This window comes from Nocardiopsis coralli (assembly GCF_014892575.1).
GTDB lineage: Bacteria > Actinomycetota > Actinomycetes > Streptosporangiales > Streptosporangiaceae > Nocardiopsis > Nocardiopsis coralli.
The window spans coordinates 115,344-229,456 of record NZ_JADBGI010000005.1 but is presented as its reverse complement, the minus strand read 5'-3'; the positions used below and the strand labels follow the sequence as shown (position 1 = coordinate 229,456).

General features: G+C 70.8%; 101 protein-coding genes and 5 tRNA genes (2 of these 106 cut by a window edge). 31 read left to right on the top strand and 75 right to left on the bottom strand.

What is annotated here, in order from left to right; translation table 11 throughout:
* Positions 1-154: the start of a leucine--tRNA ligase gene (gene leuS / locus IDM40_RS07550; RefSeq protein ID WP_193121197.1), read on the bottom strand. 2,342 nt of this gene lie to the left of the window's left edge; 154 of the gene's 2,496 nt are visible here — the first part of the coding sequence; it begins with the start codon at positions 152-154; its stop codon lies beyond the left edge, outside the window.
* A gap of 279 nt (positions 155-433) precedes the next feature.
* On the opposite strand from leuS, the gene IDM40_RS07545 reads away from it, so the two are divergent.
* Positions 434-1,993: a long-chain-fatty-acid--CoA ligase gene (locus IDM40_RS07545; RefSeq protein WP_193121196.1), complete on the top strand. Its 1,560-nt coding sequence runs from the start codon at positions 434-436 to the stop codon at positions 1,991-1,993.
* 86 nt (positions 1,994-2,079) lie between these two features.
* Here IDM40_RS07545 and IDM40_RS07540 read toward each other — a convergent pair whose 3' ends face one another.
* A complete protein-coding gene (locus tag IDM40_RS07540; RefSeq protein ID WP_235997424.1) occupies positions 2,080-2,892 on the bottom strand; it encodes a carbohydrate ABC transporter permease in 813 nt (270 codons plus the stop codon).
* A 239-nt stretch (positions 2,893-3,131) separates the two neighbouring features.
* Between IDM40_RS07540 and IDM40_RS07535 the strand changes: the two genes are divergently transcribed.
* Positions 3,132-3,419 carry a hypothetical protein gene (locus tag IDM40_RS07535; protein WP_193121194.1) on the top strand — a complete coding sequence of 96 codons (288 nt, stop codon included), beginning with the start codon at positions 3,132-3,134 and terminating at the stop codon, positions 3,417-3,419.
* A 68-nt stretch (positions 3,420-3,487) separates the two neighbouring features.
* Here IDM40_RS07535 and IDM40_RS07530 read toward each other — a convergent pair whose 3' ends face one another.
* The 5 genes from IDM40_RS07530 to IDM40_RS07510 all read right to left on the bottom strand — a co-directional run bounded on the left by IDM40_RS07530 (position 3,488) and on the right by IDM40_RS07510 (position 9,381).
* Positions 3,488-4,384, bottom strand: a complete 897-nt coding sequence (locus IDM40_RS07530; RefSeq protein WP_193121193.1) for a carbohydrate ABC transporter permease — start codon at positions 4,382-4,384, stop codon at positions 3,488-3,490.
* A 102-nt stretch (positions 4,385-4,486) separates the two neighbouring features.
* Entirely contained in the window at positions 4,487-5,755 is a 1,269-nt protein-coding gene (locus tag IDM40_RS07525) for a sugar ABC transporter substrate-binding protein (protein ID WP_193121192.1), read from the bottom strand.
* Between the two features lie 201 nt (positions 5,756-5,956).
* The gene (locus IDM40_RS07520; RefSeq protein WP_193121191.1) at positions 5,957-6,445 is read right to left on the bottom strand and encodes a hypothetical protein; all 489 of its coding nucleotides are present in this window, start codon (positions 6,443-6,445) and stop codon (positions 5,957-5,959) included.
* A 142-nt stretch (positions 6,446-6,587) separates the two neighbouring features.
* Positions 6,588-7,874 carry an SAM-dependent methyltransferase gene (locus tag IDM40_RS07515; RefSeq protein ID WP_193121190.1) on the bottom strand — a complete coding sequence of 429 codons (1,287 nt, stop codon included), beginning with the start codon at positions 7,872-7,874 and terminating at the stop codon, positions 6,588-6,590.
* Positions 7,875-7,938: 64 nt separating this feature from the next.
* Positions 7,939-9,381 carry an FAD-binding oxidoreductase gene (locus IDM40_RS07510; RefSeq protein WP_193121189.1) on the bottom strand — a complete coding sequence of 481 codons (1,443 nt, stop codon included), beginning with the start codon at positions 9,379-9,381 and terminating at the stop codon, positions 7,939-7,941.
* A 201-nt stretch (positions 9,382-9,582) separates the two neighbouring features.
* Here IDM40_RS07510 and IDM40_RS07505 point away from each other — a divergent pair, with 201 nt between their 5' ends.
* The gene (locus IDM40_RS07505; protein WP_193121188.1) at positions 9,583-10,365 is read left to right on the top strand and encodes an aspartate/glutamate racemase family protein; all 783 of its coding nucleotides are present in this window, start codon (positions 9,583-9,585) and stop codon (positions 10,363-10,365) included.
* Between the two features lie 70 nt (positions 10,366-10,435).
* Here the strand turns inward: IDM40_RS07505 and IDM40_RS07500 are convergent, their stop codons facing one another.
* On the bottom strand, positions 10,436-12,127 hold the full coding sequence (locus tag IDM40_RS07500) for a hypothetical protein (RefSeq protein WP_193121187.1): 1,692 nt from the start codon (positions 12,125-12,127) through the stop codon (positions 10,436-10,438).
* Between the two features lie 215 nt (positions 12,128-12,342).
* On the opposite strand from IDM40_RS07500, the gene IDM40_RS07495 reads away from it, so the two are divergent.
* Positions 12,343-12,684: a hypothetical protein gene (locus tag IDM40_RS07495; RefSeq protein WP_193121186.1), complete on the top strand. Its 342-nt coding sequence runs from the start codon at positions 12,343-12,345 to the stop codon at positions 12,682-12,684.
* A gap of 166 nt (positions 12,685-12,850) precedes the next feature.
* A complete protein-coding gene (locus IDM40_RS07490) occupies positions 12,851-13,375 on the top strand; it encodes a DUF6315 family protein (RefSeq protein WP_193121185.1) in 525 nt (174 codons plus the stop codon).
* A gap of 126 nt (positions 13,376-13,501) precedes the next feature.
* Here the strand turns inward: IDM40_RS07490 and IDM40_RS07485 are convergent, their stop codons facing one another.
* The 6 genes from IDM40_RS07485 to IDM40_RS07460 form a co-directional block, all read right to left on the bottom strand.
* Positions 13,502-15,595 (bottom strand): ATP-dependent DNA helicase, encoded by a 2,094-nt coding sequence (locus tag IDM40_RS07485; RefSeq protein ID WP_193121184.1) that lies wholly within the window; start codon positions 15,593-15,595, stop codon positions 13,502-13,504.
* 152 nt (positions 15,596-15,747) lie between these two features.
* Positions 15,748-16,221 (bottom strand): SRPBCC family protein, encoded by a 474-nt coding sequence (locus IDM40_RS07480; protein ID WP_193121183.1) that lies wholly within the window; start codon positions 16,219-16,221, stop codon positions 15,748-15,750.
* Positions 16,214-16,564, bottom strand: coding sequence for an ArsR/SmtB family transcription factor (locus tag IDM40_RS07475; protein WP_193121182.1), 351 nt, complete (start codon positions 16,562-16,564; stop codon positions 16,214-16,216). Before IDM40_RS07475 ends, IDM40_RS07480 begins: the two co-directional genes overlap by 8 nt.
* 148 nt (positions 16,565-16,712) lie before the next feature.
* Positions 16,713-18,017, bottom strand: coding sequence for a glutaminase A (glsA, locus tag IDM40_RS07470; protein WP_193121181.1), 1,305 nt, complete (start codon positions 18,015-18,017; stop codon positions 16,713-16,715).
* 26 nt (positions 18,018-18,043) lie between these two features.
* Positions 18,044-19,576 (bottom strand): hypothetical protein, encoded by a 1,533-nt coding sequence (locus IDM40_RS07465; RefSeq protein ID WP_193121180.1) that lies wholly within the window; start codon positions 19,574-19,576, stop codon positions 18,044-18,046.
* On the bottom strand, positions 19,564-22,689 hold the full coding sequence (locus IDM40_RS07460; protein WP_193121179.1) for a tetratricopeptide repeat protein: 3,126 nt from the start codon (positions 22,687-22,689) through the stop codon (positions 19,564-19,566). Before IDM40_RS07460 ends, IDM40_RS07465 begins: the two co-directional genes overlap by 13 nt.
* 148 nt (positions 22,690-22,837) lie before the next feature.
* On the opposite strand from IDM40_RS07460, the gene IDM40_RS07455 reads away from it, so the two are divergent.
* Together IDM40_RS07455 and IDM40_RS07450 are read left to right on the top strand one after the other, a co-directional pair.
* Positions 22,838-23,059 (top strand): hypervirulence associated TUDOR domain-containing protein, encoded by a 222-nt coding sequence (locus tag IDM40_RS07455; protein WP_193121178.1) that lies wholly within the window; start codon positions 22,838-22,840, stop codon positions 23,057-23,059.
* Positions 23,056-23,661 carry a DUF488 domain-containing protein gene (locus IDM40_RS07450; RefSeq protein WP_193121177.1) on the top strand — a complete coding sequence of 202 codons (606 nt, stop codon included), beginning with the start codon at positions 23,056-23,058 and terminating at the stop codon, positions 23,659-23,661. Before IDM40_RS07455 ends, IDM40_RS07450 begins: the two co-directional genes overlap by 4 nt.
* 338 nt (positions 23,662-23,999) lie before the next feature.
* On the opposite strand, the gene IDM40_RS07445 is transcribed toward IDM40_RS07450, so the two are convergent.
* Positions 24,000-24,212, bottom strand: a complete 213-nt coding sequence (locus IDM40_RS07445; RefSeq protein ID WP_193121176.1) for a hypothetical protein — start codon at positions 24,210-24,212, stop codon at positions 24,000-24,002.
* Between the two features lie 110 nt (positions 24,213-24,322).
* Here IDM40_RS07445 and IDM40_RS07440 point away from each other — a divergent pair.
* A tRNA-Ala gene (locus IDM40_RS07440) sits at positions 24,323-24,395 on the top strand.
* Between the two features lie 230 nt (positions 24,396-24,625).
* On the opposite strand, the gene IDM40_RS07435 is transcribed toward IDM40_RS07440, so the two are convergent.
* Entirely contained in the window at positions 24,626-24,940 is a 315-nt protein-coding gene (locus IDM40_RS07435) for an ArsR/SmtB family transcription factor (RefSeq protein WP_193121175.1), read from the bottom strand.
* A complete protein-coding gene (locus IDM40_RS07430; protein WP_193121174.1) occupies positions 24,940-25,743 on the bottom strand; it encodes an SRPBCC domain-containing protein in 804 nt (267 codons plus the stop codon). Before IDM40_RS07430 ends, IDM40_RS07435 begins: the two co-directional genes overlap by 1 nt.
* Positions 25,744-25,896: 153 nt before the next feature.
* Between IDM40_RS07430 and IDM40_RS07425 the strand changes: the two genes are divergently transcribed.
* The 3 genes from IDM40_RS07425 (at position 25,897) to IDM40_RS07415 (ending at position 27,738) form a co-directional block, all read left to right on the top strand.
* Positions 25,897-26,478 (top strand): GNAT family N-acetyltransferase, encoded by a 582-nt coding sequence (locus tag IDM40_RS07425; RefSeq protein ID WP_193121173.1) that lies wholly within the window; start codon positions 25,897-25,899, stop codon positions 26,476-26,478.
* Between the two features lie 138 nt (positions 26,479-26,616).
* Positions 26,617-27,087 (top strand): hemerythrin domain-containing protein, encoded by a 471-nt coding sequence (locus IDM40_RS07420; RefSeq protein ID WP_193121172.1) that lies wholly within the window; start codon positions 26,617-26,619, stop codon positions 27,085-27,087.
* A gap of 48 nt (positions 27,088-27,135) precedes the next feature.
* Positions 27,136-27,738 carry a class I SAM-dependent methyltransferase gene (locus IDM40_RS07415; protein WP_193121171.1) on the top strand — a complete coding sequence of 201 codons (603 nt, stop codon included), beginning with the start codon at positions 27,136-27,138 and terminating at the stop codon, positions 27,736-27,738.
* A gap of 12 nt (positions 27,739-27,750) precedes the next feature.
* Here IDM40_RS07415 and IDM40_RS07410 read toward each other — a convergent pair whose 3' ends face one another.
* Together IDM40_RS07410 and IDM40_RS27855 are read right to left on the bottom strand one after the other, a co-directional pair.
* The gene (locus tag IDM40_RS07410; protein WP_216630456.1) at positions 27,751-28,239 is read right to left on the bottom strand and encodes a DNA alkylation repair protein; all 489 of its coding nucleotides are present in this window, start codon (positions 28,237-28,239) and stop codon (positions 27,751-27,753) included.
* Positions 28,164-28,457 (bottom strand): hypothetical protein, encoded by a 294-nt coding sequence (locus IDM40_RS27855; protein WP_216630455.1) that lies wholly within the window; start codon positions 28,455-28,457, stop codon positions 28,164-28,166. The genes IDM40_RS07410 and IDM40_RS27855 overlap by 76 nt, the downstream gene beginning before the upstream one ends.
* A gap of 147 nt (positions 28,458-28,604) precedes the next feature.
* Here IDM40_RS27855 and IDM40_RS07405 point away from each other — a divergent pair, with 147 nt between their 5' ends.
* On the top strand, positions 28,605-29,399 hold the full coding sequence (locus tag IDM40_RS07405; RefSeq protein WP_193121170.1) for an SDR family NAD(P)-dependent oxidoreductase: 795 nt from the start codon (positions 28,605-28,607) through the stop codon (positions 29,397-29,399).
* A gap of 560 nt (positions 29,400-29,959) precedes the next feature.
* Here IDM40_RS07405 and IDM40_RS07400 read toward each other — a convergent pair.
* Positions 29,960-30,032 (bottom strand) — tRNA-Ala (locus tag IDM40_RS07400).
* A 145-nt stretch (positions 30,033-30,177) separates the two neighbouring features.
* Here IDM40_RS07400 and IDM40_RS07395 point away from each other — a divergent pair.
* Positions 30,178-30,471 carry a GroES family chaperonin gene (locus IDM40_RS07395; RefSeq protein ID WP_193121285.1) on the top strand — a complete coding sequence of 98 codons (294 nt, stop codon included), beginning with the start codon at positions 30,178-30,180 and terminating at the stop codon, positions 30,469-30,471.
* A 126-nt stretch (positions 30,472-30,597) separates the two neighbouring features.
* On the opposite strand, the gene IDM40_RS07390 is transcribed toward IDM40_RS07395, so the two are convergent.
* A complete protein-coding gene (locus IDM40_RS07390; protein WP_193121169.1) occupies positions 30,598-31,200 on the bottom strand; it encodes a TetR/AcrR family transcriptional regulator in 603 nt (200 codons plus the stop codon).
* A 141-nt stretch (positions 31,201-31,341) separates the two neighbouring features.
* Between IDM40_RS07390 and IDM40_RS07385 the strand changes: the two genes are divergently transcribed.
* A complete protein-coding gene (locus IDM40_RS07385) occupies positions 31,342-33,117 on the top strand; it encodes an ABC transporter ATP-binding protein (RefSeq protein ID WP_193121284.1) in 1,776 nt (591 codons plus the stop codon).
* Between the two features lie 41 nt (positions 33,118-33,158).
* Here the strand turns inward: IDM40_RS07385 and IDM40_RS07380 are convergent, their stop codons facing one another.
* The 3 genes from IDM40_RS07380 to IDM40_RS07370 all read right to left on the bottom strand — a co-directional run bounded on the left by IDM40_RS07380 (position 33,159) and on the right by IDM40_RS07370 (position 36,288).
* Positions 33,159-34,076 carry a carbohydrate ABC transporter permease gene (locus IDM40_RS07380; protein ID WP_193121168.1) on the bottom strand — a complete coding sequence of 306 codons (918 nt, stop codon included), beginning with the start codon at positions 34,074-34,076 and terminating at the stop codon, positions 33,159-33,161.
* Complete coding sequence (locus IDM40_RS07375) at positions 34,073-34,924, bottom strand: carbohydrate ABC transporter permease (protein WP_193121283.1); 852 nt, start codon at positions 34,922-34,924, stop codon at positions 34,073-34,075. The genes IDM40_RS07380 and IDM40_RS07375 overlap by 4 nt, the downstream gene beginning before the upstream one ends.
* A 65-nt stretch (positions 34,925-34,989) precedes the next feature.
* Positions 34,990-36,288, bottom strand: a complete 1,299-nt coding sequence (locus IDM40_RS07370) for an ABC transporter substrate-binding protein (protein WP_193121167.1) — start codon at positions 36,286-36,288, stop codon at positions 34,990-34,992.
* Positions 36,289-36,508: 220 nt separating this feature from the next.
* Between IDM40_RS07370 and IDM40_RS07365 the strand changes: the two genes are divergently transcribed.
* Complete coding sequence (locus tag IDM40_RS07365) at positions 36,509-37,519, top strand: LacI family DNA-binding transcriptional regulator (RefSeq protein ID WP_193121166.1); 1,011 nt, start codon at positions 36,509-36,511, stop codon at positions 37,517-37,519.
* Positions 37,520-37,541: 22 nt separating this feature from the next.
* Entirely contained in the window at positions 37,542-39,170 is a 1,629-nt protein-coding gene (locus tag IDM40_RS07360; protein WP_193121165.1) for a glycoside hydrolase family 13 protein, read from the top strand.
* A gap of 56 nt (positions 39,171-39,226) precedes the next feature.
* On the opposite strand, the gene map is transcribed toward IDM40_RS07360, so the two are convergent.
* The 3 genes from map to IDM40_RS07345 form a co-directional block, all read right to left on the bottom strand.
* A complete protein-coding gene (gene map, locus IDM40_RS07355) occupies positions 39,227-39,994 on the bottom strand; it encodes a type I methionyl aminopeptidase (protein ID WP_193121164.1) in 768 nt (255 codons plus the stop codon).
* A gap of 91 nt (positions 39,995-40,085) precedes the next feature.
* Entirely contained in the window at positions 40,086-40,997 is a 912-nt protein-coding gene (locus IDM40_RS07350) for a zinc-binding dehydrogenase (RefSeq protein ID WP_407939940.1), read from the bottom strand.
* 106 nt (positions 40,998-41,103) lie between these two features.
* Positions 41,104-41,610, bottom strand: coding sequence for a MerR family transcriptional regulator (locus IDM40_RS07345; protein WP_328806960.1), 507 nt, complete (start codon positions 41,608-41,610; stop codon positions 41,104-41,106).
* A gap of 82 nt (positions 41,611-41,692) precedes the next feature.
* Between IDM40_RS07345 and IDM40_RS07340 the strand changes: the two genes are divergently transcribed.
* Complete coding sequence (locus IDM40_RS07340) at positions 41,693-42,418, top strand: SDR family oxidoreductase (protein WP_193121162.1); 726 nt, start codon at positions 41,693-41,695, stop codon at positions 42,416-42,418.
* A gap of 73 nt (positions 42,419-42,491) precedes the next feature.
* Here the strand turns inward: IDM40_RS07340 and IDM40_RS07335 are convergent.
* From IDM40_RS07335 to nadD, 4 genes are all read right to left on the bottom strand, one after another.
* Positions 42,492-42,564: transfer RNA gene (locus IDM40_RS07335), tRNA-Ala, on the bottom strand.
* A 154-nt stretch (positions 42,565-42,718) separates the two neighbouring features.
* A complete protein-coding gene (locus IDM40_RS07330; RefSeq protein ID WP_193121161.1) occupies positions 42,719-43,342 on the bottom strand; it encodes a histidine phosphatase family protein in 624 nt (207 codons plus the stop codon).
* Between the two features lie 29 nt (positions 43,343-43,371).
* Positions 43,372-43,773 carry a ribosome silencing factor gene (gene rsfS / locus IDM40_RS07325; RefSeq protein ID WP_193121160.1) on the bottom strand — a complete coding sequence of 134 codons (402 nt, stop codon included), beginning with the start codon at positions 43,771-43,773 and terminating at the stop codon, positions 43,372-43,374.
* Positions 43,774-43,790: 17 nt separating this feature from the next.
* Positions 43,791-44,408, bottom strand: a complete 618-nt coding sequence (nadD, locus tag IDM40_RS07320; protein ID WP_328806966.1) for a nicotinate-nucleotide adenylyltransferase — start codon at positions 44,406-44,408, stop codon at positions 43,791-43,793.
* Positions 44,409-44,687: 279 nt separating this feature from the next.
* Here nadD and IDM40_RS07315 point away from each other — a divergent pair, with 279 nt between their 5' ends.
* On the top strand, positions 44,688-45,791 hold the full coding sequence (locus IDM40_RS07315; protein WP_193121158.1) for a M48 family metallopeptidase: 1,104 nt from the start codon (positions 44,688-44,690) through the stop codon (positions 45,789-45,791).
* 580 nt (positions 45,792-46,371) lie between these two features.
* On the opposite strand, the gene IDM40_RS07310 is transcribed toward IDM40_RS07315, so the two are convergent.
* Positions 46,372-47,388, bottom strand: a complete 1,017-nt coding sequence (locus IDM40_RS07310; RefSeq protein WP_193121157.1) for a LacI family DNA-binding transcriptional regulator — start codon at positions 47,386-47,388, stop codon at positions 46,372-46,374.
* Between the two features lie 329 nt (positions 47,389-47,717).
* Between IDM40_RS07310 and IDM40_RS07305 the strand changes: the two genes are divergently transcribed.
* The 5 genes from IDM40_RS07305 (at position 47,718) to IDM40_RS07285 (ending at position 54,777) form a co-directional block, all read left to right on the top strand.
* A complete protein-coding gene (locus IDM40_RS07305) occupies positions 47,718-49,967 on the top strand; it encodes an AbfB domain-containing protein (RefSeq protein WP_235997399.1) in 2,250 nt (749 codons plus the stop codon).
* A gap of 164 nt (positions 49,968-50,131) precedes the next feature.
* Entirely contained in the window at positions 50,132-51,238 is a 1,107-nt protein-coding gene (locus IDM40_RS07300) for an ABC transporter substrate-binding protein (protein ID WP_193121155.1), read from the top strand.
* Complete coding sequence (locus tag IDM40_RS07295) at positions 51,228-52,820, top strand: sugar ABC transporter ATP-binding protein (RefSeq protein WP_193121154.1); 1,593 nt, start codon at positions 51,228-51,230, stop codon at positions 52,818-52,820. Before IDM40_RS07300 ends, IDM40_RS07295 begins: the two co-directional genes overlap by 11 nt.
* On the top strand, positions 52,817-53,776 hold the full coding sequence (locus IDM40_RS07290) for an ABC transporter permease (RefSeq protein ID WP_328806959.1): 960 nt from the start codon (positions 52,817-52,819) through the stop codon (positions 53,774-53,776). The genes IDM40_RS07295 and IDM40_RS07290 overlap by 4 nt, the downstream gene beginning before the upstream one ends.
* Positions 53,773-54,777 (top strand): ABC transporter permease, encoded by a 1,005-nt coding sequence (locus tag IDM40_RS07285; protein WP_193121153.1) that lies wholly within the window; start codon positions 53,773-53,775, stop codon positions 54,775-54,777. Before IDM40_RS07290 ends, IDM40_RS07285 begins: the two co-directional genes overlap by 4 nt.
* A gap of 116 nt (positions 54,778-54,893) precedes the next feature.
* On the opposite strand, the gene IDM40_RS07280 is transcribed toward IDM40_RS07285, so the two are convergent.
* Complete coding sequence (locus IDM40_RS07280; protein ID WP_193121152.1) at positions 54,894-55,859, bottom strand: hypothetical protein; 966 nt, start codon at positions 55,857-55,859, stop codon at positions 54,894-54,896.
* A gap of 246 nt (positions 55,860-56,105) precedes the next feature.
* Positions 56,106-57,374: a glutamate-5-semialdehyde dehydrogenase gene (locus tag IDM40_RS07275; protein WP_193121151.1), complete on the bottom strand. Its 1,269-nt coding sequence runs from the start codon at positions 57,372-57,374 to the stop codon at positions 56,106-56,108.
* Positions 57,375-57,575: 201 nt separating this feature from the next.
* Between IDM40_RS07275 and IDM40_RS07270 the strand changes: the two genes are divergently transcribed.
* Positions 57,576-58,325 carry an SDR family oxidoreductase gene (locus IDM40_RS07270; protein ID WP_193121150.1) on the top strand — a complete coding sequence of 250 codons (750 nt, stop codon included), beginning with the start codon at positions 57,576-57,578 and terminating at the stop codon, positions 58,323-58,325.
* Between the two features lie 59 nt (positions 58,326-58,384).
* Here IDM40_RS07270 and IDM40_RS07265 read toward each other — a convergent pair whose 3' ends face one another.
* From IDM40_RS07265 to IDM40_RS07180, 18 genes are all read right to left on the bottom strand, one after another.
* Positions 58,385-59,272 (bottom strand): alpha/beta hydrolase fold domain-containing protein, encoded by an 888-nt coding sequence (locus IDM40_RS07265; RefSeq protein WP_193121149.1) that lies wholly within the window; start codon positions 59,270-59,272, stop codon positions 58,385-58,387.
* A 126-nt stretch (positions 59,273-59,398) separates the two neighbouring features.
* Positions 59,399-59,734 carry a MoaD/ThiS family protein gene (locus IDM40_RS07260; protein WP_193121148.1) on the bottom strand — a complete coding sequence of 112 codons (336 nt, stop codon included), beginning with the start codon at positions 59,732-59,734 and terminating at the stop codon, positions 59,399-59,401.
* Positions 59,735-59,750: 16 nt separating this feature from the next.
* Positions 59,751-60,860, bottom strand: coding sequence for a WD40/YVTN/BNR-like repeat-containing protein (locus IDM40_RS07255; RefSeq protein WP_193121147.1), 1,110 nt, complete (start codon positions 60,858-60,860; stop codon positions 59,751-59,753).
* A 199-nt stretch (positions 60,861-61,059) separates the two neighbouring features.
* Complete coding sequence (proB, locus tag IDM40_RS07250; protein WP_193121146.1) at positions 61,060-62,217, bottom strand: glutamate 5-kinase; 1,158 nt, start codon at positions 62,215-62,217, stop codon at positions 61,060-61,062.
* A 97-nt stretch (positions 62,218-62,314) separates the two neighbouring features.
* The gene (gene obgE / locus IDM40_RS07245; protein ID WP_193121145.1) at positions 62,315-63,679 is read right to left on the bottom strand and encodes a GTPase ObgE; all 1,365 of its coding nucleotides are present in this window, start codon (positions 63,677-63,679) and stop codon (positions 62,315-62,317) included.
* Between the two features lie 130 nt (positions 63,680-63,809).
* A complete protein-coding gene (gene rpmA / locus IDM40_RS07240) occupies positions 63,810-64,064 on the bottom strand; it encodes a 50S ribosomal protein L27 (RefSeq protein ID WP_193121144.1) in 255 nt (84 codons plus the stop codon).
* Positions 64,065-64,077: 13 nt separating this feature from the next.
* Entirely contained in the window at positions 64,078-64,389 is a 312-nt protein-coding gene (gene rplU, locus IDM40_RS07235) for a 50S ribosomal protein L21 (protein WP_193121280.1), read from the bottom strand.
* 377 nt (positions 64,390-64,766) lie between these two features.
* Complete coding sequence (locus IDM40_RS07230; protein WP_193121143.1) at positions 64,767-67,967, bottom strand: Rne/Rng family ribonuclease; 3,201 nt, start codon at positions 67,965-67,967, stop codon at positions 64,767-64,769.
* 158 nt (positions 67,968-68,125) lie between these two features.
* Positions 68,126-68,905: a TIGR03936 family radical SAM-associated protein gene (locus tag IDM40_RS07225; RefSeq protein WP_235997398.1), complete on the bottom strand. Its 780-nt coding sequence runs from the start codon at positions 68,903-68,905 to the stop codon at positions 68,126-68,128.
* A gap of 547 nt (positions 68,906-69,452) precedes the next feature.
* A complete protein-coding gene (locus tag IDM40_RS07220) occupies positions 69,453-71,390 on the bottom strand; it encodes a TIGR03960 family B12-binding radical SAM protein (RefSeq protein ID WP_193121142.1) in 1,938 nt (645 codons plus the stop codon).
* A gap of 118 nt (positions 71,391-71,508) precedes the next feature.
* Positions 71,509-72,690, bottom strand: a complete 1,182-nt coding sequence (gene rodA / locus IDM40_RS07215; protein WP_193121141.1) for a rod shape-determining protein RodA — start codon at positions 72,688-72,690, stop codon at positions 71,509-71,511.
* Positions 72,690-74,816 carry a penicillin-binding protein 2 gene (gene mrdA / locus IDM40_RS07210; protein WP_193121140.1) on the bottom strand — a complete coding sequence of 709 codons (2,127 nt, stop codon included), beginning with the start codon at positions 74,814-74,816 and terminating at the stop codon, positions 72,690-72,692. The genes rodA and mrdA overlap by 1 nt, the downstream gene beginning before the upstream one ends.
* Positions 74,817-74,819: 3 nt before the next feature.
* Positions 74,820-75,380 carry a rod shape-determining protein MreD gene (gene mreD / locus IDM40_RS07205; protein ID WP_193121139.1) on the bottom strand — a complete coding sequence of 187 codons (561 nt, stop codon included), beginning with the start codon at positions 75,378-75,380 and terminating at the stop codon, positions 74,820-74,822.
* Positions 75,377-76,276, bottom strand: coding sequence for a rod shape-determining protein MreC (mreC, locus tag IDM40_RS07200; protein ID WP_193121138.1), 900 nt, complete (start codon positions 76,274-76,276; stop codon positions 75,377-75,379). Before mreC ends, mreD begins: the two co-directional genes overlap by 4 nt.
* A gap of 1 nt (position 76,277) precedes the next feature.
* The gene (gene mreB / locus IDM40_RS07195) at positions 76,278-77,312 is read right to left on the bottom strand and encodes a rod shape-determining protein (RefSeq protein ID WP_193121137.1); all 1,035 of its coding nucleotides are present in this window, start codon (positions 77,310-77,312) and stop codon (positions 76,278-76,280) included.
* A gap of 267 nt (positions 77,313-77,579) precedes the next feature.
* Entirely contained in the window at positions 77,580-77,984 is a 405-nt protein-coding gene (gene ndk, locus IDM40_RS07190; protein ID WP_193121136.1) for a nucleoside-diphosphate kinase, read from the bottom strand.
* A gap of 226 nt (positions 77,985-78,210) precedes the next feature.
* On the bottom strand, positions 78,211-78,552 hold the full coding sequence (locus IDM40_RS07185; RefSeq protein ID WP_193121135.1) for a DUF4233 domain-containing protein: 342 nt from the start codon (positions 78,550-78,552) through the stop codon (positions 78,211-78,213).
* Between the two features lie 32 nt (positions 78,553-78,584).
* Positions 78,585-79,973 carry a bifunctional folylpolyglutamate synthase/dihydrofolate synthase gene (locus IDM40_RS07180; protein WP_193121134.1) on the bottom strand — a complete coding sequence of 463 codons (1,389 nt, stop codon included), beginning with the start codon at positions 79,971-79,973 and terminating at the stop codon, positions 78,585-78,587.
* A 114-nt stretch (positions 79,974-80,087) separates the two neighbouring features.
* Here IDM40_RS07180 and IDM40_RS07175 point away from each other — a divergent pair, with 114 nt between their 5' ends.
* Complete coding sequence (locus IDM40_RS07175) at positions 80,088-81,338, top strand: folylpolyglutamate synthase/dihydrofolate synthase family protein (protein WP_193121133.1); 1,251 nt, start codon at positions 80,088-80,090, stop codon at positions 81,336-81,338.
* Positions 81,339-81,384: 46 nt separating this feature from the next.
* Here IDM40_RS07175 and IDM40_RS07170 read toward each other — a convergent pair whose 3' ends face one another.
* From IDM40_RS07170 to IDM40_RS07155, 4 genes are all read right to left on the bottom strand, one after another.
* Positions 81,385-82,761: an LVIVD repeat-containing protein gene (locus IDM40_RS07170; RefSeq protein WP_193121132.1), complete on the bottom strand. Its 1,377-nt coding sequence runs from the start codon at positions 82,759-82,761 to the stop codon at positions 81,385-81,387.
* A gap of 102 nt (positions 82,762-82,863) precedes the next feature.
* Complete coding sequence (locus IDM40_RS07165; protein ID WP_193121131.1) at positions 82,864-84,261, bottom strand: LVIVD repeat-containing protein; 1,398 nt, start codon at positions 84,259-84,261, stop codon at positions 82,864-82,866.
* A gap of 117 nt (positions 84,262-84,378) precedes the next feature.
* Positions 84,379-85,779: an LVIVD repeat-containing protein gene (locus tag IDM40_RS07160; protein ID WP_193121130.1), complete on the bottom strand. Its 1,401-nt coding sequence runs from the start codon at positions 85,777-85,779 to the stop codon at positions 84,379-84,381.
* Between the two features lie 203 nt (positions 85,780-85,982).
* A complete protein-coding gene (locus IDM40_RS07155) occupies positions 85,983-87,362 on the bottom strand; it encodes an LVIVD repeat-containing protein (RefSeq protein WP_193121129.1) in 1,380 nt (459 codons plus the stop codon).
* Positions 87,363-87,629: 267 nt separating this feature from the next.
* Here IDM40_RS07155 and IDM40_RS07150 point away from each other — a divergent pair, with 267 nt between their 5' ends.
* Positions 87,630-88,337, top strand: a complete 708-nt coding sequence (locus tag IDM40_RS07150; RefSeq protein WP_193121128.1) for a DUF305 domain-containing protein — start codon at positions 87,630-87,632, stop codon at positions 88,335-88,337.
* A 9-nt stretch (positions 88,338-88,346) separates the two neighbouring features.
* On the opposite strand, the gene IDM40_RS07145 is transcribed toward IDM40_RS07150, so the two are convergent.
* The 6 genes from IDM40_RS07145 to IDM40_RS07120 all read right to left on the bottom strand — a co-directional run bounded on the left by IDM40_RS07145 (position 88,347) and on the right by IDM40_RS07120 (position 93,836).
* Entirely contained in the window at positions 88,347-88,988 is a 642-nt protein-coding gene (locus IDM40_RS07145) for a hypothetical protein (RefSeq protein WP_193121127.1), read from the bottom strand.
* A 107-nt stretch (positions 88,989-89,095) separates the two neighbouring features.
* Positions 89,096-90,376 carry an ATP-dependent Clp protease ATP-binding subunit ClpX gene (gene clpX / locus IDM40_RS07140; protein ID WP_193121126.1) on the bottom strand — a complete coding sequence of 427 codons (1,281 nt, stop codon included), beginning with the start codon at positions 90,374-90,376 and terminating at the stop codon, positions 89,096-89,098.
* 161 nt (positions 90,377-90,537) lie between these two features.
* Complete coding sequence (locus IDM40_RS07135) at positions 90,538-91,197, bottom strand: ATP-dependent Clp protease proteolytic subunit (protein WP_193121125.1); 660 nt, start codon at positions 91,195-91,197, stop codon at positions 90,538-90,540.
* Between the two features lie 49 nt (positions 91,198-91,246).
* The gene (locus IDM40_RS07130) at positions 91,247-91,810 is read right to left on the bottom strand and encodes a ClpP family protease (RefSeq protein ID WP_193121124.1); all 564 of its coding nucleotides are present in this window, start codon (positions 91,808-91,810) and stop codon (positions 91,247-91,249) included.
* Positions 91,811-92,088: 278 nt separating this feature from the next.
* Positions 92,089-93,528, bottom strand: coding sequence for a trigger factor (tig, locus tag IDM40_RS07125; protein ID WP_193121123.1), 1,440 nt, complete (start codon positions 93,526-93,528; stop codon positions 92,089-92,091).
* A gap of 233 nt (positions 93,529-93,761) precedes the next feature.
* A tRNA-Pro gene (locus IDM40_RS07120) sits at positions 93,762-93,836 on the bottom strand.
* A gap of 119 nt (positions 93,837-93,955) precedes the next feature.
* On the opposite strand from IDM40_RS07120, the gene IDM40_RS07115 reads away from it, so the two are divergent.
* Positions 93,956-94,026: transfer RNA gene (locus tag IDM40_RS07115), tRNA-Gly, on the top strand.
* Between the two features lie 930 nt (positions 94,027-94,956).
* Here the strand turns inward: IDM40_RS07115 and IDM40_RS07110 are convergent.
* Positions 94,957-95,250 (bottom strand): hypothetical protein, encoded by a 294-nt coding sequence (locus IDM40_RS07110; protein ID WP_193121122.1) that lies wholly within the window; start codon positions 95,248-95,250, stop codon positions 94,957-94,959.
* Positions 95,251-95,445: 195 nt separating this feature from the next.
* On the opposite strand from IDM40_RS07110, the gene IDM40_RS07105 reads away from it, so the two are divergent.
* Together IDM40_RS07105 and IDM40_RS07100 are read left to right on the top strand one after the other, a co-directional pair.
* Entirely contained in the window at positions 95,446-95,949 is a 504-nt protein-coding gene (locus tag IDM40_RS07105; RefSeq protein WP_193121121.1) for an adenylyltransferase/cytidyltransferase family protein, read from the top strand.
* Positions 95,950-96,024: 75 nt separating this feature from the next.
* A complete protein-coding gene (locus tag IDM40_RS07100; protein ID WP_193121120.1) occupies positions 96,025-97,887 on the top strand; it encodes an ABC transporter ATP-binding protein in 1,863 nt (620 codons plus the stop codon).
* A gap of 34 nt (positions 97,888-97,921) precedes the next feature.
* Here IDM40_RS07100 and IDM40_RS07095 read toward each other — a convergent pair whose 3' ends face one another.
* From IDM40_RS07095 to IDM40_RS07055, 9 genes are all read right to left on the bottom strand, one after another.
* Positions 97,922-98,491, bottom strand: a complete 570-nt coding sequence (locus IDM40_RS07095) for a (2Fe-2S) ferredoxin domain-containing protein (protein WP_193121119.1) — start codon at positions 98,489-98,491, stop codon at positions 97,922-97,924.
* A 110-nt stretch (positions 98,492-98,601) separates the two neighbouring features.
* Positions 98,602-98,838 carry an Rv0909 family putative TA system antitoxin gene (locus IDM40_RS07090; RefSeq protein ID WP_193121118.1) on the bottom strand — a complete coding sequence of 79 codons (237 nt, stop codon included), beginning with the start codon at positions 98,836-98,838 and terminating at the stop codon, positions 98,602-98,604.
* 68 nt (positions 98,839-98,906) lie between these two features.
* Positions 98,907-100,250: a magnesium transporter gene (mgtE, locus tag IDM40_RS07085; protein WP_193121117.1), complete on the bottom strand. Its 1,344-nt coding sequence runs from the start codon at positions 100,248-100,250 to the stop codon at positions 98,907-98,909.
* Between the two features lie 276 nt (positions 100,251-100,526).
* Positions 100,527-101,630 carry a PP2C family protein-serine/threonine phosphatase gene (locus IDM40_RS07080; RefSeq protein ID WP_193121116.1) on the bottom strand — a complete coding sequence of 368 codons (1,104 nt, stop codon included), beginning with the start codon at positions 101,628-101,630 and terminating at the stop codon, positions 100,527-100,529.
* A 493-nt stretch (positions 101,631-102,123) separates the two neighbouring features.
* On the bottom strand, positions 102,124-102,591 hold the full coding sequence (locus IDM40_RS07075; protein WP_193121115.1) for a ribose-5-phosphate isomerase: 468 nt from the start codon (positions 102,589-102,591) through the stop codon (positions 102,124-102,126).
* 98 nt (positions 102,592-102,689) lie between these two features.
* Positions 102,690-102,836 carry a hypothetical protein gene (locus tag IDM40_RS07070; protein ID WP_193121114.1) on the bottom strand — a complete coding sequence of 49 codons (147 nt, stop codon included), beginning with the start codon at positions 102,834-102,836 and terminating at the stop codon, positions 102,690-102,692.
* Positions 102,837-102,973: 137 nt separating this feature from the next.
* Positions 102,974-104,395 (bottom strand): aldehyde dehydrogenase family protein, encoded by a 1,422-nt coding sequence (locus IDM40_RS07065; protein ID WP_193121113.1) that lies wholly within the window; start codon positions 104,393-104,395, stop codon positions 102,974-102,976.
* 170 nt (positions 104,396-104,565) lie between these two features.
* On the bottom strand, positions 104,566-104,721 hold the full coding sequence (locus tag IDM40_RS07060; RefSeq protein WP_193121112.1) for a hypothetical protein: 156 nt from the start codon (positions 104,719-104,721) through the stop codon (positions 104,566-104,568).
* 34 nt (positions 104,722-104,755) lie between these two features.
* Positions 104,756-105,379: a mycothiol-dependent nitroreductase Rv2466c family protein gene (locus IDM40_RS07055; protein WP_216630449.1), complete on the bottom strand. Its 624-nt coding sequence runs from the start codon at positions 105,377-105,379 to the stop codon at positions 104,756-104,758.
* A 152-nt stretch (positions 105,380-105,531) separates the two neighbouring features.
* On the opposite strand from IDM40_RS07055, the gene pepN reads away from it, so the two are divergent.
* Positions 105,532-108,081, top strand: a complete 2,550-nt coding sequence (gene pepN, locus IDM40_RS07050; protein WP_193121110.1) for an aminopeptidase N — start codon at positions 105,532-105,534, stop codon at positions 108,079-108,081.
* 813 nt (positions 108,082-108,894) lie between these two features.
* On the opposite strand, the gene IDM40_RS07045 is transcribed toward pepN, so the two are convergent.
* Entirely contained in the window at positions 108,895-109,548 is a 654-nt protein-coding gene (locus tag IDM40_RS07045) for an alpha/beta fold hydrolase (protein WP_193121109.1), read from the bottom strand.
* A gap of 31 nt (positions 109,549-109,579) precedes the next feature.
* Positions 109,580-111,619: a 4-alpha-glucanotransferase gene (gene malQ / locus IDM40_RS07040; RefSeq protein ID WP_193121108.1), complete on the bottom strand. Its 2,040-nt coding sequence runs from the start codon at positions 111,617-111,619 to the stop codon at positions 109,580-109,582.
* A 127-nt stretch (positions 111,620-111,746) separates the two neighbouring features.
* On the opposite strand from malQ, the gene IDM40_RS07035 reads away from it, so the two are divergent.
* Entirely contained in the window at positions 111,747-113,126 is a 1,380-nt protein-coding gene (locus IDM40_RS07035; protein ID WP_193121278.1) for an MFS transporter, read from the top strand.
* Here IDM40_RS07035 and IDM40_RS07030 read toward each other — a convergent pair.
* A protein-coding gene (locus IDM40_RS07030; protein ID WP_193121107.1) for an amidase crosses the window boundary here: on the bottom strand, positions 113,029-114,113 show its 3' portion. Its footprint extends 343 nt past the window's final position; 1,085 of the gene's 1,428 nt are visible here — the last part of the coding sequence; the start codon falls outside the window, past its right edge; it ends in the stop codon at positions 113,029-113,031. The two genes, IDM40_RS07035 and IDM40_RS07030, sit on opposite strands and share 98 nt — an antisense overlap.

The following is a 114,113-nucleotide window of genomic DNA, read 5'->3' as shown; positions in this document are numbered from 1 at the left end:
ACATGTCGACGATGAAGGAGCGGGGACGCTCGTCGGCCGGGTCCTCACTGGCCGTGAACGGGAGCTCGGCGGCCCAGCGCGCCTGCCACTTGTCCTGGAGGGCGCGGGCGTCGTAGTTGCCGCCCGCCGTCTGGTCGCCGTCTACCGCTGTCATCGCTGCTTGTTTCCTTAGCCGGGTCCGGTGGTACCTCCTCAGGTTAACGGCTGCCGACTCGGGCCGTGAACCTGATCGTCCACCCTGTGGACAACCCCGCTCCCCCGCCGCCGCAGGGCCTGACGCGTCCCGCCGAGTCGGATCGGACCCGGTATCGGTGGGGTCACGGACTCACTCGCCTCTCCACACCGACCGTCCGGTTTGTTACTCTTCCGGAAAGTGGCGCAGAACACGAGACCTGGACCACACGCTGGTCCGTCACTGAACGCGGGAGGCCCCATGCTCAACCTGTCCGTCGTGCTCGAGGACGGAGCACGCAGCGTCCCCGAGAAGGAATGCCTGGTCTTCGGCGACCTGCGCCTGAACTACGCGCTGACGAACGCGATCTCCAACCAGGTCGCGAACCTGCTGGTCTCGCGCGGGATCCGGCCCGGCGACCGGGTGGCCCTGGCCTGCCCGAACCTGCCCTACTTCCCGTTCGTGTACTACGGCGCCCTCAAGGCGGGCGCGGTCGTGGTTCCGCTGAACGTGCTCCTCACCCCGCGCGAGATCGCCTACCACCTGGAGGACTCGGGCGCCAAGGCCCTGTTCGCCTTCACCGGGTCCCCCGAACTGCCGCTGGGCGAGCGCGCGCACGAGGCCTTCCAGCAGGTCGACGCGTGCGAGACCTATGTGGATCTGCCGGCCTCCCCCGGCGCCACCGAGTCCACGATCGAGGGCGCCGAGACCCTGTGGAAGGCCATCGAGGGCCAGCCCACGGAGTTCGAGACCGTGCGGACCGAGGCCGACGACACCGCGGTCATCATCTACACGAGCGGCACCACCGGCCGCCCCAAGGGCGCCGAGCTCTCGCACAACAACCTGATGATGAACGCCATCGGGTCGGCCGGCATGGTCCAGGCGCACCCCGACGGCCGCGACGTGGCGCTGGTCGTGCTGCCCCTCTTCCACATCTTCGGTCAGACGGTGATGCTCAACGCGGCCCTGTACCGCCAGGCCACGCTGGTGCTCATGCCGCGCTTCGACGGCAACGAGGCCCTCTCGCTCATGGAGAAGGAGGGCGTGACCGGGTTCGCCGGCGTGCCCACCATGTACTGGGGCCTTCTCAACGCCGTGAAGGACGCCGAGCCGGGCACCTACGACCTGGACCGGATCGCCGGCAACGTCGTCGACGCGGTCTCGGGCGGCGCCGCCCTGCCGGGCCAGCTCGCGGAGGACTTCACCAAGACCTTCGGCGTCGGCATCAAGGAGGGCTACGGCCTCTCGGAGACCTCCCCGGTCGTGTCCTTCAACAACCCGCGGACCGGGGCCAAGACCGGCTCCATCGGCCGCCCCGTCTGGGGTGTGGAGATGAAGCTGATCGACGCCGACTGGAACGTGCAGGACGAGGTCGGCGAGATCGCGGTGCGCGGGCACTGCGTCATGAAGGGCTACCACGAGCGGCCCGAGGTCAACGCCGAGATCATCAAGGACGGCTGGTTCCGCACCGGCGACATCGCCCGGCGCGACGAGGACGGCTTCTACTTCATCGTCGACCGGTCGAAGGACATGATCATCCGCGGCGGCTTCAACGTCTACCCGCGTGAGATCGAGGAGGTCCTGATGACGCACGAGGCGGTCAGCATGGCCGCCGTCATCGGGATCCCGCACGAGACGCACGGCGAGGAGATCAAGGCGTTCGTGATCCTCCAGAGCGGAGCGGAGATCAGCGCCGAGGAGCTCATCGCGTGGTCGAAGGAGCGCCTGGCCGGCTACAAGTACCCGCGTGAGATCGAGTTCCGCGACGAATTGCCGATGACCTCCACCGGCAAGATCCTCAAGCGCCAGCTGCGCGACTGACCCGCGTTCCGGCCACGACAGGGCCCCGCGACCGTGCACCGGCCGCGGGGCCCTCGTACGTCCGCCGGGCGATCCCGACGCGGGGCTCAGCCCTTGACCGCCCCCTGCACCAGGCCGGCGGCGAGGTAGCGCTGTACGAGCACGAAGAAGACCATCACCGGGATCGTGATGATGGTCGAGGCCGCCATGACGTGGCCCCACTCGTTGGCGTACTGGCCGAAGAACTGCCGCAGACCCACGGCGACGGTGTACTTGTCGCTCTGCTGCATGAAGGTCAGCGCGAGCACGAACTCGTTCCAGGCCACGATGAAGGAGAAGATCGCCGTCGCCACCAGGCCGGGGGCCACGAGCGGGAACAGCACCTTCCAGAACATGACCGGCCACGAGGCACCGTCGATGTAGGCGGCCTCCTCCACCTCTTTGGGCACCGCGGCCACGAACCCGCGCATCATCCACACCGCCAGCGGCAGCGACAGCGCGATGTAGACGATGCCCAGGCCGATCAGGGTGTTGAGCAGCTGCAGGTCCCGCACCTGGATGAACAGCGGGATGACCAGCGCCTCCAGCGGCACCATCTGCACGATCAGGATCATCACCAGCACCGAGGTGCGGAACTTGAACTTGAACCGCGCCACCGCCACCGCCGCGAGCAGGGCGAGCACGCACGCACCGCCGACGGTGATCCCGGCGACGGCGAGGGAGTTGAGCAGGTAGGTCGTGAAGTTGCCCTCGGTGAGGACGTAGACGAAGTTGTCGAACGAGGGGTCGTTGGGCAGCAGCGCCCCGGTCCCCGACGTGGCGCTGTCGGAGAAGGCGCTGACGACCATGAAGTAGACGGGGAACAGCGTGAACAGCAGCAGGGCGCTCACGGCCAGGCACTTGCCGAGCAGGCGCCACATCCGCGACGCCTCGCCGCGCAGGCGGGCCCGGCGCACCTGGTCCTCCCAGTGGGCGGGCTCCGGTGTGGGTGCAGTGCGCGTGCTCAACGGGTCTCCTCGTGGACGCGGCGCCCCGCGGGCGCGGACTGTCGGGCGGGCGGTACGTCGGCGCTGGGGCGCAATGCCCTAGAATCCGGCGAAGTCCGGGGCCGCCGTCCGGCCGGCCCCGCTGGAGTACGGCGGACGAAGGGCGGCCACGCGTGCACGACCTCGACGGGCCCTCCCCCACGGAGGTGGTCATCAGTTGGCTGCCGCACGACGCCCGGTTCCGGGACACCGCCGTGCGGCACGCGGTCTCCGACCCGACCGGTCGGCGCCTCTACGCGTACGTGCACAACCTCGTCAACCAGGCCAACGACGACGGCCGCGCGCTGAGCGCCTTCGACCTGCGCACCATGGGCGCGGTGCGCGAGGACCTGGACCGCCGTTCCCTGGCCTCGGTGGACTGGCGCAGGGTGCGCGACAAGCTCGCCGGGCCGGCCCGCTGACCCCGCGGCCCGGTGAGCCGCAGCCGCCGCCCTGATCGCCGCGCGGGCCCGGGCGCTCGTCCGCGCCCTCACAGCTCGTCGTCCTTGAACAGCGACCGCAGGTACACGATCGTGATCGCCAGCAGCAGGAGCGTGAGCACGACCGCCACGGCCGAACCCATGCCGTAGTCGTTGTGGCCGAAGGAACGCACGTAGGCCCACACGCCCAGGTTGAGCATCTGCGACCCGCCCACGTCGCCGCCGGGCATCAGGTAGATCTGCGCGAACACCTTGAAGTCCCAGATGGTGGAGAGGATCGTGACCACCGCGAAGACCGGGCGCAGCACCGGGAACGTCACGTGCCAGAACCGCTTCCAGGGCCCGGCACCGTCGATGAGGGCGGCCTCCTGGAGCTCCTTGGGCACGGTCAGTAGCCCTGCCAGCACCGTCACGGCCACGAACGGGAACCCGCTGTGCACGATGTTGAGGGTGACGATCGCGTAGAACCAGAAACGGTCCGCGAACCAGTTGTAGCCGCCCGCGTCGACCACACCCATGCTCATGAGGGCCTGGGCGACCACACCCTGGTCGACGTCGAAGATCCAGATCCACACGTAGGTGCCGCTGACCACCGGCATGGCCCAGGCGACCATGATGCAGGAGGTCACGATGACCCGCGGGACCACCTTGAGGTTGACCAGCAGCAGGGCGACCAGGGTGCCCAGCACGACCGTGGTGACCACGGCGACGAACGCGAACACCACGGTGTTCAGCAGCGCCACGTTCCACAGGTAGGGGTCGGTGAGCAGGGCGATGTAGTTGTCGAACCCGATGAACTCCGATTCGCCGGAGACCAGGTTGCTCAGGTGGTACTCCCGCATGGAGAGCCACACGATCCTGCCGAGCGGGAAGAGCAGGAGCGCCCCGATGACGAGCAGGGGCGGGGTGAGGAGGAGCCACGGCAGCGCGGCCCTGCGGCCCCGCATGCTCATCATCGGCCGGGAGCGGCCGGGGGCACCGCCCCCGGCCGCTCCCTTCACACCCTGGCCCGGCCCTCCGGGTCCGAGACCGACCGGTGTTCCCACGTCTTAACCCCCGTTGAGGATCTGCTCGATCTCGTCGGCGGCGCTCTCGGTGGCTTCCTCGACGGACACGTTGCCGTTGAGGATGTCCTGCTGCATCCCGACGATGACGTTCTCGGCCTCGACCTGGCCCCACTCGGGCGCGACCGGGGTACCGCGGCCGGCCTCGTTGAGCTGGATGGCGAAGGGCTGGACCGTGGGGTCCTCCGACTCGGCGTACTCCTCGATCTCCTCGACCCCGCCGGGGAAGAACCCGGTCTCGTCGGCCCAGCGCACGGACCACTCGGGGTCGGTGAGGTGCTCGATGTAGGAGATGCCGGCGTCCTCGTTGCCGGTTCCCTCGAACACGGCGAGGTTGGACCCGCCGGCGAAGGAGTCGGAGTAGCCCTCCTCCTGTCCGGGGATCGGGAAGACCCCGATGTCGCCCTCGAGGTCGGGGTTGTTCTCGACGATGGCCTTGGGGTTGGCGTTGCCGAGGATCGCCATGATCGCGTTCTCCTCGGAGAAGGACTCCATGACGTCGATCTCGTTCCAGTTCACCGCGCCGGTGGTGGAGAGGTCGTCCTCCAGGGACAGGTCGGTGAAGAACTGGATGCCCTCGCGGGCCTCCTCGCTGTCCACCTCCGACACCCAGGTGCCGTCGTCCTGCTCGACCGCGACCTCGGCGCCGCCGCCCCAGATCCAGGGCAGGACGGAGTACTGGGCGTCACCGGGCACGGGGAAGGCGATCATGTCGTCCTCGGCCTCGGACAGCTCGAGGGCGGTCTCGCGGAGCTCTTCCCAGTTCTCGGGCTCGTCGGCGCCGTGTTCCTCGAACACGTCGGTGCGGTAGACCACCGACCGGATCGCCGCGTACCAGGGCAGTGAGTACACCGCGTCGTCGATCTGGCCCATCTCGAGCATGCCCTCGTTGTAGGAGGAGGGGTCGTCGATGGCGGGCGCCAGGTCGTGCAGGGCGCCGGCGTCGGAGAATTCGGGCACGAAGGTGGTGCCGAGCTCGACGACGTCGGGCATGGTCCCGCCGGCGATGGACGTGGAGATCATGTCCTGGGCGTCGGCCCACGGGATGAACTCCACCTCGACGTCCATCCCGGTCTCCTCGGTGAAGGCGTCGTTGGCCTCCTCGAAGAACCCGGTCGCGTCGGGGTTGGTGCCCTCCATGATCCACACGGTGAGGGTCTCGTCCTCACCGGTGCCGCACGAGGTCGTGGCCAGGACGAGGGCGAGTGCGGCCGCGGGGAGGGGTGCGTGGGTGAGTAGTGGTCTGCGAGCCATCGGCGCGCCTCCCGTTCCTGTCGAGGTCCCCAAAGGGTTGGTAGGAAACCTACGTAAGGAACGGCACCTTGTGAAGTAAACAACTCGACCTTGTGTCTGAGCTGTTAGGCCCGGATGGAACTCTGTACGCGCCGACCCGGGCCCGTGACCCTCCGCGTCCGGGTGATGGCGGGCGTTCCCCTGCGCCCGGCCCCCGCCGTGTCACTCCTCCTCGAGGCCGCCCACCTGCCGAAGCGTCGACACGAGCTCGGAGCGCTTGTACACGGCCAGGCCGATCGCCGCGCAGAAGGCCGCGAGCATGTGCGCGTAGACCATGGGGTCACCCAGGGTGAAGCGTTCGGCGATCTCCTCCTCGCCCAGGGAGTGCGCCTCCCAGGCGGTGGAGACGGCGAACTCCAGTTCCGGAGGGAGCATCTCGGCGACGGTGCGGGCCACGGCCTCGCGGGAGTCGGCGGGTTTCCACATCACCCCGGTCTCCTGGACCCGGCGGCCGAGGAAGGCCGCGAGCACCTTGAGCTCGGACACGACGGCGTCGGCGTGGTCTGCCGCCGGGGGGATCGCCCGGTCCAGAGCCTCGCGGTCGTGGTCGGCGTAGGCGGCGACGAGGTCTATGGCGGACCGCTTGACCTCCTCGGAGGGCTCGGGGGTCGGGTTCGGCTCACCCGGCTGGGAGCTGTCGTCTGCGGACACGGTGGGGTCCCTTCGAGGCTGCTGGACGGTGGTGCCGCGTCCATGATGCCGCCTGGCACGGCCGCGGCGGGCAGCACGGCGCCGGCGTCCCCGCAGGGCGAACACCCGGGGACGCCGGCGACGGCCGGGCTGGTCAGTCTGGTCAGTACTGCGGGCGCAGCGGCATGCCCGACACGGTGCCGTCGAGTTTGGCGCCGAGGATCTGGTGGAGCTGCACGACGTCCTTCTCGAAGCCGAGCACGCACCCGGCCATGTACAGGCGCCAGACCCGGGCGGTGCCCTCGCCGACCTCGTGGACCGCCTCGTCCCAGTTCTGTTCGAGGTTGGCGCCCCAGTGGCGCAGGGTCAGGGCGTAGTGCTCGCGCAGGTTCTCCTGGTGGCGGATCTCGAACCCGGCGTCGTTCATCGCGACCTGGAGCTCGCCCGGCCCCTCCAGTTCCCCGTCGGGGAACACGTACCGGTTGATGACGCCCTTGGTGTTCATCCGCGGCAGGTCGTTGCGCGGCCGGGTGATGCAGTGGTTGAGCAGGCGCCCGCCCGGCACGAGCTTGTCGTACAGCGAGGCGAAGTAGGCGTCGAGGTTGGCCGCCCCCACGTGTTCGGTGAGCCCGATGGAGCTGATCCGGTCGAAGGTGCCGTCGGGCACGTCCCGGTAGTCCATGTGGCGGACCTCGGCCAGATCGCCCAGCCCTTCCTGGGCGATGCGCTTGGACGCCCACTCCGCCTGTTCCTTGGACAGTGTCACGCCCGTGGCCTTGACCCCGTGCTCGCGGGCGGCGTGCAGCACCATGCCGCCCCAGCCGCAGCCGACGTCGAGCAGGCGCATGCCCTCGGTCAGGCCGAGCTTGCGGGCGACGAGCTCGTACTTGCGGAACTGGGCGCTCTCCAGGGCCCCGTCGTCGGCACCGACCCGGTCGAGGCGGCCGTCCTCGTCGTCGAAGACCGCACACGTGTAGGTCATGCTCTCGCCGAGGACCATCTCGTAGAAGCGGTTGGAGACGTCGTAATGGTGGTGGATGGCCTCGGCGTCGCGTCTGCGGGTGTGCCGCCAGCCCATGCTCGCCAGTCTGGACGGGGTGACCTCCTGCGGCGGCGGTGCGACCCGGTTGACGAACTTGACCCAGCCCACCGACCTGACGATCGCGGCGGCGTCGGCCACGGACAGGTTGACGCCCTCGGCGAAGGCGAACTCGGCCATCGTGCTCAGGGCGGTGTACATGTCGCCCTCGAGGTCGAGGTGCCCGGAGACGTAGGCGCGGGTCAGCCCCACGGCGTTGGGTGACTGGGCGAGGTAGTTGACGGCGACCGGGGTGCGCACGTGCAGGGCGGTCCCGCTGTCCGGGTCGCCGGCGGTGCTCCCGTCGTAGGCGGTGAATCGGATCGGGGCGTCGGGTCCGACGACGCGCTCGAAGATCTCGGCAAGCCGCATGCTGTGTCCTTTCCGCTCGGAGGATGCGGCCCCACGGGTCGCGTCCCTGTGGTCCGGTCCCGCCTCAGCGGTTGCCCACGCACTTGGCGTACAGGTCGAGCAACCTCCCGTGCGGGTCGTAGGTCTCCTTGAGCTCCCCGTAGGCGGGACCGTTGTACAGCTCCCAGAACTCGTCCTCGGCGTAGAAGGAGTCCGAGTACAGGGACTTGTGCCCGCCGAGCTCGCCGACCACCTCCTCCACCCGCCTGTTGTGGTGGGCCCGGCGCTGCCCGGGAAGCATGTCGACCAGGCCCCAGAACCCGAAGTTGACGTAGAGGCGCTCGTCCTCCAGCGGGTAGAGCGGCCAGACGGGGCCTTCCTGCCCGGCACGGCGGGGTTCGCGCAGGCGGAGCGGGCACAGCCAGACCGGCGACATCCCGATCTCGCGGTGGAAGAAGTCGAGGAACTCCGCGCCGCGTTCCGCGCCCACCTCGACGTCCTGGATGAGCGGTTCCTGCTGGGGCCTGCCCCGGTAGAGGTTGAGCAGGCGGGAGAAGTCGGTGCGCCGGTCCAGGGCGACCAGGCGGCGGTAGACGTCGGAACGCTTGAGGGCGCGCGGCCACAGGGCCCGCACGACCGGGTTCTGCACGCCGAAGGCCCGCGAGCACCAGAACCAGTCGGTGTCCCAGCGCCAGAGGTAGTCCTCGGTGGTGAGGAAGTCGCCGGGGCCGGTCCCGGACAACCGCCGGATGGAGCGGTAGTAGATGTCCTGGCCCCCGTAGTCGCTGGTCCAGGGCGCGGAATCGGTGAAGCGGGCGACCGTCAGGTACAGCTCGTCCGGCCCGAAGGAGACCCCGTCCACGAAGTCGACCCGGCTGCCGCCGTACTCGGCGTCGGCGCAGATGCGGGCGAGCGTGTCCATGGCCTCGCGGTTGTCGGAGAAGCGCAGGTGGCGCAGGTGCACGTAGGGACCGACCGGTTCGAGCTCGATGCGCAGGCGCAGCGCGTAGCCGAGGGTGCCGTAGGAGTTCGGGAACCCCCGGAAGAGGTCGGCGTGCGCGTTGTCGCGGGTGGCGGTCACGACCTCCCCGCTGCCGGTGAGGATCTCCATCTCCTGGACCGCCTCGTGCGGCAGGCCGGAACGGAACGAGGACGACTCGATGCCCAGCCCGGTCACGGCCCCGCCCAGGGTGATGGTGCGCAGCTGCGGGACGACGTTGGGCATGAGCCCGTGCGGCAGGGTGGCGGCGACCAGGTCCTCGTAGGTGGTCATGCCGCCGACGTCGGCCAGCCGCTCGACGGGGTCGATGGAGAGCACGCCGTCGAAGGCCGAGACGTCGAGCGCGGGTGCGGACGAGGCTTCCCGGAACCGGAACAGGTTCGAGGTGGGTTTGGCGAGGCGGACGGGTGCGTCCTCGGGCAGCGCCCGGAAGTCCCTGCGGAGTTTCTGCACCGCGCTCACGTGTTCGGCCAGCCCGTGGCGGCCGGACGCCGAGGTGTCGGCCGTTCCCTGCTGTTGAGAGGTCATCCTGCTCCCGCTTCCGGTGTCGGCGACTCACAGCCCGGTTCGGCCGGCCGGGCGGGGCCGCCGGGGCGGGCCGATCCTCTCCGTTCTACCTGTGGGTAACGGGACGGGGCCACCCCATTTCGTCACGTGTCGTTCGCGTCGGCGCCGGGCGGGGGTGTTGGCACGACCGGGTGGTGACGGGCGCAAATATCATCGGTACTCGTGCGCATCGCTCTCGTTGACTCCGGTATCGGCATGCTCTCGACCGCGGCCGCGTTGCACGCCGCACGGCCCGACGCCGACCTGTTCCTGTCGATGGACCCGGACCACATGCCCTGGGGCGCCCGGACGCCCGACGCCGTCATCGGGCGTGCCCTGGCGGGGGCCCGCGCGGCCTGGGACGCCGCGGGCGGGCTGGACGCCGTCGTCGTGCCCTGCAACACCGCGTCCGTGCACGGGCTGGCCCGCCTGCGCGAGGTGTTCGAACCCTCGGTTCCGGTCATCGGCACCGTCCCGGCGATCAAGCCGGCCGCGCGTTCGGGCGGCCCCATCGCCGTGTGGTCGACCGTGGCCACCACACGCAGCGGGTACCAGCGCCGCCTGGTGGAGACCTTCGCGCAGGACATCGAGGTCACCCCGGTGGCCTGCGCGGGCCTGGCCGAGGCGGTGGAGTCGGCCGACCCCCGCGAGGTCGCCGACGCCGTCTCCTACGCCGCCGGCCTCACCCCCGGGAACGTGCGCGCGGTCGTGCTGGGCTGCACCCACTACGACCTGGTCGGCGAGGAGATCGTCGGGGCCCTGGGCCAGGACGTCGCGCTGCACACCGCCGCGCACGCCGTGGCCGCGCAGGCCCTGCGCCGGGTCGGCGACCTGCCCCACCACGGGCGTCCGGGCCGGGTGCGGGTGCTGGCCAGCGGGCGCCCCGCGGAGCTGCCCGCCGCCGCGCTGACCTACCCGGCCGGGCGTTCCCTCATGGCCCAGGGGTCACCGGCCCGGTCCCTCTGAGGCGCGGCCCGGCGGGGCACGACCGGGCCCTGATCACGGTGGCGCGGGACCGGCCCGGCCGTCCCCAGGTTCACACCGCCCGCGACTGCACCTGTGGCCCGGCCTCGGCGCGGTGGTGACCGGTTCCGGCCACACGCCCGGCGTTCGGGGCGGCGGTGGGCGAAGGGTTCTGCGGGGCGACCGGGGTCTGGGGTCCCGAGGGGGCAGCGGAAGCCGCGGGGGCCTGAGGCCCTGAAGGGGCTGCCGTGATGCCAGAGGTCGCGGGGGCAACGGGGGCCTGTGCGGCGGGTTCGGCCTCGGGAAGGGCCCCGGCGGCCAGGGTCCGCACCAGGTTCCGTACCCCCGCGGTGTCGTTGTCGTGCAGGAGGGTCTCCAGCAGGGACAGCGCCGCCTTCTGGTCCCCCGGGGTCTCGCGCACGTGCCGCCACTGGGGTTCGGTCGCCGCGTCGGAGAGCATGAGCGTGCGCCCGACCTGGCCCAGCGCCGACAGCAGCGGGGTGTCGTGCGGCAGGCTCGCCAGGGCGACGTTGACCTGCTCGGCCTGGTGCTCGGGGTCGACCCGGTCGGAGGGCAGGGAACGCAGGTGGGCGAGGATGCTGTCGGCCGGGGCCTCGGGGCGCACCGGCGGCATCGCGGTGATCATCGACCGCGCCTCGGCCAGGTCCCCGCGGATCTCCGACGACTCCCCCAGGTGCGCGATGAGCTCCTCGGCCCGCTGCGCCGAGCAGGTGCCCACCCACTGCGAGCCCCGGACGGCGGCCAGCCGGGCCGCGGCCAGGGCCAGTTCCGCCCCGCGCGCGGGCGCGCCCACCCGCTCGAAGTACCGAGACCACGTGGTGACCCGCACCCCCAGGCGCCAGTCGTTGCGCACCGCGCCCAGGCTCACGAGGTTCTCCGCCGCCTCCACCCAGGCCGGGCGCAGGCTCGGGACCGACTCGGCCTCCTCGACCGTTGGCAGGGTCTCGATGGCCTCACGCGCCGAGCAGGCACCCAACCGCGCCAGCCAGGACAGCAACCGCGCCCGCTCGAACCGCACCCTGCGGCGCAGGGCGGGGTCGCGGGGCCCGCCGCTGCGGGTCGCGAGCTCGCCGGCCAGGCGGTCGAGCTCGGCCAGGGCCTCCCGGTGGCGGTCCTGGTGGCGCAGCGCGCGGGCGAGGGCGAAGACCCCTCCGGTCCCCAGGACCCCGGGTCCGGTTGCGGTGTGTTCGTACCGGCGCAGCTCCGCCTCGGCGCGGTCGGGTGCGCCCTCGTCGACGAGCAGGTCGACCCTGGCGAGCGTGAAGCCCGGCCAGGCGGGGGTGCGTTCCCATCCCGCGAGGCGCCGGCTGGAGAGCAGTTCGCGCCGCAGCGCGGTGGTGCCCCGGGCATCGATGTTGGCGTGGCAGCGCACGGCGTTGGCCAGCGCCGAGACCGGGAGGGTCCCGCGCTCGTGCGGCCCCGGTTCGTCGGCGGCCGCGGCCTCTGCCTGCTTCAGGGCGCGCTGTCCTTCGGCGAGCGCACCGACGCGCACGGCCATGGGCCAGTGCGCCAGGTAGAAGAGCATGGGCGGCCCGAAGAGCCCGGGCACCTCCGGTTCTCCGGTTCCCGCCTCGGTCACCAGGCGCCGGGCCACCCGCAGCGCGGAGCGCGCCGTGGCCTCCACACGCACCGAGTCGCCGGCCTCGCTCATGACGGGAAGCTGTGCCACCGCCTCGGCGAGTTCCTCCTGACCGGCCTCGCGCAATGTGCGTGCGGTCTCCCCCGTCCATGTCCACATCGGCATGTCATCTCCCCCTGTATGTGCCGCGTGAGCACTGAAGGTAGCAGCGCAATCACAGACACGTCATGAGAATGCACAAACCAGTGCCCGGTAGCGCTTCGGGCACCCCCTGAAGAAGGGGACGGGCCGATACACTCGGGGCACCCGGGTCCCTCCCCGCCGGGCGGTGTCCCCGGGTCGCTTCGACCTCGACCGGGTGTGAGGAGACAGGACCTCCGATGGGATGGCGAGACCGTTTCGGGCTCCGCAAGGCCAACCGCAACAGCAAGGCCCGGTTCGACCGGGACTCCGAGGACTCCGACATGAAGGCCCTCAAGGAGTTCGCCGAGTCCCGGGTGGGGGTGGAGTTCTTCGTGGAACCGGAGACCTTCGCGACCCAGACCACGGCCGTGGCCGTGGCCACCGACGGTGAATGGACCCGCCGCCGTTGCGGCTCACCCGAGGCGATCCGCAAGCTCGCCAAGAAGCTCGCGCTGCCCGCCTACGACGTGCAGATCGTCGGATACCCGCAGCGCATGCGCGACTGGAGCGCCCGCAACAAGGGGGACCGCACCCTCTGAGGGCAGGGTGTTCCTGGCCACCCCGACACGCCGCCGGCCGGCACGGAAGGGCTGCTCCCCCTGCCATTTGGGGCATTGATGACGAGTCCTTGCCGTGACTTCCTCTCCGAACGGGTTCCCATAGGCGCTCCGTTCGTCGCATACTCAGCTCGGAGGGGGGACTCTGATGAAGCAGGATCTCACGGCCCTGTGCTGCGAGTGCGGCGCGATTCGCGAGGTGAGCGACTACCAGAGTGTCGGCGAAGCGCAGTCGGCCTACGGGCTGGCGCGCTGTGTCGTCTGGCGCAAGTGCCGCACCTGCGGATACCGCACCTACCACGCCTATCTCCGCGAGGACGAGGAACGCGACGAACTGGAGGACGCCCTCCAACTGGACGGCGCGCTCGCCGCGGAGGCCCTCGACGAGGAGGTGGAGCAGCTCCGCCTCTGCGGGGTCGAGATCGGGCACGCGCCCGTCCCCGCCATCTGGGACGGCCAGTCCGTGGGCATGGTGACCCAGCGCCTGACCGACCACACGTACTCGATCGTGCTCGACCCGGAGTCCTCGGTGGTCTCGCGGCTCAAGCTCATCGACATGATGTGGAACGAGCTGCTCGTGGGTGAGAACGAGGACCGCTGGTTCATCCAGGAACCGGAGGACGACTCCCCCGGGTACGCCGTGCGCCTCTTCGGTTACCGCAGCCGCGGCTGATCCCCCGCCCCGCATCTTCTGGGCCACTCGAACGGGCGCCCGGGCACGCGCGGGGACCGACGGACACCGTTCCGCCGGTCCCCGCGCGTTCGTGTGTACGGAGGCCTCCGGGCCCGGCCGACGGGGTCAACCCGCCGCGGCGGCCGCGGGTTCGGCGGAGGAGGCGGCCAGGCGGCGCAGCGCGGACCGGGCGACCTCGGGGTCGCTGGTTCCCCAGTACGGCGGGAGCGAGGCCCGCAGGAAACCCCCGTACCGCGCCTTGGCCAGGCGCGGGTCCAGGACGGCGATGACGCCGCGATCCTCGGTGGAGCGCAGCAGGCGTCCGGTGCCCTGGGCCAGCAGGAGTGCGGCGTGGGTGGCGGCCACGGACAGGAACCCGTTGCCCCCGTGCGCGCTGACCGAGCGCTGGCGGGCCGAGGAGAGAGGATCGTCGGGCCGCGGGAAGGGGATGCGGTCCACGATCACCAGGGACAGGGACGGCCCGGGCACGTCGACGCCCTGCCACAGCGACAGGGTTCCGAACAGGCAGGAGCGCCCCTCCTCGGCGAACCGGCTCACGAGCCGTCCGGTGGAGTCCTCGCCCTGGCACAGGATCGGGTGGTCGAGGCGTTCGCGCAGTTCCTCACTGGCCTGTTGGGCGCCGCGCATCGAGGAGAACAGGCACAGGGCGCGCCCGTCTGCGGCCTGGATGAGCTCGGCGATCTCGTCGAGGTAGGCGGGGTCGGGGCCCTCGCGTCCGGGCGTGGGCAGGTGGGTGGCCACGTAGAGGATGCCGCGGCGGGAGTGCTCGAACGGGGACCCGACGTCGAGGGCGCGCCAGCGGGGTTCGCCCTCGGCGCGGTGGGGCCCGTCCTCGTCCTTCCCCACGCCCTCGGCCCCGGTCTCCGGCACGGGTGACAGGCCGCGGGATTCGCGGTCGGCGGCCTCCGCTGTGACCTCCCGCCCCAGGCCCCACTGGCCGGCCAGGGCTCGGAAGTCGCCGCCGAGGGTGAGGGTGGCGGAGGTGAGCACGACGGTCCGGTCGCCGAAGAGCTTGTCGCGCAGCAGCCCGCCGATGGTGAGCGGCGCGACGTTGAGGGAGGGCGGGCGCGAGGGCGCCTTGGTGAGCCAGACGACCTCGGTGCGGTCGCGCAGGGGCTTGTCGTAGCTCTCCAGGACGGAGACGGCGGCGTCGTGGACCTCGTTGAGCGCGGCCAGGGCCATGCGGCGGTCGCCGGCGGTGTCGGGGTCCATGTCCCCGGGTGCCGGGCCGATCGCGGTCACACACGCGGAGGCGGCGTCGCGGGTGGCGGCCACGGCCCCGGCGAGGCCGTCGTCGATCTGGTCCAGGCGCCCGTCGGGGACCTCGGTGAACATCATGGCCAGGCCCTCGGCGCACTCGGTGAGGCGTTCGCTGATGCCGGCCTCGACCAGGCGCGATGCGCGTTTGGCTGCGGCGCTGACGGTGCGTTCGGTGAGGGTCTCGGTGGCCACGGAGGTGGCGCGGTCGACCAGCTCGTGGGCCTCGTCGATGATGATCGTGTCGTGCTCGGGCAGGAGGTGGAAACCCTGCTGCATGTCGATGGAGAGCATGGCGTGGTTGGTGACCGCGACGTCGACGCCGCCGACGGCCTCGCGGGCGAACTCGGCGAAGCACTCCTGGCCGAAGGGGCAGACCCGGGCGCCCATGCACTCGTTGCCGCCGACGGAGACCTGGCGCCAGGCGAGGTCGCTCACGCCGGGTTCGAGCTCGTCGCGGTCGCCGGTGGTGGTCTCCTCGGCCCATTCGTGCAGGCGTGCGACCTGGCGGCCCAGGGAGGAGAGCTGGCGGGGGTCGAAGAGCTCGGTGTCCTCGGCCTCCTCGTCGGCGTTCTGGAGCCGGTTGCGGCACAGGTAGTTGCGGCGCCCCTTGAGCACGGCGAACGTGGGCTCCCGGTCGAGCATGGGCGCCAGGGCGCGGGCCAGGCGCGGGAGGTCGCGCTCGATGAGCTGGTTCTGCAGCGCGATGGTCGCGGTGGAGACCACGACGGTGGTGTCGGTGGCCATGGCGTGCCGGATGGCGGGCACGAGGTAGGCCAGGGACTTGCCGGTTCCGGTGCCGGCCTGCACCACGAGGTGTTCGCGCTTGTCGACGGCCTCGGAGGCGGCCAGGGCCATGGTCGCCTGGCCCTCGCGGTGGGTGCCGCCCAGGGCGTCGACGGCCGCTTCGAGCATGGAGGGAACGTCCGGGAGATCTGCCACGCGTCGACATTACCGTTCCGCGGTGACAGGAACGGGCGTTGTCCACAGGCCCGACCGGGGTGTGCGGGCAGGGCGGACGGCCGGGCCCGTCGGCGGGGTCCGGCCGTGTGCGCCGGGTCGCGCGTGCCGCTGCGCCCGGCGTCGGGTGCTGGTCAGCCCCGCTCTGTGACCAGCTTCTCCAGGGCGTCCAGGGACTGGGACAGGCCGGTCTCCATCCCGGAGGCGACCATGCCGTCGCGGTCCTCCACGCTCTGGAACACCGAGACGGAGGTGTAGAGCGTGCGGCCGTCCTGCTCCTCCAGGGTGTAGGTGTCCATGGCCACGTGCCCCGGCATGCCCTCGAACTCGAAGGTCTGCACGATGCGCTCGGGGGCGACGGCGTCGTGGAAGACACCGCGGAAGGCGTACTCGGCCCCGTCCGGGCCCTTCTCGACGTAGCGCCAGCGTCCGCCGGGGCGGGCGTCGGAGACCTCGACGCGGGTGTCGGTCTCGTCCAGCCCCCACCACCGGGCGATGGATTCGGCGTCGGTCATGGCCGCGTAGACCGCCTCGCGTGGTGCGTCGAACGTACGGGTGATGACGATGTCCTGGCGTCCGGGTTCGGCGACGATCTTCAGGTCACTCATGGCTCTGTTCTCCTTCGGTGCCGTTCTGGATCCTGAGCAGTTCCTCGTCCAGGCGGGTGAAGCGGTCCTCCCACTGCTCGTGGTAGCGGCCGAGCCAGTCGGAGACCTCGTCCAGCGGGGCGGTCTCGATCCGGCAGGGGCGCCACTGTGCGGCGCGCCCTCGGGTGACGAGCCCGGCGCGTTCCAGGACCTTGAGGTGCTTGGAGACCGCCTGGAGGCTCATGGCGAACGGCTCCGCCAGTTCGTTGACGGTGGCCTCACCCCGGGACAGCCGGGCGAGGATCGCGCGGCGGGTCGGGTCCGCCAGTGCGGCGAAGGTGAGGCTGAGCGGATCGGTCGCCATCAGCGAGTTCAACCTTTCAGTTGTTCAACTCTTAGGTTGATCACACACCCGTGAGGGGTCCCGCGTCAAGGGGTGGGGACAAGCCCGGGTGATCTTTTCCGGGCGGGGCCGGGTCGAGGGCGGGTGGGGCGCGCCGCCGGGCCCCGGGTCAGGCGTCCTCGTCGTCCTGCACCTCGGCGGGGTCGGTCATGGAGGCCTCGACCCCGGCCCCGTCCAGGTCGCGCAGTTCGGCGGCGAGCAGGGAGCGGGCGGCATCGCTGAGCCCGGAGACCCGTTCCAGCTCCACGGTCACCGACGTGACGCGGGCGTCGTCCACGGCCTCCTCCAGGCGGGAGACGACCTGCTCGGCGGCGAGGAAGTCGATGTCGCCGCGCAAGTGCACGTCGAGGGTCCCGCCCGCGCGCGTGACGCTGTGCACCGGCGAGGGCGGCTCCGACGGGATGCGCAGCATGTGCAGGTCGTAGTCCTCCGACAGGCGTTCCAGGGCCGCCACGCCGCGCACGCTGTTGCCCGCACCGTCCAGCGGCGGGCTGAACACCCCGACACCGAAGGAACCGGGCGCCGCCGCGAGGATGCCGCCGCTCACCCCGCTCTTGGCCGGGATGCCCACCCGCAGGGCCCACTCCCCCGCGCGGTCGTACATGCCGCAGCTCGACATGACCGACAGGGTGTGCCGAGCCGTGCGCCGCGACACCACGCGTTCACCGGTCACCGGGTTGACGCCGCCCGAGGCCAGGGTGGCCGCCATGACCGCCAGATCGAGCACTGTCACGCTGAGCGCGCACTGGCGGAAGTAGTCCTGGACCGCTTCTTCGACCGATCCCTCCAGGACACCCCCGGCCAGGCTGAGGTACCCCAGCGCCCGGTTCCGGTGCCCGGTCTCGGCCTCGGACAGGTAGACGTCCTCGTCGAGGGACAGGCTGCGGCCGGCGAAGGACGACAGCGCGGTGCGGATGCGTTCGAAGCGCCCGTCCGGGCCCGCGCCGTGCACGAGCGAGGTCGTCACGATCGCGCCCGCGTTGATCATCGGGTTCTCGGGGCGGCCCAGCTCGTCGAGGCTGATCGCGTTGAAGGGTTCACCGCTGGGTTCTGCGCCCACGTGCTGGTGCACGTCGTCGAGGCCGCGTTCCTCGATCGCCATCGCGTAGACGAAGGGCTTGGACATCGACTGCACGGTGAAGGCCGCCGCGTCGTCCCCGGCGGAGTAGCAGCGCCCGTGCGCGCTCACGGCGGCGATCCCGAACGCGTCGGGGTCGGCGCCGGCGAGCTCGGGGATGAAGTCGGCGACGCGGCCCTCGTGCCTGGGTGCGACCTCGTCGCGGATCCGCTCGAGCACCGTGACGACCGGGCTCTGCTCATCCGTGGCCCGGGGTTCGCGGCCGTTCGAGGCGTGACCGAGGAGGCCGCGGTCGGGTCGACCGCCTGCGGTGTGGTCGCTCGCGCCGTGGTCCATCGGTCCAGTGTAGGAACGCGTGGGGCTCAGGAGCGCTGCCGGGGCAGGTGGCGCGCGAGGAGCACGGAGACGTCGTCCGCGGAGTGGATGGATTTCCGGCCGAGGCGGAGCGCGACATCGGAGGCGAGCATGGGGTCGGCCTGGACCCTCTCGCGGAAGGCGACGGCCTGCCACAGAGGCGTGAGGTGACGGTGGAGGTAGGCCTTCGAGTACAGGGGTGAGAAGTACATCCACGGGCTGTTCACCAGCAACTCACTGGCCAGGAGCCACACGGACTTCTGCTCCGCCCGGCTCTTCGTCCTGGGCAGGAGCACGGACCGGAACCAGGAACGACCCGATCTCCACTTCTGGCCCTGGACCGCGAGGAGCACGCCCACCGAAACGCTCAACACCATCTCCCACCACCAAGGGGGATCTGCGGTCGCCGCTTGGGTCCAGAGAGGCACGAGCACGGCCCAGAGCGCGACGGAGCGCCACAGCACCGGGACCTGATCCCGGACCATCCCGCGGATCGCCCCTACCTCAGCGGATCCCGCTCCGGTGCCGTCCGCGCAGGCCTGTGTGAGGAGCTCGGCGTAGAGGGACCTACGCGGGATCCGTGCCTTGAACAGAGCCAGGCGCACGCGCACCCCCCGGGTTCCTCCGCGAACGGTGGCAGGTTCGCGGGCCAGCCACCGCGCCACCTGGTCCGAGCGCAGGGCCGCGGAGAGCAGAAGCGTGCAGGCGAAATCGGGCCCCTCGGTTGCCCGGGCCCGCCTCACCGTGCGATCGAAGAACCACCGATCCCGGCAGGCCTCCAGGTGCAGGCGCATCCCGGGCAGGGCCAACCTCAGATGGTCCTCGACCAGCGCGCCGGTCGACTCATCACCCCAGTAGAGGGCGTTGAAGCTGCGCGGGTTCGCGCGGAAGACCTCCCTGAGCCCCTCCAGTTCCGCCGGCCCGCCGGCAGCGAAGAAGGCGTCGCTCACCCGGGCCAGGACCAGGAGGCGCCGGCGCAGGCCTTCGTCCGCGTAGATCGCGTCGACGTCGGTGGCCAGGGCCGCGGCCTCGGCGCTCACGTAGCGCTCCGCCGTGTCCCTCCCGAGCGCCCCGGCACCCTCGGCGCTGACACCGAGCAGGGCGGGGTCCTGGTCCCCCGCCGTCTCCAGGTACGCCAACAGCGCGGACGCCTCGTCCGTCCGCCCCTCCTCCACGAGGAGCTCGACCACCGCGGGTACGACCTCGCCGAGGTGCGCGGCGCCTTCCCCTCCGTGTGCTTCGACCGCGCTCCGATGGGCGCCGATCAGCGCAGTGACACCCCCGGCCCGGTGCACGCTGTTACGGACGAGGAACCAGCGGGCCATCACGTCCGCCATCCCCGGTTCCCCCTCGCAGCCGGCCTCCGCGGCCCAGGTGTAGAGCCGCGGGAGGGTGGAGGTCCCGTCGCCGTCCTCGACACGCCGCAGGGGCGTTTCGCAGGAGAGGAGGGAGCGGAGCCGTTGGTCCAGGACGACCCACTCGAAGGCGTCCGTGTAACCGTCCTCGCAGAGGCGCTCGTACAGACGGTTCAGCGGTTCCAACGACGCCTCCCCCACAGCTTCCACCGGAGCCTTCCCATCCCGGCCCTGGCGCGGATCTGCTCCGCACGGGCCCGATGCTTCTCGGTCGCCCCGTCCTCGGTCATCCGTTCGAGCACGGCCTCGGCCCGGGAACCGAGACCTTTGGCCACGAGTGCCTCGGCGAAATCCAGATACGCGGGCGGTCGGTAGACGAAGCTCTCGTGGTCCTCTCCCTGTACGAAGACCGCCTCGGCCTCTTCGACCTGCCCGTCGTCCACCAGCGCGACGGCCAGCCGGGCGTGCCCCGCACCGCCCGCCTCGATCGTCTCGGCCACGAGCCTGCGTTTGTCCCCTCCGAGCACGTAGACGGCCATCAGCGTGGAGACGGACATCTCCCCCTCCGACCTGGCGAACGAGGCCAGCGGCCACGTGAGGTCCTCCTCCACGCTGCCGACCTCCGTGTTGGCGTACAGGTACTCGGCCAGCTCGGCGGCGGCGGAACTGGAACCCAGGTAGACCCGGTGGCGCAGGAGTTCCACGAGCTCGCCGTGTCGTTCGCGCTCCTTGTAGAACGTGGCGAGGAGCTTCAACGCCCGCTGGTCACCTGTGTGCACGTAGAGCAGCAGGAGCTCCTCCGCACGCTGCTCGAACCCGGCCCGGAGCATGGTCAGGACGACGGCCGTCGGATAGCGGTGCTCGGTGTCCGCAGCCTCGGTGATGACCGGCATCCAGTCCTCCCGGTCCAGAGAGTCCAGGGCCTCGTCGAGGGCCTCCACCCGGTTCTCACGGCCGGCCGCCACCTCGGCGGCGAGCAGGGACACGAGCTCGCGATGGTTGCCCTGCTCGCGGTGGAGCGCGATGCGGGTCTCGGGGTCCGTCGCGGTCTCCACGGGGGCGTCGGTCGCACCGGTGTCCTTCGAACCGTCCATGTCGTCGAGGGACCCCACAACGACCTCGGGTGCGTCGGAAAGATCGGCCCCGGGGGTACCCCTGTCCGCCCACTCGATGACCCGGTCCATGGCGCGGATCACGGTCCGCGCCACCGCGAGTCTCACATGCATCTCCGAGTACAGGTCCGCGGCGGCATGTGTACGCGCGTACCAGTGGTCCCGGGATTGCTGGATCTCATCGTCGGTGATCATGCCCTGCTTCGCCATGGCCCAGAGGATCCCGGCGTCGGCGGCCCTCCGCGACCAGAGGGAGGCCATCGCCATGTTCTCCGTGTCCTCGAAGTGCCGGACCAGAGCGTAGAAGGCCCAGGCCTCCTCCTTCTCCGCCCCCTTCTCGGAGAATTCGACCGCCTCGGCGACCAGGCCCACCCGGAACAGGAGTTCGGCCCTGGCATGCATGGTCAGGAGCTCGAGCCGCCGATCGTCCAGCTCACGAGCGGCGTCGGCGAGCCAGTCGTAGGTGTACAGGGAGAGGTCGAGGTTTCCCCGGTCGGCAGCGTTCACCGCCAGGTGGAAGAAGGCCGCGATCAAGCCGCGATCGGCGACCTTCATCAGTTGCTCGTCTGCTTCATCGAGTCGGCCGAGCCCCCGAAGGGCCTTGGCGATGCGTAGCTCGAGGACACCGTCGGGTTCCTCCACCTGCCGCAGGTGTTCCAGGGCCTCCTCGAACCGCCCCGAACGCTGAAGGAAGGTTCCCAGGACCGGACGCGAGCGTTCGTCACCGGCCTCGACCGCCCGGCGGACGAGACCGACGGCCTCCGGGGTGTCGTCGTTCCACTTCAGGTCGCTGCACGCACCTCTGAGGCCGTGCCACTCGTCCTCCGCCCCGCGGCCGTGGGCCTTCTCGAGCAGGACGGCACCACGCAACCCGAGAGCCGCGGCGTCCCCCGGCCTCTCGGCGAGGCGGCGGTCGGCCGCGCGCAGCGCGCAGCCACGGTCGCTCTCCTGTGCCGCGCGTCCCAGGGACACCAGTTCCGGTCCCTCGGTGGCCTCGACGAGCTCCTCCAGGACCGGCGTCGCGACCGGTTCCTCGTTCTCCTGGGCGCGGTCGACGAGGTAGTCGAAGGCGTAGTAGGCGCCGGGGACCTGGTCGGACTCCATCAGGCAGCCGCTCGCCCCGTCGTAGGGCCGGGCGGCATCGTTCAACGCCTCGTCGAAGGTCTGTCGGCCTGCCCCGGAGCCCTCCGAGGTGTCGACGTAGTGCTCGTGCAGCCGGCGGAGGAGTTCCTTCGGCAGCGGGGTGTGCCGGCCGGCGCGGCGGGCGTCGACGGCGGCCTCGACCACGGCCCCGGCGCGGTGTGTGTCCGCGTTCCCCGACAGCCGCTCCCACTTGAGGTACGCCGCCGGCCCCTGCGCCAGGTACTCGGTGAGCCCGTGGCGGCTCTGGGCGGCGGCCTCCCGGATCCGGGGATCGTCGGGCACGTCCTCGCTGTAGCCGTCGTTGCCGCGGGGGACCTGGACCTCGTGGCCGGCGAACCTGCGCAGGAAGGTCTCCTGACTCTGCCCCGAGCGGTCGTCGCCGGAGCCCGAGCCCGGGTGGACCCGCATCGTGGCGACCACGGCGTTGCCGTGGCCCTCCGGGAGCAGGCCCGCGATGTCCTCGGGGCGCAGGCCCTGGGCGACGTGGTCCTCGACGCCGTCCAGCCAGAAGACCGCCTTCCTCGGCAGGGCACCGGTGGCGACGAGACCCCGCACGCCCGCCTCGCCGGGGAGGGGGCGGTAGAGCATGCGGTCCGGGTAGAGCTCCCGCACGACCTGGTAGGCCAACCGGCTCTTCCCCGTGGCCGACCCGCCGGTCACCACGACGAGCCCGTGCGCCTTCAGACGGTCGCGGACCTTCTTCTCGAGTTCGGGGCGCTGCACGTAGTCGGGCAGCTGGTCGCTGTGCACGTCGTCGGGGTCACGGAACCGGGCCGGGTGCACGCCCAAGAGGCCGGGCACGTCGCGAGCGGTGTCCCGGACCCGGACGGCCCCGCCCTTGACGAGGTGCTGCGTGAAACGGCCTGGGTCGGTGCGGTCCTGGAAGCGCTCGACGGGTTTCTTGAGCAGGAGCCCGACCACGGCCGTGGCGGCGGTGGCAGCGGCCGTCACCCAGAGGGGAACGCTGAGTTCCTCGACAAGGAGGCCGGCCACGGCGGACAGGGCGGTGGCGATCAGGAGCAGGACGACGAAGGGTCGGTTCACTCACGGTCCTTCGGGACAGGGGGCGAAGGGAGTGTATCGGGACGCTCCGGAACGGCACACGCCCGCGTCCGGAACCGGCCTACCCGGGATCAGGGCGGGGCGTTGCCACAGTGGTGGGAGACCGCACGACCGGCAGAAGGAAGAGCACATGTCGCACAGGTTCGAGGTCGGCGACCACGTGGAGTGGAACTCCGAGGCCGGCCGGGTGTCGGGGACGATCACCGAGGTGCACACGGCCGACTTCGACTACAAGGGGCACACAAGGCGGGCGTCGCCGGAGGAGCCGCAGTACAAGATCAAGAGCGACCGGACCGACCACGTCGCGGCGCACAAGGGGTCCGCGCTGCGCCTGGTCGACGGAGAGCAGTGAGCGGGACGGAGATCGGAACTGCGAGTGGGGCGGCTCGCGGGCGCTTCTTCACGGTCGGGCACTCGAACCGGACCCTCGCTGAGTTCACCGGCCTGCTGCAGGAGCACGGGATCACGCTGGTCGTGGACGTGCGGAGACTGCCCGGTTCGGCGCGGTATCCGCAGTTCGACGAGGACACACTCGCGGGGGCTCTCGCGGACCTGGGGACCACCCTGCGGCGGGCGGAGGAGTTGACCGGGCGCAGACCCGTGAGCAAGGACGTTCCGTTCGAAGTGAACGGGTGGTGGCGGAACCGGAGCTTCCACAACTACGCGGACCACGCGCTCTCGGAGGGGTTCGGGCGCGCGCTGGAGCTGCTGCGCGAGTGGGGGCACGAACGCCCGACCGCCGTCATGTGCGCCGAGGCGGTGTGGTGGCGGTGCCACCGGCGGATCATCGCCGACCACCTGATCGCGCGGGGTGAGGACGTGTTCCACGTACTGGGCCCGGGCCGCGGCGAGCCCGCGAGGTTGAGCGCCGGCGCCGTCGTCGGGGGTGACGGGGGCGGGGAGGGCGGCGGGTTCCGCAAGGTCGTCACCTATCCGGAGAGACGTGGCGCGTGATGCGGGGGTGGGCCGACCAGGTTCCGGGGCCGGGGGCGCACAAGCCCGGTATCTCCCACTGAAGTGCACGTGTTCTGTGGCCGAGGTACAGGCGTTCCCGCTCCGCCACGCACACTCGCCGGCGCCCGCGTACGAGGCGGAGCGGATCTTGGGCGGACGCTCGCGTACGACGCGGAGCGGGTCTTGGGTGAACGCTCGCGCAAAAGGCGGAGCAGGTCTTGGGCGGACGCCCGCGCAAACGGAGCAGGTCCTGGGCGCGCCGCCGGCCATGGGGGTTGCATGAGCCAGGGCAAGATGGGCTCGGCACTGCTGAGGGGGCGAGGACGGGAGAGCTCGAATCAGGTCGGGGTGTCGACCAGCGTGATCAGGTCCGGATCATCACTGGTCCACCGTTCGAGGACCTCTCCGCCGGTACAGCTGCACAGCTCGACCGTCACGCCGCTCGCGCCACGCGCGACCACCCGCCACGTGCCGCCGTACTCCTCCCACCGGAGCACTCTGCTCGCCGGGTTCGCGGGGCTGACCGGGTCGTCCTTGTCCTGGGGGTCCATACCGTCCGTCCTACCCGCGACGTTCCCGCAGGCCCCTCGGGAGCGAAAAGCGTTCGAGGCACTCGCCGAGGTCCGGTAGACTTGAGGCATCGCCTTCGGGCGACCCACAAGGGGCTATGGCGCAGTTGGTAGCGCGCCTCCATGGCATGGAGGAGGTCTGGGGTTCGAATCCCCATAGCTCCACTCGGAAGGCCCTGCTCGGCGGACTCCGTCCGCCTTCGCAGGGTCTTTGTGCTTTTCGGGGGGACGACCCCCCGGACCCCCCGGTGTGCGCTCGCCGGCGCTCGCGCCCGTTGTGGTTGTTGTGGGCAGACGTTCGGTGACACCTGGTCCTGTGGTGCTCGCCGGTCAAGAGGAGAGAAGCAGCCCGGTCTGTCACGCGCTCGCGCAGACGCGATGCCCGCTCCCGGGGCTCACCCGTCCTCGGCCTCCTCCTTGAGCGCGGCGAGCCGGTCGTCCCACCCCTGCCCGATCCGGTCCAGGTCCCGGCCGAGCGCGCTCAACCGCTCCCCCACGGCCACGTGCACGACCTCGCGCCCCCGCCGCTGTGAGAACACGAGCCCGGCGCCGGCGAGCACCTCCAAGTGCTTGACGATGGCCTGCCGACTGACCGGGAGTTCACGCGCGAGCGCGGAGGCCGAGGCGGGTTCGCGGCCGATCCGCACCAGGACCTTCCAGCGTGTTCCGTCCGCCAATGCGGCGAAGGCGGCGTCGGGTGGAGCGCTCACTACTGCCCCCGGAGACGTTCGGCGAGGGTGGTGAGGCCGCCCTCCCATCCGAGGCGTTCCATGGCGGCCTCGTCCTCGGAGGCCAGACCGGTGTGCTCGACGGTCACGAGGGAACCCGTCCCGGAGGCCCGCACGGTCACGCGGACCAGCGGCGCGTCGGCCCCCGGCTCCGTGTCGGGCTCCTGCGCCAGTCGGAACGCGAGCTCGGACGGTGCCGCCACACGTTCGACGCGCCCCAGGAAGATCCCGTGCTCCGCCCACTCCAGGCGCATCGGCGCATCCTCGATCAGGGTGTAAGCGGCGCCGCCGAACGCGTACCACGAGGCCAGGTCTGCGACCACGTCCCAGGCACGATCGGGGCCGGCCGGGACATGGACCGCGCGCCTGACCCTGGCCGGGTCGGTGTGCGCCCGCGCGACCTCGAGCTCCTCGGTCCAGCCCTGCTCCTGGCCCTGGCGTAGTCGGCGATCGACCCCCAGCGCCTCGAGCCCGCTCTCGACAACGGTGAGCCGGACCCCGCCGGGGCGTTCGGCCAACCGGAACTCGACCTGCGTGGCGGGGTCGTCCGGGCCGGTCCCCCTGTGCCACCGGAACACGGCCCGGGTGTGCGGTTCGAGCCGGACCTCCTCGATACGGAAGGACCCGTGCACGGGGTCCGTGACGAGGTACGCGCCCTCACCCAGGTCCTCGACCTCGTGTGCGACGATCTCCCCGTCGTTGACGAACCATCCGGGGCGCGTGAGGAGCTCCCACACACGCTCGGGCGGTGCGTCGATGTCCACATGGCGTTCGACGTTGTCCATACCGACCTCCTGTGCAACCCCAGGGTTGCATCTTGGCGGGAGAACCCGCAACCCTGTGGTTGCACTTGCGTAGTATTGCCGACGACCGTGTACGACCGCTCGTATCGGCTCGTATCTGCTTGCCCCTGCCCCGAACCGACCACGGAGCACACCATGATCCGCGAGGCCACACCCGGCGACGTCGAGGGCGCCGCCGACACGCTCACCGCAGCGTTCGCCGAGTACCCCTTCACCCGCCACACGATCAGCGCCGACGACCACCTGGCCAGGCTCCGTGAGTTCCAGCGCCTCTTCCTCGCCGAGATCGGGCTGCCGCACGGTCGGGTGTGGGTGAGCGACGGCCTGGACGCCGTCGCCGTGTGGTCCACCCCCGCAGGCGACGCGGGCCCGACCTTGCAGCAGCTCCTGCCCCGCCTGGTCGAGCTCGCCGGCGACCGCTCCGACGCGCACGCCTCCGCCGAAGCCGCCATGGAGGCCCACCGGCCCGCGGAACCCGTGTGGTTCCTGGGCACGGTCGGCGTGCGGCCCTCCGCTCAGGGCCGGGGCCTGGGGCGTGCGGTCATCGAGCCGGGGCTGGCGGCCGCCGACGCCGAGGGTGTTCCCGCGTTCCTGGAGACCTCCACGGACGCCAACGTGGGTGTGTACAAGGCGCTCGGGTTCGAGATCACCGCCGAGTACGACCTGCCCGACGGGGGCCCGCGCACCTGGGCAATGCTCCGGCGGCCCTCCCCCTGAATCCGGGCTCTTCCCCCGAGCGCGCGGTGGTGCTAGCTTCGGCGCAGCGTCGCGTGCCGTGGCAGACCGTGCCAGGCATGGAGGCGCCGGATCCACGGAGGAGTTCGACGATGCTCACGTCGTTCCCTTCGCCCTCACGTGTCTGAGGGCGAGAAGACCAGGTTGATCGCCTGGAGCCACGAGATGCGCGCGGTGCACAACCGCCTGCGCGAAGCCCTACGGGTCACCCGGGACGCCGTGCACGAGGGCCGGTCCGGGACGGCGGCCACCCGCGACCTCCTGTTGTTCTGCCACGGGTTCTGCACTGCCCTCACCGGTCACCACGAGGGCGAGGACCGCACGTTGTTCCCCGCCATCGCGGCCGCGTACCCGGACCTGCGCGGGACCCTGGCAAAGCTGGAGCAGGACCACTCGATGATCTCCCACCTGCTCGCAGGGTTGCAGGGGGCGGTGGAGGGGGCGGCACCACCCGAGGAACTGGACCGCCACCTCGAAGGCATAGCCGCGCTCATGGAGAACCACTTCCGGTACGAGGAACGCCGCTTGCTGACGGTGCTCGAGACCCTGGAACTGGACCGGGACCCCGCTCAGGCCCTGGGCCCGTTGTGACCCCGGCGGCCCGTTCCCTGTCTCGACCTGCGGTTCTATGCTGGGAGCATGGACGACGAGGTGCGCCGCGCCTACGACGCCTACGCGCCCCGCTACGACCGTGAGACCGGGTGGTACGAGCGTGTGATGCTGGGCGACGGCCGCGCCTGGGCGTGCTCCCAGGCGCGGGGGGTCACCCTGGAGGTCGGCGTCGGCACCGGCCGGAACCTGGAGCACTACCCGTCCTCCGTGCGGCTGATCGGGCTCGACCTGAGCACCGGGATGCTCGCACGCGCACGCGCAAGACTCCCCCACCCCAGCAGCGCACTGGTCGCCGGCGACGCCCATCACCTCCCGTTGCGCCCGGGGAGCGTCGACACGGTGGTGTGCACCCTGACCTTGAGCAGCGTGCCCGACCTCCACCTCACTCTCCGGGAGATCCGCCGGGTCCTGGACCACGGCGGGCGGTTGGTCAGTCTCGGGCACGTGGCGAGCCCGCACCGGCCGGTCCTGGCTCTGCAACGGGCATTGGACCGGGTGGCTGCCACCCGCGCGCCCGACGAACAGGCTCGGGACACCACCGCGGCCCTTCGAACCGCCGACTTCGAGGTCCTGTACCGGCGGACCACCCGGTGGGGCATCATCGAACGCCTCACTGCCGCCCCGTTGTGACCAGGCAGCCCCTCAGGAATTCCGGTAACGGGCGCGCGTTTCGGGGTCGAGCTTGGCGATGGCCAGGCGCAGGCCCGGGCGCGGCATGGATGCGGCGTGCTCGTCCAGGAATCCATGCAGCGCGTCCGGGTCTCGGTCCCCCGCGTGTTTGAGGAAGATGCCGACGGCGTTGTGCACCACCGGCTCGGGGTCGGTGGCCAGGCGGGCGGCGATGGCGAGGCCGTCCGCCAGGTCCTGGTCGGTGCCGGAGTGCGCGTGCTGGAGCGTGGCCGTGGTGGCGGTGCGCCGACGGAGCGGGTCGGCCGACTCGGCCAGCTCGAACAGGGGGCGGGGCGAGTCTCCCGCGAGGTGGCGGCCCACGACACGTGGCGCGGCCCGGTCGACCATGTCCCAGGTCGTGATCCGGTCGTGCCGCTCCACGTAGGTCAGGTACAGCTCTCTGCGCTGCGCGTCGCCGAGTTTCCGTTGGGCCTTGAAGTCGAGGATGCACACCGCGGCCATGCGCGGCTCGTAGGCGGGGTGCGATCCAGCAGGCGTTCCACCTCGGCCTGCGCAAGGTCGGTGTGCGCCTTCGAGACGTCGAACAGGTGGCGCATCCGCAGCCCGAACGCTTCCTCGTCGGGCGCCAGCCGTTTGCGGACCTTCTCCAGCTCGGCGTCGTCCTGAAGGCGCAACAACTCCTGCACGACCTCGGCCGCGGTTCGCTCGGTCCCAGCCATGGCGGCCCCCGGGGTTCCGTGGGGACGGTGGTGCCGTTTCCCAATGTCACAAGGGTAGGACGGGAGTGCTGAGGCAATAATCGGCGGCGGTTCTGCACCTTGCTGTCAGGCGGGGAACCCCGGCGGTCGAGGACAGGAGTGGTCGGCATGCTTCTCGAAGGCAAAGTGGCTGTGGTGTTCGGGGGATCCGGTGCGATCGGCGGGGCCGTGGCGCGTACGTTCGCCCGAGAGGGCGCACGGGTGATCGTGGCCGGCCGCACACGGGAGAAGGTGGAGCGCGTGGTCGACGACATCGGTCCACAGGCCACCGGAACTCTGGTGGACGCATTGGACGAGGCATCCGTCGAGGCCGTTGCGGACCTCGCACTGGAGACCTACGGGGCCTACGACGTGTCCCTGACGGCCGTCGGCCTCGACAACGGCGACCAGGGCATCCCGATCACGGAACTCGGCGCCGAGGCCTTCCTCCGTCCTGTGAGGGAGTACACGACGGCGCACTACCTCACGGCTCGGGCCGCGGTCCGGCGGATGACCGACCGCGGTGGAGGCGTGATCCTTCCGGTGTCGGCCCCGATGGCCCGCATCGGTACCCCGTACACCGGCCCGTTCGCGTCTGCCCACGCTGCGGTGGAGACCATGGCCCTCCAAGTGGCCGGCGAGGCGGGGGAACACGGTGTCCGCGTCGTCGCCCTGCGGCCGAACGGCATGCCTGATTCGGTGACCGAACACGGTTCCCACGTGCAGGAGATCTGGGGGCGGATCGCCGAGCGGTCCGGGATCGCCTTGGAGGACGTGCTCCCCGAAGTGGCTGCCGGTGGGTTCACCGATCACACGATGTCGGTGCAGGACGTGGCCGAGCTCGCCGCCTGGACCGCCTCGGATCGAGCTGTGGCCATCACGGGCACGGTCATCAACGCGACCGGTGGGGCCGTGCCCGACTGACCTCACAACCGGCGTCAAGGTTCGGGGCCCATAGGGGGTGCACGGCTTCCAAGGGCTCGGCACGCGCAAAGCTGACGGGCACCGTTCCAGCCCCCGCGTGCACTCCTCTGCTTTTCGGCCGACCCGCACCACAGGACCAGGCGCCACCGGACGACTGCCCACAGCAACCACACCGGGCGCGAGCGCCAGCGAGCGCACACCAGGCGGCCCGCGGCTCACCCCCCGACAAACACAAAGACCCCGCCAGGCAGGCGAAGTAACCAACCACGGCCACAAGCCCAGGCGCACCGCACGACTGCCCACAGCAACCACACCGGGCGCGAGCGCCAGCGAGCGCACACCAGGCGGCCCGAGGCTCACCCCCCGACAAACACAAAGAACCCGCCAGGCAGGCGAAGTAACCAACCAGGGCCACAAGACCAGGCGCACCGCACGACTGCCCACAGCAACCACAACGGGCGCGAGCGCCAGCGAGCGCACACCGGGGGGTCCGGGGGGTCGTCCCCCCGAAAAGCACAAAGGACCCTGCGAGCAAGCGAAGCTTGCGAGCAGGGTCCTTGTGGAGCTATGGGGATTCGAACCCCAGACCTCCTCCATGCCATGGAGGCGCGCTACCAACTGCGCCATAGCCCCTGGTGTGCCGGGCGGTTCCCCCGCTCGGCGATGTGTCCACTGTACCGGATGTTGGGGGTGCCTTGGCCAGCCGTTCATGTGTGAGGTGGCGCTCCCTGTCGGTGCATATCCTGATGTGGTGACCGATTCCAAGCTTGAGATCCAGATGCTCCACGACCGGCTGCTGGTGCGGACGGTCCCGGACACGAATGAGCGGCGCAGCAGCGCCGGCCTGGTCATCCCGGACACGGTGAAGCTGGCGACGCGGATGGCCTGGGGTGAGGTGTGCGGCGCCGGGACGAGCGTCCGCCACGTGAAGACGGGTGACCGTGTGCTCTTCGACCCGGAGGAGCAGGGCGAGGTCGAGATCAACGGGGAGCGGTACGTGATCCTGCGCGAGCGGGACGTGCACGCCACGGCCAACGAGTCCCCGGAGCGGGGCACCGGCCTCTACCTCTGACCTCCGGGCCGCGTCCGGCCGGCACACGCCCACCCACGCCCTGACCTTCCCGAACGCCCCGCCGCACTCCGGCGGGGCGTTCGTGCGTCCGGGTCCCGAGCGGCTCGACCCAGGCGCCCCGGCACGTCAGCGGCGCTCGACGGCCTTGAGGAACGAGTGCACGGTGAGCCGCAGCGCTTCGTAGGAGGACACCCGGGCGGAGGCGCCGTATCCCCATCCGGTGTAGAGGGTCGCCCACAGCAGGTGCTTGAACCACAGGGGTGTGATCCGCGGGTCGACGGTCCCGTCCTCGTGGCCGCGCTCGACGAGGTCGTACATGGCCAGGTCGGAGGAGCTGTCCTGCTCGCCCTGGTCCTCGCCCTCCCCGTCGTCGCACTCCCCCTCGGGGTCGGCGTCGCTCGCGACGAGCATGACGGGCGCGCGCAGTTCGAAGAGTTCGGCGACGAGGCGTTCGAGGGCCTCGATGGCGGTCCCTTCGGTGGGCCGCGCGCGTTCGGTGGCCTCGTCGACGAGTTCCCAGACGTGCTGGTCGAGGGCGCGCACGAGGTCGACGCGTTCGGGGAAGTAGCGCTGGAGCGTGCTTCTGGACACACCGGCGGCCCGCGCGACCTCCGACAGGGGGGCGGACCGGTCGGTGCCCAGAACCTCCACGGCCGCCTGCAGGATCGTGCGTCGCGTGCGGGCACGGGTGCGTGTCTCCCCGCTGTCCGCCTGAGCAGTGTTCACCATGACCCCATCGTACGGGGATGAATAATTGGTTGACAATAATCGGTCATTCATGACCTAATTTTGTTCATGACTGATCGAGACCAACCAACCGACGCCCCCTCCCCGGAGGGGGCCGGCGAACCACGCTTCGCCCAACTGCGGATCCTGTGGTCCTTCGTGCGACCGCACCGCAACAAGCTCCTGCTCGGGCTGGTCCTGGCGCTGGCCGGTTCCGCGCTCGAGCTGGCCAACCCGATGATCACCAAGTACGTCCTGGACACGATCGAGGCCGACGGCAGCCTGGCCACGCCCATCGCCGTGCTGCTGAGCCTGTTCGTCTTCGGTTCGGTCCTGGGCCTGTGGCACTGGATCGTGCTGGGCACGGTCGCCGAGAAGGTCGTGCTGGAGGCCCGCACCTCACTGGTGCACCGCTACTTCCGCGCCGCGATGCTGCCGCTGTCCCGGCGCAGCAGCGGCGAACTGGTCACCCGCGCCACCTCCGACACCGTGCTGCTGCGCGAGGCCGCCTCCAGCAGCATCATCAGCCTGCTCAACGGCGGGGTCCTGCTCGTGGGCACGCTCGTGATGATGGGCGTGCTCGACCTCGTCCTGCTCTCCGTCACGGTCGTGGCCGTGGTCGTGGTGACGATCCTGTTCCTGACCCTGATGCCCGGCATCGCGCAGGCGCAGGAGAAGGCCCAGAGCTCGCTCGGAACCATGGGTTCGGTGCTGGACGGCGCCGTGCGCGCGATCCGCACCGTCAAGGTCAGCCGCGCCGAGGACCGCCTGGGCGGGCAGATCCTCGGCCACGCGGAGGACGCGGCGCGCCACGGCGTGCGGTCGGTGCGCAAGGAGGCCCTGGCCTGGACCATCGCCTTCAGCGGGGTCCAGCTGGCCATCATCACGATCCTGGGCGTGGGCGCGACACGGGTGGCGTCGGGCGAGATCGGGGTCTCCACGCTCGTCGCGTTCCTGCTGTACGCGTTCACACTGCTGAACCCGGTGATGGAGCTGTCGCAGAGCATGACCACCCTGCAGTCCGGGATCGCGGCCGCAAAGCGCATCCGCGAGATCCAACAGCTCCCGACGGAGCCGTCCGGTGGATCCCCGGAAGGCGGCGCGGGCGCCCTCGCGGCGTTCCCCGACGGTGACGGACCCGGCCCCGGCGGGGACCCGCTCCTGGAGCTGGAGGGTGTCGGCGCGCGCTACGCCCCGGGCGCCGAACCGGCCGTGCGCGGGGTGGACCTGGCACTGCCGCGGCGCGGGCACACCGCGATCGTCGGCCCCTCGGGCGCCGGCAAGACCACGATGTTCTCCCTGCTCCTGCGGTTCCTGGAGGCCGAGGAGGGGACGCTGCGCCTGGAAGGGGTTCCGTACCGGGACCTGTCACCCCACCAGGTGCGCGGCCACTTCGCGTACGTGGAACAGGACACCCCGGTGGTGCCGGGCACCCTCGGCGACAACCTGCTGTTCAGCAACCCGGACGCCACCCCGGAGGAGGTGCGCGCGGTGCTGGAGCAGGTGCGGCTGGCGGACAAGGTCGACTCCCTGCCCGAGGGGCTGGACACGCCCCTGGACGCCTCCTCCTTCTCCGGCGGACAACGCCAGCGGGTCGCGCTCGCCCGGGCGCTGCTGCGCACGCCGCGGGTGCTGCTGCTGGACGAGGCGACGTCGCAGGTCGACGCGGTCACCGAGGCCGCGATCACCGAGAGCGTACGCGCGCACGCCGAGCGCGCGGCGGTGATCACGGTCGCGCACCGGCTGTCGACGGTGATCCACGCCGACCGGATCGTATTGATGGAGGACGGCCGGATCCGCGCGCAGGGGACCCACGCCGAGCTCCTGGCCTCGGACACGCTGTACCGGGAGATGGTGGCGTCGCTGCACATCTCCGCCGAGGCGGCGGAGGAACCCGCACCGGAGGCCTCCACGGCGTGAGACCGGGGCCCCGCTTCCGGCTCCGGCGGGCCCCCGGGGCATCACCCCTTCACGGCGCCGGACGTCAACCCGGCCACGATCCGCCGCTGCAGCACCAGCGCGAACAGGATCAGCGGGATCGACACGAGCACCGACGCCGCCATCACCTGCCCGATCGGGTCCTCGTAACCGACCCGTTCGAAGGTCCCGATGAAGACCGGCACCGTCTGCACGTTGAGGTCGGCGGGCGCGAAGGAGAACGCCAGCAGGAACTCGTTGGTCGCGTACACGAAGGTCAGGATCGCCGCGGCGCCCACACCGGGTGCGGCCAGGGGCGCCACCACACGCCAGAAGGCCTGGAACGGGGTGGCCCCGTCGACCTTCGCCGACTCCTCGATCTCCTTGGGGATCCCGGAGAAGAACGTGGTGAGGATGAAGATCGCCAGCGGCAGGGTCAGAGCGACGTACGGCAGGATCATGCCCGCGTAGGAGTTGAGCAGCGACAGCCCGATGAGGCTGTCGACCTCCAGGTACACCTGGTACAGCGGGTTGACCAGCGCGACCGGCGGGAACAGCGTCGCGACCAGCGTCAGCGCCAGGATCACGAACTTGCCCGCCAGCGGCAGCCGCGCGAGCGCGTACCCGGCCAGGGCGGCCACGGGGATGCAGATGAGCGTGGTCACCGACGCGACGATCAGCGAGTTGCGCAGCGCGTACTGGAACCCGAGGTCCACGACCTGCTCGTAGCTCTCGAAGGTGAAGGGCCCGCGCAGGATGTTGGGGTCGGTGAGTGCGTCCGCCCCGGTGCGCAGGCTGGTCATGGCCATCCAGAAGAACGGGAACAGGCACCAGACCACGACCACGGCCAGGCCGAGGATCTTCAGCGCGGCCACGGCCCAGGGCGGCAGGCCCTTGCTGCGTCGGCGGGGCGGCGGTGCGGTTGCGGCCGGCCGCGGTGCCTGCACGGTGTGCTCGCTCATGCCTTCTCCTTCCGCGGTGCGGCCTCGCCGACCACCTGTCGGCCCATCCGGCTGATGAAGGCCAGGCCCACGAGCATGACGATGATGAACGTGATGGTGGAGAGCGCGTTGGCGTAACCGAGGTCGGGTTCGGCGATCAGGTAGCGCTGCGCGTAGACCGACAGGGTCGCCAGGTGGTTGGAGTACCCGGCGAAGATGTAGGCGAAGTCGAACATGCGCAGCGCGTCGACGGTCCGGAACAGCAGGGCGACCACGATCGCGGGCTTCAGCAGCGGCAGTGTCACGTACCAGAACCGCTGTACGGCGTTGGCCCCGTCGACCCTGGCGGCCTCGTAGAAGTCGCGCGGGATGGTCTGCAGCCCGGCCAGGAGCAGCAGCGCCACGAAGGGGGCGGTCTTCCACACGTCGGCGCTGATGATGCCGACCATCGACCAGAACGGGTCGCGCAGCCAGTTGATGTCCGCGCCCAGGACGGCGTTCACGAACCCGGGGTTGTGGTCGAACATGTACCGCCAGACCTGCGCCGCGACCGCGGTCGGCACGACCCAGGGCACGAGGATGACCACGCGGGTCAGGCCGCGTCCGACGAAGGCCTGGTGCATGATCAGCGCGAACGCCATCCCGATGACGAACTCCAGCGACACCGACGTCACCGTGAACACGAACGTGTTGAACACGGCGCTGTAGAAGCCGCTGTCGCCGAGGGCGTCCAGGTAGTTGCCGAGCCCCACGAACTCCTGGTCGAAGCCGCGGATCCGGTACAGGCTCATCCCGATCGCGTAGAAGACCGGGAAGAGGGCGATGAGGGCCATGAAGGCGAACGACGGCGCGAGGAAGAACCTCCCCATCGCGCGTTCCCCCAGGCCGTGGCCGCGCCGCGATCGCGCGGCCGGGGTCCTCGCCACCATGGGCGTCACTCCTCTCCGACTGCGTCTTGGGCGGCCTCGTCCACGGCTTCCAGGGCCTCGTCCGGGTCCGTCTGTCCGAGGAAGGCGGGGTGGATGTGGTCCTGCACGGCCAGGGACAGCGAGTTGTAACCGGGGACCGGCGGCCGGGCCTCGGCGTCGGCGAGGATGTCGCCGAGCATCTGGAAGTCGGGGTCCTCGGTCTCGTCGTAGATGCTCTGCATGGTGGGCGGCAGGCTGTTGTCGAGCAGCGCGTCCTGAGCCTCGGGGTCGGTCGCGGCCCAGGTCACGAACTCGCGGGCGAGCTCGTCGTTCTCGCTGAGGGTGCTGACGGCGTTGTTGAACCCGCCCAGCACGCTGGTGCTGCCCTCACCGTGGAAGGTGGGAAGCGGTGCCACGGCGAAGTCGTCGGCCACGGCGCTCTCCTCGCCCTCCTCACCGGCCAGGAGCGGGACGGCGTAGGGCCAGTTGCGCATGTAGACGGCCTCGCCGGACTGGAAGAGGGCGCGGGCGTCGTCCTCGACCATGGAGTCGTACCCCTCGGCGAAGAAGCCCTGTTCGTTGGCGCGGACCATGAAGTCCAGGGCGGTCTCGGCGGCGTCGCCCTCCGCGAAGGTGCTGTTCTCCTGCGCCTCGTCGTAGAGCTCCCCCTCGGCGCCCCAGAAGAGCTCGAAGTAGGAGAGCACGAACCCCTCGTACCGGTCGCCGAGCCCCACGAACGGGGCGATGCCCTCCTCCTCGGCGGCCTCGGTGCCGGTCTCCAGGACCTCGTCCCAGGTGGTGGGCGGCTCGTCCACGAGGTCGGTGCGGTAGTAGAGGAAGGCGCCGTTGGAGGAGTACGGGAGGGCGTACATCTCCTGCTGCCACTGGGCGCTGTCGACGGCGCCCTCCAGGCTGGTGTCCTCGACCTCGGGGCGCAGGTCCTCGAGGCTCTCGATGTATCCGTAGTCGGCGAACTCGCCGGTCCAGATGACGTCGAGCCCGAGCACGTCGAACTCCCCGGCCCGGCTCTGGAGGTCCTGGAACAGGGCCTGGCGCTGCTCGTCGGCGGTGGCGGCGAGGAAGAAGATCTCGACCTGCCGGTCGGGGTTCTGCTCGTTCCACAGGCGGGCGACGGCCTCGTGCGCGGGACGGTCGGACGAGCCAATGGCCCACACGAACTCCGGATCGTCGGCGAGCCCGGCGGTCTCGTCGCCTTCGTCCTGGGGCGGTTCGCCGCACCCGGTGGCCAGGGCGAGGCCCAGCGCGAGGGTTCCGGCCGCCCAGGCGCGCGCCGTGTGTCCGGCGGGCCTTGGCACTTCGGACATGGCTCTGTACCTCCTCGCCCCCGGCGCCGGGTGGGCCCGCGGCGTCGCAACGGTCGTGGTCGTCCCCCGAACTGTGCGAAAACGATGCCACCGCAGGTGTGACTCAGTCAACATTCAGCGCGGGCGGTCTGACGGAAACCCGCGCGGAGGACGGTGCTCCGTTCCCACGCCGGTCATGAAAACGTTGCCATGGCGCAGGTCACACCTCTACGGTGGCCGCATGCCGAAACGGTCTGCCGGCATGCGCGACGTGGCCCGTCGAGCGGAGGTCTCGCTCTCGACGGTCTCGCGTGTGCTCCGTGGCGCCCCGGGTGTCGCACCCGAGGTGCGCGAACGGGTGCGGGCGGCCGCCGACGAGCTCTCCTACGCGGTATCGCGCAACGCCTCGGGGCTGGTGACCGGACGCACCTGCCGGGTCGCGGTCGTGGTCCCGTCCCTGCGCCCGTGGTTCTTCGGTGCGGTCGCCTCGGGGCTCGGCCACGCCCTGCACGCAGCGGGGCTCGACATGCTGGTGCACCAGGCCGACGGGGCGGAGGACTGGACCCGCGACCTCCCGCTGCCGCACAACTCCGACGCCCTCGTTGCGGTGGCGCTGCAGGTCACCGAGGAGCAGTACGCCCACCTGGGTGACCTGGCCGGCCCGGTCGTGCTCGCCGGCGAGGAGCTCCCCGGCCGGGCGAGCGTGTTCATCGACGACCGCGCGGGTACCGCAGGCGCCACGCATCACCTGCTCAACCTCGGCCATACCCGTATCGCCTACATCGGTACGCACACCGAACACGGCCCGAGCCGCAGTTCCGCCGCTCGCATGGCGGGGTACCACGACGCCATGGCGGAGGCGGGCGCGGAGCCCTGGACGGTGAGCAAACCCCCTGGTCCCGACGGCGGTGAGCTCGCCGTCGGTGAGCTGCTCTCGCACCAGAGCCCGCCCACGGCCGTGCTCGCCGAGAGCGACGACGTGGCCCTGGGCGCGTACCGGGCGCTGCGGCGCTCCGGGGTCCGTGTGCCCGAGGCGATCTCCCTCATGGGCTTCGACGACCACGACGCCTCCGCTGCCCTCGACCTGACCACCGTCGACCAGGCCCCCGAGGCGCTCGGGGCGGCCGCCGGACAGCTGGCCGCCGACCTCGTGCACGGCCGGCGCCCCTCCGACACCCGGATCGAACTTCCGGTCCAGATCGTCCCCCGCCAGTCGACCGCCGCTCCGCAGGAGCGCCGGACGTCCCCGTGAGAACCGAACCGGAGGGCTCCACATGCACCAATGGTGGCGCGACGCCGTGCTGTACCAGGTCTACCCGCGCAGCTTCACCGACTCCGACGGCGACGGGGTGGGCGACCTGCCCGGCCTCACCGCGCGGCTGGACCACGTCGCCGCCCTGGGGGTGGACGGGATCTGGCTGTCGCCGTTCTACCCCTCCCCCTGGACCGACGGCGGGTACGACGTGTCCGACTTCCGGGACGTGGACCCGTCCCTGGGTACGCTGGCCGACTTCGAGGCGATGGTGCGGGCCGCGCACAAGCGGCGGCTCAAGGTCATGATCGACATCGTGCCCAACCACACCTCGCTGGAGCACCCGTGGTTCCGGGCGGCGTTGGAGGCCGCGCCCGGGTCGCCGGAGCGGGACCTGTACGTGTTCCGCGACGGGAAGGGGCCCGGAGGGGAGCTGCCGCCGACCGACTGGCGCTCGACCTTCGGCGGTTCGGCGTGGACCCGGGTTCCGGACGGGCAGTGGTACCTGCACATGTTCGCGCCGGAACAGCCGGACCTGAACTGGGACCACCCGCGCGTGCGCGAGGAGTTCCGGGGGATCCTGCGGTTCTGGGCCGACCGGGGCGTGGACGGGTTCCGGATCGACGTCGCCTACGCCATGACCAAGGACCTCGCCGAACCGCTGCGCGAGCTGACCCCCGTGGAGGGCGGACGGTTCGAGGACATCGAGGCCAACCCCGACCACCCGCTGCTCGACCGGCCGGAGGTGCACGAGGTGCACCGGGACTGGCGGCGGGTGGCCGACTCCTACGATCCGCCGCGGGCGATGGTGGGCGAGGTGTGGCTGCCCAGCGAACGGCGGGTGCTGTACACGCGCCCGGACGAGCTGCACCAGGCGTTCAACTTCGACTTCCTGAAGGCGCCGTGGGACGCCGACGCCTACCGGACGGTCATCGACTCCTCCCTGGCCGACGCGCACCGGGTGGGGACGGTGCCGACGTGGGTGATCGGCAACCACGACGTGGTGCGCCCGGTGTCGGTGCTGGGGCTGCCCGCCGGGACCGACCTGCGCGCGTGGCTGCTCTCGGACGGCCACGACCCCGAACCCGACCCGGAGCAGGGGCAGCGGCGGGCCCGGGCGCTGGCGCTGCTGGAGCTGGCGCTGCCGGGGTCGGCCTACATCTACCAGGGCGAGGAGCTGGGGTTGCCGGAGGTCGCCGACCTGCCCGCGGCGGCGTTGGAGGACCCCCGGTGGGACAACAGCGACCACACGGACAAGGGGCGCGACGGGTGCCGGGTTCCGCTGCCGTGGAACCCGGACGGGCCCTCGTTCGGGTTCGGCCTGGCCGGATCGTGGCTGCCGCAGCCGGCCTGGTGGGGGCGGTACTCGGTATCGACGCAGGCGCAGGAGCGCGGGTCGATGCTGCGCCTCTACCAGGCGGCGCTGTCGTTGCGGCCGGACTGCCGTGCCGACGAGGAGGTGCACTGGGACCCCGACCTGAACCGGGGGCCGGTGCTGGCCTTCTGGCGGGGCGGCTACGTGTTGGTGCTGGTCAACACGGGGACGGAACCCGTTCCGCTGCCCGAGGGCGAGGTCATGGTCGCGAGCGCGCCGCTGCCCGGCGCGGAGCTGCCGGGTGAGGCGGCCGTGTGGCTGCACCGGGAGCCGTGACCGGGAGGCCGGGCCCGGAAACGCTCCGGGGCCCTCGGGGGCGTTGTCGGTCCCCCTCACGCGCGCCGGGTGAGCACGCGCGGGCCGTCCTCGGTGACGGCCACCGTGTGTTCGGAGTGCGCCGCCCTGGACCCGTCGGCGGACCGCAGGGTCCAGCCGTCCGCGTCGTGCACGACACGGTCGGTCGTGCGGGCGAACCACGGTTCCAGGGCGAGGGTGAGGCCCGGGCGGAGCACGAGCCCGCGCCCGGCCCGCCCGTCGTTGGGCACGTGGGGTTGCTCGTGCATGGTGCGGCCGAGGCCGTGCCCGCCGTACTCCAGGTTGACGGGGTATCCGTGCTCGGCGGCGACCGCCCCGATCACGGCGGACACGTCGCCCAGGCGCTTGCCGGGGCGCATTACGTCGATCGCGGCCTCCAGGGCCTCCTGGGTCGCGCGGACCAGGCGCAGGTCCTCCTCGGCCGGGGTCCCGACCACGACGGTGCGCGCGGAGTCGGCGACCCAGCCGTCGATGCCCACCGCGAGGTCCATCGTCAGCACGTCGCCGTCCTGGAGGGCCTGGTCGCGGGGTTTGCCGTGCAGGACCGCGTCGTTCACGGACAGGCAGATGACGTTGCGGAACGGACCTTCACCGAACGACGGGGCGTAGTCCCAGTAACAGGACTGCGCGCCGCGCTCGCGGACGAGTTCGCGCGCCCGGTGTTCGAGGTCGAGCAGGTTGACGCCCACGTCCGCGAGCTCGCCCAGGTCGGTGAGGACCTCGCCGACGAACGTGCCGGTCACGTCCATGCGGTCGATCTCCTCTGGTTTTTTCATCTCGATCATGGGGATCCTCGGCCTGCTCCGGTGGAACGGTATTACTGTACCGGGCGAAGCGTATAACAATACCGGCCGAACGCAAGCGGGGCCCGTGCCGTCAGCGCCGATGCTCCACGCGGAAGACGACCCGGCCCTGCTCTCGGGGAGCGCCCGATTCGATCCACCGCGCAAGCTCGGTCCAGGGCTTGGTCTCCGTCGGGCCGAGATCGAGGTCGGCCCGCGATCCCAGATACTCGAGTTCCGCATCAAGATCCGGCTCGGATCCCAGGAAGAAACTCGTGATGGACCTGTCGGCGGTCGACGGGTCGGCGACAAATGCGCCGAACGGGAAATGTTCGGGCTCTCCGGCCGCGTGCCCCAGAGCGATGACCGTGCCTCCGGGACCGAGAAGCCCGTATGCGGTGACGAGCCCCTTTCCGCCGACCATGTCGATCGCATTGTGCACAGGGCCCCCCACTGACTCCACGGTTACATGGGTCTCACGCGCGCCGAGGGAACGAAGGCGTTCGTGAAGCCGCTCGTTGCGCGCGACGGCCACGACATGCGCGCCGGAACGTGCGGCCAACTGCACCGCTGCGACGCCCACCGCGCTGCCCGCTCCGACAACGAGCACTCGCTTTCCGAGCACGGAACCGAGGCGTCGGAGCGCACGCAAGGCGCTGGTGGCGGGGACCGGAAGAGACGCCAGGTGGTCCCATGAGAAGTCATGATCGGCCGCCGCGACCATCGCGGTGGAGACACGGCGCTGTTGAGCCCATCCCCCGTCCATCCCGAGAAAGACGGCTCGCTCTCCCTTTTTCGGACCCGATCCATTCGCCGCACCTTCGATGACGGTGCCGACCCCGTCCCAGCCCGGAACCGTTCCGTCCGGGGCAGCTTGCAATGCTGCGAGGTCACCGGGGTTCGGCGCGAAGGCCTCCACGCGCACCAGGAGCTCGTCCTCCCCGGGGACAGGGTCAGGGACAGTGCGCAGAACCGGCCCGGTCGACGATGTCGTCCATGCCAACATACTTTTGATCCCTCTCAGGGTCAGCGGCGCTGGTGGAGTAGCTGCATCGATTGCAAACGATGCCGCAGGGGCACGGTCAAGGCGCGCTTCCCACTGCGGACCTCTGTCACGGCCGGCGCTGATCCCACCCGAGAAGGGCGCGGCCGGTCTCGCGTTCTTCCTCACCGCCGGATCCGTCGGCCGACCACGGGGGCTCGCGGAGGGCCGGGCAGTGCTCGGGCGTCGGATGGTGCGCGATCTCGATCATGCGGTCGAGTTCATCGCGCGCAGCGCTGAGTTCGGCCATCGTGCTCGTGATCCGGTCACGCTCGGCCGTCATCAGGTCGAACACCTCGGGCGAGGCCTGCCCGGCATCGATCGAAGGCAGGAGCTGCCCGATGGTGCGGCTCGGCAGGCCGGCGGTGAAGAGTTTCTGGATCAGCCGAACGCGCTCGACGGCCGAATCGGGGTAGGTGCGCTGACCACTGTGTGTTCGTGCCGGTGCGAGCAGGCCCTGCTCTTCGTAATAGCGCAGCGCCCTGGTGCTCACGCCTGCTTGCCGTGCGACCTCGCCGATCCGCAATCCGGCCCCTCCTCGGGTGATGGCGTGACGGACGCCCGATTTGCCCTTCACGTCGACGTCAACTTTTAGGTTAGCCGGAGCGGGGCAGCCACAGCCCCGCTCCACACGAAAGACGTACCTGGGGAGTCAACATATGAACGTCACCGGTCAGGTCGCCCTCGTCACCGGAGCCAACCGCGGCATCGGCCGGCAGTTCGTCCTCGAACTGCTCGAACGCGGGGCGCGCAAGGTCTACGCCACGGCGCGCCGTACCGAGAGCCTCGGCTTCGACGACCCCCGGGTGGTGCCGCTGGCGCTCGACCTGCTCGACCACGGGTCAGTCGTCACCGCCGCGGCCGGCACACAGGACGTGACGCTCTTGGTCAACAACGCCGGCGTCGCGACCGGCACACCACTGGTGACCGGTGACCTCACCGAAGTGCACCGCGAGATGGACACCCACTTCTGGGGCACACTCGATGTCATCCGCGAGTTCAGCCCGGTCCTGGCAGCCAACGGGGGCGGCGCGGTCGTCAACGTACTGTCGGCGCTGTCGTGGTTCGCCGCGCCGGGCACCGGAGCTTATGCGGCAGCGAAGGCCGCCGAATGGAACATGACCAACGGGGTGCGCCTCGAACTCGCCGACCAGGGCACCCTGGTCCAGGGTGTCTTCCTCGGAGCTGCCGACACCGACATCACGGCCGACTACGACGGGCCCAAGATCGACCCCGCGGAGGTCCCGCGACGGTCCTTCGACGGGCTGTCCGAGGGATCGATCGAAGTGATCGTCGACGACTGGACCGCGATGGTGAAAGAAGCGCTGGCTGCAGACCCGGCCCCGTTCTACAGCAAGATCACCGAGGTTCTCAGCACCCGGTGAGCGGCGCGTAGGGCCCGTACACAGAAACTGCCCCGCCGTCGGGCGGGGCAGCTTGCGAAAATCTCGAACTATGTGGAGCTATGGGGATTCGAACCCCAGACCTCCTCCATGCCATGGAGGCGCGCTACCAACTGCGCCATAGCCCCGTGTCGGGAGCCGGTGGGCTGCGCCCGTTCCGACCCCTCAGACTCTAGCGGAATCCGGCGCCGACGTCGAAACGAGAGCACCGGAGCGCCGCAAACCCACGATCGGAGCTCCGGGCAAGCTCCGACCCGCCGCCGGATCAGGCACGGACCCCGGTCACGCGTCGTCGCTGAGCACCACCGGTTCGGGCAGGCTCGCGGCGTTGTGTTCCAGGAGCCGCCAGTCCTCGCGCCGGCGCCCCAGCACGGACCAGCAGCAGTTGCTGAGCGGGCCGAGGATCTCCCGCTGCTCGTCGGGCACGCCCAGCATCCGGGAGATGGCCATGCGCAGGGCCGCGCCGTGGCTCACGACGACCAGCAACCCGCCGGCGGGCGTGCGCGCGAGGGCCCGGTCGACCGCGGCCTGCATGCGGTCGCCGACCTCGCCGACGTCCTCCCCGTCGGGGATGTCCATGCGTGCGTGCTCGACCGGCCAGCGGCGGGCGAGTTCCGGCCCGGTGAGGCCTTCCCAGGAACCGCCGTGGCGTTCGCGCAGGCCCTTGTCGAACTCGACCTCCAGGCCCGCGGCCCGGCCCAGGTAGCCGGCGGTGTCGGCCGCGCGCTCGAGGTCGGAGGCTACGACGAGGTCCGGGCCGAGCGTGGCGAGCAGGCCTGCGGCGCGCTCGGCCTGCGCGTGCCCGACCCGGTCGAGCCCGATGTCGGTCTGTCCCTGGAAACGGTTCTCCACGTTCCAGGAGGTACGTCCGTGCCGCCAGAACAGCACACGAGGGGTGTCACTCACGTGGTGTGTCTCTTCTCCCGGTCCGCGGATCAGGCGTCTTCGTCTTCAGGGGTGCGCTCGGTGCCGCGCGCGCTCTCGGGCAGGTCGATCTCGGGGCAGTCCTTCCAGAGGCGCTCGAGGCCGTAGTAACCCCGCTCCTCCTCGTGCTGGATGTGCACGACGATGTCGGCGTAGTCCAGCAGGACCCAGCGCCCGTCGCGCTCGCCCTCGCGGCGCACCGGCTTGGCCCCGGACTTCACGCGCAGCTGTTCCTCGACCTCGTCCACGATCGAACGCACCTGGCGGTCGTTGGGCGCCGAGCAGAGCACGAAGGCGTCGGTGATGATGAGCTGGTCGCTGACGTCGTAGGCGACGATCTCCTGGGCGAGCTTGTCGGAGGCGGCCTCGGCGGCGACCTCGACCAACTCCAGTGCCCTGTCGGTGGCTGTCACGTTCTGCTTACTGCCTTTCAGCTCTCGAGATAGAGCCCGGTCTTGTTGATGTAGCGGACGATCCCGTCCGGCACGAGGTACCAGATGGGTTCGCCCTTGCGCACGCGCTCGCGGCATTCGCTGGAGGAGATGGCGAGCGCGGGGACCTCCACGAGCGAGACCTTGCCCTCGGGCAGTCCGGTGTCGCTGAGGTGGTGACCGGGCCGGTTACAGCCTACGAAATGCGCGAGGTGGAAGAGTTCGTCGACGTTGTGCCAGCTCAGGATGGCACCGAGCGCGTCGGCCCCGGTGATGAAGTACAGGTCGACGTCGGGCCCGTAGGAGGCCCGGAGTTCGCGCAGGGTGTCGAGGGTGTAGGTGGGCCCCTGGCGGTCGATCTCGATGCGGTCCACCCGGAACGTGGGGTTCTCCGCGGTCGCGATGACCGTCATGAGGTAGCGGTCCTCGGACGGGGTGACCTTGTCGAGGTCCTTCTGCCAGGGCTGTCCGGTGGGGACGAAGACGACCTCGTCGAGCCCGTACAGGTGGGCGACCTCACTGGCGGCCACGAGGTGGCCGTGGTGGATCGGGTCGAAGGTCCCGCCCATGATGCCGACCTTGGTCGGTGAAGCACCGCCCCGCCGTGCGGGGGAGATCCCTCCCTGGGACCCGCCTTTCGCTGCGTGCGCCACTGTGCGCTCCGTTTCGCCGTGGACGTGGCCGTTGCCGGTTTCGGCCAACCGAGACTAGTCGACGCCCCGCGGACGGCAACGGGCACTCCCTCGTCTTCCCGCCCTCACGGGGTTCAACGGACTCGGGCGGCATCGTCTTCCCGCCCGGCCCACTGCGTCCGATCCGCACCCCCGGGAGAACACGTCATATCTCGTTGCCCCGGAACCATGGTCAAGCCCGTTGCACGCGCATAGCATGCCGATATGGCCAACTCACCAGACCGCGTACGCGTCCGTCTCCCCGACCTCTCACCCCGCGCCTACGAGCACCCCGCGGACCGCGGCGCCCTGGTCGCGCTGCGTTCGCTGAGCGGTTTCGACGTCCTGGTCAAGAGCCTGTTCGGCCGGGTCAGCGAACGACAGCTGCGCCTGTTGTTCCTCGCCAACGCGGTGCGGGTGGGCCCGACCCAGTTCCCGGAGCTGCACGACTACCTGCGCGACGCCGCGTACGTGCTCGACCTCGACGACGTGCCCGAGCTCTACGTCAAGATGGACCCCACCCCGAACGCGATGGCGATCGGGCGCAAGAAGCCGTTCATCGTGATGACGACGGGCCTGTTCGACCTCTTCGACGCCGAGGAGAAGCGGTTCGTCATCGGCCACGAGGTCGGCCACATCCTGAGCGGGCACGCCGTGTACCGCACGCTCCTGCTGCTCCTGGTGTGGATCGCGCAGAAGATCATGTGGATCCCACTGGGTGCGCTCGCGATCCAGGCGATCCTGGTGGCGCTCAAGGAGTGGCACCGCAAGTCGGAGCTCTCGGCCGACCGTGCGGGGCTGCTGGCCTGCCAGAACCCGGACGCCGCCAAGCGCGCGCTCATGAAGCTGGCCGGGGGTTCGAACCTCTCGGAGATGAACCCGGACGCGTTCATGGAGCAGGCCCGCGAGTACGAGGCGGGCGGCGACGCGGTCGACAGCGTGCTGAAGCTGATGTCGACGGTTCCGGCCAGCCACCCGTTCGCCGTGGTGCGCGTGGCCGAGATGCAGCGCTGGTTGGAGAGCGGTGAGTACGAGCGGATCCTGGGCGGGGAGTACCCGCGCCGCACCCAGGACTCGGAGTCCCGGGTCAGCGAGGAGGCGGGCCGTGCGGCGGACTCCTACCGCGAGGACTGGAACCGGACCAAGGACCCGCTGGTGAGCGTGGTGCGTGACGTGGCCGGCGGTGCCGCCGGTGCGGGCGGGCGCATCTTCGACTCCGTCGCCGAGCGCTGGCGCGGTGGCGGTCGCCCCGGTAACGGGGGCGAGAACGGAAGCGACGGCGGGGACGCCGGGGACAACGGCGGGGGCAACAGCAGCGACCGCCCCTGAGCGCCACGTTCACGGCCCCAAGACGCTCCGTGTCGGGCCCGAGCACCCGCCCCAAGGAACGCGCCACACCGGGCGCAACCGCACCCCCAAGACGCTCCGCGTCGGGCCCGAGCACCCGCCCAAGGAACGCTCCGCGTCGGGTGCGAGCGTCAACCCAAGGAACGCTTCGCTCTGAGCGCGAGCGCCGGCGAGTGCTCAGAGCGAAGCGGGAACACCTGAAGCCCGACCACAGGAGACATGCACCTACCGGCAAGCCCCGCCCCCTCGCGCACCGCCCCAAGTAACGCTCCACACCGGGCGCAACCGCACCCCCAAGACGCTCCACATCGGGCGCGAGCGCCAGCGAGTGCCCGACGCGGAGCGGAAACGCCTGAAGCCCGACCACAAGGGGCCCTCATCTGCGAGGAAGCCCCGACCCAGAACCCGCCCCGTCCCCGCGCACACCGACCCGAGGAACGCTTCACACCGGGCGCAAGAACCTCCCCGTCCCCACGCACTCGCCTGCACTCACGCACGACACGGGGCGTTGCTGGTGGGCACGCGCACTGGCATGGGCACGGAGCACCGTTGCCGGTGGCCGTCATGACGGCCGGCCGACCGTGCTCTCCCTCGTGACGAGCGCGAAGCCCGGCTGCAACCGCCGCGGGTCGATCTCCCGGTCCCCCGCCAGGCGCTCGAGCAGCGCGTCGGTGGCGGCACGGGCAACTGCCCGCTTGTGCGGGGCGATGGTGGTCAGGGTGGTCGCCCCGTACCGGCTCTCCTCGATGTCGTCGAACCCGATCACCGCGACGTCGTCGGGCACGCGCAGCCCGCGTTCGGCGAGAGTGCGCATGGCGCCGACCGCGATCAGGTCGTTGTAACAGAACACCGCGTCCGGCCGCGCCCCCGAGTCCAGCAGGCGGGCCACGGCCTGCGCGCCGTCCTCGCGGGTGTACCCGTCGGTGACGGCGACGAGCTCCTCGCCGGTGGGCAGCCCGTTCTCGGTCATGACCTCGCGCCAGCCGCGCAGCCGCAGGTGGGCGGTGGCGCGGGCGCGTCCGTGGCGCGCGCCGATGAAGGCGATCCGGCGGCGCCCGATGTCGACGAGGTGGGACGCGGCGGTACGGGCGGCCGCGACGTTGTCGATGGCCACGTGGTCGTAGGGGGCGTCGTACTCGCGTTCCCCGAGCAGCACCAGGGGCGCGTCTCCCCCGCGCGCCAGCAGGTCCTCGTTCTCGAGCTCGATGGGGCTGAGGATGAGCCCGTCGATGACACGCGCCCGGAACCCCTGCGCGAACAGCACCTCCTGGTCGCGCCGTCCCCCGGTGTGGTCGAGCAGCACGATGTAGTCCAGGCCGGCGGCGTACTCGATGACCGCGTCGGCGAGCTCGGCGAAGTAGGGGTTGTGGAGCTCGGGGACGGCGAGGGCGATCATGCCCGTGCGTCCTTTGCGCAGGTGGCGGGCTGTGAGGTTGGGGCGGTAGCCGAGTTCGTCGATGACCCGCTGCACCTTGAGCCGGGTCTCGGGGGTGACGTGCCGGTAGCCGTTGACGACGTTCGAGACGGTCTTGACCGAGACCCCCGCCTGCCGTGCGACGTCCTTCAGGCTGATGGCCACGTGGGCCCTCCTTGTCATTTTCCATCGTTATACATCACGGGGTCGGCCCTCGAACACCCCCCGCAACCTGGCACAGCGACCCGGACGGGCGCCGGACCACCCTCCATGGTCCGGGTCCCCGAAGTCGGTTACGGGTCTGGACAGCTTCCCGGGGCCGTGCTCTCATCGTGGTGACGTCAGGTTTTCCACGTTGTAAAGAGCAAGAGGCGCCGTCGCACCCCCATTGCGTCGGCACCCCGCATCTCCCCTTGCCACACGGAGGAACCATGCGAAGTCGACCTGTCCCCCCGAAGCGACGATCCCACCTCCGACCCCTGGCCGCCCTTCTCATGGGAGCGCTCCTGCTCCCCGTCCTGACCACCTCCCCCGCCTCCGCCGAGCAGCCCGCCGGCGTTTCCGAGGCCGAACCCCCCATGACCACCCCGTGGACCGACGAGGTCGGCCCCGACAACGCCCTGCCGGAGTACCCGCGCCCGCAGATGGTGCGCGACGACTGGCTCAACCTCAACGGAACCTGGGAGTGGGCCCCGGCCGAGGAGGGCGAGGACCCGCCGCTGGGCACCCCGCTCGACGACGAGATCCTGGTGCCCTACCCCGTGGAGTCGGCGCTCTCCGACGTCCAGGAACACCACGAACGCATGTGGTACCGCCAGGAGGTCGAGGTCCCCGAGGACTGGGGCGACCAGCGTGTGCGCCTCAACTTCGGCGCGGTCGACTGGGAGAGCACCGTCTGGGTGAACGGCACCGAGGTCGGCTCCCACACCGGCGGTTACGACTCCTTCGAGTTCGACATCACCGACGCCCTCACCGACGGCGAGAACGAGATCGTCGTGGGCGTGTACGACCCCACCGACTCCGGCGGCCAGCCCGTCGGCAAGCAGCGCCTCGAACCCGAGGGCATCTTCTACACCCCCTATTCCGGCATCTGGCAGACCGTGTGGATGGAGCCGGTCGCCGACACCCACGCCACCCGCCTCGACGTCACCCCCGACGTGGAGAACGAGGAGGTCGAGGTCGTCGTGCACGCCGAGGGCGGTGACGGCGCGACCGCGCACGTGTCGGTCAGCGACGAGGACGGCGAGGCCGGGAGCGCGGAAGGCGCACCGGGCGAGCCGATCCGGGTCCCGGTTCCCGACCCGCACCTGTGGTCGCCCGACGACCCGTTCCTGTACGACGTCGACGTCACGCTCGAGCAGGACGGCGAGACCGCCGACGAGGTCGCGGGGTACACCGGTATGCGGTCGATCGACACCGGCGAGGTCGACGGGGTCATGCGCCCGCTCCTCAACGGCGAGTACGTGTTCCAGATCGGCACGCTCGACCAGGGTTACTGGCCGGACGGCATCGCGACCGCGCCCACCGACGAGGCCCTGCGCTTCGACCTGGAGGCGCACAAGGACCTCGGCTACAACACGGTGCGCAAGCACGTGAAGGTCGAGCCGGACCGCTGGTACTACTGGGCCGACGTGCTCGGGCTGATCGTCTGGCAGGACATGCCGAACATGCCCGACGGCCCCTCCCCCGAGGCCCAGGAGCAGTTCGAGACCGAGCTGCACAACATGGTCGACCAGCACCGGTCGTTCCCCTCCATCACCCACTGGATCCCGTTCAACGAGGGCTGGGGCCAGTACGACGGCGCCCGTATCACCGACGACGTCAAGGAATCGGACCCCTCCCGCCTGGTCACGGGCGCCTCGGGTTGGTACGACACCGGCAACGGCGACGCGGTCGACTCCCACATCTACGTGGGTCCGGGCGACCCGGAACCGGCCGAGGAGGACCGCATCTCGGTGCTCGGCGAGTTCGGCGGGTACGGGGTGCGCGTCGACGGCCACGAGTGGAACCCGGGCGACGGGTTCGGTTACGAGATGCTCGAGGACACCGACTCGCTGAACCACCGCTACGTGGGCCTCATGGCCGGGGTGCAGCGGCTCGAACGCACCCACGGGCTGTCGGCGGCGATCTACACCGAGATCACCGACGTCGAGAACGAGCTGAACGGCATGTGGACCTACGACCGGCAGGTCCTGAAGCCCGACGCGGACGTGCTCTCGGAGGCGCACCGCGAGCTCCTCGCGGGCGAACCGGTCGGCGGCAGTGTCGACCTGCCCACCGAGGAACCCCTGTCGTTGCAGGTCACCACCCCCGGACACGAGGATCGTTTCCTGGCCCACGAGGACGGCCTGGGCGGGACCGCTCCGGTGGACGGCGACAGCGACGACGGGCTGAGGTCCGAGGCGACGTGGCAGTTCGTGCCGGGGCTCGCCGACGACCAGTGTTACTCGCTGGAGTCGGTGGACCGCCCGGGCGAGTACCTGCGCCACTACGAGTCGCGGGTGTCGTTGGAGTCGGAGGACGGTTCCGACACCTTCGCCGAGGACGCCACCTGGTGTGCGGTCCCCGGCCAGGAGGGCGACGGGGTCTCCCTGCGCTCCTACAACTATCCCGACAAGTTCCTGCGCCACCACGACTCCGAGCTCTGGATGGCCGGCATGGGCGGCGAGGACGGCGACCACGACACCGCCGAGAGCTTCCTGCCCGACGTGACCTGGGAGCCCGCGGACCCTTGGGCGCCCTGACCGGGGGCCTTCGCGCCCCGTGACCCGGGGCTGCCGGCCACGGCGGCCGGCGGCCCTCCCCCCGATCCGGGGCGGGCGCCCGAGCGGTGCCCGCCCCGGACCCACCCCGCTGCGGCGCTCCGGGCGCCGTCCCCATCCCCCCGAGCACGACGTGAGGACCCCCCATGCAGCACGATCCACAGGAGACGGAACCGCGGCGCCCGCGCCCGGCCCTCGCCGCGGCGGCAGCGGCGGCCGCGGTGCTGTTGGCCGTGACGGCCTGCGCACGCACCGAGGAGGACGCCTCGGAGGACGACGGAGGCGGTGGCGGCGGCGAGGGCCAGGAGCAGGTCCTGGACGAGGCCGCGGCCGGCGACGAGACCTGCACGCTCGACGAGTACGGCGGTGAGGGGTTCGACCTGACCGACGTGCGGGTCGGGTTCTCCCAGTCCGAGGCCGAGTCCAACCCGTTCCGCATCACCGAGACGCAGTCGATCGTCGACGAGGCGGAGGAGCGGGGCGTGGACCTGATCACCTCCAACGCCCAGTCCGACTTCGCCCAGCAGATCAACGACGTGCAGGACCTCATGTCGCAGGGCGCCGAGGTCCTGATCATCGCCCCGCTCAACTCCGACGGCTGGAAACCGGTGCTGGACGAGGCCGCCGCCGAGGACATCCCGATCATCACCGTGGACCGCGCCATCAACGGCACCGCCTGCGAGGACTTCGTGACCTTCATCGGTTCGGACTTCGTCGAGCAGGGGCGCCGGGCGGCCGACCAGATGATCGACGCGCTCGACGGCGAGGGCGAGGTCGCGGTGCTGCTGGGCGCGGCCGGCAACAACGTCACCACCGAACGCACCGAGGGGTTCCAGGAGCGCATCGAGGCGGAGGCGCCCGGGATCGAGATCGTCTTCGAGCAGTCCGGCGACTTCACCCGCGAGGGCGGGCAGTCGGTGACCGAGCAGCTGGTGCAGTCCGAGCCCGACATCGACGGGATCTACGCGCAGAACGACGAGATGGGCATCGGCGCGGTGACCGCGCTGAACGGCGCGGGCAAGGAATCGGGCGAGGTCTCCATCGTGACGGTGGACGGCACCGAGGAGGCCGTGCAGCACATCGTCGACGGGTGGATCCACGGTGTCGTGGAGTCCAACCCGCGGTTCGGTCCGCTGGCCTTCGAGGCGGCGGAGAGCTTCGGCGCCGGCGAGGAGGTCGGGACCGAGCTGATCATCACCGACCGCGCGTACGACCCCTCCAACGCCGAGGAGGAACTGCCCCATGCCTACTGACCGGGGCACGCCGGTGCTGCGGGCCCGCGGGCTCGTCAAGCGCTTCCCCGGGGTACGCGCCCTGGCCGGGGTGGACCTGGACCTCCACCCCGGCCGGGTCCACGCGCTGGTCGGTGAGAACGGCGCGGGGAAGTCGACCCTGATCAAGGTGCTCACGGGTGTGCACGGCCGGGACGGGGGCGAGCTCGAGCTGGACGGGCGCCCGGCCGGCTTCGCGACCCCGGCGGAGGCGCAGCGGGCGGGTCTGGCCACGATCTACCAGGAGGTCGACCTGCTGCCGCTGCTGAGCGTGGCGCGCAACCTGTTCCTGGGCCGGGAGCCGCGGTGGTTCGGGCTCATCGACTTCCCGCGCATGCACCGGGAGGCGGCCGAGGCGCTGGGCGAGTACGGGGTGCACGTGGACGTGCGGCGCCCGCTCGGCGACCTGTCGATGGGGGCGCGGCAGATGGTCGCGCTGGCCCGGGCGGTGTCGGCGCGGGCGCGGGTGGTGATCATGGACGAGCCGACCTCGTCGTTGGAACCGCGCGAGGTCCACACGCTCTTCGAGGTGATCGGGCGCCTGCGCGGGCGCGGGATCGCCGTGGTCTACGTGAGCCACCGGTTGGACGAGCTGTACGAGGTGTGCGACGACGTCACGGTGCTGCGCGACGGGCACGCGGTGCACTCGGGTCCGTTGGCGGGGTTGGAGCGGTTGCGGCTCATCGCGCTGATGCTGGGCCGGGACATGTCGGAGGTCGCGCGGGAGGGCGCCACGACCTTCGCCGGAGCACACGACGTCGCCGGCGGCGCCCCGGCGCTGACCGCGGAGGCGTTGACGGCCCGGCACCGGTTGCGCGGGGTCTCGCTCGACATCCGCCCGGGTGAGGTCGTGGGCCTGGGCGGGTTGCTCGGGTCGGGCCGCACCGAGACGGCACGAGCGGTCGCCGGCGATCTGGCGCTGGAGGAGGGGCGGGTCGCGGTGGCCGGGCTGCCGGTGCGCGGTCGCGGGACGGCCGCGGCGATCCGGGCCGGGATCAGCCTGCTGCCGGAGGACCGCAAACACGAGGGCATCGTGCCGGGCCTTTCGGTGCGGGAGAACATCGCCCTGGCCGCGATGCCCCGGCTCAGCAGGTTCGGGTTGGTCTCGGAGCGGCGGGTGGACCGGGTCGTGTCCACGTTCATGGAGCGCTTGCGCATCAAGGCGACCGGGCCGTCGCAGAAGGTCGAGGAGCTGTCCGGAGGAAACCAGCAGAAGGTCCTGCTGGCCCGCTGGCTGGCGCTGAACCCGGCGGTGCTGTTGCTGGACGAGCCCACACGCGGCATCGACGTGGGCGCCAAGGCAGAGGTGCAGCGGCTGGTGGACGAGCTGGCCGAGGACGGCCTTGGGGTGCTGCTCATCTCCTCCGACCTGGAGGAACTGGTGGAGGGCGCCGACCGGGTCGTGGTGCTCAAGGACGGCGCGGTGGTCGGTGAGCTCTCCGGGGCGTCGGTGACCGAGGACGCCCTGGTCGACGCGATCGCCCGCGGGGAGGCCTCGCCCGTGGTGCGGGACCGGTCGGACGGCGGGGCCGGGGCGGCGCCGGAGGAGGAGGTGGAGCGGTGAGTGCTGCGTCGGTGATGGCGCGGGTGGACCGGGACCGGGCGCGGTCGTGGTTGCAGGACTACGGCGTGTACGTGGGTGTGGCCGCGATCGTGCTGTTCAACGTCGTGTTCACGCCCGGGTTCGTGTCGCTGGAGAACTTCCGGGTGCAGGCGGTGCAGGCCGCGCCGATCGTGGTGGTGGCGCTCGGGATGGCGCTGGTCATCGCCACCGGGGGGATCGACCTGTCGGTGGGCGCGGTGATGGCGTTGTCGGCGGCCTTCGTGTCCCTGTACCTGGGGTACGGGCCGCTGGTGTCGGTGCTGGTCGCGTTGCTGGTGGGCGCGGTCGCGGGTGCGGTCAACGGGACGATCGTGGCGGTGGCCGGGGTGCAGGCGATCATCGTGACGCTGGCGATGATGATCGCCGGGCGCGGGTTGGCGCTGGTGCTGGTCCCGCAGTTGGAGGGGATCCGGAACCCGGCGCTGCGCGAGTTCGGTTCCGGGAGCGTCGCCGGGGTGCCGTACGTGGTGTGGGTGGCCGCGCTGATGGTGGCGCTGGTGCTGTTCCTGGTGCGGCGGACCCTGTTCGGCCGGCGCCTGGTCGCGGTGGGCGGCAACCGGCGTGCGGCGGAGCTTTCCGGTCTTCCGGTGCGGCGCACGCTGCTGCTGGTCTACACGCTGTGCGGAGCGCTGGCCGCGGTCGCAGGGGTGATGACGACCGCCCGGTTGCAGGCCAGCGACCCGAACTCGGTGGGCCTGCTCATCGAACTGTCTGCGATCACCGCGGTCGTGGTGGGCGGGACCCCGCTCTCCGGCGGACGGGTGCGTGTGGCGGGGACGGTCGCCGGGGCGATCCTCATGCAGTTGTTGGTGGCGACGCTGATCAAACACAACCTTCCGCCGTCGTGGACGCAGATGGCGCAGACGGCCGTGATCATCGCCGCGGTGTACGTGGCCCGGGAGAGAGGGCGTTCATGAGCACGGTGACCGAGCGGGTGCCGGGCCCCGGTTCCGAGTCCTCCAGGGGCGTGCCGGTGCGGGAGCTGCTGCAGCGGCACGGGGCGCTCCTGGTGCTGGCCGTGGTGCTGGTGGCGGCCGGGGTGGGTCTGGACGGGTTCCTGACGGCCGGGAACCTCAACCACGTCGCTGTGGGGTCGGCGTTCCTGGCGATCCTGGCGCTGGGCATGACCTTCGTGATCGTGACCGGCGGTATCGACCTGTCGGTGGGCACCAACTTCGCGCTGGGCGGGGTGCTGGCGGCGTGGGCGTCGCAGTACGGCAGCCTCGCCGCGCTCGCGCTGCCGCTGGCGGTGTGCGGGGCGATCGGGCTGCTCAACGGGGTGCTGATCGCGCGGGCCCGGTTGGCGCCGTTCATCACGACCCTGGCCACGATGCTGGGGGCGTGGGGGCTGATGCTGTCGGTGTCGGACGAGGGGAACACGACCTACCTGGTTCCGGACGGCGCGGTGCTGACGTCGCTGGTGCACGGCCGGTTGTTCGGCGTGATCGGGTATCCGCTGCTGTTGGTGCTGGTGCTGTTCGTGATCGGCGGGATCGCGCTGTCGCGCACCGGGTGGGGGCAGAACGTGTACGCCGTGGGCGGGGACGAACGTTCGGCCGCGCTCATGGGTGTGCCGGTCGCCCGCACCAAGACGGCGGTGTACACGGTGTCGGGGCTGTGCGCCGGGGCGGCAGGGGTGCTCAACGCGTTCTGGTTGGGCTCGGGGGTGACGATCTTCGGGATCGGGATCGAGCTGCAGGCCATCTCCGCCGTGGTCATCGGCGGGACGCTGCTCTCGGGCGGTTACGGGTTCGTGAGCGGGTCGTTCGTGGGGGTGATGCTGCTGGCGGTGATCCAGAACATCATCAATACGATCAGCGGGCTGACCTCGGCGTTCCAGGAGGTGGTGAGCGGGGTCTTCCTGATCGTGGTGGTCCTGGCCCAGTCCCGCCTGAGCCGGTCCCGCCCCCGCGCGTGAGCACAACGAAGAACGTGCACCCTCACGTATGCGTGGCGTCGGGCAGGGACCGGTCCCGTGTCACGCACTCGCCGACGCTCGCGCATGACACGGGACGTAGGTGGGCCCGTCGCGGGTCAGAACGCGGGGCCGGCCTCCATGGCCTCGTCCACGGTCTCGCCGCGCAGCTCCTCGACCTCGCCGGCCAGGTCCTGCTCGTGCGCCTCGAACCAGCCCTCGACGCCCGCGTCGAAGGTGCTCAGCGCGATCTCCTCGGTCTCGGTCCCGCCGCGCACGCGGTTGTTGTCGCCGACCTCCGCGGTCGGGCTGTTGTCCGCGGCCACGAGCGAGCCGCCGACGATGTTGTTGTCGATGTAGGCGCCGCCGGACACCCCGGCCACGCTCAGGTCACCGTCGACGTAGTTCACGGAGGAGCAGAAGCCGTCCTCCTCGCCCGCGCCGACCGCCACCGGTCCCGCGCCGCCGCTGTAGGAGACCGAGCCGATGACCTCGCTGTCGCAGAGGATGCCGCCGCCCTCGGACCCGGTCACCGCCAGGTCCCCGCGCAGCACCGAGTCCACGACGTCGGCGTAGCGCACGTCGGTGGCCGAGACACCGTCGTCGATCCGGGAGCCGACCATGTAGAGCGCGCCCGCCTCGGAGTCCACCGAGGCCAGGTCGGAGTCCACGACGAAGACGAACCCGTCCTCGAAGCCCTCGGCCGGGGTCGCGCTGACGCCGGCGCCGTCGGTCTCCTCCAGGTGGGTGCCGTAGGAGCCGGTGTTGGCAACCTCGCCGCCGATGGTCGAGTCGGAGGAGTCGAAGTAGCCGTCGGCGCCGACCTCCACGTCGCCCTCGATCTCACCCCCGATGATGTGCAGGTTCGCGCCCTCGCCCACGGTGACGTCGCCCTGGACGGTGGTGCCGTCGAGGAAGCAGCTCGCGCCGGCGGGCACGGCGAGCGGGGTCGGCAGGGTCACGTCACCGCCGTGGCCCTCGCACTGGGTGACGAGGTCGGCCTGCGCGGGTGCGGCCATGAGGGTGAGGCCGCCTACGGCCAGGGCGGCCGTGGCCGAGGCCGCGACCGTGCTCCGGAGGTTCATGGGGGGATTCCTTTCGTCGTGACCGTGGCGCGGCGCTGCCCTGCGGGCCCGAGTCTGGGATGCCCGGGGAGGCGCGCCCGCGCACCACAGCGAAAGTACCCATTCCGCCCCGGTTTGGGAATACACGTTCGACGAAGTTTCGTTTCCGTCCAGGTTTCCCGCACGAGAACGGACCGGGCGTCCAGAAAGGGCGCCCGGTCCCGGGTTGCTGCCGGGCCCGCCCCACGAGGGGTGCCCGGCGTGTGATCAGCGCAGGTGGCCGTCGCCGGTGACCACGTACTTGGTGGAGGTCAGTTCCGGCAGACCCATCGGCCCGCGCGCGTGCAGCTTCTGGTTGGAGATGCCGATCTCCGCGCCGAAGCCGAACTCGCCCCCGTCGGTGAACCGGGTGGAGGCGTTGACCATGACCGCGGCGGAGTCGACCCGTGCAGTGAAGTACCGCGAGGCCTTGAGGGAGTCGGTGACGATCGCCTCGGTGTGCTGGGTGGAGTAGGCGCGGATGTGGGCGAGCGCCGCGTCGATGTCGGGCACCACGCGCACGGCCAGATCCAGGGACAGGTACTCGGTGGCCCAGTCGTCCTCGGTGGCGGGCACGGCCTCGACGGAGGTCCCGGCGGCCGCGGCCATGACCTTCTCGTCACCGTGCACGATCACGCCGGCCTCCTCCAGGCTCTCCAGCACACGCGGCAGGTACTCGTCGGCCACGTCCTCGTGCACCAGGAGGGTCTCGGCGCTGTTGCACACCGAGACCCGCTGCGCCTTGGCGTTGGTGGCGATCGCGACGGCCTTGTCGAGGTCGGCGTCGGCGTCCACGTAGACGTGGCACAGGCCCTCGCCGGTCTCGATGACCGGGACGGTGGACTCGCGCACGACCGCCTGGATGAGGGAGGCTCCCCCACGCGGGATGAGCACGTCGACCAGCCCGCGGGCGCGCATGAGCGCCGCGGAGGAGTCACGGCCGCGACCGGGCACCATCTGCACGGCGTCGGCGGGCACACCCGTCCCCTCGAGGGCGTCCCGCAGCACCTGCACGATGACGGTGTTGGAGTCGTAGGCCGAGGACGACCCGCGCAGCAGCGACGCGTTCCCGCTCTTGAGGCAGAGCGCGGCGGCGTCGGCGGTGACGTTGGGGCGGCCTTCGTAGATGATGCCGATGACACCGAGCGGAACACGGATCTGGCGCAGGTCGAGACCGTTGGGCAGCACCCCGCCGCGTACCGATTCCCCCACCGGGTCGGGCAGTTCGGCGACCTCGCGGACGGCGTCGGCGATCTGCTCGATGCGGGCCGGGGTGAGCGTGAGCCGGTCGATCATCGCCTCGGAGGTGCCGTCGGCCCGCGCGCGCTCGACGTCGCGGGTGTTGGCCTCGGTGATCTCGTCGGACCGCTTGACCAGCGCGTCGGCGAGCGCGTGCAGCGCCGCGTCCTTCACGCCCCGGCTGAGCGGGGCCAGGTCGGCCGCGGCGTCCTTGGCACGTTCGGCGACCGCGCGGACCTCGCGCTCGGTGTCAGTCATGGCTTTCTCTCTCGGTCGGGGTGTGCTCCGGGGTCGGCTGTCCTCCCACTCTAGGCGGTTCCAGCATGCTCCGGAGCGTTGTCCACAGGCCTTGGTCCGAACCCCGTTCGGTCGACTGGCCCGCACCCCCGTAGGGTCGGTGCCCACGCCCGGCCCGCCGGTCTCCCCCGGCATCCCGATCCCACGGAAGAAGACCCCACCATGAGCAAGGGAACGATCGTCATCACCGGCGCCAGCGCGGGTCTCGGTGCCGAGATGGCCCGCCAGTTCGCGGCCCTCGGCTACGACCTGGGCCTGTGCGCACGGCGCGAGGAGAAACTCGAGGCCCTGCGTGAGGAGATCACCGCGGCCCACCCCGAGCGCCGCGTCGAGCTGCGATCCCTCGACGTGACCGACCACGAGGCCGTGCACACGGTGGTCCGCGACCTCGCGGCCGCCTTCGGGACCCTGGACCGGGTCGTGGTCAACGCCGGTCTCGGCAAGGGTGTGGCGCTGGGCAAGGGACGGCCCGACGCCAACCGGGAGACCGCGATGACCAACTTCGTGGGCGCGCTGTCCCAGGCCGAGGCTGCCCTGGAGGTCTTCCGCGCCCAGGAGCACGGACACCTGGTGATGGTCTCCTCGATGTCGGCGCTGCGGGGCATGCGCAAGGCCATGACGGTCTACGCGGCCACCAAGGCGGGCGTGGCCTCCCTCGCCGAGGGGCTGCGTTCGGAGCGGGTTCCGGGCCTGGACGTGTCGGTGATCTACCCGGGCTACATCCGCTCGGAGATGAACGAGCACGTCGCGCAGAACACCCCGTTCATGGTCGACACCGAGACCGGAACGCGCGCGATGGTCAGGGCGATCGAGAAGCGCAAGGCCAAGGCGTACGTGCCGGCGTGGCCGTGGGTGCCGATCGGGTTCCTGCTCAAGCGGGCGCCGCTGTCGGTGGTGCGCCGTATGACCTGAGCCCGGTGACCGCCGGAACCCCGGCCCTGGCCCTGTCCGCCACGGGCCCACGCCTCGGATCAGAGCGTCCGCAGCGCCGCCAGGATCCGCATCCGGGCCCGCCGCCCCTCGGGGCAGGGCACCAGCGGGTACACGTGGAAGGCGCCGGGACACGTGATCAGGTCGGTACGGGCCCCGGCCGCCTCCCGCCGCTCCCGCAGGCGCCTCAGGTCCGGCCAGAACAGGTCGTGGGTCCCGACGTAGACGTCCATCGGCGCCGTGCCCGTGTGCTCCCCGTACAGCGGGCTCAGCCGCGGGTCGGCCGGGTCGTCGCCGCCCGACCAGGCCCGCATGCACTCGTGCAGTCCGGCCCGGGCCAGCCAGGGGTCGCGGCGTTCGACCGCGGCGACCTCCGGGTTGTCCAGGGCCGCGTCGACCCACGGGGCGAGCAGGATCGTGCGCGCCGGTCCTTCGCTCCCCCGCGCGGCCAGACGCTGGTCGAGGGCGGCGGCGAGCCCGCCCCCGGCCGAGTCCCCCGCCAGGACCGTGCGGGCGGCGGGGACCTCGGCGGTCAGGTCCGCCCAGACCCGGTCGACGAACGGGTGCGCCTCCCGGTGGGTGTGGTCCGGGGCCAGGCCGTAGAGCGGCACCTCGACCCGGCAGCCCTGGTCGGCCATGAGCGCGACGAGCCGCCAGTGCCACGGCGTGATGCTGCTGACGTAGGCGCCCCCGTGCAGGTGGAGCACGGCCTTGCCGGGTTCGGGCCCGTCCTTCGGCCGCACCGTGTACACGGGGAACCCGTCGACCTCCCGTTCGGTGACGCGGTAGGCATGGCGCATCGGCGCGGGCGGGGCGCTGTCGTCCTTGGGCGCGGCGATCCGCCGCCGGGCGCGTTCGGGGGTGCTCATCTGCCGCTTGCGGGTGACACGGAAGAGCAGGGACAGGGCGCGCGTGGTCACGCTGGGCACGGGGGAACTCCTTCGGCGAGAGTGTTCTCCGAGCTTGTCACACCGTGCCCCGCGGGAACCGTGTTCCCCCGGGGCCGGCGGCCGGACCACCGGCCCGGCCGCCGGCCCCGTCACCGTCGCGGATGCTCACCCGCCGGCCATGGCGCCGACGACCATGAAGGGCTCCTCCCCCGACGCCACCCGCTCGGGCAGTGCGTCGTCGGGCGACTCGTGCGAGAGGTCCTCCTCGCAGGCGAAGTACCGCAGGTAGGCCCGGCGGCGCTTGCTGGAGTGGTCGCGGATCGTGCCCTGCAGCTCGGGCCAGCGCTGCTCCAACGCGTCCAACACCGAGTTCGGGGTGACCGGCCCCTCCACCCTCACGGCGGTCTCCCCTTCGAGGCGGGCGAGGATCCGCAGGTGGTAGGGCAGCCAGACCCGCACGTCGTGTGGCCCTGCGCCGCTCTCACGTACGTCGTCGCTCATGACCTGTACACCCCCTTCACGGCAGGGTCTGCACTTCGACGGACAGGACGGACGGCAGGGTGTCGGCCGCGGTGGACCACGTGTCCCCCGAGTCGGAGGAGACGTGGACCTGCCCCCCGGTGGTGCCGAAGTACACGCCGTCGTGCGAGTCCACGGCCATCGCGTCGCGCAGGACGTTCACGTAGCAGTCCTCCTGCGGCAGGCCCTCCGTCAGCGCTTCCCACTCCTGGCCGCCGGTGCGGCTGCGGTACACGCGCAGGCGGCCGTCGGGCGGGTAGTGCAGGGAGTCGCTGGTGATCGGCACGACGTAGAGCGTGTCGGGGTCGTCGGCGTGCACGGCGATGGGGAACCCGAAGTCGGACGGCAGGTTCCCGCTGATCTCCGTCCAGTTCTCCGCGGCGTCGTCGGTACGCATGACGTCCCAGTGCTTCTGCATGAACAGCACGTCCGGCCTGGAGGGGTGCATGGCCAGGCGGTGCACGCAGTGCCCGGCCTCGGCGTCGGGGTCGGGGATGCCGTCGGTGAGCAGGCCGCGGTTGGCCGCGGTCCAGGTCCGGCCGTCGTCGTCGGAGCGGAAGACCCCGGCGGCGGAGATCCCGACGAACATGCGGCCGTTGCCGCGCGGATCGAGCAGGATCGAGTGCAGGCACAGCCCGCCCGCGCCCGGCTGCCAGCCCGGTGCGGTCGTGTGCGTGCGCAGGCCGTCCAGTTCCTCCCACGACCGCGCGCCGTCGGTGGTGCGGAAGAGGGCGGCGTCCTGGACCCCGGCGTAGACCGTGTCGGGGTCGGTCGCGGAGGGTTCCAGGTGCCAGACCCGGGTGAACTCCCAGGGGCGAGGGGTGCCGTCGTACCAGAGGTGGGTCCCGGGGTCGCCCGTGTACTCGAACCGGTTGTCCATCGGGTCCCAGGTCCTGCCGCCGTCGTCGGAGCGCTGGATGACCTGGCCGAACCAGTCCATGGACGGCGCCGCGTACAGCCGGTCGGGGTCGGCCGGGCTGCCGGTCAGGTGGTACACCTCCCACCCGGCGAAGTGGGGCCCGTCGACTTCCCAGTCCTTGCGTTCGCTGTCGGAGGTGAGGACGAAGGCGCCCTTGCGTGTCCCCACCAGCAGCCGTACTGCGCTCATGTGCGGTCCTTCCCGCGTGCCGGTACTGCGTGATCTACCTCTCCTCAGGAGTAGACCGCACGGCACCGACAGAACGGGGCGGCTTCACGAGGATTTCCGTCTCTCTTTGCCGCGCCTGGACCCGCACGGGTCCACGCGCGCGGCCGGAGCGGTGGCGGGCGCGCGGCCCGGGCACCTCACGCCCGCGCCGCGCGCCCCGTCACAGCAGCACGAGGTCGTCGCGGTGCACGAGCTCGCGCTCGTAGGAGGGACCCAGCTCCCGCGCGAGCCAGCGCGTGGACCGCCCCATGAGGTCGGGGACCTCGGCGGCGTCGTAGTTGACCAGGCCGCGCGCGACCACGGTCCCGTCCTCGCCGCGCAGGTCGACGGGGTCGCCTGCGCTGAACTCGCCGTGGACCTTGACGACCCCGGCGGGCAGCAGCGACGCCTTCTCCGCGACCACGGCCCGCACCGCGCCCGGGTCGAGCACGAGGCTGCCGCGCCCCGCGGTGGCGTGGGCGAGCCAGAGCTGGCGGGCGGAGGGGCGGCGGCCGTCGGCCGGTGCGAAGAAGGTGCCGACACGTTCGCCCGCCAGCGCGGCCCCGGCGTTGGCGGCCGAGGTCAGCACGGTGTGCACCCCGGCCTGGCTGGCGATCCGGGCGGAGTCGACCTTCGTGACCATGCCGCCGGTGCCCACACCGCGCTTGCCGGTGCTGCCGATGTCGATACCGGCGAGGTCGGCGGGGTCCCGCACCAGGTTCACCACCGAGGTGCCGGGGTCGGAGGGGTTGCCGTCGTAGAGCGCGTCCACGTCGGACAGCAGCACCAGGGCGTCGGCGCGCATCAGGTGCGCCACCAGCGCGGCGAGCCGGTCGTTGTCGCCGAACCGGATCTCGTGCGTGGCGACGGTGTCGTTCTCGTTGACGATCGGGACCGCGCCGATGTCGAGCAGGCGCCGAAGGGTGCGCTGCGCGTTGCGGTGCTGGACCCGCCTCATCATGTCCTCGACCGTCAACAGGACCTGCGCGGCGTTGAGGCCGTACCGGGCGAGCTCGGCGGTGTAGGAGGCCAGCAGCAGGCCCTGGCCCACGCTGGCGGCAGCCTGCTGCGAGGCCAGGTCGTGCGGACGCCGGGCCATCCCCAGCGGTGTCATGCCCGCGGCGACCGCACCGGAGGAGACCAGGATGACCTCCTGGCCGGCGGTACGGCGCTCGGCGAGCACGTCGGCGAGGGCGCGGATCCTGGTGGCGTCGATCCGGCCCTCAGGGGTCGTCAACGAGGACGACCCCACCTTCACCACGATCCTGCGTGCGGACTCGACCGCGGCGCGTCCGTCGGCCTCCAGGGCGTCGATGTTGTCACTGTTCGTGCTGTGCACCGTGCGAGGGGCTTTCCATCCGTGGCGCGGCGCGCCGGCGCCGCGCGTGTACCTGACGTGGTTCCGGCTGGTGTCGGAGATCGGGTCCCCGCGCGGGTCAGCCCAGCCGGGCGTCGGATCCGCGCGGGCCGGACGGGACCGCCTCGGCGTCGGCGGACGGGTCCCAGTCGAAGACCACGGAGTCGTCCTCGTGGCCGATGTAGACCTCGGCGCCCTCGCTCGCCCCGAGCTTGGCCAGCTCCTGCTCGATCCCGAGGCGGTTGAGGCGCTCGGCGAGGTAGCCGACCGCTTCGTCGTTGGAGAAGTCGGTCTGGGCGACCCAGCGGGTGGGCTTGTCGCCACGCACCCGGAAGGCGTTGTCGCCCAGCGCGACGACCTCGAACGGGGTGTCGCCGATGACCTTGGGGCGCAGCACGACGCGCGTGGGCTCGGGCGCCGGGGCGTCGGCACGTGCGGCGGCGACCTGCTCGGCGAGGGCGAAGGAGAGCTCGCGCAGCCCCTCGCGGGAGGCGGCCGAGGCCTCCAGGACCCGGTAGCCGCGCTCGGTCAGCATGGGCGTGACCATGTCGGCGAGCTCGCGGGCGTCGGGCACGTCGACCTTGTTGAGCACGACCAGGCGCGGGCGGTCGGACAGGTCCACGCCGGTGCGCTCGCCGTACGCGGCGACCTCGGCCTCGAGGGACTCCAGGTCGCTGACGGGGTCGCGGTCGGGTTCGTAGGTCGCGCAGTCCAGCACGTGCAGGAGGGTGGAGCAGCGCTCGATGTGGCGCAGGAACTCCAGGCCCAGGCCCTTGCCGTCGCTGGCTCCGGGGATGAGGCCCGGAACGTCGGCGACGACGTACTGCACGGCGCCGGCCTCGACCACACCCAGGTTCGGGATGAGCGTGGTGAAGGGGTAGTCGGCGATCTTGGGACGCGCGGCGCTCATCGCGGCGATGAGGGAGGACTTGCCGGCGCTGGGGAACCCGACCAGGCCGACGTCGGCGATGGTCTTCATCTCCAGGCGCACGTCGAGGGCCTCGCCCTCCTCGCCCTTGAGGGCGAAGCCGGGGGCCTTGCGCTTCTTGGAGGACAGCGCGGCGTTGCCGAGGCCGCCGCGGCCGCCCTCGGCCAGCACCAGCCGGGTGCCGTGGCCGACCAGGTCGGCGATGACCTCACCGTCGGGGTGGGTGACCACGGTGCCGTCCGGGACGTACAGCACCAGGTTCTCGCCGTTGGCACCGGCGCGGTGGCCGCCCTGGCCGGGCGTGCCGTTCTGCGCCACACGGTGGGGGCGGCGCTTGTAGTCGAGCAGGGTCGCGCTCTGGGCGTCGACCTCCAGGATCACGTCACCGCCGCGGCCGCCGTTGGCACCGTCGGGCCCGCCCAGCGGCTTGAACTTCTCCCGGTGGACGGAGGCGCAGCCGTGCCCGCCGTTCCCGGCTCTGACCTGCAGAGCCGCCTCGTCGACGAAGTCAGGCATGGTTCTCCCCGTCACTCATAGGGCCGTCGTGCGACCCCGCTCGTTCACGTGTGTCACCTGGTGACAACGCAAGAGGCGGGCCAGTGTTTCCCTGGCCCGCCTCCCGACATCAGTCTCGTTCGTGCGGCTCTCAGCTCGCGGGAACGATGTTCACGGCCTTGCGGCCGCGGTGGTTGCCGAACGCGACCTCGCCGCCGACGAGCGCGAACAGCGTGTCGTCGCCGCCGCGGCCGACGTTCGCGCCCGGGTGGAACTTGGTGCCGCGCTGGCGGACCAGGATCTCACCGGCAGCGACGTTCTGGCCGCCGAAGCGCTTCACGCCGAGGCGCTTGGCGTTGGAATCGCGGCCGTTCCGGCTGGAAGAAACACCCTTCTTACTGGCCATGTCCCCAGTCCTCCTACTTCGCCGAGATACCGGTGACGCGCACCTGGGTGTGCTTCTGGCGGTGGCCCAGACGCTTCTTGTAACCGGTCTTGTTCTTGTACTTGATGATGTTGATCTTGGGGCCCTTGGTCTCGCCCAGGACCTCAGCCGTGACCGAGTAGCCGCTCAGCTTGTCGGCCTCGGTGATCACACTGCCGTCCTCGACGACGAGGATGGGCTGCCACGTGATGGTGGCGCCGGTCTCCTCGGTGACCTTGTCGATGTTCAGGACGTCATCGACGGACACCTTCTCCTGTCGGCCGCCCGCTCGCACGATCGCGTACACCGGGTAACTCTCTTCCTGCTCGCTCAACGAATACTGCGCTCGGGACCATCCCCGGGACCAACCCCTGCACGGGGCCCGAGACCCGGGGTCCTGGGTCCGGTCGTGCCCTGTGCGGGCCTGACCGGGAGGAATCACCCCACCGAAGGGGTGGAGGGAAGCCTCGTTCCACGATCCACTGATCGCCTGTAGCGGGGCGCGGGGATCTGAGGGAAACAAACCCTGCGTGGAGAGCACTTCGGTGTCGGGGCGCGCGTTCACGTGGAGCGCGCCGACGCACCGTCCACCAGGTTACCACTGCCCCACCACAGGCCCGCACATCGGACCGTGGTCCGGACCGGGGTCACACCCGGCCCGGACCTGGTCTTCTCCAGCGCCGGTCAGCCGGCGTCGGCGGTGCTCCCCGCGGAGGCCGCCGTCCTGGTGCGGCGGGTACGGCGCCGCTTGGGCCGCTCGGCGGCCTCGTCGTCACCGTCGGCCGCGGGGGCCTCGGAGACCGATCCCTCGGCCTCGCCCGAGTCCGCACCCTCGTCGCCCGTGCTGCGCGCGGACGAACGTGTGGTGCGCCTGCGGGTGCGCTTGGTGGGCGCCTCCTCGGCCTCGGCGGGGGCGGCGCCGTTGTCGGTGTTCTCCTCCGTGACCTGTTCGGTCTCGGAGGCCCGGTCGGCCTCGGCGGCCTTCTTGGACCGGGTGGAACGCTTGCGGGACCGCTTGGCGGGCGCCTCCTCGACGGGTGCGGCCTGCTCGTCCCCGCCATCGGCGGAGCCCTGCTCCCCGGCGCCCTCGTCCTTGGACTCCTCGGCGGCAGCGGCGGCCTTCTTGCCGGAGCCCTTGGCCGACCTGGAGCGGCCCTTGGACTTCTTGCCGGAGGGCGCCTCGTCGGCCTGCTCGGCCGCCTCGGACCCGGAACCGGCGTCCTCGGCCTGCTGCTCGACCTTCTCCGCCTTGGCGCCCTTGTCGGCCTTGGAACCCTTGCCGCCGGGCTTGTCGGACCCCTGGTCCGCCTTCTCGCCCTGGTCGGCCTTGTCCTTGCCGCCCTTGTCCTCGGCCTTGCCGCCCTTCTCGGAGGAGGCCTCGGCGTCGCCCTTGCCCTTGTTCTTCTTCTTGCGGCCGCCGCCGTTGCCGCCCTTGTTCTCGACCGGCTCCTCGGCGACCAGCACCCCGCGGCCGTTGCAGTGCTCGCAGGTGTGGGAGAAGGCCTCGAGCAGCCCCTGCCCCACACGCTTGCGGGTCATCTGCACCAGACCCAGCGAGGTGACCTCGGCCACCTGGTGCTTGGTGCGGTCGCGGGAGAGGCACTCCAGCATCCGGCGCAGCACGAGGTCCCGGTTGGACTCCAGGACCATGTCGATGAAGTCGATGACGATGATGCCGCCGACGTCGCGCAGCCGCAGCTGGCGCACGATCTCCTCGGCCGCCTCGAGGTTGTTCTTGGTGACGGTCTCCTCGAGGTTGCCGCCCTGGCCGGTGAACTTACCGGTGTTGACGTCCACGACCGTCATCGCCTCGGTGCGGTCGATGATGAGCGATCCGCCGCTGGGCAGCCAGACCTTGCGTTCCAGGGCCTTGTTGATCTGCTCGTCGATTCGGTAGGCGGAGAAGACGTCGCGGTCCTCGGTCCAGTGCGAGAGGCGCTCGGCCAGGTTCGGGGCGACGTAGTCCACGTACTCGTGGACGGTCTCCCAGGCCTCCTCGCCGGAGACCACCAGGCTGGAGAAGTCCTCGTTGAACACGTCGCGCACGACCCGGATGGTCAGGTCGGGCTCGCTGTTGAGCAGCGCGGGCGCGGTGTTGGACTTCGACTTGCGCTGGATGGAGTCCCACTGCTTGGCCAGGCGCGTGATGTCGCGCTCCAGCTCCTCCTCGCTGGCGCCCTCGGCGGCGGTGCGCACGATCACACCGGCGTCGGCGGGCATGACCTTCTTGAGGATCTGCTTGAGGCGCGCACGCTCCTTGTCCGGGAGCTTGCGGCTGATGCCGGTCATCGAACCGCCGGGCACGTACACGAGGTAGCGGCCGGGCAGGCTGATCTGGCTGGTCAGGCGGGCGCCCTTGTGGCCGACCGGGTCCTTGGTGACCTGCACCAGGACCGACTGGCCGGACTTGAGCACCGACTCGATGCGCTTGGGCTGTCCCTCGACGCCGAGCACGTCCCAGTTGACCTCGCCGGCGTACAGGACGGCGTTGCGCCCCTTGCCGATGTCGACGAAGGCCGCCTCCATCGAGGGCAGCACGTTCTGCACACGGCCGAGGTACACGTTGCCGACGTAGGAACGGTGGCTCGCGCGGTCGACGTGGTGCTCGACCAGGACGTCGTCCTCCATGACCGCGATCTGCGTGCGGTCGCCGGTCCGGCGGACCACCAGGTCGCGCTTGACCGCCTCGCGCCGGGCCAGGAACTCCGACTCGGTCACGATGGGGGCGCGGCGGCGGCCCTGCTCGCGGCCCTCGCGGCGGCGCTGCTTCTTGGCCTCCAGGCGCGTGGATCCACGGACCGCCTGGACCTCGTCCTCGATGGGCTTCTCCGGGCGCGGCTCGCGCACCTTGACCACGGTGTTCGGCGGGTCGTCGTTGGTGGAACCGTCACCGCCGCCCGTGCCGGAACGGCGGCGACGGCGGCGCCGGCGGCGGCTGCCGTTGTCGTCGCCCTCGTCGTCCTTGGAACCCTGGTCGGGGCCGGAGGTGTTCTTCTTGTCGTCGGCGGAACGGTCGCTCTCGCCCTTGCCGCCCTCGTTCTTCGCCGACTCGTCCGAGGGGGCGTCCTGGCCCTCGTTCTCACCCGTGCGGGAACGGCCGCGACCGCGTCCGCCCCGGCGGCGACGGCGGCGTCCACCGCGCTCCTCGCCGGCGTCGTCACCGTCGTGGTCGTTGTCGTGGTCCTGGTCGGCGGAGCCGGTGTCGTCCCCGGAGGCCTCTTCGGCGCTCTCGTCCTTGCCGGGCTGTTCCGGGGGCGCTGCGGCCCTGGTCGCGCGCGCCGTGGCGACCGGCGGCTGGAAGAGCGTGCTCGGCGGCTGGAACAGGGTGCCGGGCTGGGCGGAGCCCTCCTCCGACGTGTCCTCGTCGGCCGTCTCCTCCGGGGCGGGGGCCCGGTCGGCCTCCTGCTCCTTCTTCCTGCCCCGCTGCTTCTTCCCGGCGGGCTCCCGCTGGGCCTTCTCGGAGCGCTGTGCCTCGTCCGCGCTCTCGCGGCGGGGCTTGTCGGCGGTCTTGTCCTCGGCGGCGCTCTCACGCTTGTCGGAGCGCTTCTTCGCACCGGCCGTGCTCGTACGCGCGGCAGGCGCCTCGGCGGGGCTGCCCGCCGCACGCACGGTGCGACGGCCCGAGGCGGGGGTGCTCACAGAGGTCTTGACCGTGCCGCCCTCACCGGAACCGGCGATGGAGGTGACGCGGTCGGTCGACGGCGGCGAGAAGATCTCGTCGGGCTCGGGGGGAGGGCCGGCGGCGCGGCGAGCGCCCTTGCCCGCGGGCGGCGCAGAGACGCGCACCCCGCCGTTCCCCTCGGCCGGTGTACCCGCGCCGTGGTCGGTCGTTTCAGTTGTACCCGCGGTGCCGTCGGCACCGTTCGTGGGCTCGTTGTCGAGCATCCGGGCGGTCTCCCGTCAAAGTTCCCGGGCGCGCAGGGGCCTCTCGGTCCCTGCGCCGCCTCACGAGAACTGTCGTCGCTGTGTCAGCGCCGGCGGCACCTGTGTGCCCCCGGGCAAAGTCCTGTGGTCACGTCCACGTTCCCCTTCCACGGGGCCGTTCATTGCGAAAGCCCCGTCGTGGACGCCGACGGCTGTGGTGCGTTGTCGCGCCGCTCCTCGGCGTACGGGTCCGCGGTACCGGGGTTCGTCGCCCGAGCGTCGGTCCGGTCCACGGTGAGCGGGTCGGCGATCGCACCTGTCGGCTCGTCCAGCGGCCCCTGCGCCAGCCGGGTCATCGAGGTCGATGACGGCGGCGCGAGGTCGGCCACTCGGCGGAGGCCGGTCAGCACGTCGTCGGGTCGGACAGCAGGTTGCGTGTGCCGTACGACCATACGAAGTATGGCATATGCCGCGTGTCGTCCCTCTGGCTCCGGCTCAGCGGTGTCGCCCGACACGTCGATGTCCACCACCGCAGACCGGGTGTCGAAACGGCGGCGGCCCTTCTTGGTCACGCGTTCCACCTCGACGCTGTCGGCGGCCATGTAGGCGGCCACCGCCTCGGCGGCGTCGTCGGGGCCGACGCCGGCCAGTTCCACCATCCAGAGTGATGCCTGCAGCCGATCGGCGAGCCCCGGTGTGCGCGCCTCGACGGCCTCCACGATGTCGATCCCGTCGGGCATCGCCGCGTCGAGGCCGGCGCGCACGCTCTCGGGCGGTCGCTCCTCGGCCAGAGTGAGTTCGAGGTACTCGGCCTCGCTGGCCACGCCGGTGGGTGCCGCTCCGGTGTAGGAGATCTTGGGGTGAGGTGAGAAGCCCTGGGAGAACGCCACGGGCACGGAGGCCCGACGCAGGGCGCGCTCGAGCGCCCGGGCGATGTCCCTGTGGCTGGCGAACCTCATGCGCCCGCGCTTGGCGTAGCGGACACGAAGCCGGTGTCCGGGTGTGGTGGTGGAGGGTGAGGTGGTGCCCTCGGGTGCGGGGGGCAGCTCAACTCCTTTCCTCTGTGCCCGCTCTGTGAGGCCGTCCGGCGACCTGAAGGGGCTGTTCCTCGTCCTGTTCAGCGTACGGGGCACCGCGGTGCACATGCGCCAACAGGACTACGCATACCGGTATCTCCCCCACTGACCTGGGATCGAAAAGTCCCTCCCGACCCGGACCGGGTTCGAACCGGTGTTCACCGAGGGAACGCGGGGGCCGCACAAAAAAATCCGGAGAAAATCTGCTGAGGATGGCAACCCCCGGCGCACCCCGCGAGTCTTATTACACGTACGGCCCGGCGCGAGCGGGGCGCCGGGCCGTACCCTTCCTCCTTCGCCCGCCTCCCCGTGGGGCAGGCGGGCTCCTCAGGGCGCGAAGTCTACAGCTCCGCCCTCCCAGGACAGCGACGGCCCCCGGTCCATCTCGGACCGGGGGCCGTTCTCGTGTGTACGCCCGTCGCGCCCGGGCTCAGACCACCGTCAGCGGCAGCATCGGGCGGCCCTCCGCGGGGGTGTTGATCTGGATCTCCGTGCCCATGCTGGGGCAGACCCCGCAGTCGTAGCAGGGGTTCCAGCGGCAGTCGTCGACCTCCAGCGACTCCTCGCCGTGCAGGGAGTCCTGCCAGTCCTGCCACAGCCAGTCCCGGTCGAGCCCGGCGTCGAGGTGGTCCCAGGGCAGGACCTCGTCCTCGTCGCGCTCGCGGGTGGTGAACCAGTCCAGGTCCACCGCCTGGCCGGCCAGCGCGGCCTCGGCGGCCTTCTCCCAGCGTTCATACGAGAAGTGCTCGCTCCAGCCGTCGAAGCGCCCGCCGGCGTTCCAGACCTCCTCGATGACCGCCGCGACCCGGCGGTCCCCGCGCGAGAGCAGGCCCTCGATGATGGAGGGGCGTCCCTCGTGGTACCGCAGGCCCACGGACTTGCCGTACTTGCGGTCGCCGCGCAGGGCGTCGCGCAGCTTGCGCAGGCGGGAGTCCACGTCCTGGTACGGGGTCTGGCCCGCCCACTGGAACGGGGTCTGGGGCTTGGGCACGAACCCGCCGATGGAGACGGTGCAGCGGATGTCCTTGCGCCCGGTGACCTCGCGCCCGGTCCGGATCACCTCCGTGGCCAGGCCGGCGATGGCCAGGACGTCCTCGTCCTCCTCGGTGGGCAGCCCGCACATGAAGTACAGCTTGACCTGGCGCCACCCCGCCTCGAACGCGGCGGTGACGGTACGGATGAGGTCGGCCTCGGTGACCATCTTGTTGATGACCCGGCGCATGCGCTCGCTGCCGCCCTCGGGCGCGAAGGTCAGGCCGGAACGCCGCCCGTTGCGGGTGAGCTCGTTGGCCAGGTCGATGTTGAAGGCGTCCACGCGGGTGGAGGGCAGCGACAGGCCCGTGTTGGTGCCCTCGTAGCGGTCGGCGAGCCCCTTGGCGATACCGCCGATCTCGCTGTGGTCGGCGCTGGAGAGCGAGAGCAGACCGACCTCCTGGAACCCGGAGTTCTTCACGCCCTCCTGGACCATCTCGGTCACGGTCTCCTTGTTGCGCTCGCGCACCGGGCGGGTGATCATCCCGGCCTGGCAGAACCGGCACCCGCGCGTGCAGCCGCGGAAGATCTCCACGCTGTAGCGCTCGTGCACCGACTCGGCCGTGGGCACGATGGGCTTCTTCGGGTACGGCCACTTGTCGAGGTCCATGACGGTGTGCTTCTGCACGACCGGCGGCACCCCGGGACGGTTCGGGGTGTAGGCGGCGATGCGGCCGTCCTCGTGGTACTCCACGTCGTAGAAGCGCGGGACGTAGACCCCGCCGGTCTCGGCCAGGCGCAGCAGCAGGCCGTCGCGGCCGCCGGGCTCGCCCTCCTCCTTGAACTCGCGCACGATCTCGTTGATGGCGAGGCTGATCTCCTCACCGTCGCCCAGGACCGCCGCGTCGAGGAACGGGGCGATGGGTTCGGGGTTGAAGGCGGAGTGCCCACCGGCCAGCACGACGGGGTGCTCGTCCGTGCGCCCCTCGGCGTAGCGGGGGATCCCGGCCAGATCGAGGGCGGTGAGCAGGTTCGTGTAGCCCATCTCGCTGGCGAAGCTGACCCCGAGGATGTCGAAGGCGCCGACCGGGCGGTGGCCGTCGACGGTGAAGTGGGGGATCCCGTGCTCGCGCATGAGCTCCTCCATGTCCGACCACACCGCGTAGGTGCGTTCGGCCAGGACGCCCTCCTGTTCGTTGAGGACCTCGTAGAGGATCTGCACGCCCTGGTTGGGGACCCCGACCTCGTAGGCGTCCGGGTACATGAGCGCCCAGCGGACCTGCGTCTCATCCCAGTCCTTGACCACGGAGTTGAGCTCACCGCCGACGTACTGGATCGGCTTGCTCACCCGGGACAGAAGAGGCTCCAGGCGCGGGAAGAGGCTTTCGACGGACATGGTGTGTGCCTTCGGTCGGCGGACGTCGTTCAACGGCGGATCACCCAGGCTACCGGCGCAAGGAGGCCCTCCCCGGGGATTTTCCGGGAAGGGCCTCCGCGCGGTGCCGGGTTCCGGGCTACTCGAAGCCGCGGTCCCGGGAGTTGACGCCCAGCACCAGGCCGAGCGCGAGCATGTTGGCCAGGATCGCCGTGCCCCCGTAGGAGACGAACGGCAGCGGGATACCGGTCACCGGCATGACACCCAGGCACATCCCGATGTTGACGAAGGACTGGGACCCGAACCAGGTCGCCACACCGATGCACACCATGCGCGGGTAGGGCAGGTCGCAGGCGCGGGCGATGCGCAGGACCCGCCAGAGCACGATCGCGATCAGGGCGATGATCGCGAAGGCGCCGAGGAACCCGAGCTCCTCCCCCGCCACCGTGAAGACGAAGTCGGTGTGCTGCTCGGGCACGAACCGCCCGTGGGTCTGCTCGCCCTGGAACAACCCGGTGCCCTCGAACCCGCCCGAGCCGACCGCGATGAGGGCCTGGGCGGAGTTGTACCCGGCCCCCTGTGGATCGGCGGCCGGGTCCATCAAGGTCGCCAGGCGTTGCATCTGGTACGGCTCGAGCAGGTCGAAGACCCACACGGCCGCCACCGCCAGGGCCCCGCAGGCGAGCATGCCCGCGACCCAGAAGACGGACGCGCCCGAGAGCACGAGCATCCCGAGGAAGATCGCGCCCAGCACCAGGGCGGTGCCCAGGTCGGGCTGCAGCGCCACCAGGGCCAGCGGTGCGACGACCACGAGCAGGCAGAAGAGCACGTCGCGGCTCATCGGCCTGGTCTCCCCGTCCCGGGGTTCGGCGAGCAGGGTCGCCAGCACCATGATGAGGCCGACCTTCATCAGCTCACTGGGCTGGTACTGGAACCCGGCCACGACGATCCACCCGCGGGAACCGTTGATGACGGCGCCCAGCGGGGTGAGCACGAGGACGAGCCCCACCAGCGTGAACAGGTACACCAGCGGGGCATAGGCGCGCACGGTCCGGTAGTCGATCGAGGCGACCGCCAGCCCCACGACCAGCGCGACACCCATGTGGGCCAGGTGCCGGGTCAGGTGCTCGGTCGACTCCATGGGGTCGCCGCCGTCGCCGGGCAGGGTCGCCGCCCAGACCAGGAGCGCACCCAGGACACACAGGCCCATGACGGCGCAGATCAGGATCCAGTCCAGGCGCCGGGCCCCGCCGGCCGCACTGTTCACCGTCCTGCGCAGTTCGAGGGGCCGCCGGGGCGGCCCTCCCATCTCGTTGAGCATCAGGGCTCCAGCGTCTCGATGGAACCGTCTTCACGGATCGTCGGGAGATCCTCGTGCGGAGTGCCGCCGGGCAGTACCGGGTCACCCTGCTCCACGTCCTCGGAGTCCTCTGAGGACTCGAAGCCGTAGATGCCCTTGTAGATCTCCGCGGCGATGGGCGCGGCGGTCTCACCACCGGTACCGCCCTGGGAGACCAGGACCGCGACCGCGTACTGAGGGTCGTCGGCCGGCGCGTACGAGGCGAACCACGACGAGACGTCGCGCCCCTCGGCGTCGGCGCTACCGGTCTTGCCGGCGACCGAGATCTCGTCCTGCGGGAAGTCGTCGAAGGCGCCCTGACCGGTACCGGACTTGGTCACCTCGGTCAGCGCGTCCTGCAGGTAGTTGAGGGTCTCGTCGTCGGTGGGCAGCTCGTTCTTGACCGTCGGTTCGATCTCCTCGACCTCGGAACCGTCGGCCTCGGCCAGCGCGCGCACCACCCGGGGTTCGTAGACGGTTCCGCCGTTGGCGACGGCGGCGTAGGCGGTGGCGAGCTGGAGCGGGCTGACGAGCACGTCGCCCTGTCCGATCGCGAAGTTGATGGCCTCGTTGGCGCGCCACTCGAAACCCTCGACGCAGTGTTCGTGGGCGAGCTGCTTCATGTAGGCGGCGGCGGACGGGTCGTCGACGTCCGGGTATCCCTTCTCGGCCCGCTCGCAGTTCTCCTCGCGGGTCTCCTCCCAGAAGGTGCGCTTCCAGTCGCGGTCGGGGATGCGGCCGCCGGTCTCGTAGGGCAGGTCGATCCCGGTCGGCGAGCCGAAGCCGAGGTCGCGGGCGGTCTCGGCCATGGTCTCGTCGGGTTCGCCGTCCGGGTGCAGGCCGCCGTCCTTCTGCCACATCTGGTAGCCGAAGTTGTAGAAGACGGTGTTGCAGGAGTCGATGATGGCCTGCCTGAGGCTGACCGAACCCTGCGCCGAACCCTCGAAGTTCTCGTAGCTCTGCCCGGCCAGGCTCACCGAACCGGGGCAGGCGTAGGTCGAACGCAGGGACGCCCCGTCCTCCACGGCCGCGAGCATCGAGGCGATCTTGAACGTGGAACCGGGCGGATAGGTGCCCTGCACGGCGCGGGAGAGCAGCGGTTCGCCCGCCTCCTCGCTGAGGATCTCGTCGAAGGTCTCCTGGTCGACGCCGCCCTCCCAGATGGTCGGGTCGTAGGTCGGCAGACTGGCCATGCCGACGATCCCGCCGTTCTTGACGTCCATGACCACGGCCGCACCGGAGTCGGCGATGTTCTCGGGGCGGGCCTGTTCCATGCCCTGTTCGAGCGCACGCTCGGCGACCTTCTGGATGTTCATGTCCAGGTGGGTGATCAGGTGGCGCCCGGCGACGGGTTCCTCGTCGGAGATGACGTCCATGACCTCGCCGTGGTTGTTCACGCCGAGGGTGCGCAGACCCGAGGTGCCGCGCAGTTCGTTGTCGTAGGTGGCCTCGAGCCCGTCGCGGCCGACCTGGTCGATCCCGGTGAACCGGGAGCGCAGTTCGTCGCGTTCCTCGAGCTCCTCCTCGGTGACGGGCTGGATGTAACCGAGGATCTGTCCGGCGTGGTCCTCGTAGGGGTACTCGCGCAGCGCCTGGGCCTGCGCGGTGATCCCCGGGAAGTCGTCGGAACGCTCCATGATCTGCAGGGCGACGGGGCCCTCGACGTCCTCGGCCAGGGTGACCGGTTGGTACGGCGACCCCGGCCAGCAGGGGCGCTCCACCTCCGGCCCACACAGGCGCATGCGCTGCTGGAGTTCCTCGACGGGCTCGTCCAGGACCTCGGACAGTTCGGTCAGGACGGCCTCGCCGCCGTCGTCCATGCCCTGGAGCTCGTGGTAGTCGGCCGAGACCACCAGCTCGGTGCGGTTGTTGACCATGGCGCGGCCGCTGGAGTCGAGGATCTGCCCCCGGGTGGCGGGCACGACGAGCTCCTGCTGGTGGTTGGCCTCGGCGAGCTCCCTGTAGTAGTCGGCCATGGGCACCTGGAGGTACCACAGGCGTGCGCCCAGGGCCGCGAACAACGAGATCACGACGACCTGGACGAGGATGAGTCCGAGCCGGCCCAGGCGCGGGCCGGGAAGTGTGGGGTCGACCGGTGGTCTGTGCACTGGTCACCACCCCCCTGGTGACATGGGGCCCTGGACCGTCGCGAAGTCGACCTCGGCGAAGGCGTTGCGCACCCAGAGGATCGGCAGGACGACCAACGGGGACACGACCGCGGTCGCGGCCGTGCCGATCCCGACGGTGAGAGCTGCGCCCGGAAGGTCCACTCGCGGGTCGCCGGTGAAGAACCCGATCGCGGCGAAGGTGACCCCCATGGCCAGGGCGGCCAGGAGGGTCACGCCCAGGGCGGTCCAGGCCGAGACCCGGCCGCCGAAGGACCCGGACATCCCGGTGTTGCGGTACAGCAGTGAGATGACGTAGCCGGCCAGGCACAGCAGGAGCGTGTGGGTCCCCATGGTGTGTTCGGCCGGGGGCAGGGCGTCCAGTGCCAGCCCCGCGGCGAACCCGCAGGCGGCGGCCACGGCGGGCCCGGTGGTGAGGGCGACCACGGCGACGGCCCCCACCACCAGGTCGGGCCCGGCGGGCCAGTCGAGCGGGAGCCGGTTGACGACGGCGGCCTGGGCCAGGACGGCCACGGCCACCATCACGAACGTGAGAGCTGCCCTCATCGGTCCTCCTCACGATCGGGCTTGGGCGGCAGCAGCGAGTCGCGCGGGTCGCCGGCCGGACTGTCCACGACCACCCCGACGGTGTCGAGCGAGGCGTGGTCGACCGCCGGTTCGATGGACGCGACCCGGCTGAGCGCACCGGGCGAGACGTGCACCTCTTCGACGGTCCCGATCGGGACGCCGGGCACGAAGGGTGCTCCGTCGTGCGAGCCCAGGGTGACGATGCGGTCCCCGGGTTCGATCTGGGTCTCCATGTCGAAGAGCTCGTAGGTCAGGTCGGCCTCGGGCGCACCGGGGACCTTGCCTCCGCCGGCGACGCCGATCTTGCCGGAGCCCTCCAGCCGCGCCCCGACCGACGAGTTGTGGTCGGTGGTGAGCAGAACGGTGGAGGTACGCGGGCCGGCCTCGGTGACCTTGCCGACCAGGCCCTGGCCGTTGACCACCGTCATGTTCTTCTCGACACCGGACCGAGTGCCGGCGTCGAGCGTCGCCGTGTGCGCGTACCCCTGCGAGGTGACATGGGTGATGGCCCGGGCGGGCACGATCTCGTACTCGCCCAGGCCGGAAAGGTGGAGCAGGTCGTCGAGCTGGTCGGCCCGGTCCTCGTCGAGCGCGGCGGCCTCGAGCTCGGACTCGAGTTCGGCGTTGGCCTCTTCCAGCTCGGCGATGCGGTCGGCGGCCTCCGGGCCCTCCTTGATCCCCTGGTACAGGCCGGTGACCGGGTCGGCGACGTGTCCGACCCCGCCGGCGACGGGGGCGAACGCGAGCTCGGCCCCCGCCCGGGCTGTGCCGGTGACGGGGTCGCTGCCCGGCCGGCCGTCCAGGGCCAGCAGGACCACGGCCGCGGCGACCAGTGCGAGCAGTGTCAGCCGTGACCTCGAAGAATCGCGGAACATGTCACCGCCGCCGTTCCGGGACGAGGACCTGGTGCAGACGCTCGTAGTTCTCCACGCACGTGCCCGAACCCACCGCGACGGAGTCGAGTGCGTTGTCGGCCAGGTGGATGGGCATCCCGGTCTCGTGCAGGAGCCGGTCGCCGAGCCCGCGCAGCAGAGCGCCGCCGCCGGTGACGGCGACGCCGCGGTCCATGATGTCGCCGGAGAGCTCCGGCGGGCACTTGTCGAGGCTGGTTCTGACCGCGTCGATGATGGCGGTGACCGGTTCCTCGATGGCCTGTCGGACGTCGGACTCGGACATGACGACGGTCTTGGGCAGACCGCTGACCAGGTCTCGGCCACGCACCTCGGCGTGCACCTCCTCGGCGGAGGTGGGGTAGGCCGAGCCGATCGCCATCTTGATCTCCTCGGCGGTGCGCTCCCCGATCATCAGGGAGTACTCCTTCTTGACGAAGGTCGCGATGGCCTGGTCGAGTTCGTCGCCGCCCACCCGGATGGACTGGGAGGTGACGATGCCTCCCATGGAGATGACGGCGACCTCGGTGGTGCCGCCGCCGATGTCCACGACCATGTTGCCGGTGGGTTCGTGGACGGGGAGCCCGGCGCCGATCGCGGCGGCCATGGGCTCCTCGATGATGTAGACCCGGCGTGCCCCGGCCTGGTATCCGGCTTCCTTCACGGCACGGTGCTCGACCGAGGTGATGCCGCTGGGAACCGCGACGATGACACGCGGTTTGGCGAAGTGCCGGCGCCGGTGGATCTTCTGGATGAAGTAGCGCAGCATCCGCTCGGTGATCTCGAAGTCGGCGATGACGCCGTCCTTGAGCGGGCGGATGGCGGAGATGTTGGTGGGCGTGCGGCCGATCATCTGCTTGGCCTCGATGCCGACCGCGACGATCTTTCCGGTGGACGTGTTGACCGCGACCACCGAGGGCTCGTTCAGAACGATGCCGCGCCCGCGCACGTAGACGAGCGTGTTGGCGGTTCCAAGGTCCACGGCCATGTCCCGGCCGAGAAAAGCAAGGTTGTTCGGCATGTAACGTCCTCAGAGGCGCCGTGTCGGACGTGGTTGCACGGTGCGACCATACGTAGTCGATCCGGCACGTTGGGTATTGATTCCCACATAGGGTAACGGCCTGCACTTAGCCCGTTACGGAAACACTCCGAATTGTTGCCTCGCCCCTGAAGACACGGCCCGGCGCAGCCCGAGACACGTCGGCCGGGGCGTGGTGGCCACGCCCCGGCCGGGTTCAGGCTTCCACCGCAGGGCGGCGTCGGTGCGGCCCACGGGCCGCACTCCGACCTACAGGTCGGGGAAGAACAGCTTGATCTCGCGCTCGGCGGAGTAGGTGGAGTCCGAGCCGTGCACGATGTTCTGCTGGACCTCCAGCGCGAAGTCACCGCGGACGGTGCCGGGCGCGGCGGTGACCGGGTCGGTCGCCCCGGCCAGGGCCCGGAAGGCCTCGATGGCGCGCTCGCCCTCGACGACCATGGCCACCAGCGGACCACCGGTGATGAACTCGACCAGCGACCCGAAGAACGGGCGCGAGGCGTGCTCCTCGTAGTGGGTCTTGGCCGTGTCGGCGTCCAGGGTGCGCATGTCCATCGCGACGATGTTCAGGCCCTTGCGCTCGATGCGCGAGATGACCTCGCCGACGATGTTGCGGCGGACACCGTCGGGCTTGATGAGAACGAGAGTGCGCTCCACGTGCGTGTCAACTCCTCACTGATGACTCCGCGTGGCGCACGCGGACGGGAACCCGCCCACGGCGTCGTACGCACGCGGAAGAAGGAAGGGATCGGCTGGGTGCCGCAGGCCCGCCGCGACACGGGAGGGGGTGACCACCGCGCCGGTCGGCTTAGAACCCGCGACCGGCGTCAGACTATCGCGTTTCCTGCGACGACGTGCTGGGGACAGGCGGTTCGGCGCCGCCTCACGAACCGGCCTCTGCCGCCTTCATCGCGGCGGCCCGGTCGTCGATCCGCTGACCCATGATCACGCCGACCACCCAGAGCGAGGCGAACACGATCGCGGCCAGCATCATCCCGTCCACCCAGAAGGAGCTGAACAGGACGGCCGCCTGCAGCGCCCAGGCCGCGTAGTGCGCCCAGGTGTGGCGTTGCAGCCCCGCCAGGACCAGCGCGGCCAGGGCCATGCCGCCCCACAGGCCCGCGGCCAGGCCCGGGGCGATCCCTCCGAGGTTGATGGCCACCGGGACGGCCAGGCCGATGACGATGGCCTCGAACACGAGGACGACAGCCGCGACTGTACGCACGGGGTTTCCCTTCGTCTGTTGGGGTGGGGCCGCTATGAGTCGGAATCGCGCTCTTCGGTGGAGCCGCGTTCGTCCGCGGAGCCGCGCAGCAGGTGCACGGCGTCCCCGGAGGTGACCACGGAGCCCGTGACCAGCACACCGGCCCCGCCGAACTCGGCGCCGTCCTCGGCCAGGCCCACGGCCCGGTCGATGGCGTCGTCGAGGCGGGGCGCGGTGTGGACGCGGTCCTCGCCGAAGACCTCCTCGGCGATCTGGGCGAGGCGTTCGGTGTCCAGTGAGCGCGGTGAGGAGTTGCGGGTGACGACGATGTGGTCGAGGAGCGGTTCGAGGGGTTCGAGGATCCCCTCGACGTCCTTGTCGGCCATGACCGCGACCACGCCGACGAGCCGGCTGAAGGAGAAGGCCTCCTCCACGGCCTCGGCGGTGGCGATCATGCCTGCCGGGTTGTGTGCGGCGTCGGCGACGATGGTGGGGCTGGTACGCACCACCTCCAGTCGGCCGGGTGCCTCGGTGCCGGTGAGGGCCTCCCCCACGACCTCCGGGTCCAGGGCCGGGCCGTCGCCGGTGCCCGCCGAGAAGGCCTCGACCGCGGCCACGGCCACGGCGGCGTTGCTCGCCTGGTACTCGCCGAACAGCGGCAGGAAGATCTGCTCGTAGTTGGCGGTGATGCCCTTGATCGCGATCTGCTGCCCGCCGACCGCGACCTCGCGCGCGGCCACACCGAACTCCGGTCCCTCGCGGGCCACGGTCACGCCGATCTCGGCGGCCTGCTCCATGAGGACCTCGGCCACCGGCAGCGGCTGCTGGGCCACCACCGCGATCGAACCCGGCTTGATGATGCCGGCCTTCTCCTCGGCGATGCCCTCGGGGCTGTCGGGCAGGTACTCGGTGTGGTCGACGGCGATCGGGGTCAGCACCGCAACGTCGCCGTCCACGACGTTGGTGGCGTCCCAGCGCCCGCCCATGCCGACCTCGACCACGGCCACGTCCACCGGTGCGTCGGCGAAGACGGCGTAGGACAGGACGGTGAGGATCTCGAAGAACGACAACGGGATGTCGCTCATGGAGTCGGCCATGTCGACGAAGGGACGGATGTCCTCGTAGGCCTCGACGAAGGCCTGCTCGGAGATCGGCTCACCGTCCACGACGATGCGCTCGCGCACGGTGCGCAGGTGCGGGCTCGTGTACCGGCCCACCCGCAGTCCCCGGGCCCGCACGAGCGCGTCGATCATGCGGGCGGTGGAGGTCTTGCCGTTCGTGCCGGTGACGTGGATGACGCGGAAGGAACGCTGCGGGTCACCCAGCAGGTCGAGCAGGGTCCGCACACGTTCCAGGGTCGGGTCGATCTCCGACTCGGGTGCGCGGGACATGATCTCCGCGGTGACCTCGGCGTAGCGCTCGTGGACGCTCGGTTCGGTCATGGCTTCTCGATGCTCGTCGGCGTGTACACGGCCGCCAGTTTACGTGCCGCCACCTGCGGCACCGCCCGGGGCCACGGGTTCGGTGGCCGATCTCGCACCGGTCATACTGGGGGCATGCCGCGACTCGATCCGTTCTTCGCCGAGTGGTCCGCCCGCCGCCCCGGTCAGCGCCGCTCGTTGGACCGTGCCGACGCGCTCCTGCGGGAGCTGGGACTGGACCGTCCCCGTGTGCCCGTCGTGGGGGTGGTCGGGTCGAAGGGCAAGGGCACGACCGCGACCTACGCGTCGGCGGCGCTGTCGGCGGCCGCGATCGGGAACGTGCTGGTGACCGGGCCGAGCTTCCGTTCCTACCGGGAGCGGGTGCGCCACGACGGCACCTCGGTCACCGAGGAGGAGCTGGCCGGCCTGGCCTCGGAGCTGGACCGGGGCCGCCTGTCACTGCCCCCGGTGGAGGAGTTCGGCGGGTACCTGGCGCCCAGCGGGATGTTCCTGATGGCGGGGTTGCTGCACGCCCGCAACACCGGTGCCCGGGTGTGTGTGCTGGAGGCCGGCATGGGCGGCCACCGCGACGAGCTCCGACTCATCGGCCCCGAGGTGGTGGCGATGGGCAAGGTCTTCGGCGAACACCTGGGCGTGCTGGGCGACACGGTCCCCGAGATCGCGCGCGAGAAGGCCGGGGTCGCGGGGGTGCACACGCAGTCGCTGGTGAGCCTGCCCCAGACCTCCGAGGTGGAGGACGCGATCGGCGACGCGCTGGCAGAGGCGACCGGGGACGCGGTACGGGCGGAGACCGTCGACCCGGACACGCAGGACGCCTGGCCCCCGCCGGACCTGCGCCCGCCCGGGCTGTCCGCCGCCTCCGGGGTCCTGGGTGTGGCCGCGGCCGACCGCATGCTGGGGCTGTTGGGCGAGGACCGCGCGCCGGACGGCCTGCTCACGCGGGTCCTGGAGAGCGTGCGGCTCCCGGCCCGCCTCTCCCGCCACCCGGTGCCCGGCCACGCGGGCGAGGTGATCGTGGACTCGGCGATCAACGGCGAGGGGGTGGCGGCCGCGCTCGCGCACGCCCGCGCGGTGTGGGGCGGGGTCGACCACGTGCTGCTGTGCCTGCCCGACCACAAGGACGTCGCCGGGGCCGAGGAGGCCCTGGCCGGACTCCGCGTCACAGCCGTGCGGCTGCCCGAGGCGCACCTGCGCTTCGACCACGCGCTGCCCGACCACTGGTCCCGCATCGACGCCGACGCGGTCACCCCGGGGGCCGTCGCGGCGCTGGGCGACCGGGTGCTGGCGCTGGGCACCGTCTACTTCACCGGGCGGGTGCTGGAGGCCGTGGAGGCACCCACCGACACCCTGTTCGGCCGCGGGTGAGTGCGGCGGGGGCGGGCCCGTGCGGTCCCACCCCCGCCCCCCGGTGTCAGCGTCCGGGCTCGTAGACGGGCTGCGACTGCGGGTTGAACTCGTCGTAGACCACGTCCTCCGCCGGGCGCAGGCGCGGATCGGTGATCTTCAGGACGTCGAGGCCGCGCTCGATGTCGGAGGAGTAGACGTAGCCGTTGTAGTAGTACGCCGACCAGCTGTCGTTGTCCTCGACGTCGGGCTCGACACGGGAGTCGGCGTCGAAGAAGCCGATCTCGCGCGGGTCCTCGGGGTCGTTGAAGTCGATGACCGAGACGCCGCCCTGGTACCAGGACTGCACGAAGAAGTCCTGCCCGGGCACGGGGATCAGCGAGCCGTTGTGCGAGACGCAGACCTGGTCGCCCTGGTGGCGGTCGATCTTGAAGTAGCTCGCGAACTCCATGGCCTCGCCCTCGTTGTCCAGGTCGAGGGTGTAGATGGCGTTGGCGCCGCGCTCCGGTCCGATCTCCTCGGTGCAGGTGGGGGCGCCACCACCGCCGAGCTCGTCGGTGAACAGGACGTTCTTCGCGTCGTTGGTGAACGTGGCCGAGTGCCAGAAGGCGAAGTTCTCGTCCTGGATGACCTCGGTGACCACGGGCTCCGCGGGGTCGCTGATGTCCATGAGGATGCCGTCACCCATGCACGCGCCCGCGGCGATGTCCTCCGAGGGCAGCGCGGTGATGTCGTGGCAGCCCTCGGTGGTCTCGTGCCCGCCGTCGGGGAACAGCACCGGGTCGTCCAGGAGCGCAGCCGAGGCGGGGTCGTCGAGCGGGACCTCGACGATGGAGATCTTGTCGTGCGGCGGTTGGCAGTTCGGGAACTCCTCCGAGGGCCCGTAGGAGGAGACGTAGATGTAATCGGTCTCCCCGTCCTTGCCGGGAACGAGCGTGTTGGTGTGCGAACCGCAGTCGGTACGCACGGCGGAGACGTACTCGGGGTTGGCCTTGTCGGAGATGTCGAAGATGCGCATCCCCTCGAACCCGTCCGGGTCGGTCACCGGCACCTCGGGCGAACCGCACTCCTCGTCGGCGCGCGGGTAGTCGACGGAGTAGTAGAGCAGGTCGCCGCTGACGGTGACGTCGCCCTGCCCGCCGGGGCACACGACCTCGGAGACGATGCTCGGGTCCTCGGGCTCGGAGATGTCGTAGACGACGAAGCCGTCGTAGTTGCCGCCGATGGCGTAGTCGCCGGTGAAGGCCAGGTCCGAGTTGGTGTCGCTGACCGCCTCGGGCTTGTCGATGTGTGCGACGTGTTCGAGGTTGTCGCTGATGATCTCGTCGGCGGGCGGCTCATCGTCGGCGTGGGCGGGGGCCAGCAGGCCGGCCGACAGCAGGGCCGCAGAGGCGGTGGCCAGGGCCGCGCGACCGAGCGCGCGTGGTCGGGGGAAGGGTCTCATGGGGTCCGTCCTGTTCGCGGGGGCGTGTGCGCGGGGACGCACACGTGACGGCGGGGCGCCGCGCGGTGCGCGGCGCCCCGGGGAGTCATGCGGGGGTGCAGGTCACCGCCCGGGCCCGTGCACGGGTTGGGACTGCGGGTTGAACTCGTCGTAGGTGACGTCCTCGGCCGGCCGCAGGCGCGGGTCGTCGAGGTACAGCACGTCCAGCCCGCGGCTCATGTCGGAGGAGTAGACGTGGCCGTTGTAGTAGTACGCCGACCAGCTGCTGCCGTCCTCGATGTCCGGGTCGATGCGGGAGTCGGGGTCGAAGTAGCCGATCTCGCGCGGGTTCTCCGGGTCGTTGAAGTCGATGATCGAGACGCCGCCGGTGTACCAGGACTGCACGAAGTAGTTCTGGCCCTCGACGGGGATCAACGAGCCGTTGTGGGACACGCAGGTCTCGTCGCCCTGGTGGCGGTCGATCTTGAAGTAGCTGGCGAACTCGAGCGCCGGGTCGTCGGCCTCGCCCTCGATCGTGTAGATCGCGTTCGCGCCGTGCTCGGGCCCGATCTCCTCGGTGCAGGTGGGGGCGCCACCGCCGCCGAGCTCGTCGGTGAAGAGCACGGTCCCGGCGTCGTTGGTGAAGGTCGCCGAGTGCCAGAACGCGAAGTTCTCGTCCTGGATCACCTCGGTCACGACCGGCTCGACCGGGTCGCTGATGTCCATGAGGATGCCGTCACCCATGCACGCGCCCGCCGCGATGTCGTCCTCGGGGAAGGCGGTGATGTCGTGGCAGCCCTCGGTGGGGCGCAGGAGGTTCTCCTGGTCCTCGTTGCCGCCGTCCGGGAACAGCACGGGCTCGTTGACCACCTCGGCCGAGGCGGGGTCGTCGAGCGGGACCTCGATGATGGAGATCTTGTCGTGCGGCGGCTGGCAGTTCGGGAACTCCTCGGACGGGGCGTAGGAGGAGACGTAGATGTAGTCGGTCCCGTCCTCGCCCGGCACCAGGGTGTTGGTGTGCGAACCGCAGTCCGTGCGCACGGCGGAGACGTACTCGGGGTTGGCCTTGTCGGAGATGTCGAAGATCCGCATCCCCTCGAAACCGTCCGGGTCGGTCACCGGCACCTCGGGCGAACCGCACTCCTCGTCGGCGAGGGGGTAGTCCACGGAGAAGTAGACGAGGTCGCCGCTGACGGTGACGTCGCCCTGCCCGCCGGGGCACACGACCTCGGAGACGATCTGCGGGTCGTCGGGGCTGGACACGTCGTAGATGACGAAACCGTCGTAGTTGCCGCCGATCACGTAGTCGCCGGTGAAGGCCAGGTCGGAGTTGGTGCTGCTCACCGCCGCCGGCTTGGGCACGTTGGCGATGTGGTCGACGTTGCTGCTCGTCACGTCGTCGGAGGGGGCCTCGTCGGCGTGGGCAGCCGCGGGGCCCACCAGCCCGAGGAAGAGCGTGGCCGCGGCCGCCGTGGCGAGGGCGCCCGCGCCGCGGCGGCGTCCGCGGAGCAGTGGGGGCATGGGAGCTCCAGGTGTACTAGCGGGTCGGGTGGGGGACGGGGGCGAGGCACACGGCTCGCCCCTCCCGCCTTCCCGCGCCGGCTCGTGGGGGCCGGCGCGGGGCGGGGGTCTGCGGGGTCAGCGCCCGGGTCGGTACTCGGGCTGGGACTGCGGGTTGAACTCGTCGTAGGTGACGTCCTCGGCCGGGCGGAGGCGGGGGTCGTCCAGCCGGATCACGTCGAGTCCGCGCTCCATGTCGGAGGAGTAGACGTAGCCGTTGTAGTAGTAGGCCGACCACGACCCGCCGGGCACCAGCTCGTCCTCGTCGATGGGCTCGCGGTCGAACCAGCCGATCTCCTGCGGGTCGGCCGGGTCGTTGAAGTCGATGACCGAGACGCCGCCCTGGTACCAGGCCTGGACGAAGAAGTCCTGCCCGGGAACCGGGATGAGCGAGCCGTTGTGGGCCACGCAGTTCTCGGTGTCGGTCTGTTCGCGGGGGATCTTGTAGTAGCTCGCGAACTCCAGCTCCGGGTCGTCGGCCTCACCGGCGACCGTGTAGAGCGCGTTGGCGCCCTGTGTCTCGTCGTGGGCATCGGTGCAGATAGGGCTGGTACCGCCGCCGAGCTCGTCGGTGAACAGGACCGTGCCGCCATCGTTGGTGAAGGTCGCCGAGTGCCAGAACGCGAAGTTGTCGTCCTGGACCACCTCGGTCACGACGGGTTCGGCCGGGTCGCTGATGTCCATGAGGATGCCGTCGCCCATGCACGCACCGGCGGCGACGTCCTCCTCGGGGTAGGCCGTGATGTCGTGGCACCCGGTGGTGCTCTCGTGGCCGCCGTCGGGGAAGAGCACGGGTTCGCCGGAGACCTCGGCCGAGGCGGGGTCGTCCAGCGGGACCTCGATCACCGAGATCTTGTCGTGCGGCGGCTGACAGTTCGGGAAGTCCTCGGAAGGCGAGTACGAGGACACGTAGATGTAGTCGGTCTCGCCGTCCTTGCCCGGGACCAGGGTGTTGGTGTGTGAACCGCAGTCCGTGGCGACGGCGGTGATGTACTCGGGGTCGGCCTTGTCGGAGATGTCGAAGATCCGCATCCCCTCGAAACCGTCGGGGTCCGTGGTGGGCACCTCCGGCGCGCCGCACTCCTCGTCGGCGCGCGGGTAGTCCACGGAGAAGTACAACAGGTCGCCGCTGACCGACACGTCGCCCTGGCCGCCCGGGCAGACCACCTCGGACACGACCTGGGGGTCCTCGGGCTCGGAGATGTCGTAGACGGTGAACCCGTTGTAGTTGCCGCCGATGGCGTAGTCGCCGGTGAACGCCAGGTCGGAATTCCAGGCGTCCATGGCCTCGGACTTGGGCACGTTGGCCACGTGCGTGAGGTTGGGGCTCGTCTCGGCGTCGCTCTCGAAGGCGGTCTCGTCGGCGCCGGCCGAGGCAGGGCCCAGCACCGAGAGGGCGAGCGCGGTCGCCGCGAGGGTGGCGGCCCCCTTGAGGGCGCCGGAGTGTCGACGTCTGGGGGAACCGGGGGAAGACGCCATGCGTACTCCTGAGTCCGAATGGAGCTAAACAGGAAGAACGTACACAGTTCAACATCAAAATGTATAGGGGGGAACAAAAGAAACCTTGTTCTTAACACGGCGTTCTCATGGGCCGAACGGACAGTCCACTGCGTCCAGGTACAACGGCGGCGGCCCGGGAACGCCCTGCGCCCCCGGGCCGCCGGTTCTGCCGCGGAGCGGTGTCAGCCCTGGTCGTAGACGGGCTGGGACTGCGGGTTGAACTCATCCATGACGATCTCCTCCGCGCCCCGGGTGCGCTCGTCGGTCAGGCGCAGGACGTCGAGCCCGTGCTGGATGTCCGAGGAGTACACGTGGCCGTTGTAGTAGTAGGCCGACCACGATCCGGCCGTACTGAGCTGGTCGGGGTCCCACGGCCCGCGGTCGAAGTACCCGATCTCCTCGGGGTTGTCGGGGTCGCTCATGTCGATGATCGAGACCCCGCCCTGGTACCAGGCCTGCACGAAGAAGTCACCGCCCGGAACCGGAATGAGCGAACCATTGTGCGCCACACAGTTCTCAGTTTCGGACTGGTGCCTCGGCAATTTGAAGTAGCTCCGAAATTCGAGGTTCGGGCTTTCCCCGCTGTCGTCGAGCGAGTGGATCGCGTTGGCGCCGCGTTCGGGACCGGTCTCCTCGTCGCAGGTGGCCGCGTGGCCGCTGCCGAGCTCGTCGGTGAAGACGACGTTGTTCGCGTCGTCGGTGAAGGTGGCCGAGTGCCAGAAGGCGAAGTTCTCGTCCTGGACGCGTTCGACGACCTCGGGGTTCACGGGGTCGGTGATGTCCATGATGATGCCGTCGCCGATGCAGGCGCCGGCCGCGATGTTCTTCTCCGGGTACGCGGTGATGTCGTGGCAGCCGGTGGTCTCCTCGTGGCCGCCGTCCGGGAACAGCACGGGTTCGTTGACCACCTCGGCCGAGGCGGGGTCGGCCGTGGGCACCTCGATGATCGAGATCTTGTCGTGCGGCGGCTGACAGTTCGGGAAGTTCTCCGACGGCGAGTACGAGGACACGTAGATGTAGTCGGTCCCGTCCTCCCCGGGCACGAGCGTATTGGTGTGCGAACCGCAGTCGGTGCGCACCGCCTTCACGTATTCGGGGTCGGCCTTGTCCGAGATGTCGAAGATCCGCATCCCCTCGAACCCGTCGGGGTCGGACGCGGGGACCTCGGCGTCACCGCACTCCTCGCCCGCCCGCGGGTAGTCCACGGAGAAGTAGAGCAGGTCCCCGCTGACGGTGACGTCGCCCTGTCCGCCGGGGCACACCACCGTGGAGACCACCTGGGGGTCCTCCGGCTGTGAGATGTCGTAGACGGTGAACCCGTCGTAGTTGCCTCCGATGGCGTAGTCACCGCTGAAGGCGAGGTCGGAGTTGAACTGTGGCTCGCTGTCCAGGCCCGGCTGTTTGGGGACGTTGGCCAGGTGCACCACTCCCCCGCCGGTCTCGACCCCGTCCGCGGCCCACGCGCCCGGCGCGGCCCCTGCCGCGGCGAACAGGACCAACACCGACGCTGTCGCCGCCCGGTGCACCGCGGAGCGTTCTCCGCGCCCTGGTACGACCCCCATACCCACCCCCGAAAAACACAGAAAGCAGTCTTTTGACTACTTTGTGTTGTACTCACCGCACAGGCCACAGACCAGGCGAAACACCGAGATCGGACATCTGATGACGTAAGGGTGCACACGTGGCCCCGCCTCGACGGGGACGCGCCACCGGAACCCAGGGCTGGACAAAACACCCGCGGACTGAGTAGAAAACCCCGCAGGGTGTCGCACACGGCCGACACCGCGGGCCCTGCGCCCGCGCCCGCCCCCACCCCTGGAGGACACCTCGTGCGCCGCCTCGCACTCGCCACCGGATCGGCCCTCGTCCTGCTCGCCGCGACCGCCTGCACCGACGACGCCGACCAGGAGTCCGCCAACGTCATCGCCCCCGGCGCCCCCGGGGAGTCCTCCTCACCCGCCACCCAGGAACAGATCGCCGCGCTCGCCGAGGAGCAGGGCCACAACGAGGCCGACGTCGACTACCTCGTGATGATGATCGAGCACCACACGCAGGCCCTGGAGATGACCGACCTGGTCCCCGACCGCCACGAGCGCGACGGCATCGAGCGGATCGCCGACCGCATCTCGGCGGCGCAGGAACCGGAGATCACCGCGATGGAGAGCTGGCTGGAGGAGAACGTCTTCGCCCCGGCCCGCGAGAACCCCGCCCACCAGAACTTCTGTGGTCTCGAGGGCGACGGGGACCACCACGCGGAGGGCGAGGACGTCGCCGAGTGCGTGCTCGACGTCGACCACGACGACATGGAGGGCATGGTCTCCGAGGAGGACCTCGAGCGCCTGGAGTCGGCCGAGGGCGACGACTTCGACCAGCTCTTCGTGGAGCTCATGAGTGAGCACCACCGGGGCGCGGTCACCATGGCCGAGGACGTCATGGCCGACGGCAGCGACCGCCAGGTCCTGGAGATGGCCAACGACCTCATCGCCGAGCAGAACACCGAGATCTCCCGCATGGAGCGCATCCTCGAGGAGGGCTGACCGCCCGGCTCAGCCCTGCTCCGGGGCCGGCGGTGCTTCACCGGTGTCGGCCAGGGCCAGGACCTCCTCCGCTGCAGCCCGTCTGCGCACCACCCAGCGGTTGCAGAAGTAGAGAGACACCACCCCGACGGTGAACATGACGGCCCCGGCGAGGTGGATCCAGGAACCCTCGCTCAGTGCGACCAGGGTCCAGTTGAGCATCGCCATGAGCGCGAAGAACACCCCCGAGGTCCGCGGCCACCAAGGCATACGGAGCATCTGGCGGGCGAATTGCACGGTGAGGCGGTCGATCTCCGGTGGACCGCCGAGGTGGCCCCCTTCCAGTTGCCTCCGGGCGGCGAGGACGTCCTCCGCGCGGGTTCCGGCCACCAGGGGTTCGGGGTCGGCCCGGCGTGCGTACCAGGCGAACCATCCGCCCATCGTCGCCCCGAAGGCCACCCCCATGGCCAGGGCCCAGAAACCGGCCTCAACGGCCGAATCGAAACTCTCGCTCGGCACCAGGTCGAACCACATCGCCGCGAACCAGAAGAGCGCGAACAGGAATCCGCTGAGGATGCCCTGCACGACCGCGGTTCTGCCGGGGCGGGCCCGGGCACGGATCTGGAACTCGATGAACCGGCGGCGGAGGGGGTGAGGGGGCTCAGGGGGCATGGAACGCCCCTACCCGATCAGGGGCGCCGCTCACCTGAGACGTGACGCACACGAGCGCCCGCCCCCGGGTGCGGGGACGGGCGCTCGGTCGTTCTCGGGGTGGCAGGCTAGGCCGACTTCTCCTGCTGCCCGTCGTCGTCACCGAGCTGGTTGCGGGGCACGATCGTCGGGTTCACGTGCTCCTCGACGGCCTCGCGGGTGATGATCACCTGGCCCACGTCCTCGCGGCTGGGCACCTCGTACATCACCGAGAGCAGGACCTCCTCGATGATCGCGCGCAGGCCGCGGGCGCCGGTACCGCGGATGATGCCCTGCTCGGCGATCGCGGACAGGGCGTCCTCGGAGAACTCCAGCTCCACGTCGTCGAGGTCGAAGAGCCGCTGGTACTGCTTGACCAGGGCGTTCTTCGGCTCGGTGAGGATCCGGATCAGCGCCGGGTTGTCGAGGTCGTGCACGCTCGTGATCACCGGCAGGCGGCCGATGAACTCCGGGATCATGCCGAACTTGAGCAGGTCCTCGGGCATCGCCTCGGCGAAGACCTCGCTGCTGTCGACCTCGCTCTTGGGGCGCAGCTCCGCGTTGAAGCCCATGCCCTGCTGGCCCGTGCGCGAGTCGATGATCTTGTCCAGACCGGCAAAAGCACCACCGCAGATGAACAGCACGTTGGTGGTGTCGATCTGGATGAACTCCTGGTGGGGGTGCTTGCGCCCGCCCTGCGGAGGCACGCTCGCGGTCGTGCCCTCCAGGATCTTCAGCAGCGCCTGCTGCACACCCTCGCCGGAGACGTCTCTGGTGATCGACGGGTTCTCGCTCTTGCGGGCGACCTTGTCGACCTCGTCGATGTAGATGATCCCGGTCTCGGCCTTCTTGACGTCGTAGTCGGCGGCCTGGATCAACTTCAACAGGATGTTCTCGACGTCCTCGCCCACGTAACCGGCCTCGGTCAGCACCGTGGCGTCGGCGATCGCGAAGGGGACGTTGAGGATCTTGGCGAGCGTCTGCGCGAGCAGCGTCTTGCCCGAACCCGTCGGGCCGAGCAGGAGGATGTTGGACTTGGCGATCTCGACGTCCTCGTCGCCGGGCCGCTCACCCTCCGAACGCACACGCTTGTAGTGGTTGTAGACGGCCACGGAGAGCGCCTTCTTCGCGCGGTCCTGGCCGATCACGTAGGAGTCGAGGAACTCGTAGATCTCACGGGGCTTCGGAAGGGAGTCCCAGGTGAGGTCGGTGGCGTCGGCGAGTTCCTCTTCGATGATCTCGTTGCACAGTTCGATGCACTCATCGCAGATGTACACACCGGGGCCAGCGATGAGCTTCTTCACCTGCTTCTGGCTCTTGCCACAGAACGAGCACTTCAGCAGGTCCCCGCCGTCGCCGATGCGTGCCACCCAGCCACTCCTCAAAACTAAGGCCACCCCGCCCGGCGGGCGAGGCGATCTGTGTGTCGCTCTTCGCCAGACTAAGCGACGAACCGGACCGGCTTCACCACCGGATTGCCACAGGCGGGTCAGGAACCGGCCCGGTTCGGCGCTCGTGTCGCCCGTGCACCCTACTTCAGGGAAGCCTTGCGGTAGGGGAGCACGAAGTCGATGAGACCGTACTCGACGGACTCTTCCGCGGTCAGGATCTTGTCCCGCTCGATGTCGTCCGAGACCTGCTCGACCGTACGCCCGGTGTGCTTGGCCAGCGTCTCCTCGAGCTGCTGGCGGATCCGGGTGATCTCGTTGGCCTGGATCTCGATGTCACTGGCCTGGCCGTGCATGCCCTCGGTGGCGGGCTGGTGGATCATCATCCGCGCGTTGGGCAGCGCACCGCGCTTGCCCTTGGTCCCGCCGGCCAGCAGGATCGCCGCGGCGGACGCGGCCTGGCCGATGCACACCGTCTGGATGTCCGGACGGACGAACTGCATGGTGTCGTAGATCGCCATCAGCGACGTGAACGACCCGCCCGGGGAGTTGATGTACATCTGGATGTCGCGCTCGGAGTCGAGCTGCTCCAACGTGATGAGCTGCGCCATCAGGTCGTTGGCCGAGACGTCGTCGATCTGGACGCCGACGAAGATGATCCGCTCCTCGAAGAGCTTGTTGTACGGATTCATCTCCTTGACGCCGTAGGACGTCCGCTCGGTGAAGGACGGCAGGACGTAGCGGCTCTGCGGAGCCGAGGGGGCCATGCCGCCGATGAGACTGCTCGGGTTGAACTCGGTCATTTCACGCCTTCCACGCACTGCGCCGTTCCTGGAACAAGGTACGACGGGCTCAACTCTGGTTCCGGTCCCCGGTCACGTCGAGGGACCCCTCCAGGACCTCGTCGATGAAGCCGTACTCCAGGGCCTGCTGGGCAGTGAACCAACGGTCCCGGTCGGCGTCCTTCTCGATCTGCTCGAGCGGCTGGCCGGTGTGGTGGGAGACCCGCTCCAGGAACATCTTCTTCACGTAGAGAAGCTGGTCCGCCAGGATGCGGATGTCGGAGGCCGTGCCCCCGATACCACCGGAGGGCTGGTGCATCATGACGCGCGTGTGCGGCAGGGCGTAACGCTTGCCCGGGGCACCGGCGCACAGAAGCATCTGGCCCATGGACGCGGCCAGACCGATACCCACGGTCCGGACGTCGTTGGGGATGTACTGCATGACGTCGTAGATCGCCATACCGGCGGTCACAGAACCACCGGGCGAGTTGACGTACATCGTGATGTCCCGCTGGCGGTCCTCGGCGGACAGCAGCAGGAGTTCACCCACGAGGCGGTTGGCGATCTCGTCATCGACCTGCTGCCCGAGGAAAACGATTCGCTGGCGCAACAGGCGCTGAGGCGTCTGCTCCATAAAAGGGGAAAGCTGCGGGTCCGACGTACGAGCGTCGAACGTGGACTCATCAATCGGCGGCACTCTCGTCACCTGCTCCGGAATCGAAACGGCTGCGATACCCCAGACACTAACGCCGACATGCACCGCGGACGCACGGATCCCGAGGCTGTTCGCTTTGAGCGCATGTGGCCCGGCGCTGTGGTCTGGGCCTTCCTCCACCGGCGAACGCGGCGGGCCCCGCCGGCGACCCTTGGGTCACCGGCGGGGCCCGAAACAGACGTCCGGCCGGGGCGGGACTACTTGGACTCGGTGTCGTCCTTCGCCTCGTCCTTGCTGTCCTCGGACTCCTCCGAAGCGGCCTCGGCCGACTCGTCGGAAGCCTCGGCAACGGCGGACGCGGCAGCCTTGGCGGCCTCCTCCGTCTCGGAGGCGGTCTCCTGCTCGACGACGTTGCCGTCCTCGTCGGTGATCTTGGCGTTGGCCAGGACCAGGTCCATCGCCTTGCCGCGCACGACCTCGGTGAAGGCCACGCGGATCTGGTTGGACTCGACGAGGTGCTGCGCCAGCTGGTCCGGGCTCACACCCATGCGCTGGGCCTGCTCGAACACGTACTGGCTGAGCTCGCTCTGGTCGGCGCTCAGGTCCTCCTGGAGGGCGAGCTGGTCGAGGATGAAGCCGGCCTTGACCGCCGAGCTGGCGCCGGTCTTCAGCTCCTCCTCGAACTCCTCCTCGGTCTTCTCCTGCGACTCGAGGTAGGCCTCCTTGCTCAGGCCGCTCTGGCCGAGCTGCTGCTCCAGGCTCTGGCGACGGCGCTCGATCTCCTCGTCGACCACGGCGTCGGGCAGCGGCAGGTCGATCTGCTCGATGAGCTTCTCGAGGGCCTTGTCGCGCGCAGCGGACAGCTGCTGCATACGACGGACCTCGGCCATGCGGTTGCGCACGTCGTCACGGAGCTCGGCGATCGTGTCGAACTCGCTCGCCAGCTGGGCGAACTCGTCGTCCAGCTCCGGGAGCTCCTTCGTCTTCACGCTGTGCACGGTGACGGAGACGTCGGCCTCCTGGCCCTCGTGGTCACCGCCGACGAGGGTCGTACGGAAGCTCTCCTCGCCGCCGGACTCCATACCGCGCAGGGTCTCGTCCAGGCCCTCGAGCATGTTGTTCGTGCCCACCTCGTACGAGTAGCCGCTGACGGCCACGTCGTCGAGCTTCTCGCCGTCCACCGAAGCGGACAGGTCGATGGACAGGTGGTCGCCGTCCTCGATGGGACGGTCGACACCGACGAGGGTGGAGAAACGCTCGCGCAGGGTGTTGATCTGCTCGTCGATCTGCTCGTCGGTGACCTCGGCGCTGTCGACGGTCACCTCGATGCCCTTGTGGTCCTCCACCTCGAACTTCGGCCGGACGTCGACCTCGGCGGTGAAGGCGAGCTCGTCGTTGTCCTCGAGCTTGGTGACCTCCACGTCGGGCTGGCCGAGCGCGAAGATCTCCTCCTTCTGGACAGCGTCGTTGTACAGCTCGGGGACAGCGTGGTTGACCGCTTCGCTGATCACAGCTCCACGGCCGACGTAGCGGTCGATCAGCCGCGCCGGCGCCTTGCCCGGGCGGAAGCCCTTGATCCGAACCTGCTTCGCGAGCGACTTGTAGGTCACGTCGAAAGCGTGCTCGAGCTCCTCGAAGGGCACCTCGATGGTCAGCTTGACCCGGGTGGGGCTGAGCTCCTCGACATCGGTCTTCACGGGGCGGTACTCCTAGGTTTGCCGGCTGGTGTCCGCGTCGGCCCGCAGGCGCACCACTCGAACGGCGAATGCACGCACGCACCCCGGGACCGGTCTGACGACCGCGTTCTGAAGGGGTGCCCTGCGACGGGCTGGGACTTACAGTTTCCTGCTGATCGCACCAAGTCTAGGGCAGACAGACAGGGGGCCACGGCGCACAGCCGTGAGAAGCCGTGCCACCGCGGTCGGTTCCGTCGGGGTGGCGGGATTCGAACCCGCGGCCTCATGCTCCCAAAGCATGCGCGCTAACCAAGCTGCGCTACACCCCGCTGCGCCGGACCCAAGGATCGCATCCCCGGGATGAGTGTGCGACCACCACCCCGGAGACTGTACTCTGGTCTCCGTCGGCGCAACGAGTCTAGAGGAAACTCAACGGCTCCGGCGCCACGCGGGCGTAGTTCAATGGTAGAACCCCAGCCTTCCAAGCTGGTCATGCGAGTTCGATTCTCGTCGCCCGCTCCGCTCGCGGGGCGAGCTGCGTGTGCTTCGCACACCGCAGCTCGCTCCGCGCTTCTTTCGGGGGGCCACCCCCCGAACCCCCCAGTGGCGCTCGCTTGCGCTCGCGCCGTCTGTGGCGGAGGTAGCGCCCATCCCTCCCACGTCCGTGGTCGAGGTTCGAACCTTCGAAGAGGCCACACCACGCACTCTGTCCTGTTCGAGGGACGCCCCCGTGCGCGCTCGCTTGCGCTCGCGCCGTCTGTGGCGGAGGTAGCGCCCATCCCTCCCACGTCCGTGGTCGAGGCTCGAACCTTCGAAGAGGCCCCACCGCGCACTCTGTCCTGTTCGAGGGACGCCCCCGTGCGCGCTCGCTTGCGCTCGCGCCGTCTGTGGCGGAGGTAGCGCCCATCCCTCCCCCGTCCGTGGGCGAGGTTCGAACCTTCGAAGAGGCCACACCACGCACTCTGTCCTGTTCGAGGGACGACCCCGTGCGCGCTCGCTTGCGCTCGCGCCGTCTGTGGCGGAGGTCGCGCACACCCCCCACCTCTGTAGTCGAGGTTCGAACCTTCGAAGAGGCCACACCACGCACTCTGTCTTGTTCGGGGGACGACCCCGTGCGCGCTCGCCGGCGCTCGCGCCCGCTGTGGCGGAGGCCGCGCGCCCCCTCCCACGTCCGTGGTCGAGGCCGGAAGCTTCAGAGAGGCCCTGTCGGGCTTTCTTGGTGCCGTTCTGTGATCTACCGATCGAGTTTTCGGCACTTCTATCCGGTGAGCGGACTCCCCCTGGTCACTGACAGCTCCCAGGCCCGCACGCGGACGCCGAACCGTAGAGCGCAGGGGCGGCCAGGCAAGGTGGGACCGGGGAACGAATCCGCTTGGCGAGGGGCACTCGCCGGCGCTCGTGCGCCCTCGACAAGCGTTCTGGAGGGGGTGTTCTGGGGGCCGGATGTGGTCAGGCGGGGGCGCCCGTGCCGGGGGTGATGTGCTCGGCGACGGTCACGCGGAAGTGGAAGTCCGCCGTCGCGCCGACCACACGCACGATGTACTCACTCGGTGAGATGCGGAACGCGTTCCGGTCCCGTTCCGACCACGGGTGCTGCGGCCGGTAATCGCGCGTCAACCGCAACGCGGCGTCCGCGGCGCTGTCGAAGTCGCCGAACGGCCCCGCCACGATGGGGGTCATCCCCCAGCGCCACCGGTCCCGCCCCAGCCCCTCGGACTCCTCGACCAACACGACCCAAGCCATGGGCTCTTCCTCTCCGGAGAGTCTCTGTTCCGGGGATGGGACGCAGGGAACGGGTGTCCGGTTCGGGGCCGCACGGTTGTGATCCCGGGCACCCCCGGGGCGGTTTCACCCGACCCGCGCACCGGAATACCCACTTCGAAGAGGTACGTTGACCACTCGTGAGGGCCCTCGGATGCTTCGAGAACAGGTGACGGCATGACGGAGACGAACGCGCAGCACAAGGCGGTCAGACCTCTGCGCGCGCACTGGTTCGACCGGCCCGACCCCCTGGAGCGGCCCGTCGTGGTCACCGGTGTCTTCGACGTCCTGCACGTGGGGCACGTGCGCTTCCTCAGGTCCATCGCCGAACGCGGTCTCCCCCTGGTCGTGGGCATCGAGTCCGACCAGCGGGTGCGCGCCTGGAAGGGCCCCGGACGCCCCGTCAACCCGGCCGAGGAACGCGCCGAGACCATCGCCGCGCTGGGCTGCGTGAGCGGGTCCTTCGTCATCGACGGCGCCCCCGAGATCGCCGACTGGGCCGCCTACGCCGACATCCTGCGCCCCCTCTCCCCCGCCGCCCTGGCCTTCACCGAGGGCGACCGGTACACCCACGCCAAGATCCGCGGCGCCGAGGCGCTCGGGGCGCAGGCGTGGGAGCTCCCCTTCACCCCCGGCCGTTCCACCACCGCGGCACTGGGACGCCTGGCACACTCGCTCTGACGGTCACGTTCGGGAAGAGCCGCCCCCGCCCCGGTGTTGATGGTCGGCGAATCCGCGAACACGAAGAGGCTGTCCATGATGTCAGGAAGGCCCTCCTACAGGGCCTTGGTCAATGACGGGAGCGCACGGGGACAGAGGCTGCCCCCGGGGATCACGCGCCGCATCCTGTCCTACGCCGTCCCGCACTGGCGTTCCATCCTCGTCTTCCTGTTGGTGACGGCGGTCGGTGCGGGCATCGTCGTCGCCAACCCCCTGCTGCTCCGCGCCATCATCGACGAGGGAATCATCCCCTCGGACACGTCGGTCGTGGTGTGGCTGGCGGTCGCGGCGGGTGTGCTGGCGATCCTGGAGGGTGCCATCACCCTGACCGGGCGCTGGCTGTCCTCCCGCATCGGCGAGGGCGTCATCTACCTGCTGCGCACCCAGGTGTTCACGCACGTGCAGCGCATGCCGATCTCGTTCTTCACCCGCACGCAGACGGGGTCGTTGATCAGCCGGCTCAACACCGACGTCGTGGGCGCCCAGCGCGCCATCACCTCGGTGCTGCAGTCGGTGGTGACCAACCTGGTGAGCCTGGTGGCGGTGCTCATCACGATGATGGCGCTGTCGTGGCAGGTCACGCTGGCGGCGCTGGCGATGATCCCGCTGTTCATCGTTCCGGCGAAGGTCCTGGGCCGCAAGCTCGCGGTGATCTCCCGGGACGCGATGGACAACAACGCCCAGATGAGCTCCCTCATGACGGAGCGCTTCAACGTCGGCGGCGCGATGCTCGTCAAGCTCTACGGGCGCCCGTCGGAGGAATCGGCCGGATTCGCCGTGCGGGCCGAGCGCGTGCGCGACCTCGGGGTACGCCAGGCGGTCTACGGCGGGCTGCTGTTCACGATGCTGGCCACGATCACGGCGCTGGCCACCGCGATGGTCTACGGCGTCGGCGGTGTGCTGGCGGTGGACGGGGCGTTCGAGGTCGGGACCCTGGTCGCCCTCACGGCGCTGCTGGCACGGCTGTACGGGCCCATCACGACGCTCTCCAACGTGCACGTGGAGATCATGACGGCGCTGGTCTCCTTCGACCGGGTCTTCGAGGTGCTGGACCTGGAACCGGCGATCAAGGAGAGCCCGGACGCGCGCCCGCTGCCGCAGGGGCCGCTGTCGGTGGAGTTCGACCGGGTCTCGTTCCGGTATCCGAGCGCCGAGGAGACCTCGGTGGCCTCGCTCGAACTGACCCCGCAAGTGCAGAGCAGCGACGACGCCCAGGTGCTGAGCGAGGTCTCGTTCCGTGCCGAACCGGGCCGCATGGTCGCGCTCGTGGGACCGTCGGGCGCCGGCAAGACCACGCTCACTCACCTGGTCTCACGCCTGTACGACCCCACGGAGGGCACGGTGCGCGTGGGCGGGGTGGACCTGCGCGAGGCCACCGGCGACTCGTTGCGCGACTCGGTGGGTGTGGTCACCCAGGACGCGCAGCTCTTCCACGACACCGTCGGCGCCAACCTGCGGTACGCGAAGCCCGAGGCCACCGACGAGGAGCTCGTCGAAGCCCTGCGCATGGCACGCCTGGGCGCCCTGCTGGACCAGCTGCCCGACGGGCTGGACACCATGGTCGGCGACCGCGGGTACCGGCTCTCGGGCGGTGAGAAGCAGCGCCTGGCGATCGCACGGCTACTTCTGAAGGCCCCGTCGGTCGTGGTGCTGGACGAGGCCACCGCCCATCTGGACTCGGAGTCGGAGGCCGCGGTGCAGGAGGCCCTGGCCGTGGCGCTGGCGGGCCGGACGTCCCTGGTGATCGCCCACCGGCTGGCGACGGTGCGCGAGGCCGACCAGATCCTGGTGCTCGAGGACGGCCGCATCCTTGAACGCGGCACCCACGACGAGCTCCTGGGAGCGGGCGGGCTGTACACGGCGCTCTACCGCACGCAGTTCGCCGCGCAGGACCGCTGACGCAACAGGGGCCGCCCCGCACGGGGGTGGCCCCTCACGCGGCGCGTAGGCGTTCGCGCTCGCGTTCGCGTTCCCGCTCGAGTTCGGCCTCCACCGCCCTCTTTCGGGCCTTCTTGTCGGCCTTCCTGCGCTTCTTGCTGCTCTTCTCGGTGCCCTCGTCCTGATCCTTGCCCCGGGCGGCCTTCTCGGCCTCCTTCTTCCTCGCCTTCTTGCCCTTCTTCTGTTTCTTGGGCTTCTTGGCGTCCTTGGAGGTGACGTGGTCGCGGAGGGGCTCGGGCAGGGGCGCCAGGCCGGGGCCGCCCTCGAAGATCCAGTCGTCGAGGGCCTCGACCAGCTCGTCGTCGGTGACGCGGCCGAGCCACACCGGGCGCCCGCCGGCCGCGCGGCCCTTGGCGGAGGGCTGCACGACCACGACGTTGGCCTCGAAACAGATGTCCAGGCACTTGGAGCGGCGCACGGGGACGGTGCGCCCGGTGTGGTCGTCGATGGCGCTGAGGCGGGCGAACTGGGCCTCGTGGTCGACTCCGGGAACCTTCTTGGTGGTGCCGCAGCAGCATCCCCGGCAGACCGTGAGACGGCATGGGGCGTCACCGACGGAGCTCATGTGCACCCCCTGGAGCAACGATGGTTAGGTGTGCCTTACCTCTGCCCAGCATACGTGCCACGGGCGACCGTGCGGTGCGCCCCGTCACCGCCGCCCGGAGCACGGGGGGACTACTTGCGGTCGTCCGTCTCGCCCTTGTCGTCCTCGCCGGAACCGTCCTGCTCCTGCGAGCGCTTACGCAGGTAGTCCCCTGCCGCACCGGCGCCCTTGTCGATCTTGTCGTCGTGCGCGCCGCCCGTGGCCTTCTTCGCGGCGTCGGCCGCCTTGCCGACCAGCCCCTCGACCTTGTCGGCGTTGTCGTCGACGGCCTTGCGCAGCTTGCCGAACGCGTCCGAGACACCGGACATCGTGCATTCCCCCTTCGGTGCGTGACCTGTCCGAGCAGATACCCGCTCGCGGGGCAACCTATCGGGGCTCAGATCCCGAGGATCATCCGGGCGATGGAGAAGTAGATGATGAGCCCGGTCGCGTCCACGAGCGTGGCGACCATGGGCGAGGAGACCACCGCCGGGTCGACCCCGACCTTGTTGGCCAGCAGGGGCATCGCCGAACCGATGATCGCCGCCCAGGTACAGATCGCGATGACCGTGCACGCCACCACCAGGGCGATGAGCGTGCCCACCAGGAGCGATCCGATGCCCAGGGCCAGGGCGGCCAGGGTCAGGCCGAGCATGAAGCCGACCCGGCACTCCTTCCACAACACCTGGGGCAGATCGCGCACCCGCACCTCGCCCACCGCCAGGGCGCGCACGATCGCGGTCGCCGACTGCGCGCCGACGTTACCGCCGGTACCGATGAGCATGGGCACGAACAGCGCCAGCGCGGTGACCTCTTCGAGGGTCGCCTCGTAGGCCTGCATGACGTTGACGGTGAGGGTGGCGGCCACCAGCAGCACGACCAGCCACACCGCACGGGCTCCCACCAGGCGGAACACACCCACGGACACGTAGTGGTCGCCGACCGGGCTCGCACCGGACTGGCGCGCCATGTCCTCGGAGTCGGCCGCCTCGATGACCTCCAGCGCGTCGTCGAAGGTCAGCATGCCGACGAAGCGTTCCTCGGAGTCGACCACCGACAGGGCGACCAGGTTGGCCTCCTGCATCAGACGGGCGGCGCTTTCAACGTCCTCGGAGGCCCGGACCCGGGGCGCGAACACGTCGACGACGTCCTTGAGCAGGCGGTTGTCGTCGGAGATGACCAGGTCGCCCAGGGCCACCGTGCCGACCATGCGGCGTCCGTCGCTGACCACGGGCAGGGTGTAGATGTTCTCCGCGTCGGCCCCTCTGGCGCGCACGACCTCCAGGGCGCGCCCCACGGTCAGGTCCCGGTGCAGGATCACCGTCTCGGGTGTCATGTACCGGCCGACGGAGTTCTCGGGGTAACCGAGCAGCGCGGCGGTCATCCGGCGTTCGGAAGGGCTCAGTCCCGCCAGGGCGCGGGTGGCGATCTTGGCGGGGGCCTCCCCGATCAGACGGGCCCTGTCGTCGGGGTCCATCTGCTCGAGGATGTCGTGGAAGGCGTGGTCCCGCAGGCCCAGGAGGATGCCCTGCTGCTGGCTGGGGTCGAGCTCCTCGAAGACCTCGAGCTCTCGGTCCTTGTCCAGAAGCCGGAAGGGGATGATCGCGTGGCCCTCGTCCATGCGCGAGAGTTCGTCGGCGATCTCGTAGGGCCGATGTTCCGCCAGCCAGAGCCGGATCCCCGTCAGATCGTTGGAGTCGATCAGATCGAGCAGTTCCTCAGCGCGTTCGCCTTCTGCCATGCGAAGCACCCCCTCGCGTCTCCTGCGCCCACCGGGGCGCGGGGCGCCGTGGACGTTCCTCTGACTTGGCCCGGGCCTGTGGTGAGGGCCCCGCTCCGTGTCCCGGTGTCGTGGTGGGGTCGTGCTGAGTTGGCGCCCGGGGGCGGAAAGGGCGGGCACGACGTGCCGGGGACGGTGTACGGCCGGGCCGTACGTGGGACGGGGAGCACCCCGACCTTACCCCTCCCGAAGGGCGCGGGCGTTCGTCCGGCCCGGCGTGGGGTGTGCCCGCAACCGTCAGTCGCGCCAGAGGACGACGAGCGCGCAGTCGTCGTTCTTGTCCTTGCTGAGGGTGTCGACGACGTCGTCGGCGCCGCTGGAGAAACCGTGCGTCACCAGGGTCTCGGCGGCGCCCAGGAGCCGGTCGATGCCGGCGTCGAGGTCCTCGCCGGGGGTCTCCACGAGCCCGTCGGTGCAGAGCATCAGGGCGTCGCCGGGACGCAGGCGTCCGTCGACGGGGGTGTAGGTCATCTCCGGGATCACGCCCAGGACCACACCCTTGGCGTCGGTGGTGGCCCACACGCCCTTGCCGCCGTCGTAGTGCACGGCGGGCGGGTGGCCGGCCGAGAAGACCTGGTAGGCGCCGGTGGACAGGTCCACGCTCAGGTGCACGGCGGTGACGAACCCCTCACCCTCGCTGTGGCGCATGAGGTAGTCGTTGCAGTGGGCGAGGAAGTCCCGGGTGGAGACCGCGCCGATGAGGCCGCTGAAGGCGCCGGAGAGCAGCAGGGCCCGGGTTCCGGCGTCCACGCCCTTGCCGGAGACGTCGACGACCGCGATGTCGAGCTGGTCGCCCTGGCGGTGGGAGACCACGAAGTCGCCGCCGAAGGAGGAGCCCCCGGCCTGGCGCAGGACGGCGGTGCGCCCCCACCCCTGCGGGACCTCGGGGAGTTTGCCCTGGTGGCGCAGGCGGTCGCGCAGGTCCAGCAGCATCATCTCGCCGCCCAGGCCCTGCACGCCGAGGCGTTCGCGCACCCCGGACAGCAGGTAGGACAGCACACCGGTCACACCGATGGTCACCAGCAGGCCCGGCCCGACCTGTCCGAAGTCGAGCATGTACCCGACGAAGAGCAGAACGGCGGCGACCACCCCGAGCAGGAAGGCCAGGCTCTTGCGCTTGAGCAGGAGCCCGCCGGCGAGCACCGTCAGGATCGTGGAGCTGGGCGGGAACCACTGGGTGGGCCCCCAGACGGCGCCGACGCCTATCCCGACCGCTATCGCGCACAGGGTGATGAGCACCAGCCGGTAGCGGAACAGCACCTTGCGCCGCAGCACGGCGACGAACCGCTGCGCGGTCGAGCGCATCAGCCGGGTCACCTTGGCGGTCGGTGTGGCGTTCATGGATCCTCTGCTCGGCTCACCCGCGGACGGGTGGTCGGTTCGGTAGGGGCTCGGCGCAGCGCTGGGGTTCGGACACGGCCGGGCGGCCCGGGCCGGTCCACCGGAGCACTGTGGGAGGCCCCGGACGTGGAGGGCGCTGCGGCCGGTGCCCGCGGGCGGGGCCGCGCCACGGCCTTGAGGGGGCCGTGATCGTGCACGAACTCTAGCGCGGGGGGTACCGGCCAAGCACGCGTGGCGGACCGGGTCGACCCCCGATACCCGGGTTAACGGTTCGGCCTAAACCCGAGTGCCCGGAGGGGCGCGGAGATCGCCCGGCTGCCGGGCCAGACTCTCACGGGGGACCGGATCGGACCAGGGCCGGAGCAGGATCGGTGGGGCGGGATCGGGGCCCGGATCCGGGTGCGCCGGCGGGCCTCGGAGGCAAGGGCCGGAAGGCCCCTACAGGTCGCGCCCCGTACCGGCGCGGGCACGGGGCGCGGGGCGGACGGTCGGGTCAGGGAAGCGGCGGCAGCTCGCCGTTCTCCTCGTAGCGGGAGAGCATCTCGATGCGCCGGGTGTGGCGCTCCTCGTCGCTGTAGGGCGTGGCGAGGAAGACCTCGACGAAGCGGGTGGCCTCCTCGAGGGAGTGCATCCGCCCGCCGACACCGAGCACGTTCGCGTCGTTGTGCTCGCGCGCCAGCTTCGCGGTGTCCTCGCTCCAGGCCAGGGCCGCGCGGACGCCCTCGACCTTGTTGGCGGCGATCTGCTCGCCGTTGCCGGAGCCGCCGATGACCACGCCGAGGGAACCGGGGTCCTTCGCCACGCCCTCGGCGGCGCGAAGGACGAAGGGCGGGTAGTCGTCCACGGCGTCGTAGACCGCCGGCCCGGCGTCCACGACCTCGTGGCCGTGCTCCTTCAGCCAGGAGACGAGGTGTTCTTTGAGCTCGAAGCCCGCATGATCTGATCCAAGGTAAACACGCACGTGTCCAGTCTTGCAGGTCGCGGGCGCACAACGCGCCGCGCCCCACCCCGGAGGTCCGGGGTGGGGCGCGGCGTGCGGTTCTTCTGGTCCTGCCCGACTCAGGCGCCGGCCGCGGCGGCGGCCACGCTCAGACCGAGGGCAGCGAAGCCGACCATCGAGAGCAGCGCGATCAGGTTGTAGTTCACGACGGACTTGATGTCCTTGCTGAGAGGACCAGCCTTGGAGACCTTGGGCTTGTTGCTCAACTCACACCTCGATTGGGTTCGACCGGGAAGGACCAGTCCGGATTTTTCCACACCGATGAACGCGACTTGAACCGGGTCCGATTCCCCGGCCCACCGCTGCGCGTGTGTGATTCCGAGCACCGCCACGGGTCCGGTGGCTACATCTGCACGGCCTTGACCTCGCAGAACTCCTCCAGGCCGGGCAGTCCCCACTCGCGGCCGTTGCCGGAGCGCTTGTACCCGCCGAAGGGAACCCGGGGGTTCATGGCGCCCCCGTTGAGCTCGACCTGGCCGGCCCGCAGGCGCCGGGCCACGGCCAGCCCTTCGTCGGGGTCGCCCGACCACACCGCGGCGCTCAGGCCGTAGACGGTGTCGTTGGCGAGGCCGACCGCTTCCTCGACGTCGTCGTACGGGATCAGGGCCAGGACCGGACCGAAGATCTCCTCCTGGGCCACGCGCATGTCGTTGCGCACGTCCGCGAGGATCGTCGGCTTCACGTAGTACCCGGTGTCCAGGCCCTCGACGGGCTCGGCGCCGCCGGTCACGACGCGGGCGCCCTCGGTCCCGGCGAGCTCGATGTAGGAACGCACCTTCTCCAGCTGGGCGGCGGAGACGAGCGGGCCCATGCGGGTGGAGCCGTCGGTGGGGTCGCCCGGCGCGTACTTCTCGGCCGAGGCGGCGGCCAGTTCCACGGCCTCGTCGTAGGAGTCGCGGTGGACGAACATGCGGGTGAGGGCGTTGCAGCTCTGCCCGGTGTTGCGCATGACGTCGGCGACGCCGCGCTTGACCGCCTGGGTGAGGTCGGCGTCCGGCAGGATCACGTTCGGCGACTTGCCGCCCAGTTCCAGAGCGACGCGCTTGACGGTCTCGGCGGCGACCTGCGAGACGCGGGTACCGGCGCGGGTGGAGCCGGTGAAGGAGACCATGTCGACCTTCGGGTGGGCGGCGATGGCCTCGCCCACGACCGGGCCCGTGCCCGAGACGAGGTTGAACACACCGGCGGGGAGCCCGGCCTCGTCGAAGATCTCGGCGAGCGCGTAGGCGCCCAGCGGGGCGATCTCGGTGGGCTTGAGCACGACGGTGTTGCCGGCGAGCAGGGCCGGCACGACCTTGAGCACGATCTGGTGGAGCGGGTAGTTCCACGGGGTGATCGCACCGACCACGCCGACGGCCTCGTGCACCACGAGGGAGTTCTCGACGCGCTCACCGGTGAAGTAGCGCTCGCCGTGCTCCTCGACGAGGTCGATGTAGGTCTTGAACATCATCTGGGGCAGGCCGGCCTGGACCTTGCGGGAGAAGCCGGCGGGTGCGCCCATGTCGCGGGTGAGCAGCGCGGCGATGTCCTCCGCGCGCTCGTCGAAGAGTTCCAGGGCCTTGGCCAGGTGGGTGACGCGCTGTCCGTAGGGGCGCCGGGACCAGGCCGGGAAGGCGGCAGCGGCGGCCTCGACCGCGCTGTCGACGTCCTTGGCCGATCCCGCGGGAACGGTGTCGATGACCTGTTCGGTGGCCGGGTCGAGGACCTCGAGGCCCTCGTCGGAGGCGGAGTCCGTCCAGGCGCCGTCGATGTAGAGGGAACGCATAGGGCCACTGTCCCAGAGCGTCTCGGGCTTTGGCCAGACGGGCGGGGTCGGCACCGGTGATCCCACCGATACGGGGATCCGGTGGTCGGGTCGGGTGTGGGCGGCGGGCGCGCCGGGGCGCGAGTGGGGCCGGGCCCGGACCGTGGTCGGCCCGGGCCCGGCCCTACGGCTCAGTCCCAGTGGGGAGGGCGGTCCTCGAGCAGCCGTGCGGTGCTGTCGTCGTCGGCGTCGCCCCAGCCCGACCCGCGCTCGTCGCTGGTGGTGTCGGGCAGGATGTCGAGGTCGTCGAGGAGTTCGACGACGCGGTCCTCATCGGGTCCGGACACGGCAGTGTTCCCTTCGGGTGAGCCTTCGGTTCGGTCAGTCGAAGATGGGGTCGCGGGTGCGGGTGCGCTTGAGCTCGAAGAAGCCGTCGGTGCCGGCCACGGCGCGCACGCCGTCCCAGAGCTTGCCGGCCTCCTCGCCGCGGGGGGCCGGGCTGACGACCGGGCCGAAGAAGGAGACGCCCTCCACCCGGACGACCGGGGTCCCGACGTCCTCGCCGACCAGCTTCATGGCCTCGGCGTGCGAGGCGCGCAGGGGCTCATCGTATTCGGTGCTGTCGGCGGCCTCCACGAGCTCCTCGGGCAGCCCGGCCTCGGCCAGGGCGGCCTTCAGGGTGGCGGTGTCCTGGGCCTCCCCGCGGTTGTGGAACCGGGTTCCGATGGCGGTGTAGAGCGGGCCCAGCACCTCGGGGCCGAAACGCTGCTCGGCGGCCGTGCACACACGCACCGCGGCCCAGGAACGCTCCATGAGCTCCTGGTAGCCGTCGGGCAGCTCGCGGCCGGCGTTGAGCACGGCCAGGCTCATCACCCGCCAGCGCACCGTCACCGGGCGCACCTTCTCGACCTCGACCAGCCAGCGCGAGGTGATCCACGCCCAGGGGCACAGGGGGTCGAACCACATGTCGGCGACCGTGGTCTGCGGCTCGTGCGCCTCGCTCATCACTCAACTCCTCGGAAGTCGTGCACAGGGGTTTCCCTCGATGGCAACCGGACCGATCGGTTGCGCATTCCGCACCCGTGCGTGGCAGGATCGATCCGTTACCGACAACGATCTCCGGCCGGCGTCGACGGCGGCCGTGGAAGGAGCGTGGCGTGGCGGGCAACCTCAAGCGGGACGAGGCTCGGGAGCGGGCACGCGTCCTCGGCGTGGACTCCTACACCGTGGAGCTGGACCTGACCACCGGGGACGAGACCTTCCGGTCCACCACGGTCGTGCGCTTCTCCAGCAGCGAACCCGGTGCGCGGACCTTCATCGAGCTGGCCGCCCCGCGGGTGCTGTCGGCGACGCTCAACGGCCAGGAGCTGGACCCGGCCGAACTCTTCGACGGCGAGCGCCTGACCCTGCCCTCGGTCGCGGCCGAGAACGAGCTCACGGTCGTGGCCGACGCCGCCTACATGCGCACCGGCGAAGGCCTGCACCGCTTCGTCGACCCGGTCGACGGGGCCGTGTACCTGTACAGCCAGTTCGAGACGGCCGACGCGCACCGCATGTACGCGTGCTTCGACCAGCCCGACCTCAAGGCGACCTTCGAGCTGACCGTGCTCGCCCCGCCGGAGTGGGAGGTCGTCTCCAACAGCGCGCCCGACGCCGTGCGGGAGGACACCGGGGCCGAGGGGCGGGTGCGCTGGCACTTCCCCGCGACCGAGCCGATGTCGACCTACATCACCGCGCTCATCGCCGGGCCGTACCACGTGGTGCGCGACCACCACGACGGCATCGACCTGGGCCTGTTCTGCCGCGCGTCCCTCGCCGAGCACCTGGACTCCGCGGAACTGTTCGACGTCACCAAGCGCGGCTTCGACTTCTTCCACGAGCTGTTCGGCGTGCGGTACGCGTTCGGCAAGTACGACCAGCTGTTCGTGCCCGAGTTCAACGCCGGCGCCATGGAGAACGCGGGCGCCGTCACCTTCCTCGAGGACTACGTCTTCCGTTCCCGGGTCACCGACGCCCGTTACGAGCGCCGCGCCGAGACGATCCTCCACGAGATGGCACACATGTGGTTCGGCGACCTGGTGACGATGCGCTGGTGGGACGACCTGTGGCTCAACGAGTCCTTCGCCACCTACGCGAGCGTGTACGCGCAGGTCAACGCCACGCGGTGGAAGGAAGCCTGGACGACCTTCGCCAACGTCGAGAAGGCGTGGGCGCTGCGCCAGGACCAGCTTCCCTCGACCCACCCGATCGCCGCGGACATGACCGACATCCAAGCGGTGGAGGTCAACTTCGACGGCATCACCTACGCCAAGGGCGCCTCGGTGCTCAAGCAGCTGGCCGCCTACGTGGGTGTGGACTCCTTCTTCGCCGGTGTGCGCGCCTACTTCCAGGAGTTCGCGTTCGGCAACACCGAGCTCAAGGACCTGCTCAAGCACCTGGAGGCCGCCTCGGGCCGCGACCTGTCGGACTGGTCGCGCGAGTGGCTGGAGACGACCGGCGTCAACACGATGCGCGCCGACTTCGAGGTCGCCGACGACGGCACGTTCACCTCGTTCGCGGTACTGCAGGAGGCCGCGCCCGAGCACCCGACGCTGCGCTCGCACCGGCTGGCGGTGGGCCTGTACGACCGCACCGACGAGGGCATCGTGCGGCGCGAGCGGGTGGAGCTCGACGTCAGCGGCGCACGGACCGAGGTTCCGGAGCTGGTCGGCAAGGCCCGCCCCGACCTGGTGCTGGTCAACGACGACGACCTGACCTTCACCAAGATCCGCCTGGACGAGCGTTCGCTGGCCACGGTGGTCGACGGCGCCGGGCAGATCCGCGAGTCCCTGCCGCGTGCGCTGGTCTTCGGCGCCGCGTGGGACATGACCCGCGACGGTGAGATGGCCGCCCGCGACTACGTGCGCCTGGTCATCTCGGGCATCGACGGGGTCGACGACGTGATGGTCGCGCAGACCCTGCTGCGCCAGGCCCACGGTGCGCTGGTCAACTACGCGGACCAGAGCTGGCGCCGGGTCGGGCAGGAGCAGCTCGCCGACCGCCTGCAGCAGCTGGTCAACGACGCGGAGCCCGGCGGCGACCTGCAGCTGGCGTACGTGAACGCACTCGCGGCCACCGCGGTGAGCGACGCGCACCTGTCGCTGCTACGCGGGCTGCTCGACGGGGCGCTCACGGTGGAGGGCCTGAGCGTGGACACCGACCTGCGGTGGACGATCCTGCGCCGCCTGGTCTCCACGGGCCAGGCCGGCGAGGACGAGATCGCCGCGGAGCTGGAGAAGGACCCCACCGCGACCGGTGCCCGCCACGCGGCGGGCGCACGCGCGGCGATCCCGACCCCGGAGGCCAAGGCCGCGGCGTGGGAGCGCATCGTGGGGTCGGAGCTGGCCAACGCCGAGTTCCGGGCCACCCTGCTCGGCTTCACGGAGCCGGACCACGCCGAGCTGCTGCGCCCGTACGTGGAGAAGTACTTCGCGCAGCTGCAGCCGGCGTGGAAGGGCTGGACCGGGGAGTTCGCACAGAGCTTCGCGGAGATGGTCTACCCGAGCGCCCTGGTTGAGGACGCCACCGTGGAGCGCACGGACGCCTACATCGAGAAGGAGGACCCGGCCCCGGCGCTGCGGCGCCTGCTGATCGAGGGGCGCGCCGGTGTGGTGCGTGCCCTGCGGGCCCGCGAGACCGACACCGCGGCCGGGCGCGAGCGCGCCTGACGCCGTACGCACGCGGGGCCCGGTGGCACGCCACCGGGCCCCGCCCGTGTCCGGGCACCCCTGGGCTCTCCCGGGGCGAGGGCCGTGCCGAAGGCACGGTGCCGGATGAGTGCGGCCCTCGCAGGCAGCGCCCCGGCCGGAAGGGCCCCACGGGGCCAGCCCGTCGGTGCGCGACCTCCCGCCCTTCACGACCGTATGCGGACGAGCCGGTTCATGGCCCGGGGCATGGGCGTACTGAAGACAGGGATGCCCGGAACCAGCAGGGCCGTCCAGCAGGACCCAGGCGGACCGGGGGCACGGACCGTGCCGGAGGCGCGAACCCCCGGCCGGAAGGGCCCACGGGCCCAGCCCGTCGGTGCGAGGCCTCACGTCCCGTCACGGCCGCATGCGAGGGAGCCGGTTCATGGCCCGGGGGCCATGCCCGGGGCACCGCGCGTCCCACCCCGAACCAACAGGGTCGTCCAACGGGACCCAGGCGGGCCAGGGGCAAGACCGTGCCGAAGGCACGAACCCCCGGGCGGAAGGCCCCCACGGGGCCAGCCCGTCGGTGCGAGGCCTCACGTCCCGTCACGGCCGCATGCGAGGGAGCCGGTTCATGGCCCGGGGGCCATGCCCGGGGCACCGCGCGTCCCACCCCGAACCAACAGGGTCGTCCAACGGGACCCAGGCGGGCCAGGGGCAAGACCGTGCCGAAGGCACGAACCCCCCGCCGGAACGGCCCTACGGGCCGAGCTCGGCCTGTCAGGCCGCAATGCGAACCGCGCAGGCACCTTGCCCAGTAGGGCAATCGCCGCGGAGCGACCGTGTTGTGGATCAGGCGGGGGCGGCGGGGCCGGCGTAGAAACGATGGAGCGCGGCGGCGAAGTCCGCGGGGCGGCCGACGTTGAGCTCGTGCCCTCCGCCCTGCACGATCCGCAGCTGCGCGTGCGGCAGGCCCTCGGCCATGGTGCGCGCGGCGGGCAGGTTGACCACGTCCCAGGACCCGCACATCACCAGGGTAGGAACGCCGACCTCGGCGAGGCGTTCGCTGAAGTCCACACGCCCCACCTCCTCCAGTGCGGCGAGGAACCGGCGCTTGTCCATGCCCCCGGGCTCGGCGAGGCCTTCCGGCAGCACACGGAAGACGGCGGTCTGCAGGGCCAGCGCCGCCCGCGGGGGCCGCACCTGGCCACCGGAGAGCACCAGGGACGCGACACGGTCCGGGTACTCCAGCGCGGTCCACAGCGAGAGCATCGCCCCGATCGACAGCCCGCACAGATGGGCCCGGCCGATCCCGCGCCGGTCCAACCCGTCCACGACCTCCTCGGCGGCAGCGCCGAACGTGAAGAGCCCGTCGCCCTGGTCGGAGAGGCCCGTGATGTGCGGCGCGGAACCGGCGAAACCGTCCGGCAGTGCCGCGAGCTCCGCGTCCCAGGAGTCCGGGCCCGCGCCGAGACCGTGGAGGAAGACCACCTGTTCGGTACCCATGTCCCCAACGCTACAGCGCGCGTTCCCGGCGTCAGAGGATCTGGCCGTCCCCGCCGACGGGACCGACCGTGCGCCGGATCCGGGCGACCATACGCGGATCGGCGAGCAGCTCGTCCACGAGCACGGGTTCGCCCTCGGCACTGGTGAGCGGGATCCGCCAGTTCGGGTACTCGGTGCTCGTCCCGGGCTGGTTCTGCATCCGGCGGTCCCCCACGACGTCGGTGAGCGCGACCCCGACCATGCGGGCCGGCGTACGTGCGAGATAAGCGTGCATGGCGGCCACGACAGCAGCCGGATCGGTGACGGGGTCGACGTCGTCCTCGAGCAGGCCGAGCTCCACGAGCAGGGCGCGCCAGCGTTCCACCCGTTCCTCGGCGTCGGCGCGCTCCTCCTCGACCGGCCGTTCGAGCAGGCCGAGCCGGTCGCGCAGTTCGACGTGCTCGGTGGACAGGAACGAGGCCACCGGCGGCAGGTCGTGCGTGGCGACGGTGGCCAGGCAGTCGGTGCGCCATCGGTCCGGGGTCAGGGGCCGGCCGCTGCGGTCCTGTTCGAACCACAGCACCGACGTGCCCAGGACCCCGCGGTCGTCGAGGTGGTCGCGCACCCACGGTTCGACGGTGCCGAGGTCCTCGCCGATCACGACGGCGTCCGCGCGGTGTGCGGCCAGCAGCAGGGATCCGACGGTGCCCTCGTGGTCGTAGTGCACGTAGGTCCCCTGGTCGGGCGGGGCGCCCTCGGGCACGCACCAGACCCGGAAGAGGCCCATGACGTGGTCCATGCGCACCCCGCCGGCGTGGGCCAGCGCCTGTCCCAGAACCTGGCGCAGGGGCGCGTACCCGAGCTCGGCCAGGCGGCGGGGGTGCCAGGGCGGCTGACCCCAGTCCTGTCCGCGCCGGTTGAACTCGTCCGGGGGCGCGCCCACGTGCAGCCCGGGAACAAGGGCGTCGCCGTACATCCACGCGTCGGCGCCCCCGGGCTGCACGCCGAGGGCGAGGTCGTGCACGACCCCCACGGCCATCCCGGCGTCGAGGGCGGAGTGCTGCGCGTGGCCGAGCTGCTCGTCGAGGATCCACTGGAGCCAACGGTGGAACTCCACGGTCGGCCACCGGCGCAGCGCCTCCTGCCCGACCGCGTGGCGGCCCACGTCCCGCAGGTGTTCGGGCCAGGTGCGGAAGTCGGTCCCGTAGTCCTCGGCCAGGGCGCTCCAGGTCGCGAACTCCACGAGGGGACGGCCCTCACGCTCGAGGTAGGTGCGCAGCGCCGCCTCGCGGCCCGGGGCGCGTTGCACCTGGAAGAGCACCTCGAGGGCCTGGCGCTTGGCCTCCCACACGGCGTCGCGGTCGAGCAGGTCGGCGGTGCGGCCGCGTTCGCGCAGGGGCCGGGCCAGGCGCTGGATCCCCTCGCGCTGGGCCGGGTCCAGGCGTGCGTACTCGGGCACGTCCTCGATGCGGATGTAGAGCGGGCTGGCGTAGCGGCGGCTGACCGGGAGGTAGGGGGAGGCCTCCACCGGGGGCAGGGGTTCGGTGGCGTGGACCGGGTTGACGAGCGTGAAGTCGGCGCCGAGGTCGCGGGCGCTCCAGTCGGTGAGTTCGGCGAGGTCGCGCAGGTCCCCGGTGCCCCAGGAGGCCCGCGATCGCACGCTGTAGATCTGCGTCATGAGGCCCCACAGGCGGCGTCGGCGTCGCAGCGCGGTGGGTTCGATCCGGTCGGGCACCACGAGCAGGGGCGCCTGGTGTTCACCGTCGGCGGCGGTCACCCGCAAGGTGTGCGCGCCCAGGGGCAGCCCGGGCCCCAGGGGCAGCAGGGCACCGTCGGCGGTCTCCACGGTTCCGTGGGCGCCGTCGGGCAGCGCGAGCTCCGGTGCCTTTCCCTCACGTACGACGACGGCCGGGGGCAGTCTCCGGTCGCGTTCGCGTGCGGCGGCCGCCGGATCGGTGGTGTCCGCGCCCAGAGCGGTGAGCACGGCACGGACGGTCTCGGGGCTCACGGCGACCCGCTGCCCTCGCCAGTCCTCGTACTCGGTCGCGACACCGTACTGCTCGGCCAGGTGGGCCAGCTGAACGTCCCTCACAGCAATCGATCATGCCCCACCGGGCTGCGATCACACAGGAGGCGGACCCGGCGTGGGACGGCCCCCGCACCCAGCCCGGCGGGAAACCCTGTGGTCGGGTCACCGGAGCTCTGCGATCATGGCGAGGGTGTTGGCCAACTACCGTCGTCTCTTCGCCGTCCCCCACGTCCTGTCCCTGCTGGTCTGGTCGCTCGTCGCGCGTTTCTACATGCCCGGGCAGATGATCGCGGTGACCTTCCTGGTCGTCGAGTGGACCGGCTCCTACAGTTACGCGGGGCTGGTCGCGGGCGCCTTCACCCTGGGCATGGCGCTGGTCGGGCCCTTGCGCGGCAGGATGGCCGACCGGGGCAACAGCGACCGCCTGGTGATGGTGTGCGGCGTGGTGTTCTCGGCCGGGCTCACCGCCATGGCGCTGATGCCGGGCTCGCTGTGGTGGGCGGCCGCCCCGTTGGCACTGGTCACGGGCGTCTTCGGCAGTCCGGCGAACCAGGTCGTGCGCGGTCTCTGGCCCCGCCTGACGCGCGGTCCGGAACGCCAGGCCATCTACGCGGCCGAGGCCACCACCCAGGAACTGCTGTTCGTCTTCTCCCCCATCGCGACCGCCGCCGTGGTGGCCTGGGCCGGCCCACGGGAAGCGGTGCTCATGCTCGCGGCCCTGGCTCTGGCCGGTTCCGTCGGGTTCTGCCTCGCCCTGCGCAGGGCCGGGGTGACCGGGCCGGCACCGGTCGAGGAGGACGCCGAGGAGGCCGGGAGCCCGCGGCGGAGCCTGGTGCGCATCCCGGCGCTGGCGCTGCTGTTCGTCATGGCGTTCCTGACGGTCGGCGGGGTCATCGGCATGGACCTGACCATCGTGGCCTGGGCGAACGAGCTCGACGCACCGGAGTACGTCATGGTGCTGGCCTCGGTGTGGGCGCTGGGGTCGCTCGTGGGCGGCGCGGTCGCCGGAGCGCTGCCGGGCCGCCCCCGGTTGTCCAGGCGTGCGCTGGCCGCGGCGGCCGGCCTGATGCTGCTCGTGCCGTTCGCGCCGCCGGTGCTGCATCTGCCCACCCCGCTGTGGACCCTGCCCCTGTTGTTCCTGTCCGGCCTGGCGCTGGCCCCGCTGCTAGCCGCGGTCATGGGGCGCATCGGGGACCTGGCCCCGTCGAACCGCCGCTCGGAGGCCTTCGGGTGGATGGCCAGCGCGTTCGGCGCGGGCGGTGCGTTGGCGAGCCCGATGGTCGGCGCGATGATCGACGGGTTCGGGATCGCCGGAGGGATGGCCGGTGCCGCGCTGATGCTGCTGGTCTCGGCGGGCATGAGCCTGTTCGTGCCCCTGCCCGCCGAACCGTCCACCGCACCACCGCCGACCGCACGGCCCCCGGTCGAGCCGGCCCCGGTCGAGGACGGCCCCGGCGCCCGGGACGGCGGCGTCACACCCCCGGCGGAACCCGGTGCGCCCACGGACGGGCCCGCTCCAGCTGGGCCGACAGGGCCAACAGGGTCCCCTCGCCCCCGACCGGAGCGCTGATCATCGACCCGATGGGCAGGCCGTCCGGGCTCCAGTACAGGGGCACGTTGACCGAGGGCTGTCCGGTGACGTTGTAGAGGGACGTGAAGGGCGAGAACTGCGTCATCAGCTCGAAGGTGCGCTCGGGGCCCTCCTGGGTGAAGTGCCCGATCGGGACCGGCGGGCGGGCCAGGGTCGGGGCGAGCAGGGCGTCGAACTGCGCGGTCGCGGTCATGAAGGAGCGCACCCCCTGCTGGAGGCGGCCCAACGCCTGCACCAGGCGCGGGGCGGGGGTGGCGCGGGCGCGTTCGCGCAGCCACCGGTTGAGCGGGGTCAGTACGTCCTCGTGCTCGGGCGGGACGGGCGCGGCCGAGGCCATGGCGGCCCACAGCACCCCGAAGTCCTCCGCGAAGTGCCCGCCGAAGTGGGTGTCGTAGGGGACCGGGACCTCTTCGACCTCGTGCCCCAGGCCGGTGAGGAGCGCGACGGTCTCCTCGTGGGCCGTGCGCACGTCGGGGTGGAGCTCCACGCCCGCGGATCCGGTCCCGGCGTAGGTGCCGATGCGCAGGCGGCCTGGTTCCTCCTCCACGTGGCGCAGGAAACCGCCGTGGTGCTCGGGTGCACGGAACGGGTCGCCGGGCGCGCTGAAGGCCATGGTGTCCAGCAGGAGCGCGGCATCGGCGACCGTACGGGTCAGCGGGCCCGAGGTGGACAGCCCGAGCAGATCGGCGCGGGCCGGGGCGCCGGAGATCCGGCCGCGGGTGGGTTTGAGCCCGAAGAGCCCGCACGAGCTCGCGGGGATGCGGATCGATCCGCCGCCGTCGCTGGCGTGGGCGGCCGGGGCCAGGCGTGCGGCGACCGCGGCGGCCGCTCCCCCGCTGGAGCCGCCCGGGGTGAGCGCGGTGTCCCAGGGGTTGCGGGTGGGCGGGGCGACCTCGTTCTCGGTGTAACAGCTCGACCCGAACTCGGGGGTGTTGGTCTTGCCGGTGATCACGGCCCCGGCCGCGC

Bases quoted from the DNA above. Each gene is read 5' to 3' on its own strand.
- IDM40_RS07545 (WP_193121196.1), top strand. From the start codon at position 434: ATGCTCAACCTGTCCGTCGTGCTCGAGGACGGAGCACGCAGCGTCCCC.
- IDM40_RS07540 (WP_235997424.1), bottom strand. From the start codon at position 2,892: ATGTGGCGCCTGCTCGGCAAGTGCCTGGCCGTGAGCGCCCTGCTGCTG.
- IDM40_RS07530 (WP_193121193.1), bottom strand. From the start codon at position 4,384: ATGCGGGGCCGCAGGGCCGCGCTGCCGTGGCTCCTCCTCACCCCGCCC.
- IDM40_RS07525 (WP_193121192.1), bottom strand. From the start codon at position 5,755: ATGGCTCGCAGACCACTACTCACCCACGCACCCCTCCCCGCGGCCGCA.
- IDM40_RS07515 (WP_193121190.1), bottom strand. From the start codon at position 7,874: ATGCGGCTTGCCGAGATCTTCGAGCGCGTCGTCGGACCCGACGCCCCG.
- IDM40_RS07510 (WP_193121189.1), bottom strand. From the start codon at position 9,381: ATGACCTCTCAACAGCAGGGAACGGCCGACACCTCGGCGTCCGGCCGC.
- IDM40_RS07500 (WP_193121187.1), bottom strand. From the start codon at position 12,127: ATGCCGATGTGGACATGGACGGGGGAGACCGCACGCACATTGCGCGAG.
- IDM40_RS07495 (WP_193121186.1), top strand. From the start codon at position 12,343: ATGGGATGGCGAGACCGTTTCGGGCTCCGCAAGGCCAACCGCAACAGC.
- IDM40_RS07490 (WP_193121185.1), top strand. From the start codon at position 12,851: ATGAAGCAGGATCTCACGGCCCTGTGCTGCGAGTGCGGCGCGATTCGC.
- IDM40_RS07480 (WP_193121183.1), bottom strand. From the start codon at position 16,221: ATGAGTGACCTGAAGATCGTCGCCGAACCCGGACGCCAGGACATCGTC.
- IDM40_RS07475 (WP_193121182.1), bottom strand. From the start codon at position 16,564: ATGGCGACCGATCCGCTCAGCCTCACCTTCGCCGCACTGGCGGACCCG.
- glsA (WP_193121181.1), bottom strand. From the start codon at position 18,017: ATGGACCACGGCGCGAGCGACCACACCGCAGGCGGTCGACCCGACCGC.
- IDM40_RS07455 (WP_193121178.1), top strand. From the start codon at position 22,838: ATGTCGCACAGGTTCGAGGTCGGCGACCACGTGGAGTGGAACTCCGAG.
- IDM40_RS07445 (WP_193121176.1), bottom strand. From the start codon at position 24,212: ATGGACCCCCAGGACAAGGACGACCCGGTCAGCCCCGCGAACCCGGCG.
- IDM40_RS07430 (WP_193121174.1), bottom strand. From the start codon at position 25,743: ATGGACAACGTCGAACGCCATGTGGACATCGACGCACCGCCCGAGCGT.
- IDM40_RS07425 (WP_193121173.1), top strand. From the start codon at position 25,897: ATGATCCGCGAGGCCACACCCGGCGACGTCGAGGGCGCCGCCGACACG.
- IDM40_RS07415 (WP_193121171.1), top strand. From the start codon at position 27,136: ATGGACGACGAGGTGCGCCGCGCCTACGACGCCTACGCGCCCCGCTAC.
- IDM40_RS07410 (WP_216630456.1), bottom strand. From the start codon at position 28,239: ATGGCCGCGGTGTGCATCCTCGACTTCAAGGCCCAACGGAAACTCGGC.
- IDM40_RS27855 (WP_216630455.1), bottom strand. From the start codon at position 28,457: ATGGCTGGGACCGAGCGAACCGCGGCCGAGGTCGTGCAGGAGTTGTTG.
- IDM40_RS07405 (WP_193121170.1), top strand. From the start codon at position 28,605: ATGCTTCTCGAAGGCAAAGTGGCTGTGGTGTTCGGGGGATCCGGTGCG.
- IDM40_RS07395 (WP_193121285.1), top strand. From the start codon at position 30,178: ATGCTCCACGACCGGCTGCTGGTGCGGACGGTCCCGGACACGAATGAG.
- IDM40_RS07390 (WP_193121169.1), bottom strand. From the start codon at position 31,200: ATGGTGAACACTGCTCAGGCGGACAGCGGGGAGACACGCACCCGTGCC.
- IDM40_RS07380 (WP_193121168.1), bottom strand. From the start codon at position 34,076: ATGAGCGAGCACACCGTGCAGGCACCGCGGCCGGCCGCAACCGCACCG.
- IDM40_RS07375 (WP_193121283.1), bottom strand. From the start codon at position 34,924: ATGGGGAGGTTCTTCCTCGCGCCGTCGTTCGCCTTCATGGCCCTCATC.
- IDM40_RS07370 (WP_193121167.1), bottom strand. From the start codon at position 36,288: ATGTCCGAAGTGCCAAGGCCCGCCGGACACACGGCGCGCGCCTGGGCG.
- IDM40_RS07365 (WP_193121166.1), top strand. From the start codon at position 36,509: ATGCCGAAACGGTCTGCCGGCATGCGCGACGTGGCCCGTCGAGCGGAG.
- IDM40_RS07360 (WP_193121165.1), top strand. From the start codon at position 37,542: ATGCACCAATGGTGGCGCGACGCCGTGCTGTACCAGGTCTACCCGCGC.
- map (WP_193121164.1), bottom strand. From the start codon at position 39,994: ATGATCGAGATGAAAAAACCAGAGGAGATCGACCGCATGGACGTGACC.
- IDM40_RS07350 (WP_407939940.1), bottom strand. From the start codon at position 40,997: ATGTTGGCATGGACGACATCGTCGACCGGGCCGGTTCTGCGCACTGTC.
- IDM40_RS07340 (WP_193121162.1), top strand. From the start codon at position 41,693: ATGAACGTCACCGGTCAGGTCGCCCTCGTCACCGGAGCCAACCGCGGC.
- IDM40_RS07315 (WP_193121158.1), top strand. From the start codon at position 44,688: ATGGCCAACTCACCAGACCGCGTACGCGTCCGTCTCCCCGACCTCTCA.
- IDM40_RS07305 (WP_235997399.1), top strand. From the start codon at position 47,718: ATGGGAGCGCTCCTGCTCCCCGTCCTGACCACCTCCCCCGCCTCCGCC.
- IDM40_RS07300 (WP_193121155.1), top strand. From the start codon at position 50,132: ATGCAGCACGATCCACAGGAGACGGAACCGCGGCGCCCGCGCCCGGCC.
- IDM40_RS07295 (WP_193121154.1), top strand. From the start codon at position 51,228: ATGCCTACTGACCGGGGCACGCCGGTGCTGCGGGCCCGCGGGCTCGTC.
- IDM40_RS07285 (WP_193121153.1), top strand. From the start codon at position 53,773: ATGAGCACGGTGACCGAGCGGGTGCCGGGCCCCGGTTCCGAGTCCTCC.
- IDM40_RS07280 (WP_193121152.1), bottom strand. From the start codon at position 55,859: ATGAACCTCCGGAGCACGGTCGCGGCCTCGGCCACGGCCGCCCTGGCC.
- IDM40_RS07275 (WP_193121151.1), bottom strand. From the start codon at position 57,374: ATGACTGACACCGAGCGCGAGGTCCGCGCGGTCGCCGAACGTGCCAAG.
- IDM40_RS07270 (WP_193121150.1), top strand. From the start codon at position 57,576: ATGAGCAAGGGAACGATCGTCATCACCGGCGCCAGCGCGGGTCTCGGT.
- IDM40_RS07260 (WP_193121148.1), bottom strand. From the start codon at position 59,734: ATGAGCGACGACGTACGTGAGAGCGGCGCAGGGCCACACGACGTGCGG.
- IDM40_RS07255 (WP_193121147.1), bottom strand. From the start codon at position 60,860: ATGAGCGCAGTACGGCTGCTGGTGGGGACACGCAAGGGCGCCTTCGTC.
- obgE (WP_193121145.1), bottom strand. From the start codon at position 63,679: ATGCCTGACTTCGTCGACGAGGCGGCTCTGCAGGTCAGAGCCGGGAAC.
- rpmA (WP_193121144.1), bottom strand. From the start codon at position 64,064: ATGGCCAGTAAGAAGGGTGTTTCTTCCAGCCGGAACGGCCGCGATTCC.
- IDM40_RS07230 (WP_193121143.1), bottom strand. From the start codon at position 67,967: ATGCTCGACAACGAGCCCACGAACGGTGCCGACGGCACCGCGGGTACA.
- IDM40_RS07225 (WP_235997398.1), bottom strand. From the start codon at position 68,905: ATGAGGTTCGCCAGCCACAGGGACATCGCCCGGGCGCTCGAGCGCGCC.
- IDM40_RS07220 (WP_193121142.1), bottom strand. From the start codon at position 71,390: ATGTCCGTCGAAAGCCTCTTCCCGCGCCTGGAGCCTCTTCTGTCCCGG.
- rodA (WP_193121141.1), bottom strand. From the start codon at position 72,690: ATGCTCAACGAGATGGGAGGGCCGCCCCGGCGGCCCCTCGAACTGCGC.
- mreD (WP_193121139.1), bottom strand. From the start codon at position 75,380: ATGAGGGCAGCTCTCACGTTCGTGATGGTGGCCGTGGCCGTCCTGGCC.
- mreC (WP_193121138.1), bottom strand. From the start codon at position 76,276: ATGTTCCGCGATTCTTCGAGGTCACGGCTGACACTGCTCGCACTGGTC.
- mreB (WP_193121137.1), bottom strand. From the start codon at position 77,312: ATGCCGAACAACCTTGCTTTTCTCGGCCGGGACATGGCCGTGGACCTT.
- IDM40_RS07180 (WP_193121134.1), bottom strand. From the start codon at position 79,973: ATGACCGAACCGAGCGTCCACGAGCGCTACGCCGAGGTCACCGCGGAG.
- IDM40_RS07175 (WP_193121133.1), top strand. From the start codon at position 80,088: ATGCCGCGACTCGATCCGTTCTTCGCCGAGTGGTCCGCCCGCCGCCCC.
- IDM40_RS07170 (WP_193121132.1), bottom strand. From the start codon at position 82,761: ATGAGACCCTTCCCCCGACCACGCGCGCTCGGTCGCGCGGCCCTGGCC.
- IDM40_RS07165 (WP_193121131.1), bottom strand. From the start codon at position 84,261: ATGCCCCCACTGCTCCGCGGACGCCGCCGCGGCGCGGGCGCCCTCGCC.
- IDM40_RS07160 (WP_193121130.1), bottom strand. From the start codon at position 85,779: ATGGCGTCTTCCCCCGGTTCCCCCAGACGTCGACACTCCGGCGCCCTC.
- IDM40_RS07155 (WP_193121129.1), bottom strand. From the start codon at position 87,362: ATGGGGGTCGTACCAGGGCGCGGAGAACGCTCCGCGGTGCACCGGGCG.
- IDM40_RS07145 (WP_193121127.1), bottom strand. From the start codon at position 88,988: ATGCCCCCTGAGCCCCCTCACCCCCTCCGCCGCCGGTTCATCGAGTTC.
- IDM40_RS07135 (WP_193121125.1), bottom strand. From the start codon at position 91,197: ATGACCGAGTTCAACCCGAGCAGTCTCATCGGCGGCATGGCCCCCTCG.
- IDM40_RS07130 (WP_193121124.1), bottom strand. From the start codon at position 91,810: ATGGAGCAGACGCCTCAGCGCCTGTTGCGCCAGCGAATCGTTTTCCTC.
- IDM40_RS07110 (WP_193121122.1), bottom strand. From the start codon at position 95,250: ATGGCTTGGGTCGTGTTGGTCGAGGAGTCCGAGGGGCTGGGGCGGGAC.
- IDM40_RS07105 (WP_193121121.1), top strand. From the start codon at position 95,446: ATGACGGAGACGAACGCGCAGCACAAGGCGGTCAGACCTCTGCGCGCG.
- IDM40_RS07100 (WP_193121120.1), top strand. From the start codon at position 96,025: ATGATGTCAGGAAGGCCCTCCTACAGGGCCTTGGTCAATGACGGGAGC.
- IDM40_RS07095 (WP_193121119.1), bottom strand. From the start codon at position 98,491: ATGAGCTCCGTCGGTGACGCCCCATGCCGTCTCACGGTCTGCCGGGGA.
- IDM40_RS07090 (WP_193121118.1), bottom strand. From the start codon at position 98,838: ATGTCCGGTGTCTCGGACGCGTTCGGCAAGCTGCGCAAGGCCGTCGAC.
- mgtE (WP_193121117.1), bottom strand. From the start codon at position 100,250: ATGGCAGAAGGCGAACGCGCTGAGGAACTGCTCGATCTGATCGACTCC.
- IDM40_RS07080 (WP_193121116.1), bottom strand. From the start codon at position 101,630: ATGAACGCCACACCGACCGCCAAGGTGACCCGGCTGATGCGCTCGACC.
- IDM40_RS07065 (WP_193121113.1), bottom strand. From the start codon at position 104,395: ATGCGTTCCCTCTACATCGACGGCGCCTGGACGGACTCCGCCTCCGAC.
- IDM40_RS07055 (WP_216630449.1), bottom strand. From the start codon at position 105,379: ATGAGCGAGGCGCACGAGCCGCAGACCACGGTCGCCGACATGTGGTTC.
- IDM40_RS07045 (WP_193121109.1), bottom strand. From the start codon at position 109,548: ATGGGTACCGAACAGGTGGTCTTCCTCCACGGTCTCGGCGCGGGCCCG.